The following is a 104507-nucleotide window of genomic DNA, read 5'->3' as shown; positions in this document are numbered from 1 at the left end:
CTGTGGAAGAGTAGGTCGCCGCCTTTTTTGAATCCCGATTCTTATTGTTAGAATCGGGATTTTTTTCGTTTATAGAGAAAATTACTTCAATTTAAAAGCTTCAGATTTGTTATCTTCAAGTTTTATCCGAAAACTAATATGAAAGTAAACAATGAACTTAATCTTGCCTGGGATTTCATTAATAATACAAATAGAAATATATTCTTAACTGGTAAAGCGGGTACAGGCAAAACAACATTTTTACATAAATTAAAAATGCAATCACAAAAACGAATGGTGGTGGTTGCACCAACTGGAGTAGCTGCTATAAATGCTAAAGGGGTAACTATTCATTCTTTTTTTCAAATGCCTTTTGGTCCAATTTTACCTCATACAGATTTAAATTCTACAACTAGTTTCAATAGAAAATTCAGTAAAACAAAAATTAATATTATCAAGTCTTTAGACCTATTGGTTATTGATGAAATCAGTATGGTGAGAGCTGACTTACTTGATGGAATAGATAGAACCTTAAAACGCTTTAAAAATAGGAACTTGCCTTTTGGCGGAACTCAATTATTAATGATAGGCGACCTTCAACAATTATCGCCAGTAATTAAAGAGCAAGAATGGCAGTTATTAAAGCCATTTTATAAGAATATATTCTTCTTTAGTAGTGGAGCTTATAAAAATTCAAATCCGATTACTATTGAATTAAAGCATATTTATAGGCAAGAAAACCCAGTGTTTATTAATATACTGAATGAAATTAGAAATAATGAACTAAGTCAATCATCTGCTGATGAATTGAATAAACGTTATCAACCTAACTTTATTCCAAATGAAAATGAAGGTTATATTTCATTGACGACCCATAATCATAAAGCCGGCCAGATCAATAAACAAGAGCTTGAAAAGCTTGAAGGAAAATCAAGAACTTATAATGCAGTTGTTGAAGGAAAATTCCCTGAACATTCTTATCCTAACAAAGAAGAGTTAAAACTAAAAGTTGGTGCGCAAGTTATGTTTATTAAAAATGATAGCTCGCCAGAAAAGCGTTACTTCAACGGTAAAATTGGTAAGGTAATTTTATTAGATGATGATGAAGTTGTTGTGAATTGCCCAGATGACGATTTTAATATAATCACAAAACCAGAGGTTTGGGAAAATATTAAATACACTGTCGATAAGGAGACAAAAGCAATTTCCGAAGACAAAATTGGTAGTTATACACAAATGCCACTTCGCTTGGCCTGGTCAATCACAATTCATAAAAGTCAGGGTTTAACTTTTGATAAAGCAATAATTGATGCTGAAGCTGCCTTTGCGCACGGGCAAACCTATGTAGCACTTAGTCGCTGTAAATCGCTAGAAGGATTAGTTCTTAATAGTAAAATTACTCCGAGTCAAATTATTAGTGATAGTAATGTTATTTCTTTTAACGAAAGTGCAGAAGCTAACCAACCAAATGATGATATGCTCCAGCAATCTAAACGTACATTTCAGTTAGGCTTAATTTCCGAGATTTTTGATTTTTATAAATTTTTATATCCTTCAAATCGAATATTAGATACTTACTATAAAAACAGAGGGAGCATTGAAGGAAATATTGAAACACCTTTGGTAACAATAAAAGATTCAGTTATCAACCTACTTAAAATAAGCAACTCCTTTAATAGCCAACTAAAATCGATTGGTGACTCGGTAGATATTCCCGAATCTAATAAAACACTTCAGGATAGATTTATTAAAGCTATTAGTTACTTTGAGGAGCAAACAAAAGAAACAATAGGAGGTTCTCTTCAGGCTTTAAGTTTTACTACTGACAATAAAGCAATTCAAAAAGATATTGATAAACAACTAGATACATTAGAAGAGTTATTGGAGACAAAACTACCCTATTTTTTAGGCTTAAAGGAGGGCTTTAATGTGCAACAATTTTTATCTCTAAGAGCCAAATCTGTTTTCTTAGGTAAAGAAAAACCAAAAAAACAGCGAAAAGCTATTATTGATGGTACAACCAATGTTGAACTCTTTGAATTACTTAGAGAACTTAGAAACCAAATCGCAAAACGTGAAGATTTAGTTCACTTTCAGATTTTTACACAAAAATCATTATATGCCATGTGTGAGTTGTTACCAACAACTGAAGTTGAATTAAAACAAATTCACGGCATGGGCAAAACAAGAATTAAAAAATATGGTTCTGAAATTTTAAAAGTGATTATTGATTACTGCGAAGAAAATGATATTGAAACTAATAATAAGCTTCCAGTTTTTGAAGAATTAAAACCAAAAAAGAAAAAAGGGGATACAAAGAAAACCTCCTTAGAGCTTTTTAAATCTGGTAAATCTATAGATCAAATTGCTCTAGAACGAGAATTAAACACTAATACTATATTTGGCCATTTGGCTAGTTTCATTTCATCAGGAGAAGTGAAGATTACAGACCTAATGACAAAGGCTCACTATTCAGAGTTAAAAGAAATTATTCCGACGAAAACTTTTGATAACCTTTCAGACTTAAAGCACCAACTCGACGACAAATATTCTTATGGTGAGTTACAGTTGGTAGTTAATGAACTTTCAAAATATTTTAAATAAGACTACCCTTTTATAACACCTCTAGAAATCACAATTTTCTGTATTTCAGAAGTACCTTCATATATTTGGGTGATTTTTGCATCTCGCATTAAACGCTCTACATGGTATTCTTTTACAAAACCATTACCACCATGAATTTGCACTGCTTCAACAGTTTGTTCCATAGCTACTTTACTTGCGTAAAGTTTTGCCATAGCACTTGCCATATCATAATTATTGCCCTGGTCTTTTTCCCAAGCAGCTTTCATTACCAAATGGCGAGCAGCTTCAATCTCAGTGTACATATCAGCTAACTTAAAAGCAATAGCTTGATGATTACAAATTTCCGTTCCAAAAGCCTTACGTTCCTTAGAATATTTTAAGGCTAACTCGTAAGCTCCTGAGGCAATCCCAAGGGCTTGTGCAGCAATACCAATTCGTCCACCAGATAAGGTTTTCATTGCAAACTTAAATCCAAAACCATCTTCACCGATTCTATTTTCTTTAGGTACTTTTACATCATTAAATTGCAATGTATGTGTATCACTACCACGTATACCAAGCTTATCTTCTTTTGGGCCAATATCAAAACCAGGCATTCCTTTTTCAAGAATAAAAGCGTTGATGCCTCTATGTCCTTTATCTCTATCGGTCTGTGCTATTACTAAATAAGTGTCTGCACGGCCACCATTTGTAATCCAGTTTTTCGTACCATTGATAATATAATGATCTCCTTTATCAATAGCAGTAGTTTTTTGAGAGGTTGCATCACTACCTGCTTCTGGTTCACTTAAACAAAATGCACCTAGTTGCTCTCCTGTTGCTAATTTTGTTAAGTATTTTTGTTTTTGTTCTTCTGTTCCAAATGCTTCAAGACCATAGCAGACCAATGAATTATTTACAGAAACCATAACAGAAGCAGAGGCATCAATTTTAGACAACTCTTCCATAATTAAAACATAAGAGATTGCATCCATACCGCTTCCCCCATACTTTGGGTCTACCATGATACCCATAAAACCCAACTCGCCCATTTTTCTAACCAATTCATCGGGAAAGGTTTGTGCATTATCACGTTCAATAACACCAGGGAGTAATTCAGTTTGTGCAAAATCTCTTGCAGCATCACGAATCATTATATGTTCTTCTGTTAAGCTAAAATCCATAAAGCAAACTAATTATTGATTTGTTAAAAATTTCATGCAAAGATAACTGTTTCTTGCGGTATTTTCAATAAGTAATATTATTTTTACTAATATGGCAAAGTCTTATTATAATGTAGTGGGTGTGATGTCTGGCACCTCTTTGGATGGTATAGATATCATATACGCAACATATGTATATGATAATAATTGGACATTTAAGATTCACAAGTCAGAAACCCTAAAATATTCTGAGATTTGGAAATCATCTCTAAGTCAATTGGTAACAAAGACTTTGGATGAATTATCAGAAATAGATAAAGCTTATTCCAAATATTTGGGAACGGTTATTTCGGAATTTATCAAAAAGCATAATATAACTGATATTGATTTTATTGCTTCACATGGTCATACAGCTTTGCATCAACCTGAAGAAGGTTTGACACTACAAATTGGTAATCAACAGATTCTATCAGATACATTAAATGAAAAGGTCATTTGCGATTTTAGGGTTCAAGATGTTGAATATGGCGGACAAGGTGCGCCTTTGGTACCTATTGGTGATCGATTATTGTTTGAGAAATATGGTTTCTGTTTGAATTTAGGTGGCTTCGCCAATATTTCATTTGAAGAGAATAACGAAAGAATCGCTTTTGACATTTGTCCTGTTAATATTGTTTTAAACCATTATGTATTAAAATTAAACCTGGATTTTGATGACAAAGGAAAATTAGCCTCGACAGGTAATATTGATTCCGAATTGCTAACAAAATTGAATCAAATTGAGTTCTATCAACAGAAACCGCCTAAATCATTGGGTTTAGAATGGGTTAAAGAAAAGGTTATTCCATTAATTGACTCCTGGAATCTCAGAATTGAAGATGTATTGAGAACGTTCGTAGAGCATGTTGCAATTCAAATTTCTAAAATCTTGAATCAAGAGAAGCCTAAAGTATTGGTAACGGGTGGAGGAGCGTACAATGATTTTTTAATCCATAGAATAAAATTCCTTTCAAAATCACAAATAATCATACCTAGTAAGGAAATCATTGAATTTAAAGAAGCTCTCGTTTTTGGATTATTGGGAGTCTTACGGGAGCGAAATGAGGTTAATTGCCTTAAAAGTGTTACTGGAGCGAGCAAGAATCATTCCTCTGGAAAAATTTTAATTTCTAACACTTAAAATTAATGTTTTAATCTCTTTTAGGAAATAGAGTTTTTTATATTTGTTATAACTAACTAATTGATGCAAATTGATAAAGAAATTACTTCACAAGTACGAAAATAAATCTCCCGAAATAGTTTTTCATTGGAACGACCCAGAAACAGACGCTGAAGGATGGACGGTCATAAACTCTCTAAGAGGTGGAGCAGCTGGAGGCGGTACTAGAATGAGAAAAGGTCTAGATCAAAATGAAGTTTTGTCACTGGCAAAAACCATGGAGGTAAAGTTTACAGTTTCGGGACCAGCAATAGGAGGAGCCAAATCAGGTATCAATTTCGATCCGAATGACCCAAGAAAAAAAGGAGTATTAGAACGCTGGTATGCAGCCGTTTCTCCATTATTGAAAAGTTATTACGGTACAGGTGGAGACCTAAATGTTGATGAAATTCACGAAGTGATTCCCATAACAGAAGAAAGTGGTGTTTGGCATCCGCAAGAAGGTGTTTTTGAAGGACATTTTAAACCCACACAAGCTGATAAAATAAACCGAATTGGTCAGTTAAGGCATGGTGTTATTAAGGTTATTGAAAACCCAAAATATTCACCAGATGTCTCAAAAAAGTATACGGTTGCAGATATGATTACGGGCTATGGTGTTGCTGTAGCAGCGAAGCATTTTTATGCAATTAACGACAGTAATATTAAAGGAAAGCGTGTTGTAGTTCAAGGTTTTGGTAATGTTGGAGCTGCTGCTGCTTTTTACTTTTCCCAAATGGGAGCAAAAGTAGTTGGTATAATTGATAGGGTTGGTGGCTTAATTAATCCTGATGGGTTTTCTTTTAAGGAAATCACAGAGTTGTACCTTAATAAAAGTGGAAACACTCTTGTTGCAGATGACTTAATCCCTTTTGAAGCTATAAATGAACAGATTTGGTCTTTAGAAACCGAAGTGTTTGCGCCATGTGCAGCATCTAGATTAATTACTCAAGATCAAATAGATCAAATGATTAGTACTGGCTTAGAAGTTATTACATGTGGGGCAAATGTGCCTTTTGCAGATAAAGAAATTTTCTTTGGACCTATCATGGAGCATACCGACCAAAAAGTGAGCTTAATACCAGATTTTATTTCAAATTGTGGTATGGCTAGAGTTTTTGCCTACTTTATGGAACGAAAAGTAATAATGACAGATGAAGCTATTTTCAATGATACTTCTAAAGTTATTAAGAAGGCATTAAAAGAAGTTAAAAAGAATAATCCAACAAAAACCGGTATTAGTGAAACCGCTTTTGAGATTGCACTAAGACAATTAATATAAAATATCCCTTATTATGGAAACTGTTATAATTCTCGTATTTGTTTTTGGCTATTTAGCGATAACATTAGAACACAATATAAAAATTGATAAGTTGATACCAGCTTTGGTTATGATGGCCATAAGTTGGGCTTTGATCTCTTTGGGAATTGACGATTTTACACAGTGGTTTGATTCTTCAATTCATGGTCTTGTAGATGGTTTTTCAGACCAAGGTCATGAAGAAAAAATGCATTTAATGGAGGAAACGCTTTTGCACCATTTAGGGAAGACCGCAGAGATATTGGTGTTTTTATTGGGTGCCATGACCATTGTAGAAATCATAGATTATTTTGATGGCTTTTCTACCATTAAAAATGCGGTAAACTTTAACAGCAGAAGAAAATTGCTTTGGATGTTCTGCGGTTTGGCATTTATACTTTCTGCAATTATAGACAACCTTACAGCAACAATTGTTTTAATATCTATTCTTCAAAAAATAGTTAAGGATAGAAGTGTAAGGATTTGGTATGCAGGTTTAATTATTATAGCTGCCAATGCAGGTGGAGCCTGGTCACCAATTGGAGATGTTACAACAACTATGCTATGGATTGGAGACAAAGTATCCACAGGTAATTTATTTATCTATTTATTTATTCCATCACTGTTATGTATGATAGTGCCTACTTTTATAGCATCATTGCTACAACCATTTAAAGGCACCTTAGAATTACAAGGTGCTGATGATAAGCCAAAAAACAAATTTAGTTCTACAATGTTATTTTTAGGATTGGGCGCTATTGTCTTTGTACCGATTTTTAAAGTTATCACCCATTTACCACCTTACGTAGGTATGATGCTGTCCCTTGGTGTCGTAGCGATTTTTGCTGAGATTTATAGTAATTCAAAATTTGCTATATCACAGATACAATCCGAAGAGCATAGTGAGAATGCAAGTCATAGTCCTGTGCATTATTCATTGTCAAAAATTGAATTACCTAGTATCTTGTTTTTCCTGGGTATTTTAATGGCAGTTGCCGCTTTAGAATCGCTTGGGATACTTTTCGGTTTTGCAGATAGTCTTAAAGAAAACATTGGGTTAATAGGAACTGAGCCAGCGGGAACCGTTGTTTCGGATTTGGTAGTCATTCTCCTTGGTGTTGGTTCGGCAGTTATTGATAATGTGCCACTGGTTGCAGCCAGTTTAGGGATGTTCTCTGAGCCGATGGATAATCAGTTGTGGCATTTTATAGCCTATTCTGCTGGTACTGGCGGGAGTATGTTAATTATTGGTTCTGCTGCTGGTGTAGTGGCCATGGGAATGGAAAAAATAGACTTTTTCTGGTACCTTAAAAAGATATCCTGGTTGGCTTTTGTAGGTTTTATAGCAGGTGCTATTGCCTTTATGGCAACAAGAGCTATTTTCTAACATACTTAAGTGAAAAACTTAGCGTTATAACTTACAGAAACTTTTAAACTTAAAACTTATAATATGATATTACTAAGTAATATTCAAGATGAAGCGGAGGTTCTAACAGATGGTGAATCCGTTGAAAAAACCTTATCTATTATTGAGTTGATTACAAGTGGTGGAACTTCAGGAATGGTCATCATTCTTATCTTGTTCTTGCTGCTCATAATGGCTACATATATATATTTTGAAAGGATTTTTGCTATAAAGGCAGCATCAAAAGTCGATTCAAATTTTATGAATCAAATAAAAGACCATGTTAGTAATGGCAAGGTGGACTCTGCACAAATGCTATGTGCTCAGCAAAATTCACCGGTTTCTCGATTAATTGCAAAGGGAATTACCAGAATTGGTAAACCTCTTGAAGATATTAATACAGCAATTGAAAACGCAGGTCGTTTAGAGATATATAGCTTAGAAAAAAATATAAGTGTGTTGGCGACAATATCTGGTGTTGCACCAATGATTGGGTTCTTAGGAACTGTAGTTGGGATGATACTTTCCATTTTTGAGTTGGCTAATGCTGGTGGAACCATTCAAATGGATGTTTTGGCGAGTGGATTATATACCGCAATGACAACCACAGTCGGTGGATTAATAGTAGGTATTATAGCTTATGTGGCTTACAATCACATTGTGGTAAGAACTAATAAAGTGGTTCACCAAATGGAAGCCACTTCTACTGAATTTTTAGATCACCTAAACGAACCTATCTAATATGAACATTAGAGGACGAAATAAAGTAACACCAGAATTCAATATGGCATCTATGACCGATATTGTTTTCCTGTTATTGATCTTTTTTATGATAGCATCGACGTTGGTGACCACAAATGCTATTGATATTATTTTACCAAAGGCAAGCGGAAAGACAGAGAACAAAAAGTCAACCGCAGTAAGTATTAAGGCAGATTTGACTTATTATATTGACCAGAAACGTGTTGGTGAAAGTGTATTAGAAAATCAATTGGTGTCAATTCTTTCAAAACAGGAATCTCCAACAATTGTATTAAGAGCTGAGAAATCAGTACCTGTAGAGAATGTTGTAAAGGTAATGGACATTGCTAATAGAAATAAGTTTAAAGTGATACTGGCAGTGAAGCCTAACTAAACGGCATCATTTTTGAAACTACACTCACTAAAGTATAACTGAGATGAAATATTTAGAGACCAAACATCAACGTAATTCGGCAAGAATAACAGGCTTAATAGCTTTGTTATTATTCTTGTTGTTGTTTTTTGTTGGGCCTCAATATTTAGATCCACCAGAGGAGTACGGTGTTGCGGTAAACTTTGGGAATACAGACTTTGGTAGCGGAAATAGACCATTGGCACAACCGAGAAAAGCTGTCGAAGAAAAAGTCGTAGAGGAATCACAACCAGAAACCTCAAAAGCAGAGCCTACTCAAACTCCAACAAAGACTGAAGAGGTAATGACAGCTGAAAATGCCGAAGATATTGCCATAAAAAAGCAAAAAGAGGCTGAAGCAAAAGCTAAAGCTGAAGCAGAGCGAATTGAGCGCCAAAAGCGTGAAGCTGAAGAACGTGAGAGACGTGAAAAGGCAGAAAAGCAAAAAAAATTAGATGACCTTATAGGTGGAGTAAAGAATTCTAGTGGTAATGATGACGGAGGTGAAGGACCAGACAATCAAGGGGGAAATAAAGGTCAATTAGATGGAGATCCTTATGCGCCAAGCTATTTTGGTGGCTCAGGACCTGGAAAAGGTGGAGTAGGTTACGGATTAGGCGGACGAGGAAGGCCATCAAGACAAATCTACAAGCAAGATTGCAATGAGTACGGTTTGGTCGTTGTTAAAATAGAAGTAAACAGAGCAGGAAGAGTTACTAAAGCTGAACCTGGTATAAGAGGTACTACGAATACGCATCCCTGTTTATTGGAGCCTGCAAAGAAAATTGCCTTATCGCATAAATGGCCAGCAGATTCAGATGCGCCTGCAAAGCAAATTGGCTTTGTAAGTATTAACTTTGATGTTGGTCAATAAATCATGAATTACCAAGATACACTCAATTGGATGTTTCAGCAACTACCAATGTATCAAAGTAAAGGTAAAACTGCTTTTAGAAAGGACTTAACTAATGCTTTTAAAATTTCCAATAATTTAGGGGAGCCACATACTAGATTCAAATCGATTCATGTTGCAGGAACCAATGGTAAAGGTTCAACGAGTCATATGTTAGCTTCAGTACTTCAAGAGGCTGGTTACAAAGTTGGTTTATACACATCACCACACCTAAGGGATTTTAGAGAACGTATCCGTATTAATGGTAAAGTTGTAAGTAAACAATTTGTAATTGGGTTTATAAAGCGAAATAAGGCATTTTTTGAAGTAAATAATCTGTCTTTCTTTGAAATGACAGTAGGTATGGCATTCGATTATTTCGCTAAGCAAAATGTTGATATTGCCGTCATTGAAGTTGGGTTAGGTGGTCGTTTGGATTCTACAAATATTATTACACCTGAACTTTCTGTAATAACTAATATAGGATTTGATCATGTACAATTTTTAGGCGACACCCTTGAGAAAATTGCCGCTGAAAAAGCAGGAATCATTAAAGAGAATATTCCGGTTGTCATTGGTGAAACTCAACCTGAAACTCAAACTGTCTTTAAAGAGAAAGCGAAGTCGACCAATTCAGATATTTATTTTTCTGACCAATTAATTGAAAATGTCCTTGAAAGTGATTTAAAAGGTGCATACCAAAAGCATAACATCAAAACCGTTATTCAATCGATAAATGTTCTCCGACATTCTGGTTTTTCAATTTCGGATTCAGAATTAAAAAAGGGACTTCTCAATGTAACCAAGAATACGGGTTTACAAGGGAGGTGGCAAGTAATTCAGTACAATCCAAAAGTTATTTGTGATACTGCTCATAATAAGGAAGGATTAACATTTGTATTGCAACAGTTGCAATTAGAAACATATAGCCAATTTCATATTGTATTCGGAGCCGTAAATGATAAAGATCTAAATACTATAATTCCATTGTTTCCTAAAAATGCTACCTATTATTTTTGTAAACCTGATGTACCAAGAGGTCTGGATGCAGTACTATTACAAAAGAATTTTTTAGAATATAATATACAAGGTGAGGTCTATAAAAGTGTAGAAGAAGCACTTAGTAAGGCAAAATCCAATGCCTCAAATAGCGACCTAATATTTGTAGGAGGAAGCACTTTTGTAGTCGCTGAAATAATTTGATTTTTTTATTGAAATCCTTTTGAGATTTTAAAAACTAGTCTATATTTGCAGTCCTAATTATTAGGGCGCGTAGCTCAGTTGGTTCAGAGCACTTGGTTTACACCCAAGGGGTCAGGGGTTCGAATCCCTTCGCGCCCACAAAAACACAATTCCGATTTGATTTTTCAAATCGGAATTTTTGTTTCAAAATAATACTGAGCGAAGCTAAAAGTGTTATTTTGAAACAAAGATTCCTAGATATTCGAGGGCATATCGAAATTATACTTGCAGTAGCGGTTTCGGTAGGGAAATTCAAAAAAGAAAGTGTATTTTTGAAACTTTAGGGTCATTAACTCAGTTGGTTTAGAGTGTTACCTTGACAGGGTAGAAGTCACTGGTTCGAATCCAGTATGACCCACATCAATCAGAAAACCCAAGCCGTCGCTTGGGTTTTTTTAAGCCCTAAAGCTTACTTTTTGTTCTTTTTCCAATAATAAATTCCAAAGAGAATCAGACTGACTATAGACCCAATTAATAAACCAGACTCTAGGTTTTCCGTAGTTTTACCTAAAATAGCAATTAAAATGGTTAAAGGTAGTATACCCATTACGGTAGCTCCAATAAACTTCCAATAGTTCATATTTAATATGCCAGCAACAAAACTAATGGCATCGTTAGACAAAAACGGATTTATCCTTGTGATTACAACAGCCCAAAAACTAAACGATTCTATAAATTCTTCGATTTTCGTTTCCGTTTTATTTCCCAAGAGTTTTAGAACAAATGTTTGCCCAAAATAATTTCCTATTACATAACCTACAGATGATGCTACAAATACTGCTACTAATATGGTAAGGCTTCCCCAAATAGGTCCATAGGCTAGGATTGAAACCACCATAAGCAATATTGTAGGGATAACGATAAGAAACATCTGTAAAACCATGGCCAATATTAAAACCAATGGACCATACCATCCAAAATTACTTACCCATTTTTTTATTCGCTGTTCGTCGTTACTAGTTAAAACTTCCCATGCAGTATCAAAAAACTGTTGTACGTCAGAAATGATAAGATAAGATGAAATGATACCTAAAACTATAAATAAAGAGATATATAGAGGAAATCTACTTTTCGTTATTTTAGTATTATCCTTAGGCATTTTTTAATTATGGTTTTTTGTATTATAAAATATCCAAAATTCGTTCTAAAGCCATACCTCTAGAGCCTTTTATGAGCAGAGTTGAATTATGAAGGTTGAGTTTATTTAAAATAGGTTTTAAATCTTCAAACTTTTTGAATTTTTTAATGCTTTCACTTGTTGTTGTTTTACTGAAATTTTCGCCTATGAGATACACATTATCTCTAAAATTTTGTTCAGCGAAATCAGCGATATTTTGATGTTCTTTTTCAGCATCAGCACCAAGCTCAAACATATCTCCAAGAAAAAGATATTTGTTCTCGGCTTCTAGCTGCTGTAGATTTTTTAGAGCTGCTAGCATACTTGTTGGGTTAGCGTTGTAAGCATCTAAAATTATTTGTACGGAACCTTTTTGTATGATTTCAGAGCGATTATTATCAGGTTGGTAATTTTCAATTGCTGATTTTATATTATCTCTTGTTACATTAAAATACTGTCCTACAGCTATAGCAACCGCAATATTACCGAAATTGTAATTACCTATTAGTTGACTGTTAATTTCAATTCCGTCGTATTTTATTGTAACAAAAGGATTGGCTTCTATAAATTCAACTACACAATCATTGTTGGAATTACTACCAAACTTTACTGTATTTTGATACTTGCCAATTTGATTCAATTGTTTTGAGTCATCAGCACTTACAAATACAGTCTTGTTATTGGTTTTCAAAAAGTTGTATAATTCAGACTTTCCTTCTATAACTCCTTCAATACTACCAAATCCTTCAAGGTGAGCTTTGCCGAAGTTGGTGATTAAACCATAATCTGGTTGGGCAATGTTAGACAGGAACTCTATTTCCTTTTTATGATTGGCTCCCATTTCTACAATGCCGAAGTCTAAATCTTTAGAAAAACTCAAAAGCGTTAATGGCACACCTATATGATTGTTTAAGTTGCCTTTGGTGGCACTGACATTGTACTGGGTTGACAATACAACATTAATTAGCTCCTTGGTCGTTGTTTTTCCGTTACTACCAGTTAATGAAATAATTGAAATATCAATTTCATTTCTATGGTATGTCGCTAAGTTCTGTAGTGTTGTTAATACATCATCTACTATAAAACAATCATCGCTTAGTACAGCCTTATTATTATCAACTACACAATATTTTGCACCTCCGTTAAAAGCTTGTTCCACAAACTCATTACCATCAAAATTATCGCCTTTTAGTGCAAAGTACATACAACCTTCAGAGAGTTTTCTGGTATCAGTTGATATGCCTGAACTCTTTTTGAACTTTTGATATAAGCTTTCAATTTTCATTGTCTAAAAATAAAAAAGTCCTGATTAACAAATCAGGACTTTTCTAAATATTATTTAACGATTTTAATTACGTTTCTTTTGTGATTTCACAGATTTTGAACCTACTCTAGATACTGCACATCTAAACCCGATGTAGTCCGTTGCCATATCCTGAGGGAAATAACGACGTTGCGCAGGATCAATCCAGTATGCTCTGTCTCTCCAAGAACCACCTTTGTAAACTCTCACTTCGTCATTGATTAAAGATGTTCTATTATTAGACTTATCATATTCTCTAATAAGTTTACCTTCAACAGAATCTACTTCAACTCTATGTCTAGGTGAATTGTACATTTTGTCTGTGGCATTAACTCTATCGTCACCTTCATCAAAACTTTCTCTGTAGTAACGCGAAGAACGCTTATCACCATCTCTAAAGTTTCTATTATCACTCTTATCGAACTGAGTTCTTAAATAAGTTTCTTTTTCATCAACAGGTATTTTTGCAATTTCACCAGGTAAGTTTCTTGCAACGATTTTACCATTGCTTAAAGTATCGTAAACAATTTCATCTACGGTAACTACCTTCACAGTACCATCTTCGTTTAAGGCATTCTTTGTATAAACGTTACCTCTATAGTAGTTGAAGTCATTAAACTCATCATCAACGATAGGACGATAAACATCAGCTACCCATTCAGCAACATTACCAGCCATATCATATAAGCCATAATCATTAGGCTCGTAAGATTTTACTTCTGCAGTAATATCTGCACCATCATCAGACCATCCGGCAATTCCGCCATAGTCTCCTTTACCTTGCTTAAAGTTTGCTAACTGATCGCCACGATTTACACGCTTACCAGATCTAGTGTATTGACCATCCCAAGGGTATTTTTTACGCCCTCGGTATACGTTATAACTTCTTAGATCACTCATCCCAAGAGCGGCATATTCCCACTCAGCCTCCGTTGGGAGTCTAAATTTTACTGGGATTAATCCGGATTCTCTGTTAGCGTAAATATTTATTGGATTGCCATCAGCATCAGTTTGTTGTCTTCTTTTACCGCCTTGTAAAACCTCTTCGCTTCCGCCATAAGTTTCTGTAGGGGCATTAATGTAGGTATCAACATCAAATGTGCTTTCTGCACTTAAGTCAGTGTATTGCGCATCTCTCTTTATGTAACCAGCTTCTTGTAATGATTGCTCAGCAACGCGGTTAGATCTCCAGTTGGCATATTCAACAGCTTGAATCCAGCTTACACCTACAACAGGGTAATTAGCATATCCTGGATGACGCAGATAGTTTTCTGTCATCATTTCATTATAACCTAAACGGTTTCTCCATACTAAGGTGTCTGGAAGTGCACCTTTGTATATTAAGGCATAATTTGGATCGTCTGGAGGATATACTCTCTTTAAATAATCTAAATAGAACAAGTAGTTGAGGTTAGTAACCTCATTCTCGTCCATGTAAAAAGACTGTATGTGCTGCTGTGTGGGAGTGTTGTTCCAATCGTGCATAGGGTCATCCTGTACTTTACCCATTGTAAACGTTCCTCCTTCTATAAAGGCAGTGCCTGGAGGTGTTTCTTGTTCTTTAAAATTGGTGTTGTACTGAAAGCCGCCATTTTTATCATTGATTTTCCAGCCTGTAGCACTATCTACATTGCTAGAATTTGATGATCGCTTACAGCTAACTATGCTAGCACAGACTGCTATAGCGATTAAAAATTTGAGGTTTGAGACATTTTTCATATCCATACGTTTAAGTAAGCTCGTTAAATATTAGTTCCGCAATATAACAATTAAAGGTAAACTGACAACTTTTTTTTGCATGAAAAATCAAAAAATCGTGCATTTCATCCTTTTTTTTGAACACAATAACGGATTTTTTGCATAATATCGGTGTATTTTGCTCTTTAATAACGAGCCTTGAAATAAAATATTGTTGTATTTTTGAAATAAAAGTCAAAGCCTCATAATAACACTTTATATTAGGCGTTATTTTACTGTAAATTTATATCAAAGTCAGGTTAGTGATGTTTTAAAGTGAAATTTACGGAAAAAACCAAACCATCGAATCTTAAATGAAAAATTGCTATATCTTATTTTTTTCGCTTTTAGCTATGCTTTCTTATGGGCAGCAAAAACAATTCAATATTAATTGGAATGGTGAAAAAGAACTTGAAACTGCTTATGGCAAGATGGTTGTTCCTGCTTTTGAGAAGACGCACTTTAATTATGATGATAAAAAAGGCTTAACATTTTTTGCACAATGGGATAGTAACGGAAATGCAATTGACGAAAATTCAGTAACACTATCTAACGTTTCCTATGAAACCATCAGCGAATCCGATTTAAAGAACCTAAATTCACAGCTTATACCTAAATCGCCCAAGTATAAATTTTACAACACTAACGCTAGAGGAAAGAGAGCTTACTATTTTGAAATTAGCCCTATTGTGAATGATAGAGGTGTATATAAAAAACTCACGTCTTTTTCCATTAACTATAGCACATCAGCGAGTAGAACACAAACGGCATCAAGAAATGAAATCACAAATTCAGTATTAAGTACTGGCGAATGGTATAGATTTTATATAGAAGAGTCTGGCGTGTTCCAATTAACAAAGGGTTTCTTGAATAGTTTGGGTGTTAACACAAATTCTGTAGATCCCAGAAATGTGAAAATTTATGGTAATGGTGGTAGAATGTTACCCTTGTTGAATTCTGCTGAATATCCTTTTGATGTTGTAGAGAATGCTATAAAGTTTGTTGGCGAAGAAGATGGCAGTTTTGACAATAGTGATTATATACTATTTTATGGTGAAGGACCAACAACATACAGTGAAGAGAGTAATACTAACTTAAATCTATATACTGATAAGACGTATTACTATGTTAATGTAAGTCCGGGAAATGGAAAACGTATTCAGGCTATGCCAAATATAGTTGCAGCTGCAGACATTGAGATTGATACATTTCAAGATTATCAATTTTACGAAGTTGATGAACACAACTTAGCGAAATTGGGTCGTCGATGGTTTGGTGATGATTTCGATATAGAAAATCAACGTGTTTACAATTTTCAATTTCCAAATTTGGTGGCTAGTGAACCTGTACGTTTTGATATAGCTGTTGGTTCTGTTTCAGAAACAGCTGGTTCTACAATGGGAGTCACTATTAACGGTAATTTCGTTTCCAGCTTAAACTTAGGGGTAATCAGTCCAGGTTCGGTTTTAGGAACTTCAGCTTCATTTGGGGAGAACCTTAATATTTCGTCCGATGCCATTACAGTGACATTAGATTATAACAATAACGGAAATCCTTCAGCAAATGCGTACTTAGATTTTATTAATATAGAAGCAACAAGAGGATTGATCTATGAAGGAGAGCAATTGGTGTTTAAAAACAGAGATGTTGTAACTACACCTGGTATTGCACAATATAACTTGGCTAACGCTTCTGGTATTCAAGAAATATGGGATATCACCGACCGATTTAATGTTGCAAATCTACCCAACACAGACAGTCAAGGTAACTTATCTTTTAAAGCCCAGTCTGGTGAGGAGCGCATTTATTTGGCATTTTCTACTTCAAATACGTTGCAGCCTAAAAAAGACAATAATTCTGTTGTAGCCAATCAAAATTTAAAAGGAACCATCTTCAATAATGCTCAGGGAGCTTTTGAAGATATTGACTATATCATTTTAACTCCAACTCAGTTGTTATCTCAGGCTGAGCGTTTGGCTCAAATTAATAGAAATCAGTATAATTTAAATGTAAAGGTTGTAGACCTACAGACTATATATAATGAATTTAGTACTGGCAGTCAGGATATAGCAGCCTTAAGGAATTTTGTGAAATACGTCTATGATAATGCCAGTACTCCAAGTAATAGATTGAAATATTTATGCCTGTTTGGTGAAGGTTCATATGACTATAAAGATAGAATTACTAATAATACCAATTTAGTGCCTTCTTGGTATTCCACTCAAAGTTTTAGCCTTACCAATTCTTTTGTGTCAGATGATTTTTATGCCATGTTGGATTTCAATGAGGGCTCAATGAGTAATGCGGATAGAATGGATATTGCCGTAGGAAGAATTTTAGCTGAAGATGTTCAGCGCGCTAAGGAAATGGTAGATAAGATAGATGCGTACTATCAACCTGAAGCTTATGGAAGTTGGAGAAACAATGTGCTGCTCATTTCTGATGACGTAGATATACAATGGGAAAGAATTTTACAGGAAACTACTGATGGCATAGGTACAGAGATAGAGGATGAAAAACCATTTTTTAATGTCGTGAAAATACATACGGATGCTTTTGAGCAAGAATCCTCAGCGGCAGGAAATAGATACCCAGAAGTAAATAATGCAGTTAAGGATGCTATTGAAGTTGGTGCGTTAGTCGTAAATTATTTCGGACATGGTGGTGAGGACGGATTAGCTAAAGAACGAATCTTTGATAAGTTTGATGCGCAAGAAGTAAATAATGTATGTAAATTCAACTTATTCATAACTGTAACTTGCGAATACACCAAATTTGATGATCCTCAAAGAGATACAGCAGGTGAGTTTACATTCTGGAACAAAAATGGCGGTGCCATTGCGCTTATTACAACTACTAGGCAAATTTTTGTGACAGTAGGCGTGGCTTATAATGAAATACTTGACGATTATTTATTCGCTTTTGGCTCAAATGATTATCCAACAATTGGTGAGGCTTTAAGACTTACAAAAACAGATAATAGTATATCTGGGATTACACAGAAGCGTTTGGTGTTTTTAATTGGTGACCCAGCAATGAAACTGGCTTTTCCTAAGCCCGATATTAGGTTGACTAAGGTTAATGATGTAGTAATCACACAACCTATCGATACACTTAAAGCACTGAGTTATACAAAACTGGCAGGAGAAGTGACCGATGTCAACGGAAACTTATTATCTAATTATAACGGGACTTTAACGGCAACTGTATTTGATAAACAAATTGATCGCCAAACTTTAGCAAATGATGGTGTAACCGATAGCAACGGGGAAATAATTTTAGACTTTACCACTCTGGGTGAGATTATATTTAGAGGACAAGCTACGATTGAAAATGGGCAATTTGAGTTCGATTTTGTTGTCCCTCGAGATATAGGTATTCCAGTAGGAAATGGTAAAGTGAGTTTTTATGCACAGACCAATAATCCACTATCAGACCAAACAGGTGCCAACTTCGACATAAAAGTTGGAGGCATAAACGAAAATGCACCAGAAGATAATATTGGGCCAGTAATTAATTTATTCATGAACGACGAGAATTTCGTTTCTGGTGGTATAACCAATGAGTCTCCAAATTTATTAGCTAAACTTCAAGATGATAATGGTATAAATACCGCAAGTGGTATAGGTCATGATATCACGGCTATTATTGATGGTGATGAAACTAACCCTATTGTTTTAAACGATTATTATCAGGCCAATGTAGATGATTACACCAACGGTACGGTAAGCTATCCTTTTAGAGACTTAGAACCTGGCTTGCATACGCTAACCCTAAAGGCTTGGGATGTTTATAATAATTCTTCTACAGCAGAAATTCAGTTTACTGTATTCGATAAAGATGAAGAACTTGTGGTAACCAATGTACTTAATTACCCAAACCCATTTGTTAACTATACGGAATTTTGGTTTAACCACAATAGTATAGAGCCTTTAGACGTTTCAGTACAGATATTTACAGTTTCCGGTAAATTAGTAAGAACATTAAATGGACAAACCACGGGAGGCAGTAAGTCCGTAAGCTCTCTATCTAAAGACATTGTATGGGATGGAAGAGACGATTTTGGAGATAAAATAGGAAAAGGTGTCTATGTCTATAAACTAAAAGTGAGATCTAACCGTTTAAATAAGCAAGTTGAAAAAATTCAAAAACTTGTCATACTCTAATAATAAATTATATTTGCAAACCAATTGATGCTAAGGCATTAGCATTAATAACTTAATATTAAACATGAAAAAATACGCAATAACCCTTATCGCTTTTGCAACACTTAACTTTACTTTTGCACAAGAGACCGTGCAAATTGTACCAAACTCTTCTGACAGTAGGGTTATAACTACTGGAGTTCCATTTATGCTCATTGCACCAGATGCAAGGTCGGCAGCAATGGGAGATATGGGAGTTGCTACGTCAATGGACGGGTTTTCACAACAATGGAATCCGGCAAAATATGTTTTCTCTGAAGCTAAATCTGGTGCGGGTTTAAGCTATACACCATATTTAAGCAAATTGGTTAATGACATCTCAATCAGTTACGCTACCTATTTTAATAGAATAAATGAATATAGTGCAGTCTCTGCAAGTTTCAAGTATTTTAGTTTAGGTGAAATTACGCTTACACAAAGTGAAAATGACCCTGGTATTAACGTAAAGCCAAATGAGTTCACGGCAGATGTAGCATATACTTTAAGATTAGCGGATCAATTTGCTATGGCAGTAGCAGTACGTTATATGAGATCTGATTTAAGGATAGATCAAGTTGATCCTAACGCTGATGCTGCGAGTACGTTCGGAGCAGATTTAACAGGTTATTACCAAAGTGAAGAAGAAGCTTATAATGATTTTAATGGACGTTGGAGAGCTGGTTTTGCGATTCAGAACTTAGGGCCTAAGTTTAAGTACGATGACGGAGGTAGAGAGAACTTTCAGCCAACAACTTTAAGATTAGGTGCTGGTTTCGATTTTATTTTTGATGAATACAGTAAATTAGGAATCACTGCTGAGGTAGCTAAATTGTTGGTGCCAACACCACCTAGATTAGGGGATAGAATTGTGTTTACAGATACTAATGGTGATGGTGTTTATACACCTCCTGCTGATCCCAATGATGTTCAGCCAGGTGAGGATTTTCAAACGGATGAGCAAGAAGCTGCATCTGAAGAAGATGTTATAATAGAAGGACAAGATAATAATGTAAGTTTTTTAAATGGCATCTTTCAATCATTTGGTGATGCACCAGGTGGATTTAGTGAAGAGCTAAGAGAGTTTACTTGGGCATTGGGAGCTGAATACACTTATCAAGAAAACTTTGCATTTAGAGCAGGTTACTTTAACGAAGCTGAAGATAAAGGAGCTCGTAAGTTCTTTGCCTTAGGAGCAGGATTTAAATACACTACTATTAATATAGATTTGTCATATTTGTTCTCGGCATCAAGGGTGCAAAGTCCGCTTGAGAATACATTGCGTTTTTCTCTTACTTTCAATTTTGGAGATGGTGAATATGATGAGTATTAGAAATTAAAAATAATCATAACACAAAAAACTATTGTTTTACAAAAAGCAATAGTTTTTTTGTCTAAAATAAAGTCAAGATTATGAAGGAAGTGAAAATAGAAACTGAACTAAAGGTTTATGATGATGTTAGCGAACTTCCAACTGATGTTCAAGAATTAATGAAATCGGCCCTAGAGGCTAGGGAAAATGCCTATGCTCCTTATTCTAAATTTAAGGTTGGTGCCGCAATATATTTAGATAATAATGAGGTTGTTATTGGTAGCAATCAAGAAAATGCGTCTTACCCTTCGGGCTTATGTGCTGAGCGAACAGCAATCTATTATGCTGGTGCTAAACATCCCAATGCCAAAATCTTAAAAATGGCATTAACCGCTTCTTCACAAAATCAAATTACAGATACGCCAATTCCTCCATGCGGAGCTTGTAGACAAGCTATTGCAGAATACGAAATTAAACAAAATCAACCCATTGAAATTTATTTTATGGGTGCTAAGGGAAAGGTTGTAAAATCAAACTCATTGGCCAATTTATTGCCTTTAGGTTTCGATAGAAGTTTCCTGTAACGTTTTCGTAACAAATTTTACTATTTTCAGTTTCTCCTTTAGTTTCTAATATGTTATTTTTGTTAATCCGATAATAAAGAACGAATCAAAAAATGCAAAAAATAACTAAAGAGGTTTACCTAAAGTGGTATGAGGATATGTTATTCTGGCGAAAGTTTGAAGACAAACTCGCAGCAGTCTACATTCAGCAAAAAGTAAGAGGATTTCTTCATTTGTATAATGGACAAGAGGCTGTTTTAGCCGGAGCCTTACATGCCATGGATTTAACCAAGGACAAAATGATTACCGCTTATCGTAATCATGTTCAACCTATAGGTATGGGAGTAGATCCAAAGCGCGTAATGGCAGAATTGTACGGTAAAGCAACAGGGACATCTCAAGGCCTTGGTGGATCTATGCATATATTTTCTAAAGAACACCGTTTTTATGGAGGTCATGGTATCGTAGGTGGGCAAATTCCTTTAGGTGCTGGTATTGCATTTGGGGATAAATATCACGACAGTGACGCCGTAACTCTTTGCTGTTTTGGTGATGGTGCCGCGAGACAAGGTTCGTTACACGAAACGTTTAATTTAGCAATGCTTTGGAATTTACCAGTAGTTTTTGTTTGCGAAAACAATGGATATGCCATGGGAACTTCAGTGGAGCGTACAGCCAATCATTCAGATATTTGGAAACTAGGTCTAGGTTACGAAATGCCATCAGGTCCAGTTGATGGAATGAACCCTATTAAAGTAGCCGAAGCTTTTGATGAAGCTATTCAACGTGCTAGAAAAGGTGGTGGACCATCTTTCTTGGAGGTAAAGACATACCGTTACAGAGGACACTCTATGTCTGATGCGCAACATTATAGAACAAAGGATGAAGTTGAGGAGTACAAGAAAATTGACCCTATTACACAAGTTAAAGACATTATTCTAGAAAAAAAATACGCTACAGAAGAAGAAATTAAGGCAATTGATAAGCGTGTTAAGGCTCGAGTTTCTGAATGTGAAAAATTTGCGGAGGAATCACCATTTCCAGAAAAGAGTGTGATGTACGATGCTGTTTATGAGCAAAAGGATTATCCATTTATAGACCATAAAATAAGATAAAACTATGGCAGAAGTAATAAATATGCCGCGTTTGAGCGACACAATGGAAGAAGGAACTGTTGCTACTTGGTTAAAGAAAATTGGTGACAAAATTGAGGAAGGAGATATTTTAGCTGAAATTGAAACCGATAAAGCGACTATGGAGTTTGAATCTTTCAACGAAGGTACTTTACTTCATATTGGTATTGAAGAAGGTGAGACTGCCAAAGTAGATACACTTTTAGCAATTATTGGTGAAGAAGGAGAGGATATTTCTGACTTAGTAAATGGAAGTGTTTCAGAAGCTGAAGCGAAGGAGGATACAGATAAAGACGATTCTGAAACTTCAAACGAAAAATCTGAGGAAGATTCGTCAAAAGATACATCTGAGGACAGCTCAAAATCAGAAAGCGAAACTGAATTGCCAGAAGGTGTTACTGTGGTTACAATGCCTCGTTTGAGTGATACTATGGAAGAGGGAACTGTGGCAACATGGTTAAAGAAAGTTGGGGATGAAGTAGAAGAAGGAGATATTTTAGCTGAGATTGAAACTGATAAAGCGACTATGGAGTTCGAATCATTTCAATCGGGTACACTTTTACATATTGGATTAAAAGAAGGTGAATCTGCAAAAGTAGATGCGCTGTTAGCAATAATCGGTCCTGCGGGAACTGACGTTTCAGCTATAGCCAAAAACTTTAAATCAGGAGGTGGATCTTCAGAGGAAAAGAAAAAAGAAACACCAAAAAAAGAAGATAAGAAAACCGAATCTAAGAAGGAAGAACCAAAGAAAGAGCCTAAATCTAATGACTCTGTCACGTCGAGCGCAGCCGAGACGTCTTCTGGAGGACGCATTTTCGCTTCGCCATTGGCTAAAAAAATGGCAAATGAAAAAGGCATCAATCTTAATCAAGTCAAAGGTTCAGGTGAAAACGGTAGAATAGTAAAACGAGATATCGAAAACTATACACCAAGTTCTTCAACAGCATCTGTTGGGAAATTTGTGCCAACTGGCCAAGAGGATTATGATGAGGTTGCCAATTCTAATATGCGAAAAGCCATTGCCAAAAATTTAGCAAAATCTAAATTCAGTGCACCGCATTATTATTTGAATGTGGAATTTGACATGGAAAACGCCATTGCCTTTAGAGCGCAATACAACTCTTTACCAGATACTAAAATATCTTATAACGACATGATTGTTAAGGCTTGTGCCTTAGCATTAAAGCAGCATCCGCAAGTCAATTCACAATGGTTCGACGATAAAATGCGAATGAATAATCATGTACATATTGGTGTTGCCGTTGCAGTGCCAGATGGTCTTGTTGTACCAGTTGTAAAATTTGCAAATGAGCAATCTTTACCACAGATCAATGCTGCAGTAAAGGAATATGCAGGTAAGGCAAGAAACAAGAAATTAACGCTTGATGAAATGGAAGGTAGCACCTTTACGGTTTCAAATTTAGGAATGTTTGGTATCGAAAGTTTTACCTCTATTATTAATCAACCAAATTCGGCGATACTTTCTGTTGGTGCCATTATTGAAAAACCAGTGGTTAAAAACGGGCAAGTTGTTCCTGGGAATACAATGAAATTATCCATGGCATGTGACCACAGAACAGTTGATGGTGCAACGGGAGCACAATTCCTTCAAACATTAAAAGGGTATATTGAGAATCCTGTAACCATGTTGGTTTAATGCAACATGTCATTCTGAACTTTATTCAGAACCTAAATATTAAAAATCCTGTTTTATCTTTTTGAAACAGGATTTTTTTATCTTTAAAATCTAAACACAATTCTATGAAACAAGTAAAATTCTTTATTCTCTTTTTTGTTATAGTGGCATGCTCATCGACCCAAAAAAAGATTGATAGTCAGCCAGAAGAAGAGAGTCTGCCACAAGAAGTGATTGTAGCTTCAACACCAGCATTCCCTATTGTAACACCCGAGGCGATTAAAGAAAGTATGGAGTATTTGGCTTCCGACGAGTTAGAAGGTAGGGCTACTGGTAGTGAAGGTATAGAAAAAGCTGCTGTTTTTATTGAGAACTATTTTAAGAAAAATAATATCAAACCATATTTTGAAACTTATCGAGACACTTTTAAGCTTGGTGACATTATTGGTTATAATGTAGTAGGGATGATAGAAGGAAATGATCCAAAATTAAAAGATGAGTTTATCATATTAGGTGGGCATTACGATCATATTGGAGAGGGAAAAGAAGTTAATGGTGATAAAATTGCCAATGGAGCAAACGATGATGCCTCTGGTACTATTGCAGCTATGGAGTTTGGAAAACACTTTGCTAATTTAAAAACCAACAAGCGCAGTATTTTAATAACATTATATGCTGCAGAAGAAATGGGATTAAAAGGCTCTGCTCATTTGGCTAAGCGACTAAAGGATAATAGCTTAAACGCATATACCATGATAAATTTTGAAATGATTGGTGTACCAAGATCTGAAGATAAGACCATGGCATATATGAGTGGTTATAATCGCTCTAATTTTGCGCAAACTTTAAATAAATATGCGGGTGAGGAGGTCGTTGGTTTCTTTCCAAAGGCTAAGGAATTCAATTTGTTCTTTAGATCAGATAACTTTCCTTTCTATAAAGAGTTTAATATGCCAGCACACGCAATATCAACATTCGATTTCACGAATTTTGAGTATTACCATCATGTAGATGACGAAGCCGATAAGATGGATTATAACCATATGGCAAGTTTTATCAATAAAATGATTCCTGGATTAGAAGGGATGATGAATGCTCCAACCAAAGAAGTGACTTTAAGCGATGAGTAAAAATATAATTATCACAGGAACTAGTAGAGGTATGGGATTTGAGTTGGTGCATCTTTTCGCCAATCAAGGTCATAATGTTTTAGCGCTCTCTAGAAATGCGCAGCCAGTAAACAATTTGAATTTTGATAACATCACATCTTTCGCTTTTGATTTATGTAAACAAGAAGACTATTTAAAAGTTAAAGAATTTATTGAAACAGAATGGGAACAAGTTGATATTCTTATAAATAATGCAGGCTTATTATTAAATAAACCTTTTGCGGAAACTAGCTTTAAAGATTTTACGCAAGTATATCAAACTAATGTTTTCGGTGTTGCTGAAATGACCAGAATCGTATTGCCGTTTATGAAGAACGATGGGCACGTAGTGACCATTAGTTCCATGGGTGGTATCCAAGGGAGTGTAAAGTTTGCGGGACTTTCTGCATATAGCTCTAGTAAAGGAGCTGTGATTACCTTAATGGAACTTTTAGCTGAAGAATACAAGGAATCAGGTCCTCAGTTTAATACATTAGCTTTAGGTGCTGTGCAAACCGAAATGCTTGCTGAAGCATTTCCTGATTATAAAGCTTCTACTTCTGCGCTTCAAATGGCAGAATATATACATGATTTTGCGCTTAATGGTAATAAATATTATAATGGTAAAACGCTACAGGTTTCAAATTCTACTCCTTAGTTATTTAAATATCCTCAAAACGTTTTAATCGATTTTTGGTCCTGGTCAATTCTTGTTTTAGGTGGTCAATTTTCTTTAGAAGATTAAAAACGGTATCGATACCTTCAAAATTTAAGTTGAGCTCTTGGTGCATGCGAATCATTTTTTCAACATCTGCAATATGATCGCGATGAAGACAATGTTTTTTTTCAACGGTTATGGTTTCTATAAGCCCGTATTCTTTTAGCCCATTAAAAAAAGACATTTCAATTTGATAATGTGTGCATAATTCTGGTAATGCTATATAATATGTGTCTTTCATTGTTATTGTAGTTTTGCTAATTCTTCAAAAAGTTCTTTTTCCTTAGAGCTTAGTCTTTTTGGAAGCTCAACATTGTATGTGACATATAAGTCACCATATTCATTTTCTTTTTTATATTTAGGAAATCCTTTGCCTTTCAGTTTAACTTTCGTGCCATTTTGGGTAAGTGGCTTAACCTTTAATTTAGCTTTACCATTAAAGGTTTCAATTGTGATTTCCCCTCCTAATACAGCCGTATATATATCTATATTTTCTGTTTTATAGAGGTTAGCACCGTCTCGTTTAAAGGGCGTGTTATTCAAAATTTTAAACTCAATATAAAGATCGCCGTTTGGCCCATTGTTTACACCTGGCCCACCTTTACCCTTAATTTTTATGGCCTGACCATCTGTTACTCCCGCTGGTATTGTAAGTCTAATGTTTTTACCGTTGACAGTGAGTACTTGCTTTTGGGATGTATAGACATCTGTAAGGTTGAGCTGCAATTGTGCATTAAAATCCTGACCTCTAAATTTTATGTTTTGTCCTCTACCTCTCCCTGAAAAGCTTCCGCCAAACATGGATTCAAAGAAATCTGAATAATCAGACCCAGCACCAAACCCTTCAAATCCTTCAAACCCTTCAAATCCATCGGCACCTTGATATTGACCACGAGATTGTTGTTGCTGTCTAGCCTGTTCGTAAGCTTCACCTTCTTTCCAATGCTCTCCGTATTTATCGTATTTCTTTCTAAATTCTGGATTGCTCAATACTTCATTGGCCTCGTTGAGTTGTTTAAATTTGATTTCTGCCTCCTTGTCATTAGGATTTAGATCTGGATGGTATTTTCGTGCCAGTTTCCTATATGCTTTTTTAATTTCAGATTCTGAAGCATCTTTATCTACACCGAGAATTTTATAATAATCAATAAATGCCATGAATATTTTAAACTATTTAAATTTGAACGATTACTAAGTTAAAAGATTTTTTGCGCTTTTTCAATGAATTTATTGACTGAATAAGAGTATTGTTTAATTGTGTTATGTGTGTTAAAAAGTAAAAAACATCGATAAAAATAAAAGGAGTCTGTTAAAACAATAATATATATTTAATTATTTAGTGTTATTATTATATTTATGAAAAATTTGAGGATATGATAAAACAACTACTCGACTATAAACTCTATCTTTCTTCAATATTCATTGCATTAACCTTTATGTTCAATGGTTACGCTCAGACTTTTGACCGTGTGGAAACCATCATAGGATTAGGTGAACTGCAAAACAACAACGGAATCGCAGTTGCCGACTACGATGGCGATAATGACCTCGATATATTTGTTGTGGCAAAAGCAATCGATGACCCTGAGAATCCTATAACACTTAGCAGACTATTTAGAAATAATAATGATGGATCTTTCACGGATGTTACTGAAGAGGCTGGTTTTTCCGAAATGTACGCTCCAGAAATGGCACCTGAAGAATTTACAGGTCTAGATGGTTATAAATTTGGAGCATCCTGGGGCGATTATAACAACGATGGTTTCCCAGATTTATTTATGACGTTTCTCGATGAGGTGCAGTTATGGCGAAATTTGGGCAACGGAACGTTTGCAGATGTAACAGAGATTTCAGGTATAACAAGTGTTAATGATTGTGGCAATACAGGCGCAACTTGGTTTGATTATAATAATGATGGTTTTTTGGATTTGTTTATCGCAGATTGGGCAAGATGTTCAAAAAGTACACTGTATTTAAACGATGGCGATTCAACATTCACAGATGTTAGCCAAACTACGGGTATTTCTAACACTAACATATATGCGAGTTTTGTAGGATTACCTTTTGATTTTAACTCTGATGGTTTTATGGATCTATATGTTTCTAATGATCTCGGTGAGCCTAATGAATTATTTATAAACCAAAGTGGAACTAGCTTTGTTGATGAGGCTGTAAGCTATAATGTCAACACAACAGGAGATGATATGGGAATAGCTGTTGGTGATTACAATTTAGATGGCTTGTTTGATATTTTTGTTACTGCTATAGATGACAATTTTCTGTTAACAAATAATGGCGATGGTACTTTTTCAGAATTGGCAGATGCTAATGGCGTTGGTAACTCATTATGGTCTTGGGGAACACGTTTCTCGGATTTTGATTTAGATGGTGATGAGGATTTATTTGTTGCAAACGGATTTGTTCCTAACCGTAGAGGTGAAGAACCAAATTTTTATTATAGAAATATGGCTTCACAGGGTTCGAGTTCATTTGTTGATTTTTCTTCTCAGTTGGGTTTAAATGAACTTGGAATAAGTGTTGAAGCTAACGATTTTGATTATGACAATGATGGAGATGTCGATTTGCTTGTAACCAATAGTGATAGATCTGTATTCTTTTATGAAAACAAAACGCTCAACTATGATGACACCGTAAGTACTTTAAGTTGGTATAAGGTGGTTTTACAGGGAACAACATCTAATAGAGATGCCATAGGAACAACGGTTACTTTAACGACTGACATAGGGGTATTTAAAAGATATTACTCAGGAGTTGGTTTTTTAAGTCAGAATCTACAACCATTGCATTTTGGGTTAAATAACGCAACAGAAATTACACAGATACAAATTGAGTGGCCTTCTGGATTGGAGGAAACATACAATAACTTAGAAACTAATAAAACCGTTAAGGTTGTTGAAGGTCAGGGAATTGAGGTGTTAGATATTCAGCCTAGTCAAAAAGTGTATGGTTGTACAGACCCTGTGTCTTGTAATTATAATCCGGATGCAACCTTAGATGATGGCTCGTGCACCTATTTGCCATCACAAGTTATAATAGGTAATACAAATTCTTCTTTTCTAAGAACCGAAACTTATTCTTACAACATTGCACCAGGTTCAACAGCTAATTGGCAAGTTTCAGGAGGAGAGATTTTAAGTGGACAAGGAACAAATAGTATAATGGTAAAGTGGCATTTAGAGGAATCAGGGCGCGTAGCTATTACTGAATCTGACGATGAATGCTCAAGTTTAGAAGCCTCGATTGACGTAACATTAGGTGTTGATAATCTTCCCGAAGGTATATCCATTGCAAGATTGTGGAATGAAGCCTTGCTTGAGGCAATCAGGGATGATTTTGCCAGGCCAACGGTACATGCCAGAAACTTGTTTCATACCAGTGTAGCTATGTACGATATTTGGGCAATTTATGATGACGTTGCTACACCTTACTTAATTGGTAATACGGTGAATGGTTTCTCGAGTACACTTGAAGAATTCACACCAACTGAAGATTTAGAGACTTCTTTGAGCAAGTCCATTAGCTATGCTATGTATCGTTTAATGTTACATCGCTTTCAGAATTCGCCAGGATTAGAGGAAACTCAAGCAAGATTGAATTTATTAATGGAAAAATTAGGCTATGATACAAACTTTACATCGTTAATGTATGAAGACGGAGATGCAGCAGCCTTTGGGAATTATGTAGCACAAAATTTAATTGACTATGGTTTACAAGATGGCTCTAGGGAAACCACAGGCTATGATAATGCTTATTACGAACCGGTTAACGATCCGTATGCTTTAGATGCTAATAGTGGAGAGAATCCACCGATTATAGATCCTAATCGCTGGCAACCGTTGGCACTAAACATCTTCATAGATCAAGGAGGTCAAATTATTGATGAAGACACTCCACCGTTTTTGAGTCCAGAATGGGGAAATGTATCTGGATTTGCTTTATCCGAAGACGACAAAGTAACGTTTCAAAGAGATGGTAATGATTTTCATGTTTTTCATGACCCTTCAGATCCGCCTTATATCAGCTGGACAGAAGATAACGAAGAAAGCGATGCCTATAAATGGGGATTTTCAATGGTTTCGGTTTGGCAATCGCATTTAGATCAAAATGATGGAGTGATGTGGGATATCTCCCCAAATTCCATCGGTAATGCTGATATCAGTACGTTCCCAACAGACTATGCTGACTATCCCAGTTTCTATAACTTTTTTGAAGGAGGTGCCAATGGCAACGGCCATGCTTTAAATCCTGTAACAGGTAACCCATACGACGTTAATATGGTACCACGTGGAGATTATGCAAGAGTCCTGGCAGAATTTTGGGCAGACGGCCCAGATTCTGAAACTCCTCCTGGCCATTGGTTTACAATTTTAAACTATGTGAATGATCATCCACAATTTGAAAAACGTTTTGAAGGTGAAGGAGACATTTTAGACCCTTTGGAATGGGACGTAAAAGCATATTTTATTTTAGGAGGAGGTATGCACGATTCAGCGATTTCAGCGTGGAGCGTTAAGGGTTGGTATGATTATATTCGACCGATTTCTGCAATTCGCTCTATGGCAGAACGAGGACAGAGCACAGACAATACTTTAGATAATTACGATGTTGGAGGCATTCAGCTTATTGATGATTATATAGAAATTGTTGAGGAAGGTGATCCTTTGGCAGGTTTTGCCAATCAACACGTTGGTAAAATAAAATTATACACTTGGAAAGGTCATGATTTTATTGGTAATACAGAAACCGACCAAGCAGGAGTAGGCTGGATTTTAGCAGAGGATTGGTATCCGTATCAACGCCCCACATTTGTTACACCGCCATTTGCTGGCTATGTGTCTGGGCATTCTACTTTTTCAAGAGCTGCGGCAGAATTGATGGCTATGATGACGGGTAGCGAATTTTTTCCAGGTGGATTGGGAGAGTTTACCGCAAAAGCCAATGAGTTTTTAGTATTCGAAGAAGGTCCTTCAGTGGATGTAGTCTTGCAATGGGCAACCTATAGAGATGCATCTGACCAAACGAGTTTAAGTAGGATTTGGGGAGGCATTCACCCACCAGCAGATGATATTCCTGGTCGTTTTATAGGTCAAGTGGTTGCAGAAGATACTTTTGATTTTGCCGTGCCATATTTTAGCGGACAACTAAGTGTTGAAGAACTTGATGCGCCTATCAAGATATATCCAAACCCAACTGTTGATAGGGAAATTTTTATTGGTCAAACAGATGGTAGTGAAACTATTGAGGTTTTTGATATCAGTGGGAGACGAATAGAGTTAGCCAATAGAACTTATGACGAATTAAATCATACTACCTCACTAAAGTTTAATGATACAGCCTCTGGATTGTATTTGATAAGGGTTAACGATACTTCTAAAATGATTGTGGTTAAGGATTAGGAGTCTAAATAATTACAATTATTTTTGCGTCAATGCGAACACAGCTTTTAGATTTTATACCTACAGAAGCGCAACCACAGGTCGATACCTTATTGGCTGAAGATAATCTTGTCGTTAAAGTTAAGAACGAACGGAAGACTAAACATGGTGACTATAGGCAGTTGCCCAATGGTAAGCATCAAATTACGGTAAATGGTAATTTAAATCCGTATCGTTTTTTAATCACGTTGATTCATGAAATAGCACATTTTGAAGCTTATAACAAATTTGGTCGTTTTATAAAACCACATGGCAAAGAATGGAAGCATACCTTTCAGCATTTAATGTTACCATTTTTACGACCAGAAATCTTTCCAATGGAATTATTACCATTATTGGCAAGCCATTTCAAAAATCCAAAAGCATCGAGCGATACCGACACAAAATTGGCTTATGCTTTAAAACAGTTTGATGAAGGTGAAGACAAAACCTTTGTGTTTGAAGTGCCTATTGGAAAAAATTTCAAATTATATAACGGTAGAATTTTTAAACGTGGCAACCAAAGAAGAAAACGTTTTGAATGTGTAGAAGTTAAAACAGGTAAGTTATATTTGTTTAATCCTAATGCAGAAGTAGAATTATTTGATGAAAAATAAAAATTATTACGCCATACTAATGGCAGGTGGAGTGGGCTCTAGATTTTGGCCTATAAGTACGCAAAACTTTCCGAAGCAGTTCCATGATATGCTGGGTACAGGAGATACCTTGATACAAAAAACCTTTAATCGTCTGGCGAATCTCATTCCAGAAGAAAATATTTTCATTCTAACCAATGAGCGTTATAACGATTTGGTATTTGAGCAATTACCTGGTGTCACTAAACGACAGGTGGTTTTAGAGCCAGCTATGAGGAATACAGCTCCATGCATTCTGTACGCATCTTTAAAAATTCAGAAGGAAAATGAAGATGCCTTAATGATTGTAGCACCTAGTGACCATTGGATTGAGGACGAAGAAGCTTTTTCAAATAATGTAAAAACAGCCTTTGATTTTTGTGAATCTAACGATGCGTTAATGACTTTAGGAATTACACCAACATTTCCAAATACAGGTTATGGCTATATTGAATATGATAAATCTTCAACTTCAGAAATTAAGCCTGTTAGTCAGTTTAGGGAAAAACCAGATTACAACACAGCGAAGTCGTTCTTAGAACAAGGCAATTTCTTATGGAACGCTGGTATTTTTATGTGGAGTGTTAAATCTGTGATTTCTGCTTTTGAAAATAATCAACCTGAATTATTTCAACTATTTGAAAGTGGTTATAGTATCTATAATACTGAGTTTGAAGATGATTTTATAAGAGATAATTATGGTAAGGCTGAAAACATCTCAGTTGATTATGCGTTAATGGAAAAGAGCGATAATGTATATGTAATTCCGGCAACCTTTGATTGGAATGATTTGGGCACTTGGGGAAGTCTTTATGATAAATTGGATAAGGATGAAAACAACAATGCAGTAGTAAATTCTAAAGTCCTGGCGGAAGATGCATCTGGTAATATGATTAGATCTAAAAAGGATAAAATTGTTGTTATTGATGGTTTAAAAGATTATATCATTGTAGATAAAGATGAAGTTTTACTTATCTTTCCTAAGTCTAAAGAGCAAGATATTAAGAAAGTACTCCAAAATGTAAAAGCTAATTTTGGGGAAGAATATGGTTAATTATGAGTGACGAAAATAAATTCAACTTTTCCGAAGATGAGAATTCGCAAATGACGAATGAAATGAACAAGGAAAATGCTGTTGAAGAAAAAAAGGAAGCTGTAAAGAAAGATGCTCAAGGTCTGTTTTCAAGTATTTCTAATTTTCTAAGTGAGCTTTTAGATTTTAGAGATGATACAGATCGTGATGAAACTGTTGCGGCTATAAAGGCAGATATACCTTTTAAAGGTGCAACAGCATGGATATTGGTTTGTTCTATAATGGTAGCTTCCGTTGGATTGAATGCTAACTCTACAGCCGTAGTCATTGGTGCCATGTTAATTTCTCCCTTAATGGGTCCGATATTGGGAGTTGGGCTTTCTATAGCAATAAATGATATTGATACTTTAAAAAAATCGCTGATTAACTTGCTAACAATGATAGTGCTGAGTTTATTGACAGCGTTTTTGTTCTTTTGGTTATTTCCCTTAAGCGAAGATACATCTGAATTAATGGGGCGAACTAGACCAGATATTCGAGATGTGTTGATTGCTTTTTTTGGTGGATTAGCTCTTATCATTGCTAGAACCAAAAGAGGGACTATTGCTTCTGTAATTTTTGGTGTGGCCATTGCTACAGCGTTAATGCCTCCATTATGTACCGCTGGGTATGGTTTGGCAAAAGGTAATTGGGAGTATTTTGGAGGAGCAATGTACCTGTTTGGTATTAATACCATTTTTATTGCATTGGCGACATTTTTAGTGTTGAAGCTATTGCGCTTTCCTATGCTAAAGTATGCTAACTCCAAAAAACGTAAGCGTATTGCAAGGTTGGCTTCGCTTGTAGCAATTATTGTTATGATTCCTGCATTTTGGACATTTTTAACCGTTTTACAAGAAAGTAAATACGAAAGGGACTATAAAAGCTATGTTGAAAATGAAATTGAGACTAATCCCAATCTTTGGTTGCAACGCAAAGTGTTAGATAAGGACAATAAAAGAATAAGTCTCTTTTTTAACGGAGATGTAAGCGATGAAATGATTTCAGATCTTCAGAATGAAAAGCGCAACTATGAAAATCTAGTAGATTTTGACCTTGTTATTAATGCCAACAAAACTAGAAGTGCAGATCGCCTCAATCAATCTTTAGATAGAGCTTATGCTGATTTAGATGAAAAGGATAATATAATTGATGGATTGCAAAAACAAATAATTACCTTAGAAGAAAACATTACCAGCTTAAACCAACTTATTGAGTCGAGTAATACCAATAAAGATGCTATTTCATTCAGCAGTTTGTCACGCGATGCCAAAGTAAGATTCAATGATTTAGAGTTTTTTGGTTATGCCAAAATGTTAGAATCCAAGGATTTTATAAACATAGACACAGTTAATGTTGCGAATGTAAGATGGAAAGTCGCTTTAAATGATAGTATAGTGTTAGCTAAGGAAAGAGCACTGCAAAAATGGCTCAAAGAAGAATTAAAAGTAGATACAGTATATATTAGAAGAAATTAATTACTGATTTTCCTCAATATACATCTTACGCACTTTTTTAAACAGTTCTGAAGAATACACAAAATCAGTCACAACTTCATTATCTGTTCTAAATATGGTTTCTTTTGAGCCTTCCCAAGCTTTAAGACCATCTTTTAAGAAAACGATTTTCTCGCCTATTTCCATAACGGAATTCATATCGTGAGAGTTTATGACTGTAGTGATTTGATATTCGTCTGTGATTTCTTGTATAAGATTATCTATAACTATAGCAGTTTTAGGGTCTAATCCAGAATTAGGTTCGTCACAGAACAAATACTTTGGTTTGTTTACAATAGCTCTGGCAATGGCTACACGCTTTTGCATTCCTCCAGATGCTTCACTGGGCATTTTATGATGGGCATCATCTAAATTAACACGTTTTAAAACAAAATCTACCCGATCTTCCATTTCGCTTTTACTCTGTTTAGTGAACATTCTTAATGGGAACATCACATTTTCTGCAATGGTCATGGAGTCAAAAAGCGCACTGCCTTGAAAGACCATGCCAATTTTTGATCTTAATTCTGTTTTTTCATCGGTACTTAGTTTGCTGAAAACTTTACCATCGTAAGAAATACTGCCTTCTTCATATTCAAATAGGCCAAGTAAGCATTTTAAAAACACCGTTTTACCAGAGCCACTTTGACCAATAATGAGGTTGGTTTTTCCTTTTTCAAAAGAGGTGGAAATGCCCTTTAAAATGTGAGCATCACCAAACGATTTATGTAAGTCCTTAACCTCTATCATTAGCCCAAGAGTAAACTGGTTAGTAAAAAGTTCAATAAAATAATTACAACACTAGTCCAAACAAAAGAGGTAGTACTAGCCTTACCAACTTCAAGTGCTCCACCTTTCATAAAATAGCCATAGAAGGATGGAATCGTAGCTAGGATAAATGCAAAGACCATAGTTTTTATAAAGGCATAGACCATATGAAATGGTATAAAGTCATTTTGCACACCTTCAATATAATTTTCCAATGTTCCATAACCACCATACACACATGCTGCTAAGCCACCTAAAATCCCTAAAAACATAGCAATGGAAATCACGAAAGGATATAATGTTAAAGCAACAAATTTTGGAAATACTAAATAATTAATGGCATTAATTCCCATAACCTCGAGAGCATCTATTTGTTCAGTAACTCTCATAGTGCCTATGCTCGATGTGATAAATGACCCGACTTTACCAGCCATAATAATGGAAATAAAAGTAGGAGCAAATTCTAAAATTATAGATTGGCGCGTAGCAAAACCAACCAGGTATTTTGGAATCAGTGGATTGCTAATGTTTAAGGAGGTTTGTATGGCAACAACTCCGCCAACAAAAAATGCAATAAAAGCAACAATACCCAGAGAACCTATGATAAGATCATCAATGTCTTTAAGAATTAAGGGTTTCATCACAGACCACTTGGTAGGTTTGCGGAAAACATTCTTAATCATTAAAAAGTAAGCGCCAATATTATGGAGGTAACTCATGCAAGAATTTATTATGCTAAAGTATGAAAAAAGATGAGTTTATTAATGTTAATTTAAATTAAGATAGTCTAAAAAACGTATTTTTGAAACTCTAAAGAATGACATAATTATCATGAAAAACATCTTCACAATAATCTTATCAATGACTTTGGTTTTGTCTTGTGGGTCACAAGAAAAGACAATGAATTCAAATGAAGACATAAAAATAAGTGACTCTAATTCTAAACCAAAATTGGTTGTTGGTATTGTTGTGGATCAGATGCGCTATGATTATTTAACTCGTTTTGAATCTAAGTTTGGTGACGGTGGTTTTAAGCGTATGATGCGAGAAGGATTTAATTGTAAGAACAATCACTTTAATTATGTACCTACTTATACTGGGCCAGGGCACGCATCGGTTTTTACTGGCACCACACCAAAATACCATGGAGTGATTGGTAATAATTGGTATGATAAGCAGACGAAAGAAACGGTGTATTGTGCAGGTGATGATAAGGTTGAATCGGTTGGTACAGATCACATGGCAGGTAAAATGTCTCCGCATAGAATGCAAACTACCACATTTGCAGATGAAAACCGTTTATTTACGCAATTACAAGGAAAAACCATAGGTGTTTCATTGAAGGATAGAGGTGCTGTGTTGCCTGCTGGCCATACAGCGAATGCTGCATATTGGTTTCATGGAAGGGACGAAGGGGCTTGGATTACCAGTAGTTTTTATATGCAAGATTTACCAAATTGGGTTAAGGAATTTAATGCTTCTGATATTGCAGAGTCTTACTTTAAAGTTTGGAACACGCTTTATGACATAACTACTTATACCGAAAGCGGTACAGATGACAACACGTTCGAAGGAGGATTTAATGGAAAGGAAAAAGCAACGTTTCCTTATGATTTGCAGGCCTTACGTGAGCACAATCGCAATTTTGAAATCCTTAAAGCAACACCTTATGGCAACAGTTTAACTACAGATTTTGCAATAGCGGCTATAAAAGGTGAGCAATTGGGTGAGGATGATGTTACGGATGTCCTCACACTTAGCTTTTCGAGTACGGACTATGTTGGTCATAATTTTGGGGTAAATTCAAAAGAGGTAGAAGACACTTACATTAGGTTAGATAAAGATTTGGAACGTTTTTTCAATTATCTCGATGAGACAGTTGGAGTGGGAGAGTATACGGTGTTTTTAACAGCTGATCACGGTGCAATAGATGTACCTAACTATTTAAGAAGCTTAAAGATTCCTGCTGGGTATTTAAACAACATGGCGACAAAAACCAGATTCGAAGAATATTTACTGCGCACATTCAATAATTCTGATTTGATTGAAAATGTAAGTAATAATCAAATATTCCTAAATAGAAAACGGATTGATAGTTTGGGACTAAATATTAACACAGTGACCGAGCAATTCGTTAACGAATTAATACAGTATGAACATGTCGATAAAGTATATTCGGCACATACCATGACGACGACGGATTTCACCCAAGGTATAGAAACACTACTTCAAAATGGTTTTAACCAAAAACGCTCTGGTGATATTATTTTAGTGCCAGACCCAGATTATATTTCTTACGGAAAAACAGGTTCCACACATGGCAGCGGATTAAACCACGACACACATGTACCACTTTTATTCTTCGGAAAAGGCATAAAGCATGGTGCCACATTTGAAAAAACGGTAATACCAGATATCGCACCAACAATGTCTGCGTTGTTGGGCATTAGTTTTCCTAACAGTGCAACAGGAAGTGTTTTGGGTTTTGTGATTGATTAGAATAATCTATTAAAAATCCCATCCCAACGGAATTTTCTTATGAATTCCCCTTCATCTTTAGAGACTAAGAATTCCGTTCTATTGGATTTAGCTTTAAAGTAACCTTTCATATAATCCTTAAATAATCCAAAGCTCCTTTTTTTATAGGCGAGTTTTAATGCCGAAATCAATGTAATCCAAAATCCATAACGCATTTTGTACATGGCTTCACCTTGTAAATATTTTGAAGCCTTGTTGTAAGATTTTCCAGTTGGTTTTAAGTGTTTTACTTTTAGCGATTCGTCTGTGAGAATTTCCCAACCGTGATATTTGGCTAATAGCTCATCGACTGTATCCCAACCCATTGAAGGTTTCAGTTGGCCAATCTGTTTAAAACATTCTTTCCTATAAGCTTTAAGTGCACCTCTTATATGGTCCTTGTTGGTTAGATTTTCCAAAACCCAATCTCCATTTTTTTCAATGAAACAGAAACCGGATGCCATACCAAGTTGCCTATTGGCTTTAAAGTGATTTGAAACCACTTCTAGATAATCTTTTGGAAAGATTAAATCAGCATCAAATTTACAGATAATGCCGAAATTGTCATCTAAGGTTTCTAGTCCTTCGTTAAAGGCATGGATAATTTTGGATCCTGGTAGATGCTTATCTGATGAGGTGATGTTGACTAAAGAAATCCAGTTGTATTTTGAAGCAAAATCTTTTACAATATTTTCGGTTTTGTCTGTAGAATTATCATTAACCACCACAACTTGCTTTGGCAATTCAGTTTGCTCCACCAGAGATTGCAAGGTCTTACCAATATAGTCTTCTTCGTTGTGTGCAGGTATGATGATGTAGAAGTCCAAATCCCAATTGCTAAATTTCAAAAATCAAAACTACGCAAACCCATTTGGAATTTAGAGTTTTAGGTTTTGGAATTTTAAAACCTTTCTGCATAGACGATATAATAACGTGGAGTGAACCTCCTAAGAATTGGTCTTATACCAACCTTCTTTACAGGGTTGGTCCATTTTTGTCTATCTTTAATTTCCCAACCTGTTTTTTCTAATAACCAGTCGAGTTGCCAATCTTCAAACTCATGGTAATGTCTATCCCATTTGTCCGTCTTGCTTCTATAAGCAGATGCAAACCATAATCGCAAAGGGACACTTATCACTATTTTGTTGGATTTAATTGATTTCAGAACTTCGTATGGCGACAATAAATGCTCAAATATTTCAAAAGCTGTTACTACGTCTGCTGATGAGTTTTTCAAGGCAGAACGGTTTTCGTCCAGATCTTCTCCTGTTGTATTTTCAACCGAAAAACCTTCAGAAATCAGAATTTCTGAAAAGGGATTTTTAACGCCTAAATCTAAAATAGATTCACAGGTTTTAATATGTTTTTTTAGGAATTGAAGCGTAAGTTTATAACGCTTATTCGGATATGTTTTTTCGTACATGTTATTACCGCGAAAGCGTTATATTTTAAAATCAATACCTATACGTCATAGCATTTATATGCATTCCTGCACCAACGCTAGCAAAGATGATAACGTCACCTTTTTCAATACTATGGTCTTTCATTTTGTTCTTTCTGATAAGGTCAAAAAGTGTTGGCACAGTGGCGACAGAACTGTTACCCAATTTATGGATGCTCATTGGCATAATACCTTCAGGAACTGGTGTTTTGTATAATCTGTAGAATCGCTTTATAATGGCCTCATCCATTTTCTCATTAGCCTGATGAATCAATATTTTCTTAACCTCAGAGATGTCAATACCACTATTATCCAAGCATGTTTTCATGGCGTTAGGAACATTATTCAATGCAAATTCATAAATTTTTCGGCCATGCATTTTAATGTACTTTGTATCCTTGCACAACTCTTGGTTGTTCGATTTTCCGAAGAATAAATAATAAGCCTCGTCGTACGTAAAACTTGCAGTTTCATGGGCCAAAATTCCTTCCTCTTCCGATGCCTCAACAATTGTCGCTCCAGCACCATCTGAATAAATCATAGAATCTCTATCGTGCTTATCTACCACACGAGATAATGTTTCAGAACCGATAACCAAACAACGTTTAGCTATTCCTGCTTTGATAAAAGCTTGTGCCTGTATAACGCCTTCTAACCAACCAGGGCAACCAAAAAGTATATCATATGCAACACACTTAGGGTTTTTGATTCTTAAGCTATGTTTTACTCGAGATGCCAAACAAGGCAGTAAATCACTTTGAATGGTATTGGCTTTTACATCACCAAAATTATGGGCGCAAATAATATAATCTATTTCTTCTGGGTTAACATTAGCGTCGTCAATAGCTTTTTGAGCCGCTAAAAAACCAATATCAGATGAGGTGAGTTGCTCATTTGCATAACGTCTCTCAGCTATACCAGTAATAGCTTTAAACTTATCTACAATGATTTCATTTGGATAGTCGATAGATGTCCCATCTTGATTGAGAAATCTATGCTCATGAAAATCCTCATTCTTCTCTATACTCTTCGGGATATAGCTACCTGTTCCCGTTATTTTAACATTCATAATACCGTGTCTGAAATTATATTTTGCAAATCAACCTACAATTTAACTATATTTTATTTAATAGTTTTTAAAAAATGTTCAATTTTACGATGTTCAACAGCAAAAATTATGCCTCAATAAAATCTTCTATAGGAGCACAACTACACATTAAATTCCTATCACCATAGGCATCATCTACACGTCTAACACTAGGCCAGAACTTATTGTTTTTTACATAGTCTAACGGAAATGCAGCTTCTTGTCTAGTGTATGGCAACAACCATTCATCTGAGGTTAACATATCCATGGTGTGTGGAGCGTTCTTTAACACATTGTTTGGCTCATCTTTAGAGGTACGGTCTATCTCTTTGCGTATTGAGATCATAGCATCACAAAAACGATCCATTTCTGCTTTGCTCTCACTCTCAGTGGGTTCTATCATCATAGTGCCGGCAACTGGGAAAGATACCGTAGGCGCATGGAATCCATAATCCATTAAACGTTTTGCAATATCCGTGACTTCGATACCATTGGCTTTAAATTCTCGGCAATCCACAATCATTTCGTGGGCAGCACGTCCATTTTCACCTGTGTAAAGTGTGTCGTAATAACCTTCTAATCGCTCTTTGATATAGTTGGCATTAAGTATTGCTGCTTCCGTCGCTTTTTTCAAGCCATCAGCTCCAAGCATTGTTATATAACCATAGGAAATTATACATGCTAATGATGAACCGAACGGTGCTGATGAAATAGCGGAAATAGCTTGATGTCCACCAGTTTTTATGATTGGATTTCCTGGTAAAAATGGCACTAACTGCTCTGCAACACAAATTGGTCCAACACCTGGTCCACCACCACCATGTGGAATAGCAAAAGTTTTATGTAAGTTGAGATGACACACATCAGCTCCAATATTTCCTGGATTGGTCAATCCAACTTGGGCGTTCATATTTGCACCATCCATATATACTTGTCCACCATTATCATGAATGATTTGCGTAATTTCTTTTATGGCCGACTCATATACTCCATGTGTTGAAGGATAGGTAACCATTATAGCTGCTAAATTGTCTTTATGCAACTCTGCTTTTTCTCTTAAATCATCAACATCGATATTGCCATTTTCAGATGCTTTGGTCACAACTACTTTCATACCTGCCATTACAGCACTTGCAGGATTTGTACCATGCGCTGATGACGGGATTAAACAAATGTTTCTATGATGGTCACCACGAGATTCATGGTAAGCTCTAATAACCATAAGACCAGCAAACTCACCTTGAGCTCCAGAATTTGGCTGCAATGAGGTGGCTGCAAATCCTGTGATTTCAGTCAACTGATTTTCTAAAGCATTTAGCATTAATTTGTAACCAGCAGCTTGGTCAGCTGGTGCAAAAGGGTGCATATTTCCCCAACTTGGCCAGCTTAATGGTAGCATTTCTGATGCTGCATTAAGCTTCATAGTACAAGACCCAAGCGAAATCATAGAATGATTTAAGGCTAAATCTTTTCGTTCTAATCGCTTTATGTAGCGCATCAATTCTGTTTCGGAATGATAAGAATTGAACACTTCAAAGGTTAGAAAATCGGTCTGTCGTTTCAATTCGCTTGGAATAATATCACCTTCAATGAGTTCAGTAATTTTATCAGTTTTATTTTCGGTAACGATTTCAAAAATTGAAACAATTTCATTTAGATCTTCAATAGTAGTGGTTTCATTAACTGAAATAGTTACAGTGTTACTGTCTGGATAATAAAAGTTGACTTCTTTTTTCTCCGCATAATATTTCACGTTAACAGGATCAGCTTTAACCTGAAGCGTATCAAAATAATGTGAATTGACTTGTTCTACACCAAGACTTTCTAAAGCTTTAGCTAATGTTGAAGCCGTATTTTTTACTTTATCTGCAATAAACTGTAAACCTTTTGGTCCGTGATATACTGCATACATCCCAGCCATAACGGCTAATAATACTTGTGCTGTACAAATATTAGAAGTCGCTTTGTCGCGCTTAATATGTTGTTCTCTGGTTTGTAATGCCATACGCAAGGCTCTGTTGCCATTGGCATCTTTGGTCACACCAATTATACGCCCTGGAACATCTCGTTTATAAGCTTCCTTTGTGGCAAAATAAGCTGCATGTGGACCACCATAACCCATCGGAATACCAAAACGTTGTGTAGTACCAACAACCACATCAGCGCCAAATTTCCCTGGTGCTTCAAGCTTAACCAAGCTTAAAATATCTGCAGCTACGGCAACTTTAATGTTAACGGCATTTGCTTTTTCTATAAAGGACTTTATATCCGTAATCTGACCATTTTTTCCAGGATATTGCAGTAAGGCACCAAAATACTCGTCCGAAAGATTGTATTCGGCTTCATTTCCGATTTCTAATTCAATTCCAATTGGTGTTGCTCTGGTTTCTAACAGATCAATCGTTTGTGGCAAGACCAAATCTGAAACAAAAAACTTATTGACACCAGCTTTTTTCTGGGCTCTGTCCCTCACAGCAAATAGCAAACTCATAGCTTCTGCTGCCGCTGTACTTTCGTCTAAAAGAGAAGCGTTTGCAATTTCCATTCCTGTAAGATCTATGATCATTGTCTGGAAATTTAAAAGCGCCTCCAATCGACCTTGAGCTATTTCAGCTTGATATGGAGTATATGCTGTGTACCATCCAGGATTTTCTAAAATATTACGCTGAATGACTGCTGGCATATTAGAGGGATGATATCCCAGACCTATATAAGACTTATAGACTTTATTGAGTTGAGACAGCTTATTGATATGGTTTAAGTATTCTTGCTCGCTCATGGCAGGCTCTAAATCCAAATCTTTTTCTAAGCGAATTCCTGCAGGAATGGTTTCAGAAACCAATTGGTCCATACTACTCACGCCAATAGTATTTAGCATGTCTTTTTGTTCTTGAGAACTTGGGCCTATATGTCTAAGTGCAAAAGAGGTTGTGTCCATTAAAAAATGTTGTGTTTGTTTAGTTTTGCAAAAATACAGCTTTACCTCTTTTAATTAGTTAATGAAAACTAAAGTTTTTAACGGAAAGCAAGGGTTATTAACACATTGCCTATTTTTGTTTTATGAAGGTTTTAAAAGCCATTGTTGATTTTTATCTTAATAGCAGTATACATGTAGCACTGGCTGTATATGCCTTTACTTGGATAACCTTGTTACAGTTTGGACTGAATTATGATGAAAGTGTGCTTTACTTTGTCTTCTTTGCAACCATTACAGGTTATAACTTTGTAAAATATTTTGGAGTGGCTAAGTTTCACCATAGAAGTTTAGCAGGATGGCTAAAAGCTATTCAGATATTCTCACTTCTTGCATTTGTTGCTATGTGCTATTATGCACTTCAGCTCAATCTAAAAACCTTGATATATTTATCCGTGTTTGGTCTTATTACGTTTTTGTATGCTGTGCCTTTATTGCCTATGAGTTATTTTAGGGACAGCCAGATGAATTTAAGAGAGATTAGTGGGTTGAAAATTTATGTTATAGCTTTGGTTTGGGCGTTTACAACTGTGCTTTTGCCTTTGATTGAATTGGGCGTTGCGATTGATTCTGATGTTATAATAACAACTGTACAGCGCTTTATTTTAGTCATTGTATTAATGTTGCCTTTTGAGATAAGGGACTTGAATTTTGACAGTTTAAAATTGGGAACCATTCCTCAAAAAATAGGAATCAAAAACACAAAAATCACAGGTGTTTTGTTGTTAATGGTGTTTTTCTTTTTAGAGTATTTTAGAGATGAACTGTCAGCAAATGCAATACTTTCTACATTAGTAATGGTATTTGTGACGTTTCTGTTTATGGTGTTTTCCAACAAGCGCCAATCTAAATACTATAGTGCTTTTTGGGTGGAGGGTTTGCCGATTATGTGGCTCGTTATATTATTGGTACTTGGCTAATTCTTCTTCAAACTGTTGTTGAAGCTTACTTCGCTCATCATTTCTTAAATAACTGACTTCAGCCTTTTGTAGTGCTTCAGTTAATTTGTTGTTTTTGCTGGAATAAGCTCTAGTTATACGGCACCAAGAAAGCCTAAGAGCAAGTTTAATTCGCTCCAATGTTGTAGCTTCAGCATATTGTCTTTTGTCACAAATATGCTTTGCTTCCTCACAACTTATAAATAAAAAACTTTTTTTCATTTCTATTCTAGCCTTCCTAAGAGAAGGGTTTATTATATTTTAAAACCATTTTTCTTCCATGCAATCTGCCAAAGCTGTTCTTGCTCTGTGTATGATTACCCAAAGATTAGACGCAGTGATATTTAATTCATTACAAATTGTTTCGGTTTCGTAGCCCAAAATTGTTTTCATTTTAAAAACTTGGGCTTGTTTTTCAGGTAATTTAGACATGCAATCGTAAATGGCATCGCCCAATTCTGAATTTTCCAATCGATCTTCGGCCGTTTTATCAAAAGGGTCTGCAACACGTTCTTCTAGCCAGTCACCCTCAGCATCTGTATGGTTACTATAGCTCATTCTAACTTCTGCCTGGCCTTTTTTAGAATTTATTTTGCGATAGTAATCAATGATCTTACGCTTTAAAATTGAAATTAGCCAAGTGCGTTCAGTAGCCTCACCCTTAAAGTTTTTCATGGCCTTGAGTCCTGCCAAAAATGTTTCAGAAACCAGATCTTGAGCAATCTCTCTATTGTTAACTCGTGAAATCGTGTAGTTAAAGAGATAGTCAGAATAAAGTTTTATCCAGTTATTGGGATCTAGTTTATGATTAGTCATTTAAAATATCATTGCAAGACCAAAAATAGGATAAAATATTAACTTCTAATATAAGCCAACTTATTAATTAGCTTTTGGTAGCACTGATGATATAATACCCGAAACTTCTCATATGAAGGCCAGATAGCAAGGCGTAAAATGACCCTTTTAGATTATGGAAACTTTCTTGCTTTAATCTTTTAAAGTTAAAGAGCTTTTTTAAGATAAATCCTGTAATGGCAAAAGGAACGTGCAAAACTGAAGGTGCAACCTTAAATGAAACGTTTTCTACTTTAATGTCAATAAAGCCTAGTGCTTCTAGTTTTTCTCTTATGTAGCCATGTGTTTCTAATTTTTCTAAGCTCCAATGGCTACATAGTTTTTTATAAGCGTATTTGCCACCTCTACACAGCTTAGATTGATCTTTTTTCAAGAAAGCATCTGCAATGACAAAGCGTCCGCCAGGTTTTAAAATACGATATGCTTCCTTTAATGATTTATAATCATGACCAGAATGACATAAACTTTCTATAGCGACCGCTGAATTAAACGTGTTGGATTGAAATGATGTATGGTTATAGTTTTCTTTGAGTATAATTCCGTTTTTGCCTTTAAGAAGTTCATTACCTTGTTTCACCTGAAAATCGGAAAGTGTTATTCCATAAGCAATGATATTTTTGTATTGCTTTAGGGCATGTCTCATTGTGGCTCCCATGCCGCAGCCCATATCAACCAAACGGGTCTTGGATTTACCAATATGTAAGCGTTTAAGTACTTGACTATTCATTTCATTGAGCATAGAATCACGTTTAAACGGATTGGTTTTAAACGGGATAAAATACCCAAAGTGCATATTGTAATCGTTGCTCCAGAATTCGTAGTCTTCGGTAGCTTCGTTGTAGAAATCTACCATTTCTATTTTGTTCTGTTCAGAATCCGTTGTGTATGTAATTGATTGTACTTTCATGATTTAAATGATTTCGTAAATGTTATATAGCAGTAGCCATGTATAAACTACAGCGAATAGTGTAAATAGAAAGTTCATGAAATAGCTTCCAATTTTAAAGATAACTTTTTGAGGTATTTCATACATGGGATAATAGGCAATCTGGGTAGCTACTTTTCCCACCCAATAAGCTGCAATGAGACCTGTTATCGCAATAGCCAAATTTGTTCCATTTTTTAAATCAGATGGAATAATCATAGCAATTAGACCAAAAGAGAAATTAAGCCCTTGTATGTATCTACCATAGGTTTTAGCGATTTCTTGATTCAATGGTTTTAATTGTTTAACATCATTATACCAATCAAAAACCTTATGTCTTATGTAAGGATAAATAAGCGCTGTGAATATTTGACCGCATCCACCAAGAATAATAAGCCAATTAGGAATATCTGTTTTCATCATTAATATTTTTTAAATTATTTAATAACCAAACAAAATAGATAGCAATAGACATTGGAATAACTATAATACTTAACCACCAAAAATCGTTGAGCTGGATTTCTGATAACCAGGCAATTCCATAAAGAGATACCAAGATCCAGTATATTAAAAATTGCTTTTTATGGTTATCTTTAAACTTCTTCCATATGAAAAAAAGTCCTATTGCGCTTATAACTTGAATTCCACCTAATACAATTTGAGCATATAGTCCAAAAAAGAAGGTTAGGTAAAGGATTAGGTTTATAATTAAACATATCTTGTTAAATTGGTACAATAACTTCATAATTCTATTGTTTTTAAACTTTCAGAAAAAATTGAAAGTTTGATTTAAAAAAATATATTGACTACTTCATCAGTTTAAAAACCGATTTTGTTAGCCAATTTTGTTTTTGATTTACAAGCTTATTCATCAGTGTGTCCAAATCATCTGTCAGTTCTCTTAAAGCTTTAGTTTGTTTTATCAATTCTTTGGTGTTTGCTGTACCGTCATCTTTAATGGAAGAGACTTCGTCCAAAACTTTTATCACGGGTTTTATTTCTCTTCGGCTTCGCTCTTTGGCAACGATACGTGCCAACTCTTGGACGTCTTTTTCTGTAGTAAAATATTCTCTGCGCTCACCAGACACCAGGACTTTGGTTACAATTCCCCAATCCATGAGTTGTCTTAAATTCATGCTGGTATTACCACGCGAAATTTTAAGATCCTCCATAATGTCTTCCATAGACAGAGGTTTTCTGGAAATAAAAAGCAAGGCCTGTATCTGTGCCATGGCTTTGTTTATGCCCCAAAGTGAGCCTAAACTTCCCCAAGTACTTATGAATTTTTCTTTTGCCTCTTTATATTCCATAATACAAATATACAATAATTTTTAAACTTTCAATAATTATTGAAAGTTTATTTTATTTGTAAATGAATATGATCATCATGTCTTACGGCTTGGCAGCCATGAAATCTAACTCTAGTTTCATTCTCTAAGCCTAAAGATTGCTTCAAGTAGGGTTCAATAAATACTTTTTGAGTTTCAGAATGAGAGGATAGGGTTTGTATTAATGATCGAGTAGATTTAGAATCAAATTGTAAATCGTTATGTAATCCAAATGCTAAATACTTTGGGAAATCATATTGCCAATATCCTTTTTCTAAACAGCTTTGAGATATTCTGTTATTAGAACTTACATAAGTGCCATAACCCAAGAATGATGGTTTTTTATTGGTTTTTGTCCCATCTTCATTGGTATATTGAAAACTTAAATCAACTTTTCTACCATCGTCATGACTTAGATGAGGTAGCAGTGGAAAACCATCTAAGAACGGAAAATTAGCATCGAGATATGTTATTTGTATTCCACTTGACTTAGAACTTTTCAAAAGTAAGTCTCGTAACTCTGGATTCACATAGTTCCTGAATGCTAAAGGATAAAACCAATTTCTAGGTGCTAGATTGTCATTGAACCAAGGAAGTTGTACTCTCCCGAAAAGCGAAGCCACAGGTGGTACAATGATGAGGTTGCATATTAAATACAGACTAAGAAATACATAACGTTTCTTCTTTTTGAATTTTATAGCAATGACAAGAGATATTAGCCATATAATTCCACCAACTTGAGTAAGGACGGTCAGTATCAAAACAATAGTTAAATGACCAAGAAATTTTACAAGCTTCATAGATAGATAACGAACAAACTAATCACTTATTTCTTTAGATTAGTACGTTTCGTCTAGACTTTGGCGTCAAATTCTAGCAAATTTTTTCTAAAATTTACCGCTTCTCAATCAATCCAGCACGTCTTAATAAAGCATCTGGTTGTGGTTCTTTTCCTCTGAATTTTTTATACAACACCATAGGGTTTTCTGTACCTCCTTGCGATAAAACAAAAGACTTGAATTTTTCTGCAACCGTTTTGCTAAAGATGCCTTCCTCCTTAAAATACTCAAAGGCATCTGCATCCAAAACTTCTGCCCACTTATAACTGTAATACCCAGAAGAATAACCTCCCTGAAAGATATGTGCAAAAGCGGTGCTCATACAATTCTCGCCAACATCTGGATAAAGTTTTGTGCCTTCAAAAGCCTTTAGTTCATGTTGTTTTACATCACTGATACTTGAAGGGTCGATACCATGCCAAGCCATGTCCAGTAATCCAAAACTAATCTGTCTTAAGGTCTGCATACCTTCATGAAAGGTAGACGAGGCCTTAATCTTTTCAATCAGATCCATCGGAATAACCTCTCCGGTTTCATAATGGGTGGCAAATAGTTTTAGCGACTCTTCCTCGTAACACCAGTTTTCTAAAACCTGACTAGGTAATTCCACAAAATCCCAATACACATTGGTGCCAGATAAACTCGGATATGTTGTGTTTGCCAACATACCATGTAAAGCATGACCAAATTCATGGAATAAAGTTGTTACCTCATTAAAGGTTAATAAAGATGGCTTGCTTTTGGTAGGTTTTGTAAAGTTACAGACGATAGAGACGTGAGGCCTTTCATTCTCACCGTTTTTTACCATCTGTGGTTTGTAGGACGTCATCCAAGCTCCGTTGCGCTTACCAGCTCTTGGGAAAAAGTCGGCATAAAAAATGGATACCAATTGGCCTTCACTATCAGTCACTTTATATGTGAGAACATCCTCGTGATATTTGTCTATGGTTTTGATGTCTTCAAACTGCAATCCATATAATTTTTCGGCAACGATAAACGCACCATTGATGACGTTTTCAAGTTTAAAATAAGGCTTCAATTTTTCATCATTCAAATCGAATAATTTTTGTTTCAATTTTTCAGAATAGTAAGCCGAATCCCATTTTTGAAGTTGATCTATGTGGTCTAAATCTTTAGCAAAACTTTCAAGTTTTTTGAATTCGTTTTCTGCTGCAGGTTTTGCCTTTTCCAATAATTCTTCTAAAAACGCATTGACTTTTTCAGGTGTTTCCGCCATGCGCTCTTCAAGTACAAAATGCGCATGGGTTTTATAGCCCAAAAGTTGTGCACGCTCAAAACGAAGATTCGCAATTCGCAATACAATATCTTGATTGTCCAATTCGTCATTATGAAAACCTTTGCTGCCAAACGCCTTTGATAGTTTTTCTCGCAACTCACGATTATCTGCATAGGTCATAAACGGAATGTAGCTCGGATAATCTAAAGTAATCAGCCAACCGTCTTTACCTTTAGATTCAGCCAATTGCTTTGCGGCTTCTTTTGCACCATCTGGCAATCCTGAAACTTTAGATTCATCTGTAAGGTGCATTTCAAATTTGTTGGTTTCAGCTAAAATGTGCTCTCCGAACTTTAGTTTCAACTGACTTAATTCTTTGTCTATGGCACGCAATTTTTCCTTTTTGTCTTTGGGTAGATTCGCACCATTTCTTGAAAAACCTTTATATTTTTTATCGAGAAGTGTCTCTTGCTCTGTGGTTAAATCTAAATTTGATTTTGAATCATAAACCGCTTTAACGCGTTTGAATAAATCTTCATTTAAAGTTATGTCATTACTAAATTCTGAAAGTAGAGGTGATACCTCTTGTGCGATCTTTTGAATTTTATCGTTGGTTTCAGCTGAATTCAAATTGAAAAAAATGCTCGAAATTCGGTCTAATTCCTCACCAGAATAATCTAAGGCTTCAATGGTGTTTTCAAATGTTGGATTTGCTTCATTGATAACAATAGCATCAATTTCTGATTTGGCTTTTTTAATAGCTTTTTTAAAAGCAGGAAGATAGTCTTCGTCTTTTATTTTTGAAAAAGGTGCAGAATTATATTTGGTGCCAAATGGCTGATTTAGAATAGTCATATTGTGAAATGTCTAATTTTTCTTACTTATCTAATTGATTATCTGAATTTTAACGCATATTTAAGAACGTAATAATAGATTAAGACCTTAAGTTTGGTTATTTTTGCAGCATATTTTCAGAGTGATAATGGTTTACTCTGAGAAATTGGTTAATAGCTTAAAGCCTCGACTCCGGTTGAGGCTTTTTTAGAGGTCTTTGGCAGAATCTATTACCTTGGCTTTTAACCCCTCTTTATAGACCATGATTTTGTCTAAAATACATTGGTCTGAGCTACCTAGAATCTGCGCTGCTAAAATCCCAGCGTTCTTTGCTCCATTTAGAGCTACGGTAGCTACAGGAACTCCACCAGGCATTTGCAAAATGGAAAGCACCGAATCCCATCCATCAATTGAATTACTACTTTTTACAGGAACACCAATTACAGGCAAAGGTGATAGAGAAGCGACCATTCCTGGTAAATGTGCAGCTCCACCAGCACCAGCAACAATCACTTTTATACCTCTGGTATGGGCATTTTTGCCATAGTCAAATAACTTATCTGGTGTACGATGTGCTGAAACGATATCGACCTCCACTTCAATATCAAAACCTTTTAAAATATCTATAGCGTCTTGCATCACTGGCAAATCGCTTTTACTTCCCATTATTACGCCTACTTTACTCATGATTTATTCACTGATTACTTCAATTGTTCGTTTTACCTTTTCTGCCACTTCACGTGCTTTTGCAATATCTTTATCAACTATTGTAACATGACCCATCTTTCGGAAAGGTCTTGTTTGTTTTTTTCCATAGATATGAGGTGTTACTCCAGCCATCGCCATAATGTCTTCAATATTTTTGTAAAGTACATTTCCTGTATGACCTTCAGCACCTACTAGATTGACCATAACTCCAGCGACTTTGCTTTCCGTGTTGCCTAATGGTAATCCTAAAACACATCTAAGATGCTGTTCAAACTGGTCTGTATAACTAGCTTCAATACTATAGTGACCAGAGTTATGAGGTCTTGGCGCTACTTCATTAACCAGAATTTCATCATCTTCGGTTTGAAACATTTCAACAGCCAACAGCCCAACATGCTTAAAGGCAGATGCAACTTTTAAAGCTACAAATTCTGCTTTTTTGGCAATAGCGTCAGGAATACGAGCTGGGCAAATGACATATTCTACCTGATTGGCTTCAGGATGAAACTCCATCTCAACCACAGGATAGGTTTTTAAATGCCCTTCTGTATTTCTGGCAACAATAACAGCCAATTCATTTTTAAACGGAATCAACTTCTCTGCTATACATTCCACATTTGGCAAATCAACCAAATCCTTAGCGTGTCTAATAACTTTAACACCTTGACCATCATAGCCAAATCGTGCACTTTTCCATACAAAAGGATAACTTAATCCTCCATTATCCACAGCATCTTCAATTTCTGAAGGATGAGCGAATCTCGAAAAATCTGCTGTCGGAATATTATGATCGCGATAAAATAATTTTTGAGTCGCTTTATTTTGAATGGTTCTTAATGTCTTTGAAGCTGGAAAAACCTTTACACCTTCATCTTCGAGTGTTTCTAAAGCATCAACGTTAACGTTTTCAATTTCGATGGTAAGGACATCGACATTTTTTCCGAAGTTAATCACAGTGTCATAATCCATGAGATCACCTACTGTAAACTCATCACAAGCCAATCTCGAAGGTGCCTCTTTGCTTGGGTCTAACACACAGGTGTAAATATCAAATTTACGTGTGTTGTATAGTATCATTTTGCCCAATTGGCCACCACCAAGAATACCTAATTTAAAGTTTGAAGAAAAGTAATTCATATTTATTCTCCGAATACTTGGAGAGCTTTAAAAATTCAATATTTATTCGTTACAAAAATACATTAAATATGAGACATGCATTTAAATTCGTATTTCAAAAAATCGTCAATCCTCAATCATTTGATTATCTTTGCATTTCTAAAATAATTAGGCTGTGATAAAGCTTCACGATTTATACTTTAAACCTTTTATCTCTGAGCAAGAAATTGATGCTGCGGTAGATAAAATGGTGGATGCTATTTCTACAGACTTAGGAGACGAGATGCCAGTTTTTGTGGGTATTTTAAATGGGTCATTTATGTTTGTGAGTGATTTTGTAAAGAAGTATCCAAAACCTTGTGAAGTCACATTTATTAAGTTGGCATCTTACGAAGGAGTTAAATCCACTGAAGATATCCAAAGATTGATTGGGTTAACCCAAGATTTAACAGGCAGAACCGTCGTTATTTTAGAAGACATCATAGATTCAGGTAAGACGCTAGAGGAAGTCCACCGCATTTTCAAAAATGAGAATGTAAAAGAACTGTTAATAGCCACCTTGTTTTACAAGCCAGAAGCTTATGATAAGGATTTTAAACTTCAGTATGTAGGTATTGAAATTCCGAATAAATTCATTGTCGGTTACGGACTCGATTACAATGGACTGGGAAGGGATTTGCCAGACGTATATCAATTAAAAACAACACAACACATGACGAACATCGTGCTATTTGGACCTCCAGGTGCAGGAAAAGGGACACAAGCTAATTTCTTAAAGGAAAAGTATGATTTAATACACATTTCTACAGGAGATGTCTTTAGATTTAATATCAAAAATGAGACGGCCTTAGGTATGTTAGCAAAGTCTTATATGGATAAGGGGGAATTGGTTCCAGATCAGGTGACTATTGATATGCTGAATAAAGAGGTTGAAAAAAATGCCGGTGCCAAAGGTTTTATTTTTGATGGTTTCCCAAGAACCAACGCACAAGCTAAAGCGTTAGATGAGTTGATGGATTCAAAAGATTCTCAAATCAATGCTATGGTAGCTTTAGAGGTTGATGATGAGGTTTTGGTAGAACGCTTGTTAAAACGAGGCGAAACTAGTGGAAGAGCTGACGATGCTGATGAAAGCATTATCAGAAACCGGATCAAGGAATACTACAACAAAACGGCGATATTAAAAGACTACTATTCAGATCAAGATAAATACTTTGGTGTTGATGGAGTAGGAAGTATTGAGGATATTACAGAACGTTTAAGTACCGTTCTTGATAAACTCTAGTTAATGCGTTTATTCGTTTATTTGATAAAGTGAAATGTTTCGAAGTTTCTTCTCAAATAAACGACACAACGAATAAACAATTAAACGTATTAGATGACTGAAGGAAATTTTGTAGACTACGTAAAAATGCACGTCTCTTCCGGTAATGGAGGTAAAGGCTCTACGCATTTACATCGCGAAAAATATATCGCAAAAGGCGGACCAGATGGTGGAGATGGTGGTCGTGGTGGCCATGTCATTATAAAAGGAAACTCTAACCTTTGGACACTCATTCACTTAAAATTTAAGCGCCACATTAAAGCTGGCCATGGTGAACATGGTAGTTCTGGAAGAAGTACAGGCGCAGATGGAGAAGACGCAATTGTAGAAGTGCCACTAGGAACGGTTATAAGAGACACCGAAACCAACGACATACTTTTTGAAATTACTGAAGACGGTGAGGAAAAAATAGTCGCTGAAGGTGGTAAAGGTGGTCGAGGAAATTGGCATTTTAAAAGTTCGACCAATCAAACTCCACGTTATGCACAGCCAGGTATTCCACAACAAGAAAGAAATATCACTTTAGAGCTTAAGGTATTAGCTGATGTTGGTTTGGTGGGATTTCCAAATGCAGGAAAATCGACATTATTGTCGGTATTAACTGCAGCGAAACCTAAGATTGCAGACTATGAGTTTACGACTTTAAAACCAAATTTAGGTATTGTAGAGTATCGCGATTTTCAATCGTTTGTAATGGCCGATATTCCTGGTATTATTGAAGGAGCAGCAGAAGGTAAAGGCCTTGGCTACTACTTTTTAAGACATATAGAACGGAACTCCATTCTATTGTTTTTGATTCCTGCAGATGCTAAGGATATAGTTGAGCAGTATGAAATTTTGGTCGATGAACTTAGACGATATAATCCTGAGATGTTGGATAAGGAGCGTTTTGTCTGCATATCAAAATCCGATATGTTGGACGAAGAACTCAAATCTGAAATTTCCACTATATTAGACAAAGATTTAGAAAGTGATTATATGTTTATCTCTTCTGTAGCACAGCAAGGATTAACCGAATTAAAAGATAAACTTTGGAAAATGTTGAATGACTAAACTCTCATTTGCGCTTCAATGAAAGAAACCGTCAAAAGCATCGTAGAATATAACGACAATAAGCTCAGTAAGAGCTTTGCGGTTTTTATTCAGGTGTTGATTGTTTTATCGGTTATCACATTTTCTATTGAAACCTTACCCAACTTAAAACCGCAGACTAAAGTTATACTCAACTCTATTGAGATATTTTGTGTCATTGTATTTACGCTTGAATATTTAGCCAGAATCTACGTAGCAGATAACAAACCAAAGTTTATTTTCAGCTTTTTTGGTCTAATAGATTTCTTCGCCATACTGCCATTCTATCTGTCATTTGGTGTGGATTTGCGCTCGTTGCGAGTATTACGAATGTTCAGATTGTTTAGACTTTTAAAATTGGTGCGCTACAATAAGGCTATGCGTCATTTTACCAAAGCAATGATTTTGGCAAAAGAACAGATTGTCCTTTTTATGGGTGTCACTTTGGTCTTAATATATTTTGCGGCCATTGGGATCTATTATTTTGAAAACGAAGCACAACCAGAGCATTTTTCATCTATTTTCGATAGCCTTTGGTGGTCTATCGTCACCTTGACTACAGTAGGATATGGTGATGTATATCCTATTACGGTTGGAGGTCGAGTCTTTACCTTTATTATTCTCCTTATTGGCTTAGGCATTGTTGCTATACCTACCGGAATCATTTCTTCCTCATTGACCAAAGTTGTTGAGCCTAATTCTGATGAAGAATAGTTAAAGTGTACCTTTCTGTTTTGCCGTGCTTGATGCTGAATCTATTTTTCGTTATCTTTAAAATAAAAAAATGAAAGCTTTCAAGTTTATTATTCTAGCCTTGTTATTTACTTCCTGTGGAACAACCTTTGTCAACTACGACTACGAAACATCCACAGACTTTACGCAATACAAAACCTACGACTATTTTGATGATATGCGGACGGGTTTAAGCAAGTTTGATAGTATTCGTATCATAAGTACTATAGATACTAAATTGTCCACAATGGGTCTGAAACGATCCGACAACCCAGATTTTTATATCGATATTCAAAGTAGGGAGTTGATGAACCGAAATAGCCCTAATGTTGGTGTTGGTGTCGGTGGAGGTAGAGGCGGAGGCTTTGGAGGTGTTTCTGTTGGAGTGCCTTTAAACGCTAACAAATACACAAGAGAGATCACCATCGATTTTGTAGATAAAAACCAAAACGAAAGACTTTTTTGGCAAGCCGTTAGTGAGAGTACTTACAAAGGAAACGCTTCAGTTGAAAAACGCGAAGCTACTTTGGCTAAATTGGTAGATAAAATTTTTGAGGGTTATCCGCCTAAAGAATAACTTTATCATTTCCCTAACATTTTAAACTTCAGGTTTCCTCATTGGTTTCGTAATTTTGAATGAAATCAAAAAAATAAACATGGACAATTTAAAAGGAAAAGTAGCACTCATTACAGGTGGTACAAAAGGTATAGGATATGGTGTGGCAGAAGCTTTGCTCAATCAAGGCTTAAAAGTAGTTATAACCAGTAGGAGCAAAGATGCAGCAGACGAAGTTGTAGAAGAATTAGCTTCAAAAACCAATAGTACAGGATCAATCATTGGAGTTCAAGCAGATGTGAGGCAACTGGATAGCCAAGAAGAAGCGGTTAATCAAGCCTTAAAGACCTTTGGGCAATTGGATATTGTTATTGCCAATGCTGGTCTTGGCCATTTTGGAAGTATAGAGGATTTAACTTCAGAGCAATGGAACCAAGTGATAGACACCAATCTTACAGGTGTTTTTAATTCCATAAAGGCCAGTGTCGATGCACTTAAAAACTCGAAAGGTTATTACATCACCATTTCAAGTTTGGCAGGTACAAATTTCTTTGCTGGTGGCTCTGCTTATAATGCGAGTAAATTTGGAGTAACCGGATTTACGCAAGCGGTAATGTTGGATTTGCGTAAGTATGGAGTTAAAGTGAGTACCATTATGCCAGGTTCTGTTTCTACACACTTTAATGGTAATGAACCTAGCGATAAAGATGCGTGGAAAATTCAGATTGAAGATATCGGTGAACTTGTTATCGATTTATTAAAAATGAATCCGAGAACCTTACCTAGTAAAATTGAAGTGCGTCCAACGACGCCTCCTAGTAGTAAATAACATATTTCTGTCATTGCGAGATCGAAGGACAAAGCAATCTTTTAATAATTGTTAAAAAACAAACAGATTGCCACGTCATTCGTGCCTCATTCCTCGCAATGACGCTTTACATTTTATGCTCTGCGTCTTAGCGCCTTTGCGAGACAATTACTCAACATTAATTCTCACTCCCTCACTATGACTACTAAACTCAGGCGCATACATAGACTGAATCGTACTAATACCATTGCTCATATCACCAGCATTGTTTACTCTTAGGTCATATTCAAAAACATAAACCCCTTTTGGTAGATAATCCATAAAGAAATTAGTAGCGGCATCTTTAGTGCTTTCATAATAACCCAATCCATCTTGCCATTTGTATTGTGATAACACATTGGTAGGCTCAAAACCTGCGGCACGCATATCCTTAAGATGTACAAATTCCATAGAGCGATCCGTTCTTAGTTCTATTCGCACTCTAACTAAATCACCAACCTTTAATTTAGTATCTGAAGTGATTTCAGAAATTTCCTCATCTTTATCTGTATTGGTTTTCAAGAACAATTTTTTACTCAGTTTTAAAGGAGTCTCAGCTGAGGTGATTTTATCTAAATCCTCAAAATATTGCCAGTACATCGCTCCCCAAGCAATGCCATCGCCTTTTTTGGAAATGGTAACATCTGCCATTTCTGGTTCAATTTCAGAACCTGTCCATGATGTTTTATAGTAGCCAGTACCAGCTTCAACTTTTACGTTATCTAAAGTCTTGGGTGAAATGGTTTCATCACCAACTTTCACATCAACCATGTCGGTAACGCTTAGCCAGTCACTTCCTTGTAATAATAAGGCGTAAACAGCTTCCGTTGTGGCTTTAGTAGTTTTCCAGCTATTGGTTTGCTTGTTTTTTAGCAACCAGATTTTTAGATTATCGATGTCTTCGAGATTCTTCGCTTCGCTCTGAATGACATCGCCAACTTCAGCAAACGCTTCAATCAACAAGGCTTGGGTTTCGATTGGTGCTTGGTACCAATGCCACGAATTGGTGTTAGATTTCCAATACATACCCAGTTCCTCAGAAGTGATGCTATTTTCTTTAAATGATTTTAGAATTTTACCAGCAGTGGCGTCATCGTTCATTCTGTGCATGGTTAAGGTCATTAAACCTTTGGCATACAATGAACGCTTTAACCAATACTTTTGAATCTGACCTTTGTAATAATCCATGATGGTTTCTACATCTTTTGAAGCTTTTATTTCAGGATAAAAACTGCGGACATACAAATAATGCAATTGCATGTGAGACAGATGGTCTTTGCTCAAATCAACGTCTTTGTTGTACTTTCTAATGTCTTTATATTCTTGTACAAATTCGGCATCTAAGTACTGTATGGCGTTTTGAATCATAGCATTTTGGTCACTGAGCGTAGTCGAAGTGACACCAAGTTTATCTAGATGTCCAAAACCAGAAACGATATGTTGTGTAATGTAACGATTCGCATAACCACCATTAAACCATGGCCAAGCACCAGAAGGTAATTGGTTTTGTTTCAGTTTACGTAAAGCAGAACTCAATTCATTGTTCATTTTGCTAAGATCGAACAACAATCCGATGCGCTTTTTCCGTTCGGTTTCAGATTGTGCATCAAGTAACCAAGGTGTTTCTTGAATCAATAATGACTTCAACTGTTGATTCTTTTCTAAATTCGATAGTAAGCTGGCTGAGCTTGTCGAAGCCCATTGGTTGAAAACAGCTTCAATTTTTGGATTCGATTTTACAATATGTTGCGCCAAAGCATTTGAATAGTAACGTGCAAACGTCTGCTCATTACAATCATAAGGATATTCCATTAAGTAAGGCAACGCCTGAACCGCATACCAAGCTGGGTTGGATGTCATCTCCAATGTCAATTTATGGTGGCTGAGCGTCGTTGATGTCTGTTTTTTCAATTTATCTAACGTAAACATCTTCGTCTGATTAGAACGTACCCACATTGGTAGTGTTTCTGTGACTAACATTCTGTTGCTTAAAACAGGTAGTGCGTTTTGCTCACCATCACTGAAATCACCAGCTTTTGAAATGACTTTGTATTGTACGGCTTGTAAACCTTCTGGAATTGCCAAAGACCATGAGACTTGTGTGTTTCCATTTGCGTCGACAGAAAAGTTCTGGGCGCTGAGCGAAGTCGAAGTGCCATCTTCAGAATTGTCGTTTCGACTACGCTCAACGACCAGTATGTCCTTAGAAATATCTTTTCCAGTAACAGCATCTGTCAATTCTAATTTAGCCATACCAGTTAGCTCATTATCAGTAAGATTTGCAATTTTAGTACTAATGGTAATTTGGTCTCCTTCACGTAAAAAACGTGGCGCATTTGGTATTACCATCAATTCTTTCTGTGTAACAGCTTCCAATTGTGTGACTGCACTTTCCAAAGTTTTGGTATGTGCCAAGAGTTGCAGTTTCCATTTGGTTAAGGCTTCTGGAGCTTTAAAATTAAAACTTACATTACCTTCTGCATCGGTTTGTAAATGCGGAAAGAAGAAGGCTGTTTCGTTTAGGTTTTTTCGGATTTGGATATTATCAGAATCAACTTTTTCTTCTTTTGGATTTCGTTCAGCTAATTTGGTTCCTCCGCTTTGTTCTGTGACACTATTGTAAACTAAAGCCTTTTTGCTTTCAGAATCCATAACAACTACTGACTCTAAATTTTCGTCAGATTCAAATGCTTCACTAACAGCTGCCTCAACTTCAAGACCAGAAGCTATTCCTCTCGTCAAATAACGAGTTCTACCATACTTAAAATAAAACCCAAACCAATTCAACTGGTCATAGTTTTGTGAGCTATAATTCGCAATTTGTTCAAAACGGTTAAATACCCTAAAACTCGTATTGCCAAAACTCTGTCTATGGTTTTTGTTTATTCTACCGGAGTAGTACCTTCTGTGAATAGGGTTAAAATTCCAGTCATGTGTTCTGAATTCATCCAACGAGGCATCGTACATACTTGCTAATAATTCAGCAGAAACCTTATCTCCTTTTGGGCCTTTAATTTTAAAGCTCCAAGTTTCATCTTGTCCTGGCTGTAGCTTATCCCTAAAGGTTGTGGTTTCAATCTCTAAATCGGTTTTTGGATAAGGCACATTCACTCCAAAACGTTGTGCTATATAGCTATTGAAAGCCGCAAAACTAGCATGAACTTCAAATCCTCCGAGATCACCTTCTAAAACAGGAATTGTTATTGTTTGCTTAGAATTGCTCAGTTTTACCAATTGCGTCACAATGATTTTGCCATCCTTTTCAACTTCAACCGTAACGGTAACATCTTTGGCCGAAGAGCCTAAAGTTAGCTTTGCTATATCACCAACGTTGTAACTGTCTTTGTCTAAAGTGGCTTCAAATAATTGGTTATCGGCAACGGTTTTGTCATCATCGCTATAAAGTGTTGTAAAGACTTCATCCTTTACCTCTTGCCCAAACTTGTCTTCACTTTCGGCAACAATGATATACTTACCGGAATCCCATTTTCTCAACTTTTTAAGCGTTATGGTCTTTTCTTCTTCAGTATCGAATGATGTACTGAAAACTTCCTCTCCTTTTTCCCAATTGGTCATCAGGTGTTCATTATTGTAAGGATCGTGCGGAAATAGACGTTTAAATTCCTCTTTGGAAATCACTTGGTAATCTGGTGCATTCCATGGTCTTTCTCGCAATACCTGTTCTGGTGCGTTTAACTTATAAACCTTCAATGTTCCCTTTGCAGGAACTTCCTCTCCATTTAAATTCATGGAATTAAGGGAAATTTCAATCGTTTTTTTCGATTTATCAATCGTATTAGGTGCAGAAATCTGTAAAGTCATAGCATGGTAACCCACATTAACCGTTGTACTTACGGAACGTGTTTCACCATTAATATCGGTAACATCAGCAGTGACTTCGTATCTAAAAATTGGTAAATTGTCTTTTGAGACACTCTCATCTGGAATGGCTTTAAAGGTAATTTCAAACTCACCTTTATCATTGGTTTTAGTTTCGCCAAACGTAATTTCTTGAGCTTCGGCATTGAAATGACCTGGTCGTCTCCAGTACCACCAAGTTGGGAATTGTACTTGGCGATTCACACGATAAACCACCTTGGCATCTGTAATATTGCTTCCAGCAAAAGCCTTGGCTAAACCATTTACGGTAATACTGTCGTTAACTTTAAAAGTTTCGGTAATAGGTTGAAATTCTGGCTTAAATTTTGGACGTTTGTATTCCTCAACTGAGAAATAGGTATAGCCATTTCTTCCGCAGAACATCTCTATGGAGTAGTTGCCCGTAAGTCCATCGTTAGGTAAAATAAATTCACCACTCACCGAACCGAATTCATTGGTTTTTAAAGTGAGTTCACTAACCACTTCACCGTTAACGTTTTTGAGTTTTACTTTGGCAGCTTCATTCGCAAAAACCTCTGTATTTCCATCTTTGGTTGCTGTGGCAATACCTTTAAAATAAACGGTTTGTCCAGGTCTGTAAATGCTACGATCCGTAAATAGAAAAACGGTGTATTGGGTGTCTTTGTTTTCTCGTGTTTGGTATTTTCTGCCAATATGGTAATCACCAAAGTAGGCGGTTTCGTCTTTGTGATTCACACGGACTTCTACAGCTCTGTAATAACTACTGTTTTTGTTGAACTTAAATTTTCCAAAACGATCTGTGGTGTATGTTTTCGATAACAGTTTGTTTCTATTGTTTCTGTAGGTAATGTTAATCGCAGCACCAACAATTGGTGCTCCATTGTTTCTGTTGATGAGCTGATAATTCACCACATCATTTTGATCGCTTTCCAATAACGCTAAATCCGTCACCTGAATATGGGAAGCCGCAAAAACATCATTGGTTTTGGTATCTGCTTTTATAAGATATAGGCCATTTGCCAATTCTGGCACAATGATTTCCGTACTGTGTTCTTGGTAGTCGTTTTCGGATTTTAAAGTGTTGGAAAATGATTTTATTGGACTCAACTTGCTGAAAAACTTACTTTTTTCTTCAGCATTATAAGACTTATTATAGTTCTCTAATTGGTTTTTACTGACCTTATAAATCTTGAAATCTAAACTGGTGAGATTGTTGTAGCTCACTAAAATTCGTGATGCGGAATTGATCGGAATATATTCTTCAGCCTGAAGTCTTATGTTTGGCAACAGAATTTGCTGTTTTAGGATTTTACATTGTTTTGCGCCATCACTTTCAGGAAATTTTGAAATAACACTTTCACATATTTCCAAAGCCTCTTTTAGCTTCCAACGGTTAGTGTCATCCACTTTACTTCCATCTGGATTACTATTGTAGCGGTTTCCCATTGCTTTGTAAACCGAGGCAATTTCAAAATTATAAAGTGCTGAAAGCGGATTGTTTTTAAGAGCGTCTGCTTTTCCTTTTAAAGTTTCGAGCAATAAGGCTTCTTTATTCTGAAAGGTGGCATGTTGCGCCACAAACTTTAAACGTTCTAAATCTACATCAACAAAAGCTTTTGTAATGGTATTATCGCGATGAAACTTTAATAGGTTTTGATAAATTTTTAAAGCCTGTAGTTGAAGCGATGTTGAATCTTTTGAGGTTAAATTCAAGTTGATGAACTGTTCGCTATCAGCAATAAATTCAGGTTGGTCAATAGTGAATTTATAGGCAGGTTGCGTAATGCTGTTCTCACTGGTTTTATAAAACTGAAGCGCGTTGTGGCTCAATAAATCGTATAAGGTTGGTCTGTAGGTTTTAGAACCTTCGGCTTCGTGCAGAAGCACATTATAGTTTTTTAAAGGCTCTTGTTGTAGAATTAAACCATTCTCAAGTGAACTGTGAAAATACACATGGATTTCATGGAATAAGGTTTCCAAATCCCAAGTCCTAAAATCAACATTATCTACCTTTTCGGTAGTTTTAGTACGATTATAAAATTTATATCGGTTTTGCTGAAAATATTGCCAATACATGGTTGCCAGCATATTTTCTAAAAGGTGCTTGGTAACGATATTTTCTGAAGCTTCAATTTCTGACTTAAAAAGATTAACGATATTGAGTTGCGCATCTTCCTCGAGCACAAGCATATATTTACTCTTGTGCAATAAGGCTTTTATTTGTTGTTGCTTATTTTCAGCGGCAACAGCGCCATTGTAGATGGTGTCAACTAATTCTGCTGCACTTTTAGTCAGTCCATCTTTTTCGAGTTTGGTGACTTTTTCCCATTGACTTTCAAAATCGTTCTGGGCATTAGAAAAAGAAGCAAAGCAAATTAGCATTAGTATTGAGATATAAGTTTTCATGAATTCATTTCGTTTTGTACAAAATACCTTCAAAAGGTGTTCCAAAAAAAGCTTTAAAACGTGAGTGTGTCGTTTCAATGAGTGAAGTTAAACAATTTGTGAGTGAAACGAAACGTTATTAAATTAAGATTTTACGACTAAACCATTAATTGTATTTTTGTTTAAGTTTTTAAATATGCTATGTATAAATTTTTCTGGATATTCTTAATATCATCACTATGCTTTTCTCAAACAGCAAAAGAAAAGGCCACAACGTTTATTGTCAAAAAACAGTTTAAAAATGCCCAAAGCGAAATGCTTACATTTTTAGAAACTAATCCAGATGATAAAGAAGCTATTGAACTTTTGGGAGATGCTTATGGACATCAAAAAAAATGGGATAAAGCCATTGAACAATACGAAAAATTAAAAGAGACTTACCCAAACAATGCCAATTACCATTATAAATATGGTGGAGCCTTAGGTATGAAGGCCTTAAGTACTAGTAAACTAAAAGCACTGACCATTATAGGTGATGTTAAGAGCTCTTTCTTAAAAGCTGCTGAATTAGACCCAAAACATATTGATGCACGTTGGGCTTTGGTGGAATTGTATGTATCTCTACCAGGTATTGTAGGCGGAAGTAATTCTAAAGCGCTAAAATATGCCAATGAACTACAAAACTTGTCTAAAGTTGATGGCTACTTGGCTAAAGGTTATGTCTATGAATATGATGACGAACCAGAACTCGCCGAAAAATATTATAAACTCGCCATTAAAGTTGGTGGTTCAGTAACCTGTTACGAAAAACTGACCAATTTTTATCAAACCCAAGATAAGCCGAACGAAGCTATTGGTAATTTAGAGGAAGCGCAACAAAAGCTCCAACGCAACGCTATGCATTACCAAATCGGGAAAGTCTGTGCCGATTACAATTTACAGCTCGATAAAGGTGAAAAATGCCTTAAAGCCTATTTAGCCAACCACTCTGCTAAAGATGGAGTACCAAAGGAATGGGCTTATTACCGTTTGGCGCAAATCTATAAACACCAAAACAAAAAGACCGAAGCCTTAAAATGGATAGATAAAGCCATTACCGGCTTACCAAAAATTGAGGTGTTTAAAGATGAAAAAGAGGCTATAGAAGGGCTTTAGACCATAATCATTAAGTTAATTATCATATTTTATGCTAGTGTATCACTAGCATAATTTTTTGTTAAAAATTTAAAATTAATAGTAATACTATTATCTTTGCAATTAAATATTTTAATTATGATAAATTTACTTTCAAATTTAAAAATAGCAGTGCCTGATAAAATATATATCAAAGATCCCGAGTCTTCTGATTTGGGTAAGCGTATAATAGAGCACGGTATTTTGCTTATAGATGAGATAGGGTTCGACGGTTTCACGTTTAAAAAGTTGGGCGCTAAAATAGGTTCAAACGAAAGTTCAATCTATCGTTATTTTGAAAGTAAACATAAGCTCTTATTGTACTTAACCTCGTGGTACTGGGCATGGGTTGAGTATCAATTGGTGTTTGCCACTCACAACATGCCAGATGAAAAACAGAAACTCTTTAAGGCCATTGAAATAGTCACCAAAACTATTGAGGAGGATGTCATGTTTACACATGTCAACGAGGTTGTGCTCAATAAAATAATCATTAATGAATATTCAAAATCATATTTAACCAAAGAAGTAGATGAGGAAAACAAAGAGGGTTACTTTGTAGTCTATAAGCGATTGATAAAACGTTTGAGCGATATGATTTCTAATGTCAATCCAAATTATAAATTCGCGTCTAGTTTGGCTAGTACAATTGTAGAAGGTTCACTTCATCAACATTTTCTTAAAGAACACTTTAGGTCCATAACAGATTGTGACTCTAAAACAACTCCAACAGAATTTTTCAAAGATTTAACCATCAATGCTCTAACCGATTAGTTATGAACAATAAAGAATTAATGTCTCCTTGGGAAAGGCTTGTAGGCCTTTTAAAATTAGAAAAGAGAGATTTATTACAAGTGGTTTATTATGCTGTTTTCTCAGGGATTTTAGCTTTGACTTTACCACTAGGAATACAGGCCATAGTAAACTTAATCCAGGGAGCTCAAGTAAGCACGTCTTGGGTCATTCTGGTGATTTTGGTAACGGTGGGTGTGGCATTTGTGGGCATATTGCAACTCATGCAAATGCGCATCATAGAAACGATTCAGCAACGTATTTTTACCAGAGCCTCTTTTGAGTTTACCTACAGATTCCCAAAGATAAAAATGAATGAATTACGCAACTACTATCCACCAGAGTTGGCAAATCGTTTTTTCGACACCTTGAACATTCAAAAAGGTTTGGCGAAGATATTGGTGGATATTCCCGCTGCAGTCTTACAGATTATTTTTTCTTTGATTTTACTGTCGTTTTACCATCCGTTTTTTATCGCTTTTGGCATTCTATTGCTTTTGTTGGTGTATGTGGTATTTAATTTCACGGCCAAAAAAGGAATGGAAACGAGTTTAATGGAATCCCAAAACAAATATAGGGTGGCGCATTGGATTCAGGAAGTTGCTAGAGCCATAGTAAGCTTTAAACTTTCAGGAAAAACGACTCTTGCTGTCGATAAAAATGACGAATTGGTCAACGACTATTTGGTGGCCAGAGAAAGCCACTTTAGGATTTTAGTGTTGCAGTTTATACAAATGATAGGCTTCAAGGTAATTGTCACAGCTGGGCTGTTGTTAATTGGTGGTTTATTGGTATTGAACCAAGAGATGAATATCGGACAATTTGTCGCTGCTGAAATTATCATTCTTTTGGTTATCGGTTCAGTTGAAAAATTAATTCTTGGTCTAGAGTCCTTTTACGATGTATTGACGTCATTGGAAAAAATGGGGCAGGTTGTGGATAAAGAGTTAGAAATGCACAACGGAGATAGACCAGAGTTTAAGGACGACTTCTGTATAGAATTGAACAACGTCTCTTATAACGTTCCTAATAGGGAAGAGGATATTCTGAAAAACGTATCATTAAAGATTCACCCTAAGAGCCGTATTTTGGTTAAGGGTGAAAGTGGAGCAGGTAAATCAAGTTTACTGCGATTAATTGGAGGAGTCATTGAGCCTACCAAAGGTAAAATATACCTCGATAAGTATATGCTCAGTAACATCAATTTAAACCATTATAGATCACATTTTGGAATGTCCTTGGCAGATGAAACTCCGTTTGAAGGAACGATAAGGGAGAACATTACTTTTGGAAATACAGAAATATCAGATGAACAATTAATGTGGGCAATTGAAAATGTTGGTTTAACACAATTCATCAAGGAAAGTCCACAAGGGTTAAACACGGTTCTCTATCCAGAAGGGAAACAAATTTCATTCAGTGTAGCCAAAAAGATTGTATTGGCTAGAGCTATTGTAGATAAACCACGAGTACTCATTTTAGAAGATCCATTAGAGCAATTTGAGGAAAATGAAGTGAAGAAAATCATTGACTTCCTTACTAACGATGCTAATCCTTGGACCTTAATTGTTGTGAGTACAAACAACGACTGGTCGAACAACTGCACACAGGCTATTACACTAAACAAAGGTGAAATCATTTAAAAAGAACAACGATGCTAAATATATCACATAACCAGCTTAATAAATCTGTGGATATTTCCGATTCTAAATCTGGAAAACGTGTATTCCACGGTCGCTACTACAAGTACTTTAATCGATTTCTTGGAGCCTTTACAATCATAGGTTTTATCATTTTGTTTTTGCCATGGACACAAAATATTACAGGTAGAGGGCAAGTCACAACCTTAACACCAGATCAACGTCCACAGAGTATTCAATCTCCAATTCCTGGTCGTATAGAACAGTGGTTTGTGCGCGAAGGGGATTTTGTTGCGAAGGGAGATACCATTATGAAAATCTCAGAAATCAAAAGCGAATATTTCGACCCTAATTTAGTAGAACGAACAGCACAGCAACGTGATGCTAAAGCATTATCTGTTGGTTCCTATGGTGAAAAAGTGAAAGCATTAGACCGACAAATAGCTGCATTGATAAATGAGCGAAAATTAAAACTAGAGCAGGCCAAAAATAAATTGATGCAAGCGAAGCTCAAAGTACAGAGTGATAGTATCGATTTAGAAGCTGCTAAAACCAACAAACAAATTGCGCAACGTCAGTTCAACCGAACCTTAACATTGCAAGAGGAAGGTTTTAAAGCTACCAAAGACGTTGAGGATAAGCGTTTAAAACTTCAGGAAACAGAGGCAAAATTAATCTCTCAAGAAAATAAATTATTAGCGAGTAAGAACGAGGTTATTAATGCGCAGTACGAAATTTCTCGTGTCAATGCCGAGTATTCCGATAAGATTTCAAAAGCGCAAAGCGATAAGTTTACGGCCCAATCGAGCCAGTTCGATACCGAGGCGCAAGTGTCTAAACTAGATAACGAATACTCTAACTACAAGCTGAGAAACGAGCTTCAGTACATCACTGCACCTTACGATGGCTACATCAATAAGGCGCTCAGAGGTGGAGTAGGGCAAACATTTAAGGAAGGGGAAGCCTTGGTTGGTATTATGCCTGCACAAGTAGATTTAGCAGTAGAAACTTTTGTCGAGCCCATAGATTTGCCACTGCTCAACATTGGAGAAAAAGTGCGTGTACAGTTTGATGGTTGGCCTGCAATTGTCTTTAGTGGTTGGCCAAATGTATCTTACGGAACCTATGGAGCAAAAGTGGTTGCGATTGAGAACTTTATAAGTGATAATGGTAAGTTTAGAGTGTTGTTGGCACCAGACGAAGAAGATAATCCTTGGCCAAAGGATATACGAGCAGGCTCAGGCGCTTTTACCATGGCTTTATTGGATGATGTGCCAATTTGGTTTGAGCTATGGCGAAAACTTAACGGCTTCCCACCAAATTATTATCAACCAGAGACAACGTCAAACACTAAAACAAAATAACAGATGAGATATCTATTGACGGTACTTTGTATTTGTTTTGGAGCCTTTGGTTTTGCACAAACCGAAGAATTATCTAATGTACTTCGTTTTGATGAGTATTTGGGCTATGTGAAGAAATTTCATCCTATTGTAAAACAGGCCGAATTGGTCATTGATGAAAGTCAGGCGAAACTCATGAAATCTCGTGGAGCATTCGATCCAAAATTGGAGGTAGATTATGATCGAAAGAAATTCAAGAATACAGAATATTTTGATAGGCTAAATGGAATGTTTAAAATCCCGACATGGTTTGGTGTAGAGTTAAAGGCTACATTTGAAGAAAATACTGGCGACTTTCTAAACCCTCAAGCCTTTGTGCCCGAAGATGGACTTTACAGTGCTGGTGTTTCCATACCGCTTGGTCAAGGTCTGTTGATTAATAATAGAATGGCAGCTTTAAAACAAGCTAAATTGTTTAGGGAGCAGGCTAAAGCAGATCGCGATATTTATGTCAATAAGATTTTGTACGAGGCTTCCTTGTTGTATTTTAAATGGTTACAAGCCTATAATGAATTACAGTTGTTCGAAAACTTTTTGGTCAATGCCCAACAACGTTATCAAGGTGTTTTAAAGGGCGTGGAAGTTGGGGAAAATGCCGAAATCGATGCCACGGAAGCCAGAATAGCTGTAAATAATAGAAAACTGAGTCTGGAGCAGTCTAGAGTGAAGTTAATGAAAACAGCTTTAGAACTCTCTAATTTTTTATGGTTAGAGAATAATGTCCCTGTGGAGTTACAACCCAATGTTGTTCCAGATATGGATACCGAGCCCATTGTAGATGCAACTTTTAATATCGCCCGATTGCGAAGCGAAGAAACTATTATTGAGTCCCATCCCAAAATGGTATCTCTAGATTATAAATTACAAAGCCTAGAGGTTGATACGCGTTTAAAAGCCAACAAGTTGTTGCCAAGAATCGATGTTGAGTATAATTTCATCACGGAAACTCCAGAGGTAGCCAGAACGTTTAATACTGCAGATTACAAAGGCGGATTTAATATCAGTTTTCCATTATTTTTAAGAAAGGAACGCGGAGATTTAAAACTGGCACGAATCAAACAGAACGACACAGAATTTGAAATCGATGCCACACGCATTAACCTTAAAAACAAGATTAATGCACTAAAGCAAGAACTGCAATCGTATGTTGTTCAAAATGAAATCACACAGCAAATGGTTTCCGATTACCAAAGAATGCTACAGGCAGAAGAACGTAAGTTCCAATTGGGAGAAAGCTCGTTGTTCTTGGTCAATTCTCGTGAGTCAAAATTGATTGATGGTCAATTAAAAGCTATTGAGATTCAGAATAAATTCTTTAGTACAAAGGCGAAATTATTTAATAGTTTGGCTGTGAATCCAGAGTTGTAAATTCTAGAATAAAGAGACTAGAAAAGAGGACAGAGGTAGAAAAAGTAATCGAGATTTACCTTTTTCTATCATCTCTATTCTTTAATCTCTTATCTATATTTATATTTGTTTTATGAACGTACATTTTATCGCTATTGGTGGTGCAGCAATGCACAATTTAGCCATAGCACTTCACAATAAAGGTTATAAGGTCACAGGAAGTGACGATACTATTTTCGATCCTTCAAAATCGAGATTAGAAGCTAAAGGCTTATTGCCTGAAACTTTTGGTTGGTATCCTGAAAAAATAACGTCTGATTTAGATGCCATAGTTTTGGGTATGCATGCCAAAGCCGATAACCCTGAATTGCTTAAAGCCCAGGAACTCGGTTTAAAAATCTACAGTTATCCTGAATTTTTATACGAACAAGCCAAACATAAAACCCGTGTGGTTATTGGTGGAAGTCATGGAAAAACGACTATTACCTCAATGATCTTGCACGTGATGCATTATCACGATAAAGATGTGGATTATATGGTTGGTGCGCAGTTGGAAGGTTTTGATGTCATGGTAAAACTCACTGAAGACAATGACTTTATGGTGTTGGAAGGTGATGAGTATTTGAGTTCGCCAATTGACATGCGACCAAAATTCCATTTGTACAAACCTAATATTGCGTTGCTGAGTGGTATTGCTTGGGATCATATCAATGTGTTTCCAACGTATGAAAATTATGTGGAGCAGTTTAAGATTTTTGTAGATTCTATTGTCACTGGTGGAAGTATTAATTATAACGAAGAAGACGAAGAAGTAAAACGCGTAGTGGAAGCCTCTGAAAACCAAATCAGAAAGATTGCTTACCAAACTCCAGAATATACGGTTGAAAATGGTGAAACCCTTTTGGAAACTCCAGAAGGTCCAATGCCAATTGAAGTGTTTGGAGCACACAACCTGAACAACTTAGCTGGAGCCAAATGGATTTGCCAACACATGGGTATTGACGAAGATGATTTCTACGAAGCGATTTCTACCTTTAAAGGTGCAAGCAAACGTTTAGAAAAAATTGCTGAAACCTCAAAAAGTGTTGCCTATAAAGATTTTGCACATTCACCAAGTAAGGTTGAAGCCACAACCAAAGCCGTAAAAGAACAATATAGCGATAGAACTTTAGTCGCGTGTTTGGAATTACATACTTACAGTAGCTTAAACGCCGAATTCTTAAAAGAATACAAAGGTGCTTTAGATGCTGCAGATGTTGCCGTAGTGTTCTATTCTCCACACGCCGTAGAAATTAAAAAACTCGAAGAAGTCACCAAACAGCAAATTGCCAATGCTTTTGAACGTGATGATTTAATTATCTATACCAACCCAGAAGAATTTAAAGACTTTTTGTTCTCTCAGAATTTTGACAACAAGTCGTTGTTGTTGATGAGTTCTGGTAATTATGGTGGTTTGGATTTTGGTGAGGTGAAGTCGCTAATTTAATAGTTTTGCTATCGGGTTTTGTGCATGACTTTATGAGTTGGGAAATATTGCTTTAATTTTGTCTTCAGTTACAACTTGTTTTGTTGTAATTACTTTAATCTTTGGCGATTCGACTAAATTCAATTTTTTAATTTCCTTAATCACATTGTCAAAATCTGTACTTATAGCACAGACTGCGCTATCCAATCCAATTACATCGCCAATTTTCTGTTTTGCATTTACCATATTAGCATCATCTTCCGATAGCGTTATTAAAAAACAATTAGACCTGCGATGAACATATTTCATTGCAATTGCTTCTAAATCTGCTTGTTTGTATCTTTCTCTAAATGACGTTTTTGCACTTAAACAAATTGGACCTTTATCGGTAGAATAGAGTAGAAGGTCATAGTTTATGTTTGGCACAAACGCAACTTTAGCGTTCATATATATTGGATAAATTTTTTCACGAATTAGCAAGGTTGCAATGATGATTTCGAAAATTTTACCATTGACACCTCTTTTCTGCTGTTCGTTGTCTAGAAGAACATCTCTTTGTAGTAAATACGCCTCCCAATATTTTGAAATATACTCGCTTGGTCTTTCGTATTCAACTTCCATAAAAGACGGAAACAGTTTTTCAAATATTCCACCTGCAAGAGTTGATGTTCCCTTAACTATATCTAAATCTTGTAATAATCCCATTATTTGATTTGCAGTTTTTCAATTATTTTTTGCGCTGTTGCTTGAATAGCTGGAACTGCAACTGAATTTCCGAATTGTTTGTAAGCTTGAGCATCTGATACAATTATTTTAAAATTATTAGGAAATCCTTGAAGTCTTGCCCATTCTCGTGGTGTCATTTTTCTAATTCCCTCACGATTTACTTCGCCCGAAATATTGGTAATTGGTTTAAAATTGGTCAAGCGGTCGTCTAAAACCAAGTTTCTTTCTCTACCCATTCCACCGCAAACAACTGCATTTGCAGTCCCGTCATTTGGAATTATTTCATAGCCAAATCCGTTTCCTTTACTTTCGTGCCTTGCTCTGTGGTTTTTTAAAGTTTGAACATAAGTTGTAGAAAGATAATATTTTACTGAAACCTCATTTTCTTCCAATATGTCATCCAACACAGCAGTTTTATCTGTTGGTTTTGGATAATTGAAATCTGTTATACCTAAATCATTGCGAAAGCCAACAATGAAAATTCGCTCTCGATTTTGCGGAACACCAAATTCCTTTGCGTTTAGTATTTGCGGTTCGGGAACATAATAATTCAAATCTTCTCGAAGTACATTTAGTATTGTTGCTAATGTTTTTCCTTTATCGTGGTTACGCAAACCTTTAACATTTTCTAGGAAAATTGCTTTCGGTTGTTTCTCTTTTATAATTTCGGCTACGTCAAAAAATAGTGTTCCTCGAGTATCTTCAAATCCGCCACGTCTTCCAGCGATTGAGAAAGCTTGACAAGGAAAACCTGCGCAGAGAATATCGAAGTTATCTGGGATGTAGCTTTTTGTTTTTTCTTTAGTTATATCCCCAAAAGGAATTTCACCAAAATTGGCTTTATATGTTTGTTTGGAATATTTGTCCCATTCGCTAGTAAATACACACTTTCCTTCAAGATTTTGCAGTGCCAATCTAAATCCTCCAATTCCTGCAAAAAGATCAATAAATTTGAATTTAGGTTTTTCAGGTGCTGGAAAGGGAACAGATTTATTCAGGTCAAAAATCAAAAACTGAAGTGCCTCTTCTGCAACTTTATTGGTTATTTGATTTTCTGGATATTCTCTCGATAGTATTTCTTTCACGAAAGCAAGAGCGTCCTTTTTATAAAACTGAGAAACTCCGTTTTTGTGATTGTGTAAATAATGAGTAAAAGAAGCTGGTTTAGAGTTGTCTGGCTCGACTATTTTTATTTCAAATATCTGTCCGTCAATATTTTCTATATTAATTCTTTCTTTTATCATACTATTGCAAATTCAGCTTTACAAGTTAAAAAAGTTTTGTTCGTTTTGTTGGTTTTGTTAGATTTTTTGTTCACATTCTTTTGTCGATAAAGTCACTCTTGTACAAATGCAGAAACAGCTATTTATTGTTTTGTTTGGATGATGTTTTGAGAAATAGAAATGTACTGGTTAAACGGTGAGTTCTAGTTTATAGTTAACATTAATGATATGAAATCATTTCAATGACTTATATCAGAGGATAGAGAAGTTCGTTGAAATTTCCGAGAAAGTCAAATTGTAAAAACTTGAATATTAGTATTTAAATCCCCTCAACAAACTCCAAAAACACATCTTTATGTTTCTCCAAATCTAAATCTGGCGAAACAGAAACACGAGCAATATAATCCTTATCACCTTCTTTGGTGGTGCCTTGTGTTGAGGTGGCTGGGATGGTCCAATAGCACCCTTTTAGTTGTCCGTAGCTCACACAGTATTTGCTTTCGTTAGGGATTTCTGTAATCATTAGATTAATAAGCCTAAGATTTAGCGCACGTTTATATTGTTCACGTTCTTCATCAGTGTTTCCTTTTGTAGGTAAGTCCAACGAAAACACAGAAGGAGTAAAGCCTTGTGCTGCCAATTCCTCAGAAACAAAATTGATTTTAGCTTCGGGTAATACCTCTTGTATATAGTTTACAAAGGCTCTTGTGTTTTTGTAAGCGTCTGCAATACGCGTTAGCATGGATGGCATTTGTGCTGCTAAAATTTGGTATTGTAAAGCTGTAGCTTCGTTATCGCAAAGTTCGAGATGTGTGGCGATAGGCTGAATCAAATGTTCTGCTTTGGTATTGGCAACACAATAACCAGCCGTACACTTTCCACCACTTGGGAATTTTGAGCCACTCACATACGCAATGGTTTTTACACCAGACAATATACCATCTTCACTTAAAAACTGCACGTTAGGACAAAACGTTTGATCTAAAATAAATACTGGTGCAATCGCTACATCTCCAGTAGGTGTTTGCCGTTCTTTGCTTAATGCCGCTTTTAAATTTTCTAAATCAGGAACCTCGACACGTGGATTGGTTGGGATTTCTGCAATGATGTATGGTATGGCGTCTTCTTTTGCGAGTTGTGTTAATACGTTTTCTACACTATTTACCATGTCATTATCACCATCCACAGGTAGATCTACAATATCAACATTATCCAAACATGCTGCAACACGTCTAGCTTGGTCGTTGGTGCCACCATAACAATTTGGCGGAACCACAAATTTTATGGCTTTACCAGGATATTCTTTTTGGGCATCGTCAATCAATCCCATCATTATGGCATACTGCATCGATAAACCACTAGATGCTACCAAGGCGTCGCCTGAAGTTGTATTGATGTCATTGATTATAGATTTTACGGTAGTCTTATGACTTTTAGTATCTAGGTTGTCAGTTGAAAAAGTGGTTTGATCAGCGTATGCTTTTAGTGCCATTAAGCAATTGGCTGGTGTCATGGCAATAGTTTCACGACGTCGCACATGTTGTATATCTGAAATGAAACTGGTTTTTGCTTGTCCAGAAATCAATAACACACTACCTAAATCTTCATATAGATTTACGTAAAAATCGATGTTTTCATTCTGAATATTCAATTCGATGTTTTCATGGTTGGAAATCAAAATTGTGGAACCATCAAAAGGGTCTACTTGATCGAGGTTTTGAATTTTTTCAACTTCCATATTATAATTGTACACCGATTTTAGAAGTTCTGCATTGAAAGCTTTTGGCAAGCTTTCGGTGTATAGAATTCTTGTGTTTCTGCTGGCTAACAAATTGGTGCGTAACACAGCTAGCACAGGAATAGTTTCAGAAGAAAAACTGATTACATTTTCAGTATTTAAATTGTTGAGTTTGGCAATGGTCCATTCTAATACCGAAGACAGCGGATGCCCTAATCGTATATAATCGTAAGCTGTTGGTAATTCGCTTAAAGCTTTGGTGCTGACATTTTCTGCCGAATACAATTTTTCAAACTGTGTAACAAACTGTGTTTTCGCCAGTTTTTCGTTGTAAATATCCAAACGATGGGTCGTTAGGTTTAACCAATCGGCAGGTATGTTTACTATTATGTCTTGTATATAATTGAGGACTTTTTGATGTTGCATGAATTTTTTGTTACTAATGGGTTGTAAAGATACATTAGTTAACATTTTATCGTAAATCTTACAGGAAGTTTCGAGTATTTTATTTTAAATGCTTGTTGAAAAAAGCTATGGTTCTGTCCCAAGATAATTGTGCAGCTTCCTTATCGTATCTTGGTGTGGTGTTGTTATGAAATCCGTGATTGACACCAGGATAGATGTAAGCTTCGTACTCAATATTGTTTTCTTGCAGCACTTTTTCAAAGGCAGGCCAACCAGCATTAACTCTGGTATCTAGCTCGCCATATTGAAGTAGGAGTGGAGCTTTAATTTTTTTAGCATCTTCGGCTTCAGGCTGTCTGCCATAATAAGGTACTGCAGCTCCTAATTCTGGTAATCGTACGGCCATCATGTTAGAAATCCAACCTCCGAAGCAAAACCCGACGACACCAACATTGCCATTACAATCTTTGTGATTTTTAAGATAGTGGTACGCGGCAATAAAGTCTTCGAGCATTTCATTTCGGTCACGCTTTTTTTGCATGGTTCTGCCGTCGTCATCATTTCCTGGATAACCTCCCAAAGGGGAAAGTGCATCTGGTGCCAATGAGATAAAATTGGCTTTTGCTGTTCGCCTGCCCACATCTTCAACATAAGGGTTGAGCCCTCTGTTTTCGTGTACCACAACAACACCTGGTAATTTACCGTCTATATCCTTAGGTTTGGATAATAGGCCTTTTATTGTTCCGCCACCTTTAGGCGATTCGTATTCAATAAATCTAGAATCTAAGGTTGGGTCATCTGGTTTTACCAGTAGGCTATTGACATAATCAGGTGACATAAAACTCAAAAGCGAAGTTACCGTAATACCACCTACAGCATAAAGTGATAGTTTTTCAACAAATTGTCTGCGGTTGAGTTTATTGTGGGCATAATCGTCGTAAAGATCAAACACTTCTTGTTTGATGTCTTCTTTTTTGAGATCTTTCATGCTTATGGCTTTTTGAAATTGTTCTCTAAAGTTACTGATTTTCAGAATACTTTATCTAAAAATGCTTTTACACTTTTTTGGTTTGCCCTCAACAATTCCTCTCGAGCTAATTTGGTGTCTTTTGGTTTTTTATCCTGTGATAGTTTAAATTTCCCTTCCCAATCGGTAATGGAAATTTCAAACATTTCAATATAGTTGAGGTTTTTATCTAATCTTGGGTTGTCTGGTTTGAGTATATACTTATGGTCTGGCGCTTCCAAAAATTCGGTCATTGTAATTAAGGATTGCTTTAAGGCTTCCTTACTTTCAATGGCCTTTACTTTTCCTTTTAAGTGGACTTTTATATAGTTCCAAGTGGGTAATTGGGTTGTGGAATAGACCGTAGGCGAGATATAACATTGTGGTCCGCCAAAGATGAGCGTCACATCATTATCGTCTTTGAGCAATTCTTTCTGTGGATTATAAATATCAATATGTCCTATAAGTTTTTCGTTATCATAAATTAACGGCAGATGCGTAATCAACGGTTGATTATCCTTAACTGAAATAACCGTAGCCAATGGATAGGTTTTAATAACCTCAATTATGTGATTGATGTCGTCGTCTTGATGATGTTTTGGAGGATAGTTCATATAATGACTAAAGATTATTTAATAATATTTAATGGAAAAATAATTCGTCATTCTTCAATTGAAAATAATCAATAACTAAACTCCAAATTGCTTTAAGTGATGATCTAAATGCTTATACTGCATTTGTCCCCATTGCTGAGCTGTAAAATAACCAAAGGCAGGATGTGGTTCCCACTCGGTTTTGTCTCTTTGGGAATAAGCTTCATCTAATAAAGCTTCGAGTTTTGTTTTTTCAGTATTGAAATCTTTTTGTTCTTGTGTTTTTAAAAACTTAGCCGTTGGCAATCCTTTTCGCCATGGTTTATCATTGTAAAGTGATTTTTTAAAGAATACTTTGGCGAGCCAGTTGGGTTTCATACCATAATGATCTTTACCAAGTATGATGTTAAAAGGACCTTGACAGTGCCAGGTCATTTGCCCGACATTCATTTTGCCCCATTTGGCTTGTGTGTTTTCATCGAGGTTTGAGATGCGTTCCTTAATTTCGTTATAAGTGTCTTCTTCAAAAATAGATTTCATTTTGATTGATTTTTAGTCGAATTATTTAGACGCTTAAATTTACAATTTTTTATCTTTAGCACATGTCAGAAAAACAGACGTCATTTTCCATTAAAAACTGGTCACAAGATGATCAACCAAGAGAAAAATTAAGAGATAAGGGTAAAGCTGTATTGAGCGATGCAGAATTGGTTGCCATTCTTATTGGTTCGGGAAGTCGGGAAGAAAGTGCTGTGGACTTGTGTAAGCGTATCTTGGCAAGTGTAGACCATAATCTTAATGCTTTAGGTAAACTTTCCATAAAACAGTTAATGCAATTTAAAGGCATAGGCGAAGCAAAGGCCATAACCATTGCCGCAGCTTTAGAACTGGGTAGACGAAGACGCATAGAAGACACGGTCAATGAAGATAAGATAGAATCTAGTCGTTCGGTTTTTGATATTATGCAACCTATGTTGGGAGAATTGCCTCATGAAGAGTTTTGGATTTTGTATCTCAACAATTCAAATAAAGTCATTCAGAAAAATCAATTGAGCAAAGGCGGTATTACTGGCACTTTGGTCGATGTACGCTTAGTGCTAAAGAATGCTCTAGAAGTAGGCGCTACGGCTTTAATCCTCTGTCATAACCATCCATCTGGAACCTTAAAACCAAGTAATGCTGATAAGGATATTACCCAAAAATTAAAAACGGCAGCCCAAAGTTTAGATATTAAAGTGCTAGATCACCTTATTGTTACAGAGAAAGCGTATTTTAGTTTCGCTGATGAAGGCATTCTTTAATTTTAAAACTGCAAACTGCTACTGAATACTGCAAACTGAAAAAATGCTATTAGTTTACACCCATAAAATTACGCCACGTTTAAAATATGTTTTCAAGCATATATGTAAGCGTATATTGGGTTTGGAAGTAAAATTTACATCCAAAGTAGAGGATTTTATTGCTCACGATAGCCTTAAGATGTCTTATGCCAAGCAACCTTTAAGCAATGAGTTGTTTGTAAGAAGTAACGAGTTGTTGTTTGAGCAAGGCCTGTCTGATATAGATATACAAGTGCATCAATGGGACAACACCAAGGGCTTTTTTGCAGCAAGTGAACGCAGTGATTTACCTTTCGATATTTTTGCGGCATCATTTTATTTGTTGAGTCGATATGAAGAATATTTGCCTCATGTAAAAGATGATTACGGACGATTTATGGCGAAAGAGAGTATAGCTCATAAACATCGATTTTTAAATCAGCCTGTTGTGGATGTTTGGGCGTATAAACTGCAATCCGTTTTAAAAAGTCGTTTTCCTGATTTTGATTTTCCGAAGCGAGATTATAAGCTTCAGCCCATTATAGATGTGCCATCGGCTTACTATTTCAGAAAAAAAGGATTATTGCGCACTATTGGTGGAACCTTTTCTGATCTAGGAAGACTTAGATTAAGACAACTGTATCAGCGCTATTTGGTACTTATGGGTTTTAAGCGCGATCCTTATGATAGTTTTAAATGGATAATAAACAAGCAAAAGCAAAGTGACTTTAAGTTTATGGTGCTGTTTCTAATTGGAGATTATTCTACTTATGATAAAAATATCAGTATCAATAAAAAGGAATTTGTATCACTTATAAAATCCGTTGCTGATTATTGCGATATAGGAATAAAAGCCTCATATTTTGCTCTAGAGGATATTTCAATCCTAAAGAAAGAAAAGCTTAAAATGGAAGCCATTATTAATACCGAATTAAAAGCGGTAAGGCATTCATTTTCTAAGCTCAACCTTCCGCAATCCTACAGGAATTTAATAGAGTTGGAAATCAATGAAGATTTTACCATGGGTTATATTGATACACTTGGTTTTAGAGCAGGAACTTGTACACCTTTTCAGTTTTATGATTTAGATTATGAGGTACAAACACCGTTAAAAATTAACCCATATCATTGTTTGGATTTTGCATTATTAAAGTACCAATCCCAGTTGGATAAACAAGAGCATTTGCAAAAATTGATTAACGAGGTGAAAGCTGTTAACGGTACGTTTACACCAGTATTTCATAATTATACCTTTAGTGGTTTTAATCAATGGGAAGGCTTTAGAGCACTTTTTAATTTAATACTAGAATCTGCCGAATGAAACGGAATATAAAACACGTTTTTTTTGATTTAGATCATACCCTTTGGGATTTTGATAAAAATTCTGGATTGACATTTCAGAAAATTTTTGAGTTAAATAATATTAATGCAAAGCTTGATGATTTTTTAGGAGTTTACGAGCCTATAAATCTAAAATATTGGAAGCTTTACAGAGAAGAGCGTGTGTCTAAAACAGATTTACGCTACGGAAGGTTAAAAGAAGCTTTTGATGCTTTAAGTATTAAGATTGAAGATAATGTGATCAATAATCTATCCGTTGCATACATAGACCACTTAACCACTTTTAATCATTTGTTTGAAGGCACTTTTGAAATCCTCGACTATCTCAAAGACAAATATGAATTGCATATAATAACCAATGGGTTTGAGGAAGCTCAAGAACGAAAAATGAAGAGCTCTAACATTAGAGACTACTTTACAACTATTACCAATTCGGAAATGGTTGGAGTAAAAAAGCCTAATCCAAAAATTTTTAATTTTGCTATAGACATTGCAAATGCTAAGGTAGAAGAAAGTATAATGGTTGGCGATAGTTTAGAGGCCGATATAGAAGGAGCGGATAAGGTAGGTATGGACACCATTCATTTTGATTATAAAAACGCTCATCGTCATCACTACAAAAGAATAATTCAGTTAAAAGATTTAGTAAACCATTTATAGCCTATATTATGTTGAGAAAAGCAGTACTTACAGTATCCATCACTTTAATGTGTTTGAGCGGGTTTGCACAAATGAGCATTAATGATTATAAATATATACTAGTGCCAAAACAGTTTGAGTTTTCTAAAAGTGCTGATGAATACCAACTAAGCTCACTCACTAATTTTTTGTTCAATAAATATGGTTATCAATCTTATCTAATTGACGAGGATTTGCCCGAAGATTTAAAAAATGATAGATGTTTGGCATTAATGGTAGACGTGTCTAACGATAAAAGCGGAATTTTTAAAACAAAAATAGAAATCGCCTTAAAAGATTGTTTTGATAATGAGGTGATGGTCTCTAGAGTTGGGGAATCTAGATTAAAGAAGTTTGATAAAGCCTATAATGAAGCTTTAAGAGATGCTTTTGAGACTTTTAAGAATGTAAACTATAACTATAGCCCAAAATCTGAAGTCAATGCAACGACAGTAGAAAAACAAGAACCTCAGTCTAATGATAAAAAAGAGTCGGAGGTGAAACAACCAGATGAAGTTGTTGAAACAATTAATGAAGCAGGAGGCAATGCCCAACTCTATTATGCCCAAGCTGTAAAAGACGGTTACCAATTAGTGGATTCCGAACCTAAAATTATTATGCTTTTAATTAATACAGGTGCAAAAGATGTGTTTATGGTAAAGAACAAGAATGCCATTGTCTATAAGGAAAATAACCAATGGGTTTATTACGAAAACACCAATGGAGACATCACCAAGTACACCATGAACATAAAATTTTAGAGATGAAAAAAATCCTCATATTATGTATCCTTATAACTTTTGCCTTTAAATCTGAAGCGCAAACTGATATAAACAATTATAAATACATCGTTATTCCGCTTCAGTATGAGTTTCTCAAAGGCAAAGATACTTATAGATTAAACACAGTGACAAGGGTTCTGTTTAAAGGAGAAGGCTTTGATGTCTATTTTAACGAGGAGCAATTGCCAGAAGATTTGTTTAATGACAGATGCAAGGCACTGTATGCTGATGTAAAGGAGGTAAAAGGCGGATTTAGAAAAACCAAGTTAGAGATTATTCTAAAAGACTGTAATGGTAAACTTGTTCTAAAGAGTGATGTTGGGCAATCTGGAGAGAACAATCATGAGAAAAGGCATCGTGAAGCTTTAGCAGATGCATTTAAATCTATTGAAAAACTTAATTACAGCTATAAACCTAAGGAAAAACAGGAAGTTAATACTGAAGAAAAAGTAGCCGTAAAAAATGTGGAAGAGAAGGTTGATGCCGTAACGGTTATGGAGATTGAAGACTTAAAAAGAGAAAAAGAGGTAAAAAAGGAAAAACCTGTTATTAAAGTTGAAACTAAAAAAGAAACAGAGAAAACACCCACTACTAAAGATACTAATAGATTAATTGCAAAAAGTATTCCTCAAGGATTTCAAATTTTAAATGCCAAATCTAAAATTTTTATGACCTTGTTGAAAACAGCAGCAGAGGATGTCTATATCGTCAAAGGAGAAGATGCTATAGTCTTTAAGAGTGGTATAAAATGGATGTATTCGGCAAATGATGGAACTTCAAAAGTTTCAAAAGAGTTGGATATTAAATTCTAAACACCTCTAATAACCGTACTTATCTTTCCAAAGTGCCTTTAAATAATTGCGTTGTGCCTGCTCTCGAGCATTATTTCCTGGATTATAAAGTGTCGTATTTTTAATTTCATCTGGTAAAAACTCGTGATCAGCAAAGTTATTCTCGTAACTGTGGGCATATTTGTACTGGTCACCATAACCCAGTTCTTTCATTAATTTTGTTGGAGCATTTCTTATAGATAAAGGAACTGACAAATCACCAGTTTCCTTAACTAACTGCTGCGCTTTATTAATGGCTTCGTAAGCGGCATTACTTTTAGGAGAACTTGCTAAATAGGTAGCGCATTGGCTCAAAATAATCCGAGATTCAGGATTGCCAATTACAGAAACCGCCTGAAACGTATTGTTTGCAATGACCAAAGCCGTAGGATTGGCATTGCCAATATCTTCACTGGCCAAAATAAGTAAGCGCCTAGCAATGAACTTTACGTCCTCACCACCTTCAATCATACGTGCTAAATAATATACAGCTGCATTAGGATCACTGCCACGGATGGACTTAATAAAAGCTGAAATGATATCGTAATGTTGTTCGCCAGTTTTGTCATATCGAGCAGCCTTGCTCTGCACTTGTTTCATCACCAGATCATTGGTAATAACAATTGGTTCGTCTTCAAATGAGGTTACTAAAAGCTCAAAGATGTTCAATAGTTTTCTGGCGTCACCTCCAGAAAATCGTAACAACGCCTCAGATTCCTTTAATTCGATATTTAATTTAGAAATGATTTCATCCTCTTTCATGGCACGTTGTAACAAGGCTTCTAAATCATCTTTACTGAACGCATTCAAAGTATAGACCTGACATCTAGAAAGTAATGCCGAAATCACTTCAAAACTTGGATTTTCGGTTGTGGCACCTATTAAAGTCACCCAGCCTTTTTCGACAGCTTCCAATAGTGAATCTTGCTGTGATTTACTGAATCTATGGATTTCATCAATAAACAAAATAGGGTTTTTTGCAGTAAACAACCCGCCACTTTTTTTGGCTTTGTCAATAACATCCCTAATGTCCTTAACTCCTGAATTTATAGCGCTCAATTTAAAAAAAGGACGTTCAGACTCATTGGCAATAACATTAGCCAATGTGGTTTTGCCTATACCAGGAGGTCCCCAAAGAATAAGGGAAGGAATGACTCCACTTTTTATTTGTTGATAGAGCATACCTTCTTTCCCTACTAGGTGTTGTTGGCTTAAGTAGTCTTCGAGAGTTTTTGGTCGTAGCCTTTCAGCTAAAGGAATATTCATACCATAAAATTATAGAGAATTTTGCTTATAGTTAGAATTTAATCCATAAAAAAACCATCAAATATTATTTGATGGTTTTTTGTCTAACCCTAAAAAGGTTTTTGATAAACCTTAGTTAGGACAAATGTTTGTTCCTGAGGTTATTTCGCCTGCAGCAGGAACTGGTCCGTCAGAAAACTCGGTGCCATCTGGTGCAGTTAATGTATAAGTGTTTTCTTCCTCCCATCCTGGTGAACCAGCACCTCCGTTAGGAGTATAGGAAAATGAATAAACATCATTATCTACCATGCCTATTTCGAAAGTAGAACCTTCTCCTGATGCAGCATAGTTAGTATCAACACCATTTATTGTGGCAGTAATAAATCCACCATTCCATCCGTCGCCAAAAGCATCGTTTGTTACCAATGTCCATATACAGGCGTTAACGTTGTTTATGGTCAAAGTGATTTCTTCATCAATAACTGCTGCAGCAGTTGACACTCCCGTTAACCTAAAAGTATAAGTCTCTGGAGCTTCATCAGCTACAGAGTCTAAGAGTGCGTCAATAGATAAAGAGAATGATTCTGTAAATGCAGGAATTTCTGCTACATAACCAGAACCTCCAAGATATCCATAACTAAAGAAACCTGAGTCAAACCAAGTATTGTAAGGTACATTGATGTCATCAAGCACTAAAGCTGCATATCCATTTCCACTGTTAGGATCACCTATAGGCTCAGTGGTTGGAATTGGGTTGCCATCTGCATCAAGAACATCTATTCTTATAAAAATAGATTCATTAACAGGGTACTCCACATTAAAGTCATATACGGCACTTTGGCCTTCATCAACGGTTTTGGCAGACTCAACTACAGTAATTGTAGGTTTGCCTCTTCGAGGTATTGAATCGTCGTCTTCACAAGCTGTATAAAAGAACACTAGTGTTACAGCTAAAACGATAGTTATTTTATTATATATGTATTTCATTGTATTCATTTTTTTAGATTAATCAATAGGTGTGTAAACAGAAACTCCATTCTCACCGTAACCTTCACAGAACCATGAGATCGTTATGACTCCTGTGGTTGGATTCACAGCATTTACACCTCCATCAAGAGGGGTGCATGCTCCCCAAGGATCGGTTTGTCCGGACCAAGTTATGTTATTACATATATCACTAAATTGTACTGTAAAGCTTGTAGGACCTGTATTATAGGCATCAGCATAAGGGCCAGAACTATATAGACCTCCTGAGAAGTCAAATACCTCATAAAGTCCGTCGCCAACACTTACAACTTCGATATCCATAGTATTAGGATTATAAGCCGGTAAAAAGTCGTGATAACCATATGTGGTTGTAACACTGTACATTCCTGCTAAATCTGAGACACATAGACCGATAATTTCAATAGATATAGTTTGAAATTGCTGAGCTACTAGACCAACACTTGGTTCTGCCAACCTTAAAACCAATGTTTTAGAATTGTCAACATCTATATTATCTGTATCTACAGTTAATTCAATCATACCAAAATCTCTATCTTCTTCAATGGTTACTGTTTGGCTCGGATTTGTAAAATTAAAATCAGTACCAGGAACCGCAGTGCTTGTTGCATCTACTATTAATGAAGCAGTTATATTTGGTGAAGATGCATACTCTAATCCATTTATTAGGTTTACAGGAATTTCCAATGTTTGCACAGATCCATCTACTTGAAAAATGGCATCTCTAGAAGTCTCAGAAAATCCAATTACAAATGGAGTAGTGGCAAATTCTCCTTCAATTTCTTGAACATCATCATCAACACATGATGTTGTCAATAGCATACTAAAAAGTATTAAAGCTAATAATTTTGTGTTTTTCATAATCAATATTTTTTTAGTCAACATCCCAGAAAATACTAGTTTCAAAGGCTGTGTCAACAGTTTGGTTAAACGGACTAACATTGGCAGTATTACCTGCATATTCTGAGGTCGGATATAATAAACGAATAGGACGATTAGGTCTATTTGTAATATCTGGTAAAGGCATATCACTTGGGTAACCTGTTCTAGTGAATTCTATCCAGGTTTCAATACCATTTGTTCCACCTAGATCAATCCATTTTTGGGTGATTATAGCCTCTAATTTATCAGCTGTTCCTTCCCAACCAATACCGTCTACATTATCTGATTCAGTCAGATAATTGCCAATATTAGCGCCTAATCTTGCAAAAGAAGATGAAATCGCTTCCTGGAAAAGACCTTTAGCATCACCACTATTCAATATACCTTTAAATACTGCTTCAGATTGTAAGAACAATGCTTCTGAAGCTGTCATAATATAGCCATCTTGCAAAGGTGAGCTCAATAAACCAGGACCCAGACGCGAAGGCTGACCACCACCACCTTGGGTATTTCCTTGGATGCTAGATTGTCCTCCTCGTAATGCATAAAGTCTATTTAATCTACTATCAGAAACTGATGTTGTTGTTCCATCCAACAATTCCACAAGAAAGATTGTTGGGCCAGTTGCTAAGTTACCAAACGTTACGTTTCCTGAATTCCCAAATTCGCCTGCAGCATAACCATAAGTGCTTGGAAAAGGACTCATTTGATTGTTAGTATCTGCATATCCTGGATTGATAATTACATCATCACCAGAAGTTATAAATGCTGTACCAGGCTGATTCAGAGTCGCTATTTCAGCATTTACAAATGTTGAAGCTTCAGAATTAGTTTGTGCATAGCCATACATTCTAACAATCATCCTTAACTTAATGGTATTGGCAAAACGAATCCATTTATCCATGTCGCCATTCATCATTACATCGTTAGATCCCATGTCAATTGCAGAGTTTGCATCAGTATTTGATATCATGTCTATGGCATCATTTATTTGCGTAATTAAATTCATATACACCATTTCTTGACTGTCGTAAGAAGGAAATAAATTATTACCACGCTGATGAATTTCAGTAAACGGAATATCACCATATAAATCTACTAGATATTGAAAGTAAAACGCTCTCAATATTAATGACGCACCTTTAAAATAATCATAATTACCAGCATTGTCATTATTAATGATTTGAGTCAAATTTCCTGTTCGTGCCATTAAATTATCCCAAATGTCATCATAGAAATCTGTAGTTAATTGATATTGAAATTCAGTAAAATAAGGAGCCTGTACTTGCTGGGCGTTACCAGACCAAGTCGCAGTCATTAGGTTACCTAGACCATTCATCCTTGAGATAAAGGTCGCTGCTGGGACAGTTTGTGCTCCAGGCATTATTACTTCTGGTGGTAAATCATTAATTACAATACCATTTGGATCTTCGTTAACCAGTACATCTTCACATGAGAATGTGAACATAACCAGCAAAAGTAGAATTGATTTTATTATTGTTGTCTTCATAGCTTTTTTTAAAAATTAAGTTTCACATTAAAATTATAGAACTTTGTTGGCGGTGTTTGTCCATAACCACCAATTCCAGAACCAATTTCAGGATCATTGTAACGTCTATTTTCTTTTGGTAGAACCACAAGTAAGTTACGACCACTAACACCGATAGAAGCACCATTGATGAACAAACCTTCTAACCATTCGTTAGGAATAGTATAACTTAAAGCTACTTCTCTTAGTTTAAATGCAGTGGCATCTATCACAAAATTTTCGTCAACTCCTAAGAAGTCACCACTTTGTACAAATGATTGATACTCCGCATAAGGTGTTGGCCCACCATAAGAAGGACCAGTTAACACACTTGTATTAGGTGTGCCTGTGCCCTCAACAGTAGAATTAGGAAATATAAAATGACCACGACCATTCTCTGCAGTAATAAAACTACGTCCTTGGCCAGTTAGGTTAGCATAGATACCAGAGTAAAATACGTGACCTGTTCTAAAGTCGGCTGTAGCACTTAATCTAAACCCTTTATAGTTGATTTCCGTACCAAAGTTTAATATATAGTCTGGTGTTGTTCTTCCTAATACTTTCAAATCTGTAGCGACCTGAGGGGAACCATCTGAATTTAGGATAACGCGCCCGTTTTCATCTCTTTCATAAGCACTACCTCTAATTAAAGGAAATTCCTGTCCTTGTATGGCATAGATTCCTGGTGCTCCTGAACCTAAAATATCAGAATCATCCGTAATTTTTGTTGCTACTGTTCTTTGGGATGCATATCCAAAATTTAAGTTCCATTCAAAATCATCAGTTTTGAATGGTGTTAAACCTAAATCAACTTCATATGCATTAGTCTCTGTTTCACCAACATTTACACCTGCGCTAAACACACTTGTTGAGCTTGATACAGACGCATTTAAAATTTGATTTTCGTTAGTGTAGAATGAATAACTACCATCTAATGTTATCCTTGGAATACCTCCACGATTTAATAATTCTAAGTTAAGATTCGCTTCAAAAGTATTAATAAACTCAGGCTCAATCGAATTGTCAAAAGTTGATGATGGAATAATGAAAGAATTAATTCCGTTCGGATAAGGAAAAGCTGCTGGTCTAAAACCGGTATCATATAAATCGTGAGCTCCAAGAGCAGAAATATTTGCCACCTTTACAAAACCACCAGATACTTTCATCTTATGTAAAAAGTCTGTTTTCAAATCTGGAAAAGCCTTTGTTGGTATAAATGCTGCACCAGCTGACCAATAAAAGAATCCGATATCTCCAATATCTCTACCTGGAGACTGTAATCTTGAGTCCCATTCTTGTCTTCCTGTAAGATTTAGGAATAAATAATCTTTGTAACTTAAATCTACATTTGCATAAACTGCTTGTTGTCTAAATTTAGAACTAGCATCAGTAACTGTAACACCAGTAGAAATATTTTCTACGGTATAAAGTCCTGGTAAGGTCAACTGTGTACCAGAAGTTGTTTGTGAAAATGCTTCTGACTCTGTAGCATTAAAACCAACTAACGATTTTAATCCAATATCCTCTGTTAGTTGATAATTAAAGTTAGTTATTAAATCTGTGTATAAACGCTTAGAGCTAGAGTTATTTACCGATAAAGAAGATTGTATGTCTCTAGCATCTCCCGTAACTGTATATTCTGCAACATAATCGTTGACATAAGATATTGATTTACCACCATTGGTAACTATGTTTGTTCTTAATACAGATGATATATTGTCATTAAACTGATAGCTTAACTCTGCAGTTAAATCTGAACGTACATTGTCAGCATTAGACCTCTGATTGTTTCTAACCCAGAACGGACTATCACCAAAAGCTGTCCAGTGGTCACTGTTACTACCAGAGTTAAATTGGTCTACTTCAACATCACTAGGAACTTGAGCTAATTGGCCATATACTCCATTAGATACTGATTGATCTTCAGTAGTGAAACGAGCAATTCCAGCAAGAGACAATTTACCAAAAGTTTTACCTGCGCTTAAAGCAAAAAAGTCTTTTTTGTATTCATCTCCACCGATTATACCATCAGTATTTCTTCTGTTAGCGGTTAGAGAGTAGTATCCTTCTCTGTCACCACCAGATAAGGAAATTGTATTTTGTTTAGCAACACCTTGAACAAAGAATTCTTCCATGTTATCCTCCTTAAATTCATAAGTGCCGTATCTAAAATCATTAAACGTTGGGTATGGTAAGCCAACAGGTTGAATAGAACCATCATACTCCGGTCCCCAAGACCCTTGGTCAAAAGCATCTATTTCACCCCAATACCCTTTTCCATAACGGTCTTGTAATTGAGGTAAAAAAGCAACTTCTTCAAATGTAACTGTTGAAGATAACGAGATATTGAGCTTACCTTGATTTCTTTCACCTTTTTTTGTAGTTACTACAATGACACCATTACCACCTCTAGAACCGTAAAGGGCAGCTCCATTAGGGCCTTTTAATACGTTAATAGATTCGATAATTTCAGGATCTAAATCAGATAACGTACCTGCAGTAGATATAACATTGTCGATAACAATTAATGCCGAGTTAGAACCAGATAAAGATCTCGTACCTCTAAGTCTAATTGTTGTACTTGGGTTAACACCAGTATTGGTAGTATTAATTTGTAGACCAGATACTTTACCAGCTAAAGACTGAACTGCATCTGGGTTGTTTGCCGCAACAATTTCTTCGGCTTTTACGTTTTCGTATGCTGTGGTTATTTCATCGGGTTTTCTTTTGATACCCACAGCGGTTATTATTACTTCTTCTAATTGAGACGCATCTTCTATTAAGGTTACATTAATAGTGTTAGAGTCTCCAACGACGATTTCCTGGCTTTGCATACCAATATAGCTAAAGACAAGTGTGTCTCCAACATTTGCGGTAATCTGATAATTACCGTCTAAATCAGTTTGAGCACCATTGGTAGTGCCCTTAACTAAAATGTTAACACCTGGTAAGGGAAGTCCAACCTCATCTTTAACAACACCCGAAATGTTTTTTTCTTGTGCCGATATGGTCTGAAATAAGAAGACCAACAACAAGGTTAAAATACCTGAGTAGTTTTTTTTCATAGATTAATGAATTTAATTGATTGTTTATTGAATAATTCTTAAAATTATAGCTAAATGTACATATATTTTGCATTAAATTATGCTTTTTATTGAAAGTTCTGATAAACATGACAATATTTCATAGAAATCTGTTTTGGTTGTAAATTTGAAGCACTACAACTAAAAGAATCATATGTCTTCACAGCAACAGTTTAGATATTCTAACAGTATCATTATTTATCCTATATTAATGGTATTATTGATATGGATAGTGTTTTGGTATCAGGTGAGTGTCGATTATGGCATAAAATCTTTTGGCATAAGACCACAAAAGCTCGAAGGGCTTATAGGGATTTTTACTAGCCCTTTTTTGCATGGAGATATCGATCACCTTTATAATAATTCCATTCCGCTTTTGGTGCTTTCATTGGCGCTGTTCTATTTCTATAATAAAATTGCATGGAAAGTTATTCTTTATGGTATTTTATTATCTGGGTTTTTAACTTGGATAATTGGAAGTTCGGGTAATCACATTGGAGCAAGTGGATTAATTTATGTATTGGTTAGCTTTATATTTTTTAAAGGAATATTTGCTAAACATTATAGGCTAATAGCTTTGTCTCTAATGGTTATATTTTTATACGGAAGCATGATTTGGTACGTGTTCCCTATAAAAGAAGGTATGTCTTGGGAAGGGCATTTAGGAGGTCTGATTACTGGTCTACTGTTTGCCGTAATATTTAGAAAAGAAATTGCAAAACCAGAGCGTTACAAATGGGAACAACCAGACTACAACGAAGAGGACGATCCTTTTATGCGACATTTTGATGAAGATGGAAACTTTATTGAAACTCTACCTGAAGATGAAATTGAGGCTGATTCAGAACTTGAAAATGAAAGCGCCACAACGATTAGATATATTTTTAAAAAGAAGGTTGAAGATTAGAATTGTCCGCTAAGAACGCTGCCTAACCGCTTCATATAAAAAAGCACCACAAGCCACAGAAACATTCAGTGATTCTATTTCACCTAGAATCGGAAGCTTTGCCTGATTATCTACAATTTTTAAAACCGAAGGATTAATACCTCTGCCCTCAGAACCCATTATAATTGCACATGGTTCTTTAAAAGAAACATCGTATAAGAAGTCCTCGGCTTTTTCCGTTGCAGCGATGACTTTAATACCAGAGGACTGCATATGAAATACTGCATCTTTAATATGGTCGACCTTACAAATAGGAATTTTAAAAATCGCGCCTGCGCTTGTTTTTATGGTGTCTCCGTTAATAGGAGCTCCACCTTTCTTCTGAATAATAATTCCTGAAACACCAGTACATTCTGCAGTACGTACAATGGCTCCAAAATTACGGACATCGCTCAGTTGATCCAATAATAGAAACAAAGGTGTTTTTCCAGATTCAATAACATTGAGCACCAAGTCGTCGATATCGTGAAATTCAATAGGAGAAATTTGAGCAACAGCACCTTGGTGATTTCCGCGAGTTAGCCTGTTTAATTTCTCAATGGGTACGTAAGATGAATTAATGCCTTCAGACCTTAACAAATACTCAAGTTCTTGAAAAAGTTCGCTACGTACACCTTTCTGAACAAATACCTTGTCAATGGTTTCGCCAGATTTAATAGCTTCAATGATAGCGCGTATTCCAAATATGGTAGTCTCTTTTTCCATTATTTAAGAAATTAAATAGTTTATTAAAATCAATGTGCAATTAAAATGATTAACCCTTAATCACTTTTTTACTCACCATATTTGTGTCTGAATAAATTTTCAGAAAATATACACCATCTGAATTATTAGATAGGTCAATAGTTTTAGATGATGTTTCACCTATCTTACTTCCCATCATATTATATATCTCAACTCTGTCAATAACAGTTGTGGAGTTGATTTGAATCCTATTTTTTGTAGGGTTAGGGTATAAACTTACTATGGAATTTTCGAATTCAGAGACACTCAAATTATTGCAAGGAGTTAAATCTGGATTTGCTTCTAGAGGATCGCCAGGTGTTAAATCTCGACCTATAAATGCAGGATAATCAGGGCTGAACTTTGTAGCTCTAAATGAAAAATTATTTGGTGGAGATGGTTCTCCTTGTTCATAAACGGTACCGTCTGCATTACTAATTGGCGAAATATATTCCCAAACCACATTTTCGTTAGAATCTATTTCAAAGAAATGAGCCTCTCTACCTTCGCATATTAAAATGTTGCCATTTGGTAACTGTCTGGCACTACTTACAATCGCAGAGTAAAAATCTGAGGGTTCTGTCGGTGGTGTACTAGGAAATGTATAGAATGTATCAGTTGGTCCATAGGCAGTATTTGCAACATAAGTGTAATTTCCATTAATATCTACAGGTGGTTCGATAATATCAACTTGCGAATATTCTGGCGTTCTCTGAAACCCATTATTGAATATCATCAGTTTCCCTTCGTTTGGAAGGCCAGTCGGGATATAATATGGAGTGTGTTGTCCGTAGAGTTTTCTGTCCATTTCCGTACCTTGTCCATAAGCCTGTGGATTTCCCCATCGATACAATATATCACCAGCAGGTCCTGCAGCTTCAGAAGTTGTAGTATTATGGTCAATAACCCAAACTTCACTCATTCGTCTTGAGCTGATTACGATCTGATCAAACTCTTCATAATATTGTATGGCATTAAAATGCAACCAGTTATTTATAGGGTCAAATCCATTTAAAAAGTTGATGTCTATTTTACCTGGGTTATCTTCAACAATACCGAAGTTGTCTTTTGAGGCATCAATATTCTGTATAACGTGGTCCATAACATTCCATTCCCAAACAATATTCCCTCCAGTCGCTCCGATAGGTTCTACTTCGTAAATACGCTCATTATACAATTGGTTGTCTGTGAGTAAATTTGGATCTCTACCTGCTTGTATGGCATCAGCGCCGTCAACCACAGTAGCGGCTAAAATGAGAACGTTTCCATTAGGTAATGGAAATACATCATGGTGCGCTCTAGAGGTGTCAGAACTATCCGTCCATGTCCAAATGACGTTTCCATCCCAATCAAACATTTCTATTACACCACCTGCACCACCAAGTGCTACTGGGTCAGGACTCTGCACTAATCTTCCCGCTCTAAGTAAATTCCCATTGGGCATTAAATAAACAGCATTACCAGGAACGTAAGAACTAGACCATGAGTTTATTTCGCGACCACAGTTGTCTATTAAATAGGCTTTGGTATGTGTTGAGAATAGTGTATATCCTTCATAGGCATCTTCCGTTATTAAAATTGTGCCCATTGTATTTTGCCCAAAACTTAAATTTAAGGCAAGTAAGATAATAAGATGAAAAAGTAATTTTTTTATCATTCGATTTTCCTTTTTTGTAGCGCCTCAAATTTATTAGAATATTTCGTATTAATCAAAATTTAGCCGTTAAACTTACGTGTACCTTAGAATCTGATAATCTAAACTGTCTGTTTTCAGATTTTCCGCTTGAATAGTTTAATCGAAATAAACCAGCATTTGTTAGTAAACCCAGTCCAAAACCAAAACCAAAAAGCTTTTCTTTAGTGTCAGTTATTTGGTTTTCAAAATAAGCAGCATCCAGTACGGAGTGTACATATATGCTATTACTTAATCGGTATCGATATTCCGTATTTATAACTCCGTATAGATTTGCTACTAAACTGTTCTCTTCAAAACCACGAATGGAATTAATACCTCCAAAGCGAAACAGCTCATTGTCTAAATAATCATCCGAGGTTAAAATTGCACCATTAAACCTAGTGTATACACTATTTTTAGGATTAAGGTTAAAAATTTTATAAGTATCTAAATTGAAAACAGTTTGACTTTGATTACCCATATCATTCTCGCGGTCACCAAAACCATATGATAGATCGAACCAAAAATTTATAGGAAATAAAGGGTCATAAAACTGAGGTTCTGTAAAGTTATAGTTTAAGGTGTAATAATTGCTTTTGTAATCATTTAATATAGAAGTATCATTATCTAAGAGGTTAGTGGAGTTGGTTGAGGTGATTCCTGCACCAATTCTATGCCGTGCATTTATTTGATAGTTGATTTTAGCATATTGTTTAGCGTTGGAAAACGTAGTGTCTTTTCTAAAAATGTTCAATCCAACCTGCAACCCAACTGGTGAGCCAAATAGATAAGGTAAATCAGCATCTACTCTAAATGTTTGCTGATCAATCTCATCACTTTTATAAAATAGGTTAAGGGTTTCACCAAAGTTTAAATTATTAATGAGTCTTAAATCTAGATAACCATCAAACTCAATTTTATTTGTGTTTTCGTTGGTGCCAAAACCTAGGTAGCCATCAAAATTATTGGTTTGCTTTTTTTCTACATATAAATAGAGTGTTGTTGAATCTTGAGTAAAAAGAACTTCTGGGTCTTTAATTTTATTAGCAAAGCGTAAATCTTCTAAGAGTTCGACTTTGTCTTTGATTTCGTTGAGATTGAAAGTTTTCCCAGTTCTTAGTTTCATAAATCGCTTTATATATGATTGTGGAAATTTCTCATACCCTTTAACAATGATCTTGTCTATTCGTCTTTTTTGGTTGTTGACAATTTTTAACTGCGCTGAAATTAAATCTGGATTGAGTTTATAGATATTAATTAATTGAAGTGTTGAAAACGGATCGCCTTGCTCTGCGATTTTTGAATTTAACTGGTTTAGGGCACTTTCGAGCTCTGTAATATCTAGTTCAAAATAGTTCTCATCTTTAGTATGATTAATAAAGTTTAATAACTCAGCATTAAAACTTGAATCGTAAACTATTCTTATTCTATTGATTTTGTTTCCCAAAAAAAGACTGGCTTTAAATAGAGTATCATTTTGTTTTATAATACTATCAATGGTGGTATCAATAAAGCCCAATCTTGTTAGTCTGTATTTTAGGCTGTTTAGTTCTGATTCAATACCATTATAATTATAAAAAGAAGTTGAATACCCAATTGAATCGATAATGGCTGTTTTGTTTTTGTCTTCACCACTCACATCGAGGTTCAAGGTCTGGGCATTGAACTGAAGTGCATAAACCAATGCTAAAGCCGCATAAATTGAACGATGAATGTTTAACATTTTAGATTTATCTAGGTCTTTTTTTTCTTAGGAATGATAACGTAAAAATAGACCATATTATATATGTGTAAAATGAATAGTGATATTTCTTTGAAAAATAAATTCTCAAGTGTTTGAATTATAAATATATATTTCTACCTTTGCAGCCCTCAAAAGTGAGGGTTCAATAAATTATTATATAGAAATATATGCCAACAATTTCACAATTAGTACGAAAAGGAAGAGCCAAAATAACCAAGAAGAGTAAATCGGCTGCTTTAGATTCGTGTCCTCAAAGACGTGGTGTATGTACTCGTGTTTATACAACGACACCTAAAAAACCAAACTCAGCAATGCGTAAGGTAGCAAGGGTTCGTTTAACAAACGGAAACGAAGTAAATGCATACATCGGTGGAGAAGGTCACAATCTACAAGAGCACTCGATAGTATTGGTTAGAGGTGGAAGGGTAAAAGATTTACCAGGAGTTAGATATCACATCGTTCGTGGTGCATTAGATACAGCAGGTGTTGCTGGTCGCACACAACGTAGATCTAAGTATGGTGCAAAACGCCCTAAGAAGTAATTTAAAACTTTAAGAAGAAGACATGAGAAAAAGAGCAGCAAAAAAGAGACCGCTTTTACCAGACCCAAGATTCAACGATCAGTTAGTGACGCGTTTTGTTAACATGATGATGTGGGACGGTAAAAAGTCTGTAGCTTTTAAAGTATTCTACGATGCAATTGATATTGTTGAGGAGAAAAAGAATGACGACGAAAAAACAGCTTTAGAGATTTGGAAAGAAGCGTTATCTAATGTGATGCCTCACGTAGAAGTACGTAGCCGTCGTGTTGGTGGTGCAACATTCCAAATTCCAATGCAGATTCGTCCAGATCGTAAAGTTTCTACTGCGATGAAGTGGTTAATTAGCTACGCACGTAAAAGAAACGAAAAATCTATGGCACAACGTTTAGCTTCAGAAGTATTAGCTGCTGCTAAAGAAGAAGGTGCGGCCGTTAAGAAAAGAGTAGATACTCACAAAATGGCTGAAGCAAATAAAGCATTCTCACACTTTAGATTTTAATTAGAATGGCACAAAGAGATTTAAAATATACAAGAAATATAGGTATTGCCGCACATATTGATGCTGGTAAAACTACAACTACAGAGCGTATCCTTTATTATACAGGTGTATCTCACAAAATTGGTGAAGTACATGATGGAGCGGCTACTATGGACTGGATGGAGCAAGAGCAAGAAAGAGGTATTACAATTACTTCTGCTGCTACAACTTGTACATGGAAGTTCCCTATGGAAAATGCACAACCATTACCTGAAACTAAGGATTACCACTTTAACATTATCGATACTCCTGGTCACGTTGATTTTACCGTTGAGGTAAATAGATCATTACGTGTATTAGATGGTTTGGTATTCTTATTTAGTGCGGTTGATGGTGTTGAGCCACAATCTGAAACTAACTGGAGACTTGCTGACAATTATAAAGTACCTCGTATTGGTTTCGTAAACAAAATGGACCGTCAAGGATCTAACTTTATGGCAGTTTGCCAACAGGTTAAGGACATGTTAGGGTCTAATGCTGTGCCAATTGTAATGAACATTGGTGACGAAATCGATTTTAAAGGTATTGTGGACTTGGTGAAGAACCGTGCTATTGTTTGGCATGATGAAACACAAGGAGCAACGTTTGATGTTATCGATATTCCTGAAGAATTAAAAGCAGAAGCTGCAGAATTAAGAGGTAAACTTATTGAAGAAGTTGCTGCTTATGATGAGAATCTGTTAGAAAAATATATGGAGGATGAAGATTCTATTACAGAAGACGAGGTGCACGCTGCACTTAGAGCTGCTGTAATGGATATGTCTATCATTCCAATGATTTGTGGTTCTGCATTTAAAAACAAAGGTGTACAGTTCTTATTAGATGCTGTATGTCGTTACTTGCCTTCTCCAGTAGATAAGGAAGGTATTGTTGGTGTAAACCCAGATACTGAAAAAGAAGAAATTCGTAGGCCAGATGTAAAGGAGCCATTTGCTGCTTTAGCATTTAAGATTGCTACAGATCCTTTCGTAGGACGTTTAGCGTTCTTTAGAGCTTACTCTGGTCGTTTGGATGCAGGTTCTTATATTTTGAACAACCGTTCAGGTAAAAAAGAGCGTATCTCTCGTATCTATCAAATGCACTCAAATAAGCAAAATGCTATCGATTTTATCGAAGCTGGAGATATTGGAGCTGCAGTAGGATTTAAAGACATTAAGACTGGTGATACCATGTCTGATGAAAAACATCCTATCGTTTTAGAATCTATGGACTTCCCAGATCCAGTAATTGGTATTGCGGTTGAGCCTAAGACTAAAGCAGATGTTGATAAGTTAGGTATGGCTTTAGGTAAGCTTGCTGAAGAGGATCCAACATTTACGGTTAGAACCGATGAAGCTTCAGGTCAGACAATTATTTCTGGTATGGGTGAGCTTCACTTGGATATTATTGTAGATCGTTTAAGACGTGAGTTCAAAGTTGAGGTTAACCAAGGTCAGCCACAAGTTGAGTATAAAGAAGCTATTACTAGAGTTGCACAACATAGAGAAGTGTACAAGAAGCAATCTGGTGGTCGTGGTAAATTCGCAGATATCGTATTTACACTTGAGCCAGCTGAAGAAGGTAAAGTAGGTTTAGAATTCGTTTCTGAAATTAAAGGTGGTAACGTTCCTAAAGAATTTATCCCTTCAATTGAAAAAGGATTTAAGCAAGCTATGGTAAATGGTCCGTTAGCGGGTTATGAAGTAGATGCTATGAAAGTTACGTTGACTGATGGTTCTTATCACGATGTGGATTCTGATCAATTATCATTCGAATTAGCTGCTAAGTTAGGATTTAAGAATGCTGCAAAAGCTGCTAAGGCTGTAATTATGGAGCCAATTATGAAATTGGAAGTAATTACACCAGAAGAAAACATGGGTGATATCGTTGGTGATTTAAATAGAAGAAGAGGACAAGTAAGTGATATGGGTGATAGAGCTGGTGCAAAAACCGTAAAAGCTACTGTTCCATTATCTGAAATGTTTGGTTATGTTACTACGTTGAGAACACTGTCTTCAGGTAGAGCAACATCAACAATGGAATTCTCTCACTATGCTGAGACACCATCTAATATATCAGAAGAAGTAATCAAAGCAGCAAAAGGCGTAGAAGCTTAAAACTAAAAGAAAATGAGTCAGAAAATTAGAATAAAATTAAAGTCTTACGATCATAATTTAGTTGACAAGTCTGCTGATAAGATTGTAAAAACAGTAAAAAACACAGGTGCAGTTGTAACAGGACCAATTCCTTTACCAACACACAAGAAAATTTTCACTGTGTTACGTTCACCTCACGTTAACAAGAAGTCTAGAGAACAATTTCAATTAAGCTCTTACAAGAGATTATTAGATATTTACTCTTCTTCTTCTAAGACAATTGATGCTTTAATGAAACTTGAATTACCAAGCGGAGTTGAAGTAGAGATTAAGGTGTAATTATGAAACTTCGGTCGCTCAGCGATGTCGAAGTGAACATGTCCGGAGCTGCGAGCGAAGGAAAAACGGTAAAAAATACAATTCAAGGCTGAAACGTATTTTTCAGCCTTGAAATATTTAAATAAGTAAATTAATAATTGATTGAAGATAAATCGAGAAATCGTGAATCAACAATCGTAAATCGTAAATTAAAATGTCTGGGTTAATTGGAAAAAAAATCGGTATGACCAGCATCTTCGACGAAAATGGAAAGAACATTCCATGTACAGTAATCGAAGCTGGGCCATGTATCGTTACCCAAGTCAGAACTGAAGAAGTGGATGGTTATAATGCACTTCAATTAGGTTTCGATGACGCGACAGAAAAAAGCGCTACAAAAGCAGCTCAAGGGCATGCTAAGAAAGCGGGTACTTCTGTTAAACGCAAAGTCGTAGAATTTAATGGTTTTGATGAGGAGTACAAATTAGGTGATGCTATCACTGTAGAGCAGTTTATCGAAGGTGAGTTTGTGGATGTTTCCGGAACTTCAAAAGGTAAAGGTTTTCAAGGTGTAGTAAAACGTCACGGATTCGGTGGTGTAGGTCAAGCAACGCATGGTCAGCACAACCGTTTAAGAGCTCCAGGTTCTATTGGTGCAGCTTCATATCCTGCGAGAGTATTCAAAGGAATGAAGATGGCCGGAAGAATGGGTGGTGAAACAGTTAAAGTTCAAAATTTAAGAGTTTATAAGGTAGTTCCAGAAAAGAACTTACTTGTTGTTAAGGGATGTGTTCCTGGTCACAAAAACTCTTATGTAATTATTGAGAAGTAATGAAGGTAGCAGTTTTAGATATAAACGGAAAAGATACGGGAAGAAAAGCTGAGCTTTCTAAAGACGTATTCGCTATAGAGCCTAATAACCACGCTGTCTATTTAGATGTTAAGCAATACTTAGCAAATCAAAGACAAGGTACGCATAAGGCTAAAGAAAGAGCAGAAATTACTGGAAGTACGCGTAAGATCAAAAAACAAAAAGGAACAGGTACAGCTCGTGCTGGTTCTATAAAGTCTGGTCTGTTTAAAGGCGGTGGTCGTATGTTTGGTCCAAGACCAAGAAATTACGGTTTTAAGCTTAATAAAAACGTAAAGCGATTAGCACGTAAATCTGCATTAAGCATCAAGGCAAATGATAAGTCAATAGTAGTATTAGAAGATTTTAACTTCGATGCTCCAAAGACTAAAAATTTCGTTGATGTATTGAAAGCATTAGAGATAGACAACAAAAAATCTCTATTTGTGTTGGGTGACTCAAATAATAACGTATATTTGTCGTCGCGCAATTTGAAAGGCTCTGAAGTTATAACTAGCTCAGAATTAAGTACTTATAAAATAATGAACGCTAATAAAGTTGTTGTTTTAGAAGGTGCGTTAGAAGGAATTGAATCGAATTTAAGTAAATAAAACACAGTGAGTATCTTAATTAAACCTATCATTACAGAAAAAGCAACCATGCAAAGCGAGGTGCTTAACGCTTACGCGTTTGAAGTGAATACAAAGGCGAACAAGGTAGAAATCAAAAAAGCGGTAGAAGCTGCTTATGGTGTTTCTGTTGAAAAAGTTCGTACGATAAATGTCCGTCCAGATAGAAGGACTCGTTTTACAAAAACGGGGATTCAACATGGTAAAACAAATGCTGTTAAAAAGGCAATTGTACAACTGGCGGAAGGTGAGACAATAGATTTATATGCTAATATGTAATTAGACTTATGTCAGTAAGAAAATTAAAACCGATCACATCAGCTCAGCGATTTAGAGTAGTAAATGGATTTGACGCCATCACTACTGATAAGCCGGAGAAAAGCTTGCTTGCTCCGAAAAAGAGATCTGGTGGTAGAAACAGTCAAGGAAAAATGACCATGCGCTATAAAGGTGGTGGTCATAAGAAGAAGTATCGTATTATTGATTTTAAACGTAACAAAACTGGAATTCCAGGTGAGGTTAAATCAATAGAGTACGATCCAAACAGAACAGCATTTATTGCTTTGTTAAACTATCAAGATGGTGAGAAAAGATACATCATCGCACAGAATGGTTTAAAAGTAGGACAGAATGTTGTGTCTGGTGAAAGTGGTGTTGCTCCAGAAATTGGAAACGCAATGCCATTAAGTGAAATACCTCTAGGTACTATTATTTCTTGTATAGAGTTACGTCCAGGTAAAGGTGCTGTTATGGCACGTAGTGCTGGTGCTTTTGCTCAGTTAATGGCAAGAGATGGTAAGTTTGCTACGATTAAATTACCATCTGGTGAAACTAGAATGGTATTAGCAACGTGTATGGCTACAATAGGTGTTATTTCTAACTCAGATCATCAATTGTTAGTATCTGGTAAAGCAGGTAGAAGCAGATGGTTAGGAAGACGTCCACGTACAAGACCAGTAGTAATGAATCCAGTGGATCACCCAATGGGTGGTGGTGAAGGTAAGTCTTCAGGTGGGCACCCAAGATCTAGAAACGGTATTCCTGCTAAGGGTTATAGAACGCGTTCTAGAACGAAAGCGAGTAACAAGTATATTGTAGAACGTAGAAAGAAATAATTAAGATAGTATGGCACGTTCATTAAAAAAAGGACCTTATATCCACTATAAATTAGAGAAGAAAGTTGCAGAAAATGTAGCTTCAAACAAAAAGACGGTAATTAAGACTTGGTCTAGAGCATCAATGATTTCTCCAGATTTCGTTGGTCAGACAATTGCAGTTCACAATGGTCGTCAATTTGTTCCGGTTTATGTTACTGAGAATATGGTAGGTCACAAATTAGGAGAATTTTCACCAACAAGATCTTTTAGAGGTCATGCAGGTGCTAAGAATAAAGGTAAAAAATAAGAATCATGGGAAGTCGTAAAAAACAAATGGCGGAAGCTATTAAGGCTGAAAAGAAGCAGATTGCTTTTGCTAAGCTAAATAACTGTCCTACATCTCCAAGAAAAATGCGCTTAGTTGCGGATTTAGTAAGGGGTGAAAAGGCTGAGAAAGCTCTTCAGATTCTTAGATTTAGCCCAAAAGAAGCGTCTCGTCGTTTAGAGAAATTGGTTATGTCTGCAATTGCAAACTGGCAAGCTAAAAACGAAGATGCTGATGTTGAGGAAGCTAATCTATTTATCAAAGAGATTAGAGTAGATGGTGGATCTATGTTAAAGAGATTACGCCCTGCACCTCAAGGTAGAGCACATAGAATTAGAAAGCGTTCTAATCACGTAACAGTGGTTGTAGATGCATTAAATAAAACACAAAGCTAAGATAGAGATATGGGACAAAAGACAAATCCAATCGGAAATCGCTTAGGTATTATCAGAGGATGGGAATCTAACTGGTATGGCGGAAATGATTATGGAGATAAACTTGCTGAGGACGATAAAATCCGTAAGTATATCCATGCTCGTTTATCTAAAGCTAGTGTGAGTAGAGTAATTATTGAGCGTACGCTTAAACTTGTAACCGTTACTATCACTACTGCTAGACCTGGTATTATTATCGGTAAAGGTGGTCAAGAGGTAGATAAGTTAAAAGAAGAGCTTAAAAAGATTACTGGTAAAGAGGTTCAGTTGAACATCTTTGAAATTAAAAGACCTGAACTAGATGCACATTTAGTAGCGGCAAGTGTTGCTCGTCAAATTGAAAGTCGAATCTCATACAGACGTGCAATAAAAATGGCTATCGCTGCAGCAATGCGTATGAATGCTGAAGGAATCAAAATTCAAATTAGTGGTCGTTTAAACGGTGCTGAAATGGCACGTTCTGAGCACTATAAAGAAGGACGTATTCCGTTATCTACATTTAGAGCTGATATTGATTATGCTCTTGTTGAAGCACATACTACTTATGGTAGATTAGGTGTAAAAGTGTGGATTATGAAAGGTGAAGTATATGGAAAAAGAGAACTTTCTCCATTAGTAGGTCTTTCTAAGCAAAAAGGAAAAGGTGGACGTGGTGGAAACAAGAACCAACGTCGTAGAAAGTAATTTTTTAAAGAAAAACAAAAATGTTACAGCCTAAAAGAACAAAATTTCGTAAGCAGCAAAAAGGTCGTATGAAAGGCAATGCTGGAAGAGGCCATAGATTATCAAATGGTACTTTTGGTATTAAATCATTAGACTCGTCTTTTGTAACTGCTCGTCAAATAGAAGCTGCACGTATTGCCGCAACTCGTTACATGAAGAGGGAAGGTTCTATCTGGATTATGATTTTTCCAGACAAACCGATTACAAAGAAACCCCTCGAAGTACGTATGGGTAAAGGTAAAGGTGCCGTAGAATATTGGGCAGCCGTTGTAAAGCCAGGACGTGTATTATTTGAAGTAAGTGGTGTGCCAATTGAAACAGCGCAAGAAGCGTTACGTTTGGCAGCTCAAAAACTTCCAGTAAGAACTAAGTTTGTCATAGCTAGAGATTACGAAGCTTAATAAAATAATATTATGAAGCAATCAGAAATTAAACAGCTTTCAACAGCTGAGTTACAAGAAAAACTTAGTGAGACTAAAAAGAGTTATGCAGACCTGAAAATGGCTCACGCAATTTCTCCTTTAGAAAACCCAATCCAGTTACGTCACGCACGCCGTACTGTAGCTAGAGTGGCGACAGAATTAACTAAAAGAGAAGATCAATAATTGTATTCTGCTGAAAGATGGAAAAAAGAAACTTAAGAAAAGAACGTATAGGAGTAGTTACTAGTAACAAAATGGAGAAATCTATTGTAGTTGCTGAAGTTAAAAAAGTAAAACACCCTATGTATGGAAAATTCGTGTTAAAGACAAAGAAATATGTCGCACACGATGAGACAAACGACTGCAACGAAGGAGATACTGTAAAGATCATGGAGACAAGACCTATGAGTAAATCCAAATGTTGGAGATTAGTAGAAATAATTGAAAGAGCGAAGTAATTATGGTACAACAAGAATCAAGATTAAAAGTAGCTGACAATACTGGTGCAAAGGAAGTTTTAACTATCCGTGTGCTAGGAGGAACTAAAAGACGTTATGCGTCGGTTGGAGACAAGATTGTAGTATCTGTTAAGGATGCGACTCCAAACGGGAACATCAAAAAAGGTGCTGTTTCTACAGCCGTTGTTGTTCGTACAGCAAAAGAGGTAAGAAGACCAGATGGTTCTTACATCAGATTTGATGACAACGCATGTGTATTATTAAACCCAACGGGTGAGATGAGAGGAACACGTGTTTTTGGGCCTGTAGCTAGAGAACTTCGTGATAAACAATTCATGAAAATTGTATCATTGGCACCAGAAGTGCTTTAATTGATAAATAAGATGACAAAGCTTAAAATAAAATCAGGAGATACAGTACAAGTTATTGCTGGAGACCATAAAGGTTCTGAAGGCAAGGTGCTTAAAGTATTAAAAGATAAGAACAAGGCTATCGTTGAAGGTGTAAACATGGTGAAGAAACATACTAAACCAAGTGCACAAAACCCTCAAGGTGGAATTGTAGAGAAGGAAGCATCAATTCATATGTCAAACTTGTCGTTGTTAACTTCAAAAGGAGAAACAACAAGAGTAGGTTATAGAATGGATGGAGACAACAAAGTAAGATTTTCTAAAAAATCTAATGAAGTAATTTAATTATGGCTTACGTTGCAAGATTAAAACAAGAGTATAAGGATAAAGTAATCCCAGCTCTTACAGAAGAATTTGGATATAAAAATGTGATGCAAGTACCTAAGCTTCAAAAGATAGTTTTATCTAGAGGTGTTGGTGCTGCTGTTGCAGATAAGAAGTTAATTGATCACGCAGTGGATGAGTTAACAAAAATCACTGGACAAAAAGCAGTTGCAACTATGTCTAAGAAAGACGTTGCGTCTTTTAAGTTACGTAAAGGGATGCCAATTGGCGCTAAGGTAACTTTAAGAGGGGAGCAAATGTATGAGTTCTTAGATCGTTTAGTGACTTCTGCTTTACCACGAGTAAGAGATTTTAACGGTATCAAAGCCTCAGGTTTTGATGGTCGTGGAAACTATAACTTAGGTGTAACAGAACAGATCATTTTCCCAGAAATTGATATTGACAAAATCAACAAAATCAATGGTATGGATATTACATTTGTGACTACTGCCGATACAGATAAAGAGGCAAAGTCATTGTTATCAGAACTAGGATTACCATTTAAAAAGAATTAAGTATGGCTAAAGAATCAATGAAAGCTCGTGAGGTGAAGCGTGCAAAGATGGTTGCAAAATATGCTGAAAAACGTAAAGCTTTAAAAGAAGCTGGCGATTACGAAGCATTACAAAAGTTACCAAAAAACGCATCACCAGTACGTATGCACAACCGTTGTAAACTTACAGGAAGACCAAAAGGTTATATGAGACAATTTGGTATCTCTCGTGTAATGTTTAGAGAAATGGCTAACAAAGGGTTAATTCCTGGAGTAAAGAAAGCAAGTTGGTAAAATTATAAATTGGTTTCAGGTTTGGTAATAGTGCCAAAAACCGCTACCGCAAATTAATAACTATGTACACAGATCCAATAGCGGATTATTTAACGCGAGTTAGAAATGCTGTGAAAGCAAACCACAGAGTGGTTGAGATTCCTGCATCTAACTTAAAAAAGGAGATAACTAAAATATTGTTCGATCAGGGCTTTATTTTAAGTTATAAGTTTGATGACAAATCTACTGCACAAGGTACAATTAAGATTGCCTTAAAGTATAACAAAGACACTAAGGAGTCTGTTATCAAAAAAATTCAAAGAATCAGTAAACCAGGTTTACGTAAGTATGCTGGCTCTAACGAAATGCCAAGAATCTTAAATGGTTTAGGTATTGCAATTGTTTCTACGTCTCACGGTGTGATGACAGGTAAACAAGCGCAAAGAGAAAACGTTGGTGGCGAAGTATTATGTTACGTTTACTAAAAACAGGAAATTATGTCAAGAATAGGTAAAAACCCGATAACAATTCCTGAAGGTGTTACAGTTGAAGTTAAAGATAACGTAATTACCGCT

Annotated in this window: 94 protein-coding genes and 2 tRNA genes (1 of these 96 running past the window's edge); 60 read left to right on the top strand and 36 right to left on the bottom strand. The window is 35.8% G+C overall.

What is annotated here, in order from left to right; all coding sequences use genetic code 11:
• The first annotated feature begins 138 nt into the window (after nucleotides 1-138).
• A complete protein-coding gene (locus F1003_RS13920) occupies nucleotides 139-2583 on the top strand; it encodes a helix-turn-helix domain-containing protein (RefSeq protein ID WP_155090042.1) in 2445 nt (814 codons plus the stop codon).
• Nucleotides 2584-2585: 2 nt separating this feature from the next.
• Here the strand turns inward: F1003_RS13920 and F1003_RS13915 are convergent, their stop codons facing one another.
• Nucleotides 2586-3728: an acyl-CoA dehydrogenase gene (locus F1003_RS13915; RefSeq protein ID WP_155090041.1), complete on the bottom strand. Its 1143-nt coding sequence runs from the start codon at nucleotides 3726-3728 to the stop codon at nucleotides 2586-2588.
• 91 nt (nucleotides 3729-3819) lie between these two features.
• Here F1003_RS13915 and F1003_RS13910 point away from each other — a divergent pair, with 91 nt between their 5' ends.
• The 9 genes from F1003_RS13910 to F1003_RS13870 all read left to right on the top strand — a co-directional run bounded on the left by F1003_RS13910 (nucleotide 3820) and on the right by F1003_RS13870 (nucleotide 11255).
• Nucleotides 3820-4887, top strand: coding sequence for an anhydro-N-acetylmuramic acid kinase (locus F1003_RS13910; RefSeq protein WP_155090040.1), 1068 nt, complete (start codon nucleotides 3820-3822; stop codon nucleotides 4885-4887).
• Between the two features lie 73 nt (nucleotides 4888-4960).
• The gene (locus F1003_RS13905) at nucleotides 4961-6187 is read left to right on the top strand and encodes a Glu/Leu/Phe/Val dehydrogenase dimerization domain-containing protein (protein ID WP_162306988.1); all 1227 of its coding nucleotides are present in this window, start codon (nucleotides 4961-4963) and stop codon (nucleotides 6185-6187) included.
• 13 nt (nucleotides 6188-6200) lie between these two features.
• On the top strand, nucleotides 6201-7592 hold the full coding sequence (nhaD, locus tag F1003_RS13900) for a sodium:proton antiporter NhaD (protein WP_155090038.1): 1392 nt from the start codon (nucleotides 6201-6203) through the stop codon (nucleotides 7590-7592).
• 63 nt (nucleotides 7593-7655) lie between these two features.
• A complete protein-coding gene (locus F1003_RS13895) occupies nucleotides 7656-8351 on the top strand; it encodes a MotA/TolQ/ExbB proton channel family protein (RefSeq protein ID WP_155090037.1) in 696 nt (231 codons plus the stop codon).
• A 1-nt stretch (nucleotide 8352) separates the two neighbouring features.
• Nucleotides 8353-8745 carry an ExbD/TolR family protein gene (locus tag F1003_RS13890; RefSeq protein ID WP_155090036.1) on the top strand — a complete coding sequence of 131 codons (393 nt, stop codon included), beginning with the start codon at nucleotides 8353-8355 and terminating at the stop codon, nucleotides 8743-8745.
• A gap of 43 nt (nucleotides 8746-8788) precedes the next feature.
• Entirely contained in the window at nucleotides 8789-9637 is an 849-nt protein-coding gene (locus F1003_RS13885; protein WP_155090035.1) for an energy transducer TonB, read from the top strand.
• Nucleotides 9638-9640: 3 nt separating this feature from the next.
• Nucleotides 9641-10858: a bifunctional folylpolyglutamate synthase/dihydrofolate synthase gene (locus tag F1003_RS13880; RefSeq protein ID WP_155090034.1), complete on the top strand. Its 1218-nt coding sequence runs from the start codon at nucleotides 9641-9643 to the stop codon at nucleotides 10856-10858.
• 63 nt (nucleotides 10859-10921) lie between these two features.
• Nucleotides 10922-10996, top strand: a tRNA-Val gene (locus tag F1003_RS13875).
• 184 nt (nucleotides 10997-11180) lie between these two features.
• Nucleotides 11181-11255: transfer RNA gene (locus F1003_RS13870), tRNA-Val, on the top strand.
• Nucleotides 11256-11306: 51 nt separating this feature from the next.
• On the opposite strand, the gene F1003_RS13865 is transcribed toward F1003_RS13870, so the two are convergent.
• From F1003_RS13865 to gldJ, 3 genes are all read right to left on the bottom strand, one after another.
• Nucleotides 11307-11996, bottom strand: a complete 690-nt coding sequence (locus F1003_RS13865; protein ID WP_155090033.1) for a TVP38/TMEM64 family protein — start codon at nucleotides 11994-11996, stop codon at nucleotides 11307-11309.
• 22 nt (nucleotides 11997-12018) lie between these two features.
• Nucleotides 12019-13299, bottom strand: a complete 1281-nt coding sequence (locus F1003_RS13860; protein ID WP_155090032.1) for a UDP-N-acetylmuramoyl-tripeptide--D-alanyl-D-alanine ligase — start codon at nucleotides 13297-13299, stop codon at nucleotides 12019-12021.
• A gap of 63 nt (nucleotides 13300-13362) precedes the next feature.
• The gene (gene gldJ / locus F1003_RS13855; RefSeq protein ID WP_155090031.1) at nucleotides 13363-15042 is read right to left on the bottom strand and encodes a gliding motility lipoprotein GldJ; all 1680 of its coding nucleotides are present in this window, start codon (nucleotides 15040-15042) and stop codon (nucleotides 13363-13365) included.
• 326 nt (nucleotides 15043-15368) lie between these two features.
• On the opposite strand from gldJ, the gene porU reads away from it, so the two are divergent.
• The 7 genes from porU to F1003_RS13820 all read left to right on the top strand — a co-directional run bounded on the left by porU (nucleotide 15369) and on the right by F1003_RS13820 (nucleotide 25688).
• The gene (porU, locus tag F1003_RS13850) at nucleotides 15369-19220 is read left to right on the top strand and encodes a type IX secretion system sortase PorU (RefSeq protein ID WP_155090030.1); all 3852 of its coding nucleotides are present in this window, start codon (nucleotides 15369-15371) and stop codon (nucleotides 19218-19220) included.
• A gap of 64 nt (nucleotides 19221-19284) precedes the next feature.
• Nucleotides 19285-20568 (top strand): type IX secretion system outer membrane channel protein PorV, encoded by a 1284-nt coding sequence (gene porV / locus F1003_RS13845; RefSeq protein ID WP_155090029.1) that lies wholly within the window; start codon nucleotides 19285-19287, stop codon nucleotides 20566-20568.
• An 80-nt stretch (nucleotides 20569-20648) separates the two neighbouring features.
• Nucleotides 20649-21131: a cytidine deaminase gene (cdd, locus tag F1003_RS13840; protein ID WP_155090028.1), complete on the top strand. Its 483-nt coding sequence runs from the start codon at nucleotides 20649-20651 to the stop codon at nucleotides 21129-21131.
• A 92-nt stretch (nucleotides 21132-21223) separates the two neighbouring features.
• Entirely contained in the window at nucleotides 21224-22225 is a 1002-nt protein-coding gene (pdhA, locus tag F1003_RS13835) for a pyruvate dehydrogenase (acetyl-transferring) E1 component subunit alpha (protein WP_155090027.1), read from the top strand.
• Between the two features lie 4 nt (nucleotides 22226-22229).
• Complete coding sequence (locus F1003_RS13830) at nucleotides 22230-23903, top strand: pyruvate dehydrogenase complex dihydrolipoamide acetyltransferase (protein ID WP_155090026.1); 1674 nt, start codon at nucleotides 22230-22232, stop codon at nucleotides 23901-23903.
• A 104-nt stretch (nucleotides 23904-24007) separates the two neighbouring features.
• Nucleotides 24008-25012, top strand: coding sequence for a M28 family metallopeptidase (locus F1003_RS13825; RefSeq protein ID WP_155090025.1), 1005 nt, complete (start codon nucleotides 24008-24010; stop codon nucleotides 25010-25012).
• Nucleotides 25005-25688 carry an SDR family NAD(P)-dependent oxidoreductase gene (locus F1003_RS13820; protein WP_155090024.1) on the top strand — a complete coding sequence of 228 codons (684 nt, stop codon included), beginning with the start codon at nucleotides 25005-25007 and terminating at the stop codon, nucleotides 25686-25688. Before F1003_RS13825 ends, F1003_RS13820 begins: the two co-directional genes overlap by 8 nt.
• A gap of 4 nt (nucleotides 25689-25692) precedes the next feature.
• Here the strand turns inward: F1003_RS13820 and F1003_RS13815 are convergent, their stop codons facing one another.
• On the bottom strand, nucleotides 25693-25989 hold the full coding sequence (locus tag F1003_RS13815) for a chaperone modulator CbpM (RefSeq protein ID WP_155090023.1): 297 nt from the start codon (nucleotides 25987-25989) through the stop codon (nucleotides 25693-25695).
• Nucleotides 25990-25991: 2 nt separating this feature from the next.
• Complete coding sequence (locus F1003_RS13810; RefSeq protein ID WP_155090022.1) at nucleotides 25992-26906, bottom strand: DnaJ C-terminal domain-containing protein; 915 nt, start codon at nucleotides 26904-26906, stop codon at nucleotides 25992-25994.
• A gap of 215 nt (nucleotides 26907-27121) precedes the next feature.
• Here F1003_RS13810 and F1003_RS13805 point away from each other — a divergent pair, with 215 nt between their 5' ends.
• The 4 genes from F1003_RS13805 to F1003_RS13790 are packed head-to-tail and all read left to right on the top strand — an operon-like array spanning nucleotide 27122 to nucleotide 34368.
• Nucleotides 27122-31165: an FG-GAP-like repeat-containing protein gene (locus F1003_RS13805; RefSeq protein ID WP_155090021.1), complete on the top strand. Its 4044-nt coding sequence runs from the start codon at nucleotides 27122-27124 to the stop codon at nucleotides 31163-31165.
• Between the two features lie 32 nt (nucleotides 31166-31197).
• Nucleotides 31198-31800, top strand: coding sequence for a SprT-like domain-containing protein (locus tag F1003_RS13800; RefSeq protein WP_155090020.1), 603 nt, complete (start codon nucleotides 31198-31200; stop codon nucleotides 31798-31800).
• Complete coding sequence (locus tag F1003_RS13795; RefSeq protein ID WP_155090019.1) at nucleotides 31790-32872, top strand: mannose-1-phosphate guanylyltransferase; 1083 nt, start codon at nucleotides 31790-31792, stop codon at nucleotides 32870-32872. Before F1003_RS13800 ends, F1003_RS13795 begins: the two co-directional genes overlap by 11 nt.
• 2 nt (nucleotides 32873-32874) lie before the next feature.
• A complete protein-coding gene (locus F1003_RS13790; RefSeq protein ID WP_202913897.1) occupies nucleotides 32875-34368 on the top strand; it encodes a DUF389 domain-containing protein in 1494 nt (497 codons plus the stop codon).
• Here F1003_RS13790 and F1003_RS13785 read toward each other — a convergent pair whose 3' ends face one another.
• Nucleotides 34369-35136 carry an ABC transporter ATP-binding protein gene (locus F1003_RS13785; RefSeq protein ID WP_155090018.1) on the bottom strand — a complete coding sequence of 256 codons (768 nt, stop codon included), beginning with the start codon at nucleotides 35134-35136 and terminating at the stop codon, nucleotides 34369-34371.
• Nucleotides 35136-35873: an MlaE family ABC transporter permease gene (locus tag F1003_RS13780; protein WP_155090017.1), complete on the bottom strand. Its 738-nt coding sequence runs from the start codon at nucleotides 35871-35873 to the stop codon at nucleotides 35136-35138. Before F1003_RS13780 ends, F1003_RS13785 begins: the two co-directional genes overlap by 1 nt.
• A 112-nt stretch (nucleotides 35874-35985) precedes the next feature.
• Here F1003_RS13780 and pafA point away from each other — a divergent pair, with 112 nt between their 5' ends.
• A complete protein-coding gene (pafA, locus tag F1003_RS13775; RefSeq protein ID WP_155090016.1) occupies nucleotides 35986-37653 on the top strand; it encodes an alkaline phosphatase PafA in 1668 nt (555 codons plus the stop codon).
• Here pafA and F1003_RS13770 read toward each other — a convergent pair.
• From F1003_RS13770 to gcvP, 4 genes are all read right to left on the bottom strand, one after another.
• Complete coding sequence (locus F1003_RS13770) at nucleotides 37650-38498, bottom strand: glycosyltransferase family 2 protein (RefSeq protein WP_155090046.1); 849 nt, start codon at nucleotides 38496-38498, stop codon at nucleotides 37650-37652. The two genes, pafA and F1003_RS13770, sit on opposite strands and share 4 nt — an antisense overlap.
• A gap of 74 nt (nucleotides 38499-38572) precedes the next feature.
• Nucleotides 38573-39094 carry a class I SAM-dependent methyltransferase gene (locus F1003_RS13765; protein WP_155090015.1) on the bottom strand — a complete coding sequence of 174 codons (522 nt, stop codon included), beginning with the start codon at nucleotides 39092-39094 and terminating at the stop codon, nucleotides 38573-38575.
• 31 nt (nucleotides 39095-39125) lie between these two features.
• Nucleotides 39126-40181: a 3-oxoacyl-ACP synthase III family protein gene (locus F1003_RS13760; RefSeq protein ID WP_155090014.1), complete on the bottom strand. Its 1056-nt coding sequence runs from the start codon at nucleotides 40179-40181 to the stop codon at nucleotides 39126-39128.
• 106 nt (nucleotides 40182-40287) lie between these two features.
• On the bottom strand, nucleotides 40288-43137 hold the full coding sequence (gcvP, locus tag F1003_RS13755; protein WP_155090013.1) for an aminomethyl-transferring glycine dehydrogenase: 2850 nt from the start codon (nucleotides 43135-43137) through the stop codon (nucleotides 40288-40290).
• Nucleotides 43138-43259: 122 nt separating this feature from the next.
• On the opposite strand from gcvP, the gene F1003_RS13750 reads away from it, so the two are divergent.
• Entirely contained in the window at nucleotides 43260-44093 is an 834-nt protein-coding gene (locus F1003_RS13750) for a UbiA prenyltransferase family protein (protein ID WP_155090012.1), read from the top strand.
• On the opposite strand, the gene F1003_RS13745 is transcribed toward F1003_RS13750, so the two are convergent.
• From F1003_RS13745 to F1003_RS13705, 9 genes are all read right to left on the bottom strand, one after another.
• Nucleotides 44076-44333, bottom strand: coding sequence for a hypothetical protein (locus F1003_RS13745; RefSeq protein WP_155090011.1), 258 nt, complete (start codon nucleotides 44331-44333; stop codon nucleotides 44076-44078). The two genes, F1003_RS13750 and F1003_RS13745, sit on opposite strands and share 18 nt — an antisense overlap.
• Before the next feature lie 39 nt (nucleotides 44334-44372).
• Nucleotides 44373-44927, bottom strand: coding sequence for a sigma-70 family RNA polymerase sigma factor (locus F1003_RS13740; protein ID WP_155090010.1), 555 nt, complete (start codon nucleotides 44925-44927; stop codon nucleotides 44373-44375).
• A gap of 67 nt (nucleotides 44928-44994) precedes the next feature.
• Complete coding sequence (locus F1003_RS13735; protein WP_155090009.1) at nucleotides 44995-45873, bottom strand: methyltransferase domain-containing protein; 879 nt, start codon at nucleotides 45871-45873, stop codon at nucleotides 44995-44997.
• A gap of 3 nt (nucleotides 45874-45876) precedes the next feature.
• Nucleotides 45877-46314, bottom strand: a complete 438-nt coding sequence (locus F1003_RS13730) for a hypothetical protein (RefSeq protein ID WP_155090008.1) — start codon at nucleotides 46312-46314, stop codon at nucleotides 45877-45879.
• Between the two features lie 383 nt (nucleotides 46315-46697).
• On the bottom strand, nucleotides 46698-47201 hold the full coding sequence (locus tag F1003_RS13725; protein ID WP_155090007.1) for a GbsR/MarR family transcriptional regulator: 504 nt from the start codon (nucleotides 47199-47201) through the stop codon (nucleotides 46698-46700).
• A 47-nt stretch (nucleotides 47202-47248) separates the two neighbouring features.
• Nucleotides 47249-48019: a hypothetical protein gene (locus F1003_RS13720; protein WP_235898385.1), complete on the bottom strand. Its 771-nt coding sequence runs from the start codon at nucleotides 48017-48019 to the stop codon at nucleotides 47249-47251.
• A 94-nt stretch (nucleotides 48020-48113) separates the two neighbouring features.
• Nucleotides 48114-50150 (bottom strand): M3 family metallopeptidase, encoded by a 2037-nt coding sequence (locus F1003_RS13715; RefSeq protein ID WP_155090006.1) that lies wholly within the window; start codon nucleotides 50148-50150, stop codon nucleotides 48114-48116.
• 186 nt (nucleotides 50151-50336) lie between these two features.
• Nucleotides 50337-50816, bottom strand: a complete 480-nt coding sequence (gene purE, locus F1003_RS13710; protein WP_155090005.1) for a 5-(carboxyamino)imidazole ribonucleotide mutase — start codon at nucleotides 50814-50816, stop codon at nucleotides 50337-50339.
• 3 nt (nucleotides 50817-50819) lie between these two features.
• Complete coding sequence (locus tag F1003_RS13705; protein WP_155090004.1) at nucleotides 50820-51974, bottom strand: 5-(carboxyamino)imidazole ribonucleotide synthase; 1155 nt, start codon at nucleotides 51972-51974, stop codon at nucleotides 50820-50822.
• Nucleotides 51975-52128: 154 nt separating this feature from the next.
• Between F1003_RS13705 and F1003_RS13700 the strand changes: the two genes are divergently transcribed.
• The 5 genes from F1003_RS13700 (at nucleotide 52129) to F1003_RS13680 (ending at nucleotide 56465) form a co-directional block, all read left to right on the top strand.
• Nucleotides 52129-53238 carry an adenylate kinase gene (locus F1003_RS13700; RefSeq protein WP_162306984.1) on the top strand — a complete coding sequence of 370 codons (1110 nt, stop codon included), beginning with the start codon at nucleotides 52129-52131 and terminating at the stop codon, nucleotides 53236-53238.
• A 93-nt stretch (nucleotides 53239-53331) separates the two neighbouring features.
• Complete coding sequence (gene obgE, locus F1003_RS13695; RefSeq protein WP_155090003.1) at nucleotides 53332-54330, top strand: GTPase ObgE; 999 nt, start codon at nucleotides 53332-53334, stop codon at nucleotides 54328-54330.
• An 18-nt stretch (nucleotides 54331-54348) separates the two neighbouring features.
• Complete coding sequence (locus tag F1003_RS13690; RefSeq protein ID WP_155090002.1) at nucleotides 54349-55062, top strand: ion transporter; 714 nt, start codon at nucleotides 54349-54351, stop codon at nucleotides 55060-55062.
• A 70-nt stretch (nucleotides 55063-55132) separates the two neighbouring features.
• On the top strand, nucleotides 55133-55657 hold the full coding sequence (locus tag F1003_RS13685; protein ID WP_155090001.1) for a DUF4136 domain-containing protein: 525 nt from the start codon (nucleotides 55133-55135) through the stop codon (nucleotides 55655-55657).
• Nucleotides 55658-55736: 79 nt separating this feature from the next.
• Complete coding sequence (locus tag F1003_RS13680) at nucleotides 55737-56465, top strand: SDR family oxidoreductase (RefSeq protein ID WP_155090000.1); 729 nt, start codon at nucleotides 55737-55739, stop codon at nucleotides 56463-56465.
• A gap of 147 nt (nucleotides 56466-56612) precedes the next feature.
• Here the strand turns inward: F1003_RS13680 and F1003_RS13675 are convergent, their stop codons facing one another.
• Entirely contained in the window at nucleotides 56613-62750 is a 6138-nt protein-coding gene (locus tag F1003_RS13675; protein WP_155089999.1) for an alpha-2-macroglobulin family protein, read from the bottom strand.
• Nucleotides 62751-62930: 180 nt separating this feature from the next.
• Here F1003_RS13675 and F1003_RS13670 point away from each other — a divergent pair, with 180 nt between their 5' ends.
• The 6 genes from F1003_RS13670 to F1003_RS13645 all read left to right on the top strand — a co-directional run bounded on the left by F1003_RS13670 (nucleotide 62931) and on the right by F1003_RS13645 (nucleotide 70570).
• Nucleotides 62931-63884, top strand: coding sequence for a tetratricopeptide repeat protein (locus F1003_RS13670; RefSeq protein WP_155089998.1), 954 nt, complete (start codon nucleotides 62931-62933; stop codon nucleotides 63882-63884).
• A 117-nt stretch (nucleotides 63885-64001) separates the two neighbouring features.
• Complete coding sequence (locus F1003_RS13665; RefSeq protein WP_155089997.1) at nucleotides 64002-64676, top strand: TetR/AcrR family transcriptional regulator; 675 nt, start codon at nucleotides 64002-64004, stop codon at nucleotides 64674-64676.
• A gap of 2 nt (nucleotides 64677-64678) precedes the next feature.
• A complete protein-coding gene (locus F1003_RS13660) occupies nucleotides 64679-66337 on the top strand; it encodes a peptidase domain-containing ABC transporter (protein WP_155089996.1) in 1659 nt (552 codons plus the stop codon).
• An 11-nt stretch (nucleotides 66338-66348) separates the two neighbouring features.
• Nucleotides 66349-67698, top strand: a complete 1350-nt coding sequence (locus tag F1003_RS13655) for an HlyD family secretion protein (protein ID WP_155089995.1) — start codon at nucleotides 66349-66351, stop codon at nucleotides 67696-67698.
• A gap of 3 nt (nucleotides 67699-67701) precedes the next feature.
• Nucleotides 67702-69105, top strand: a complete 1404-nt coding sequence (locus F1003_RS13650; RefSeq protein WP_155089994.1) for a TolC family protein — start codon at nucleotides 67702-67704, stop codon at nucleotides 69103-69105.
• A gap of 112 nt (nucleotides 69106-69217) precedes the next feature.
• Complete coding sequence (locus F1003_RS13645) at nucleotides 69218-70570, top strand: UDP-N-acetylmuramate--L-alanine ligase (protein ID WP_155089993.1); 1353 nt, start codon at nucleotides 69218-69220, stop codon at nucleotides 70568-70570.
• Nucleotides 70571-70600: 30 nt separating this feature from the next.
• Here the strand turns inward: F1003_RS13645 and F1003_RS13640 are convergent, their stop codons facing one another.
• From F1003_RS13640 to F1003_RS13615, 6 genes are all read right to left on the bottom strand, one after another.
• Nucleotides 70601-71254 carry a PDDEXK family nuclease gene (locus tag F1003_RS13640; RefSeq protein ID WP_155089992.1) on the bottom strand — a complete coding sequence of 218 codons (654 nt, stop codon included), beginning with the start codon at nucleotides 71252-71254 and terminating at the stop codon, nucleotides 70601-70603.
• Entirely contained in the window at nucleotides 71254-72519 is a 1266-nt protein-coding gene (locus tag F1003_RS13635) for a DNA cytosine methyltransferase (protein ID WP_155089991.1), read from the bottom strand. Before F1003_RS13635 ends, F1003_RS13640 begins: the two co-directional genes overlap by 1 nt.
• A 298-nt stretch (nucleotides 72520-72817) precedes the next feature.
• Nucleotides 72818-74662, bottom strand: a complete 1845-nt coding sequence (locus tag F1003_RS13630; protein ID WP_155089990.1) for a PLP-dependent aminotransferase family protein — start codon at nucleotides 74660-74662, stop codon at nucleotides 72818-72820.
• 79 nt (nucleotides 74663-74741) lie between these two features.
• Nucleotides 74742-75629 (bottom strand): dienelactone hydrolase family protein, encoded by an 888-nt coding sequence (locus tag F1003_RS13625; RefSeq protein WP_155089989.1) that lies wholly within the window; start codon nucleotides 75627-75629, stop codon nucleotides 74742-74744.
• A gap of 41 nt (nucleotides 75630-75670) precedes the next feature.
• Nucleotides 75671-76261 (bottom strand): FMN-binding negative transcriptional regulator, encoded by a 591-nt coding sequence (locus tag F1003_RS13620; RefSeq protein WP_155089988.1) that lies wholly within the window; start codon nucleotides 76259-76261, stop codon nucleotides 75671-75673.
• A 75-nt stretch (nucleotides 76262-76336) separates the two neighbouring features.
• Nucleotides 76337-76780, bottom strand: a complete 444-nt coding sequence (locus F1003_RS13615) for a DUF1569 domain-containing protein (RefSeq protein ID WP_155089987.1) — start codon at nucleotides 76778-76780, stop codon at nucleotides 76337-76339.
• A gap of 62 nt (nucleotides 76781-76842) precedes the next feature.
• Here F1003_RS13615 and radC point away from each other — a divergent pair, with 62 nt between their 5' ends.
• Genes radC through F1003_RS13590 form a run of 5 tightly spaced genes read left to right on the top strand, consistent with a single transcriptional unit; the run spans nucleotide 76843 to nucleotide 81172 of the window.
• A complete protein-coding gene (radC, locus tag F1003_RS13610) occupies nucleotides 76843-77541 on the top strand; it encodes a RadC family protein (RefSeq protein ID WP_155089986.1) in 699 nt (232 codons plus the stop codon).
• Nucleotides 77542-77584: 43 nt separating this feature from the next.
• A complete protein-coding gene (locus F1003_RS13605) occupies nucleotides 77585-78880 on the top strand; it encodes a polysaccharide deacetylase family protein (RefSeq protein WP_155089985.1) in 1296 nt (431 codons plus the stop codon).
• On the top strand, nucleotides 78877-79560 hold the full coding sequence (locus tag F1003_RS13600; protein ID WP_155089984.1) for a YjjG family noncanonical pyrimidine nucleotidase: 684 nt from the start codon (nucleotides 78877-78879) through the stop codon (nucleotides 79558-79560). Before F1003_RS13605 ends, F1003_RS13600 begins: the two co-directional genes overlap by 4 nt.
• An 8-nt stretch (nucleotides 79561-79568) precedes the next feature.
• Nucleotides 79569-80339, top strand: a complete 771-nt coding sequence (locus tag F1003_RS13595; RefSeq protein WP_155089983.1) for a hypothetical protein — start codon at nucleotides 79569-79571, stop codon at nucleotides 80337-80339.
• 2 nt (nucleotides 80340-80341) lie between these two features.
• A complete protein-coding gene (locus F1003_RS13590; RefSeq protein ID WP_155089982.1) occupies nucleotides 80342-81172 on the top strand; it encodes a hypothetical protein in 831 nt (276 codons plus the stop codon).
• 6 nt (nucleotides 81173-81178) lie between these two features.
• Here F1003_RS13590 and F1003_RS13585 read toward each other — a convergent pair whose 3' ends face one another.
• From F1003_RS13585 to F1003_RS13565, 5 genes are all read right to left on the bottom strand, one after another.
• Complete coding sequence (locus F1003_RS13585; RefSeq protein WP_155089981.1) at nucleotides 81179-82456, bottom strand: replication-associated recombination protein A; 1278 nt, start codon at nucleotides 82454-82456, stop codon at nucleotides 81179-81181.
• A 111-nt stretch (nucleotides 82457-82567) separates the two neighbouring features.
• A complete protein-coding gene (locus F1003_RS13580) occupies nucleotides 82568-83422 on the bottom strand; it encodes a hypothetical protein (protein WP_155089980.1) in 855 nt (284 codons plus the stop codon).
• A gap of 18 nt (nucleotides 83423-83440) precedes the next feature.
• The gene (locus F1003_RS13575) at nucleotides 83441-84301 is read right to left on the bottom strand and encodes a BT_2262 family domain-containing protein (protein WP_155089979.1); all 861 of its coding nucleotides are present in this window, start codon (nucleotides 84299-84301) and stop codon (nucleotides 83441-83443) included.
• Between the two features lie 13 nt (nucleotides 84302-84314).
• The gene (locus tag F1003_RS13570; RefSeq protein ID WP_155089978.1) at nucleotides 84315-85832 is read right to left on the bottom strand and encodes a SusD/RagB family nutrient-binding outer membrane lipoprotein; all 1518 of its coding nucleotides are present in this window, start codon (nucleotides 85830-85832) and stop codon (nucleotides 84315-84317) included.
• Between the two features lie 8 nt (nucleotides 85833-85840).
• Complete coding sequence (locus tag F1003_RS13565) at nucleotides 85841-88915, bottom strand: SusC/RagA family TonB-linked outer membrane protein (RefSeq protein ID WP_155089977.1); 3075 nt, start codon at nucleotides 88913-88915, stop codon at nucleotides 85841-85843.
• Between the two features lie 172 nt (nucleotides 88916-89087).
• Here F1003_RS13565 and F1003_RS13560 point away from each other — a divergent pair, with 172 nt between their 5' ends.
• Nucleotides 89088-89840, top strand: coding sequence for a rhomboid family intramembrane serine protease (locus tag F1003_RS13560; RefSeq protein WP_155089976.1), 753 nt, complete (start codon nucleotides 89088-89090; stop codon nucleotides 89838-89840).
• Nucleotides 89841-89849: 9 nt separating this feature from the next.
• On the opposite strand, the gene rlmB is transcribed toward F1003_RS13560, so the two are convergent.
• From rlmB to F1003_RS13545, 3 genes are read right to left on the bottom strand one after another with little or no spacing between them, the layout of a single operon-like run.
• Nucleotides 89850-90584: a 23S rRNA (guanosine(2251)-2'-O)-methyltransferase RlmB gene (gene rlmB / locus F1003_RS13555; RefSeq protein WP_155089975.1), complete on the bottom strand. Its 735-nt coding sequence runs from the start codon at nucleotides 90582-90584 to the stop codon at nucleotides 89850-89852.
• Between the two features lie 49 nt (nucleotides 90585-90633).
• A complete protein-coding gene (locus F1003_RS13550; RefSeq protein WP_155089974.1) occupies nucleotides 90634-92259 on the bottom strand; it encodes an aryl-sulfate sulfotransferase in 1626 nt (541 codons plus the stop codon).
• 52 nt (nucleotides 92260-92311) lie between these two features.
• Complete coding sequence (locus F1003_RS13545) at nucleotides 92312-94000, bottom strand: POTRA domain-containing protein (protein WP_155089973.1); 1689 nt, start codon at nucleotides 93998-94000, stop codon at nucleotides 92312-92314.
• A 188-nt stretch (nucleotides 94001-94188) separates the two neighbouring features.
• On the opposite strand from F1003_RS13545, the gene rpsL reads away from it, so the two are divergent.
• The 20 genes from rpsL to rplF form a co-directional block, all read left to right on the top strand.
• Nucleotides 94189-94563 carry a 30S ribosomal protein S12 gene (gene rpsL, locus F1003_RS13540; protein ID WP_008269190.1) on the top strand — a complete coding sequence of 125 codons (375 nt, stop codon included), beginning with the start codon at nucleotides 94189-94191 and terminating at the stop codon, nucleotides 94561-94563.
• Between the two features lie 22 nt (nucleotides 94564-94585).
• A complete protein-coding gene (gene rpsG / locus F1003_RS13535; protein ID WP_155089972.1) occupies nucleotides 94586-95062 on the top strand; it encodes a 30S ribosomal protein S7 in 477 nt (158 codons plus the stop codon).
• Nucleotides 95063-95067: 5 nt separating this feature from the next.
• A complete protein-coding gene (fusA, locus tag F1003_RS13530; protein ID WP_155089971.1) occupies nucleotides 95068-97197 on the top strand; it encodes an elongation factor G in 2130 nt (709 codons plus the stop codon).
• Between the two features lie 12 nt (nucleotides 97198-97209).
• Nucleotides 97210-97515: a 30S ribosomal protein S10 gene (gene rpsJ, locus F1003_RS13525; RefSeq protein WP_155089970.1), complete on the top strand. Its 306-nt coding sequence runs from the start codon at nucleotides 97210-97212 to the stop codon at nucleotides 97513-97515.
• A 193-nt stretch (nucleotides 97516-97708) separates the two neighbouring features.
• Nucleotides 97709-98326 carry a 50S ribosomal protein L3 gene (gene rplC / locus F1003_RS13520; RefSeq protein WP_155089969.1) on the top strand — a complete coding sequence of 206 codons (618 nt, stop codon included), beginning with the start codon at nucleotides 97709-97711 and terminating at the stop codon, nucleotides 98324-98326.
• Nucleotides 98326-98955: a 50S ribosomal protein L4 gene (rplD, locus tag F1003_RS13515; RefSeq protein WP_155089968.1), complete on the top strand. Its 630-nt coding sequence runs from the start codon at nucleotides 98326-98328 to the stop codon at nucleotides 98953-98955. The genes rplC and rplD overlap by 1 nt, the downstream gene beginning before the upstream one ends.
• 6 nt (nucleotides 98956-98961) lie before the next feature.
• The gene (gene rplW / locus F1003_RS13510) at nucleotides 98962-99252 is read left to right on the top strand and encodes a 50S ribosomal protein L23 (protein ID WP_162306983.1); all 291 of its coding nucleotides are present in this window, start codon (nucleotides 98962-98964) and stop codon (nucleotides 99250-99252) included.
• A gap of 8 nt (nucleotides 99253-99260) precedes the next feature.
• Nucleotides 99261-100088 carry a 50S ribosomal protein L2 gene (gene rplB / locus F1003_RS13505; protein ID WP_155089967.1) on the top strand — a complete coding sequence of 276 codons (828 nt, stop codon included), beginning with the start codon at nucleotides 99261-99263 and terminating at the stop codon, nucleotides 100086-100088.
• A 10-nt stretch (nucleotides 100089-100098) separates the two neighbouring features.
• The gene (gene rpsS / locus F1003_RS13500) at nucleotides 100099-100377 is read left to right on the top strand and encodes a 30S ribosomal protein S19 (protein ID WP_008269180.1); all 279 of its coding nucleotides are present in this window, start codon (nucleotides 100099-100101) and stop codon (nucleotides 100375-100377) included.
• A 5-nt stretch (nucleotides 100378-100382) separates the two neighbouring features.
• Nucleotides 100383-100790 (top strand): 50S ribosomal protein L22, encoded by a 408-nt coding sequence (gene rplV / locus F1003_RS13495; RefSeq protein WP_155089966.1) that lies wholly within the window; start codon nucleotides 100383-100385, stop codon nucleotides 100788-100790.
• Nucleotides 100791-100799: 9 nt separating this feature from the next.
• Nucleotides 100800-101513 carry a 30S ribosomal protein S3 gene (gene rpsC, locus F1003_RS13490; RefSeq protein WP_155089965.1) on the top strand — a complete coding sequence of 238 codons (714 nt, stop codon included), beginning with the start codon at nucleotides 100800-100802 and terminating at the stop codon, nucleotides 101511-101513.
• Nucleotides 101514-101533: 20 nt separating this feature from the next.
• Nucleotides 101534-101953 (top strand): 50S ribosomal protein L16, encoded by a 420-nt coding sequence (gene rplP / locus F1003_RS13485; RefSeq protein WP_155089964.1) that lies wholly within the window; start codon nucleotides 101534-101536, stop codon nucleotides 101951-101953.
• 12 nt (nucleotides 101954-101965) lie between these two features.
• Entirely contained in the window at nucleotides 101966-102157 is a 192-nt protein-coding gene (gene rpmC, locus F1003_RS13480; protein ID WP_155089963.1) for a 50S ribosomal protein L29, read from the top strand.
• Between the two features lie 17 nt (nucleotides 102158-102174).
• On the top strand, nucleotides 102175-102432 hold the full coding sequence (gene rpsQ, locus F1003_RS13475) for a 30S ribosomal protein S17 (RefSeq protein ID WP_155089962.1): 258 nt from the start codon (nucleotides 102175-102177) through the stop codon (nucleotides 102430-102432).
• A 2-nt stretch (nucleotides 102433-102434) separates the two neighbouring features.
• Nucleotides 102435-102803, top strand: a complete 369-nt coding sequence (gene rplN / locus F1003_RS13470; protein ID WP_155089961.1) for a 50S ribosomal protein L14 — start codon at nucleotides 102435-102437, stop codon at nucleotides 102801-102803.
• 12 nt (nucleotides 102804-102815) lie between these two features.
• Complete coding sequence (gene rplX, locus F1003_RS13465; protein ID WP_155089960.1) at nucleotides 102816-103127, top strand: 50S ribosomal protein L24; 312 nt, start codon at nucleotides 102816-102818, stop codon at nucleotides 103125-103127.
• A 2-nt stretch (nucleotides 103128-103129) separates the two neighbouring features.
• A complete protein-coding gene (rplE, locus tag F1003_RS13460) occupies nucleotides 103130-103681 on the top strand; it encodes a 50S ribosomal protein L5 (RefSeq protein WP_155089959.1) in 552 nt (183 codons plus the stop codon).
• 2 nt (nucleotides 103682-103683) lie between these two features.
• Nucleotides 103684-103953 (top strand): 30S ribosomal protein S14, encoded by a 270-nt coding sequence (gene rpsN, locus F1003_RS13455; protein ID WP_007094975.1) that lies wholly within the window; start codon nucleotides 103684-103686, stop codon nucleotides 103951-103953.
• A 62-nt stretch (nucleotides 103954-104015) separates the two neighbouring features.
• Complete coding sequence (rpsH, locus tag F1003_RS13450) at nucleotides 104016-104417, top strand: 30S ribosomal protein S8 (RefSeq protein ID WP_155089958.1); 402 nt, start codon at nucleotides 104016-104018, stop codon at nucleotides 104415-104417.
• 12 nt (nucleotides 104418-104429) lie between these two features.
• A protein-coding gene (gene rplF / locus F1003_RS13445; RefSeq protein WP_155089957.1) for a 50S ribosomal protein L6 crosses the window boundary here: on the top strand, nucleotides 104430-104507 show its beginning. It continues 465 nt past the right edge of the window; only the first 78 of its 543 coding nucleotides appear in the window; the start codon lies at nucleotides 104430-104432; its stop codon lies off the right edge, out of view.

This window comes from Winogradskyella ouciana (assembly GCF_009709615.1).
GTDB lineage: Bacteria > Bacteroidota > Bacteroidia > Flavobacteriales > Flavobacteriaceae > Winogradskyella > Winogradskyella ouciana.
Note: the sequence above shows the minus strand (reverse complement) of the source record. Positions and strands in the feature narration are given on the sequence as shown.

Excerpts from the sequence above, each read along its gene's own strand:
- F1003_RS13655 (WP_155089995.1), top strand. The coding sequence starts at position 66,349 with ATGCTAAATATATCACATAACCAGCTTAATAAATCTGTGGATATTTCC.
- rpsS (WP_008269180.1), top strand. The coding sequence starts at position 100,099 with ATGGCACGTTCATTAAAAAAAGGACCTTATATCCACTATAAATTAGAG.
- F1003_RS13675 (WP_155089999.1), bottom strand. The coding sequence starts at position 62,750 with ATGAAAACTTATATCTCAATACTAATGCTAATTTGCTTTGCTTCTTTT.
- F1003_RS13895 (WP_155090037.1), top strand. The coding sequence starts at position 7,656 with ATGATATTACTAAGTAATATTCAAGATGAAGCGGAGGTTCTAACAGAT.
- F1003_RS13685 (WP_155090001.1), top strand. The coding sequence starts at position 55,133 with ATGAAAGCTTTCAAGTTTATTATTCTAGCCTTGTTATTTACTTCCTGT.
- F1003_RS13795 (WP_155090019.1), top strand. The coding sequence starts at position 31,790 with ATGAAAAATAAAAATTATTACGCCATACTAATGGCAGGTGGAGTGGGC.
- rpsQ (WP_155089962.1), top strand. The coding sequence starts at position 102,175 with ATGGAAAAAAGAAACTTAAGAAAAGAACGTATAGGAGTAGTTACTAGT.
- F1003_RS13635 (WP_155089991.1), bottom strand. The coding sequence starts at position 72,519 with ATGATAAAAGAAAGAATTAATATAGAAAATATTGACGGACAGATATTT.
- F1003_RS13690 (WP_155090002.1), top strand. The coding sequence starts at position 54,349 with ATGAAAGAAACCGTCAAAAGCATCGTAGAATATAACGACAATAAGCTC.
- F1003_RS13725 (WP_155090007.1), bottom strand. The coding sequence starts at position 47,201 with ATGGAATATAAAGAGGCAAAAGAAAAATTCATAAGTACTTGGGGAAGT.
- F1003_RS13605 (WP_155089985.1), top strand. The coding sequence starts at position 77,585 with ATGCTATTAGTTTACACCCATAAAATTACGCCACGTTTAAAATATGTT.
- rpsG (WP_155089972.1), top strand. The coding sequence starts at position 94,586 with ATGAGAAAAAGAGCAGCAAAAAAGAGACCGCTTTTACCAGACCCAAGA.
- rplE (WP_155089959.1), top strand. The coding sequence starts at position 103,130 with ATGGCTTACGTTGCAAGATTAAAACAAGAGTATAAGGATAAAGTAATC.
- F1003_RS13625 (WP_155089989.1), bottom strand. The coding sequence starts at position 75,629 with ATGAAAGATCTCAAAAAAGAAGACATCAAACAAGAAGTGTTTGATCTT.
- rplC (WP_155089969.1), top strand. The coding sequence starts at position 97,709 with ATGTCTGGGTTAATTGGAAAAAAAATCGGTATGACCAGCATCTTCGAC.
- F1003_RS13890 (WP_155090036.1), top strand. The coding sequence starts at position 8,353 with ATGAACATTAGAGGACGAAATAAAGTAACACCAGAATTCAATATGGCA.
- F1003_RS13750 (WP_155090012.1), top strand. The coding sequence starts at position 43,260 with ATGAAGGTTTTAAAAGCCATTGTTGATTTTTATCTTAATAGCAGTATA.
- F1003_RS13865 (WP_155090033.1), bottom strand. The coding sequence starts at position 11,996 with ATGCCTAAGGATAATACTAAAATAACGAAAAGTAGATTTCCTCTATAT.
- F1003_RS13640 (WP_155089992.1), bottom strand. The coding sequence starts at position 71,254 with ATGGGATTATTACAAGATTTAGATATAGTTAAGGGAACATCAACTCTT.
- F1003_RS13575 (WP_155089979.1), bottom strand. The coding sequence starts at position 84,301 with ATGAAAAACACAAAATTATTAGCTTTAATACTTTTTAGTATGCTATTG.
- F1003_RS13560 (WP_155089976.1), top strand. The coding sequence starts at position 89,088 with ATGTCTTCACAGCAACAGTTTAGATATTCTAACAGTATCATTATTTAT.
- F1003_RS13630 (WP_155089990.1), bottom strand. The coding sequence starts at position 74,662 with ATGCAACATCAAAAAGTCCTCAATTATATACAAGACATAATAGTAAAC.
- rplP (WP_155089964.1), top strand. The coding sequence starts at position 101,534 with ATGTTACAGCCTAAAAGAACAAAATTTCGTAAGCAGCAAAAAGGTCGT.
- F1003_RS13645 (WP_155089993.1), top strand. The coding sequence starts at position 69,218 with ATGAACGTACATTTTATCGCTATTGGTGGTGCAGCAATGCACAATTTA.
- F1003_RS13815 (WP_155090023.1), bottom strand. The coding sequence starts at position 25,989 with ATGAAAGACACATATTATATAGCATTACCAGAATTATGCACACATTAT.
- F1003_RS13880 (WP_155090034.1), top strand. The coding sequence starts at position 9,641 with ATGAATTACCAAGATACACTCAATTGGATGTTTCAGCAACTACCAATG.
- F1003_RS13760 (WP_155090014.1), bottom strand. The coding sequence starts at position 40,181 with ATGAATGTTAAAATAACGGGAACAGGTAGCTATATCCCGAAGAGTATA.
- F1003_RS13590 (WP_155089982.1), top strand. The coding sequence starts at position 80,342 with ATGAAAAAAATCCTCATATTATGTATCCTTATAACTTTTGCCTTTAAA.
- rplN (WP_155089961.1), top strand. The coding sequence starts at position 102,435 with ATGGTACAACAAGAATCAAGATTAAAAGTAGCTGACAATACTGGTGCA.
- F1003_RS13780 (WP_155090017.1), bottom strand. The coding sequence starts at position 35,873 with ATGAGTTACCTCCATAATATTGGCGCTTACTTTTTAATGATTAAGAAT.
- F1003_RS13565 (WP_155089977.1), bottom strand. The coding sequence starts at position 88,915 with ATGAAAAAAAACTACTCAGGTATTTTAACCTTGTTGTTGGTCTTCTTA.
- F1003_RS13765 (WP_155090015.1), bottom strand. The coding sequence starts at position 39,094 with ATGTACGAAAAAACATATCCGAATAAGCGTTATAAACTTACGCTTCAA.
- F1003_RS13570 (WP_155089978.1), bottom strand. The coding sequence starts at position 85,832 with ATGAAGACAACAATAATAAAATCAATTCTACTTTTGCTGGTTATGTTC.
- nhaD (WP_155090038.1), top strand. The coding sequence starts at position 6,201 with ATGGAAACTGTTATAATTCTCGTATTTGTTTTTGGCTATTTAGCGATA.
- rpsC (WP_155089965.1), top strand. The coding sequence starts at position 100,800 with ATGGGACAAAAGACAAATCCAATCGGAAATCGCTTAGGTATTATCAGA.
- rpsJ (WP_155089970.1), top strand. The coding sequence starts at position 97,210 with ATGAGTCAGAAAATTAGAATAAAATTAAAGTCTTACGATCATAATTTA.
- F1003_RS13660 (WP_155089996.1), top strand. The coding sequence starts at position 64,679 with ATGAACAATAAAGAATTAATGTCTCCTTGGGAAAGGCTTGTAGGCCTT.
- F1003_RS13670 (WP_155089998.1), top strand. The coding sequence starts at position 62,931 with ATGTATAAATTTTTCTGGATATTCTTAATATCATCACTATGCTTTTCT.
- F1003_RS13705 (WP_155090004.1), bottom strand. The coding sequence starts at position 51,974 with ATGAATTACTTTTCTTCAAACTTTAAATTAGGTATTCTTGGTGGTGGC.
- F1003_RS13745 (WP_155090011.1), bottom strand. The coding sequence starts at position 44,333 with ATGAAAAAAAGTTTTTTATTTATAAGTTGTGAGGAAGCAAAGCATATT.
- rplV (WP_155089966.1), top strand. The coding sequence starts at position 100,383 with ATGGGAAGTCGTAAAAAACAAATGGCGGAAGCTATTAAGGCTGAAAAG.
- porV (WP_155090029.1), top strand. The coding sequence starts at position 19,285 with ATGAAAAAATACGCAATAACCCTTATCGCTTTTGCAACACTTAACTTT.
- F1003_RS13600 (WP_155089984.1), top strand. The coding sequence starts at position 78,877 with ATGAAACGGAATATAAAACACGTTTTTTTTGATTTAGATCATACCCTT.
- gcvP (WP_155090013.1), bottom strand. The coding sequence starts at position 43,137 with ATGGACACAACCTCTTTTGCACTTAGACATATAGGCCCAAGTTCTCAA.
- F1003_RS13730 (WP_155090008.1), bottom strand. The coding sequence starts at position 46,314 with ATGATGAAAACAGATATTCCTAATTGGCTTATTATTCTTGGTGGATGC.
- F1003_RS13830 (WP_155090026.1), top strand. The coding sequence starts at position 22,230 with ATGGCAGAAGTAATAAATATGCCGCGTTTGAGCGACACAATGGAAGAA.
- F1003_RS13810 (WP_155090022.1), bottom strand. The coding sequence starts at position 26,906 with ATGGCATTTATTGATTATTATAAAATTCTCGGTGTAGATAAAGATGCT.
- F1003_RS13665 (WP_155089997.1), top strand. The coding sequence starts at position 64,002 with ATGATAAATTTACTTTCAAATTTAAAAATAGCAGTGCCTGATAAAATA.
- F1003_RS13820 (WP_155090024.1), top strand. The coding sequence starts at position 25,005 with ATGAGTAAAAATATAATTATCACAGGAACTAGTAGAGGTATGGGATTT.
- rplB (WP_155089967.1), top strand. The coding sequence starts at position 99,261 with ATGTCAGTAAGAAAATTAAAACCGATCACATCAGCTCAGCGATTTAGA.
- F1003_RS13735 (WP_155090009.1), bottom strand. The coding sequence starts at position 45,873 with ATGAAAGTACAATCAATTACATACACAACGGATTCTGAACAGAACAAA.
- fusA (WP_155089971.1), top strand. The coding sequence starts at position 95,068 with ATGGCACAAAGAGATTTAAAATATACAAGAAATATAGGTATTGCCGCA.
- porU (WP_155090030.1), top strand. The coding sequence starts at position 15,369 with ATGAAAAATTGCTATATCTTATTTTTTTCGCTTTTAGCTATGCTTTCT.
- pdhA (WP_155090027.1), top strand. The coding sequence starts at position 21,224 with ATGCAAAAAATAACTAAAGAGGTTTACCTAAAGTGGTATGAGGATATG.
- F1003_RS13910 (WP_155090040.1), top strand. The coding sequence starts at position 3,820 with ATGGCAAAGTCTTATTATAATGTAGTGGGTGTGATGTCTGGCACCTCT.
- F1003_RS13785 (WP_155090018.1), bottom strand. The coding sequence starts at position 35,136 with ATGATAGAGGTTAAGGACTTACATAAATCGTTTGGTGATGCTCACATT.
- F1003_RS13650 (WP_155089994.1), top strand. The coding sequence starts at position 67,702 with ATGAGATATCTATTGACGGTACTTTGTATTTGTTTTGGAGCCTTTGGT.
- F1003_RS13885 (WP_155090035.1), top strand. The coding sequence starts at position 8,789 with ATGAAATATTTAGAGACCAAACATCAACGTAATTCGGCAAGAATAACA.
- radC (WP_155089986.1), top strand. The coding sequence starts at position 76,843 with ATGTCAGAAAAACAGACGTCATTTTCCATTAAAAACTGGTCACAAGAT.
- F1003_RS13550 (WP_155089974.1), bottom strand. The coding sequence starts at position 92,259 with ATGATAAAAAAATTACTTTTTCATCTTATTATCTTACTTGCCTTAAAT.
- rplD (WP_155089968.1), top strand. The coding sequence starts at position 98,326 with ATGAAGGTAGCAGTTTTAGATATAAACGGAAAAGATACGGGAAGAAAA.
- F1003_RS13825 (WP_155090025.1), top strand. The coding sequence starts at position 24,008 with ATGAAACAAGTAAAATTCTTTATTCTCTTTTTTGTTATAGTGGCATGC.
- F1003_RS13920 (WP_155090042.1), top strand. The coding sequence starts at position 139 with ATGAAAGTAAACAATGAACTTAATCTTGCCTGGGATTTCATTAATAAT.
- cdd (WP_155090028.1), top strand. The coding sequence starts at position 20,649 with ATGAAGGAAGTGAAAATAGAAACTGAACTAAAGGTTTATGATGATGTT.
- purE (WP_155090005.1), bottom strand. The coding sequence starts at position 50,816 with ATGAGTAAAGTAGGCGTAATAATGGGAAGTAAAAGCGATTTGCCAGTG.
- F1003_RS13595 (WP_155089983.1), top strand. The coding sequence starts at position 79,569 with ATGTTGAGAAAAGCAGTACTTACAGTATCCATCACTTTAATGTGTTTG.
- F1003_RS13740 (WP_155090010.1), bottom strand. The coding sequence starts at position 44,927 with ATGACTAATCATAAACTAGATCCCAATAACTGGATAAAACTTTATTCT.
- F1003_RS13805 (WP_155090021.1), top strand. The coding sequence starts at position 27,122 with ATGATAAAACAACTACTCGACTATAAACTCTATCTTTCTTCAATATTC.
- F1003_RS13790 (WP_202913897.1), top strand. The coding sequence starts at position 32,875 with ATGAGTGACGAAAATAAATTCAACTTTTCCGAAGATGAGAATTCGCAA.
- F1003_RS13615 (WP_155089987.1), bottom strand. The coding sequence starts at position 76,780 with ATGAAATCTATTTTTGAAGAAGACACTTATAACGAAATTAAGGAACGC.
- rplX (WP_155089960.1), top strand. The coding sequence starts at position 102,816 with ATGACAAAGCTTAAAATAAAATCAGGAGATACAGTACAAGTTATTGCT.
- F1003_RS13580 (WP_155089980.1), bottom strand. The coding sequence starts at position 83,422 with ATGAAATACATATATAATAAAATAACTATCGTTTTAGCTGTAACACTA.
- rlmB (WP_155089975.1), bottom strand. The coding sequence starts at position 90,584 with ATGGAAAAAGAGACTACCATATTTGGAATACGCGCTATCATTGAAGCT.
- rpsL (WP_008269190.1), top strand. The coding sequence starts at position 94,189 with ATGCCAACAATTTCACAATTAGTACGAAAAGGAAGAGCCAAAATAACC.
- F1003_RS13545 (WP_155089973.1), bottom strand. The coding sequence starts at position 94,000 with ATGTTAAACATTCATCGTTCAATTTATGCGGCTTTAGCATTGGTTTAT.
- F1003_RS13720 (WP_235898385.1), bottom strand. The coding sequence starts at position 48,019 with ATGAAGCTTGTAAAATTTCTTGGTCATTTAACTATTGTTTTGATACTG.
- rpsH (WP_155089958.1), top strand. The coding sequence starts at position 104,016 with ATGTACACAGATCCAATAGCGGATTATTTAACGCGAGTTAGAAATGCT.
- obgE (WP_155090003.1), top strand. The coding sequence starts at position 53,332 with ATGACTGAAGGAAATTTTGTAGACTACGTAAAAATGCACGTCTCTTCC.
- F1003_RS13620 (WP_155089988.1), bottom strand. The coding sequence starts at position 76,261 with ATGAACTATCCTCCAAAACATCATCAAGACGACGACATCAATCACATA.
- F1003_RS13680 (WP_155090000.1), top strand. The coding sequence starts at position 55,737 with ATGGACAATTTAAAAGGAAAAGTAGCACTCATTACAGGTGGTACAAAA.
- F1003_RS13915 (WP_155090041.1), bottom strand. The coding sequence starts at position 3,728 with ATGGATTTTAGCTTAACAGAAGAACATATAATGATTCGTGATGCTGCA.
- rpsN (WP_007094975.1), top strand. The coding sequence starts at position 103,684 with ATGGCTAAAGAATCAATGAAAGCTCGTGAGGTGAAGCGTGCAAAGATG.
- rpmC (WP_155089963.1), top strand. The coding sequence starts at position 101,966 with ATGAAGCAATCAGAAATTAAACAGCTTTCAACAGCTGAGTTACAAGAA.
- gldJ (WP_155090031.1), bottom strand. The coding sequence starts at position 15,042 with ATGGATATGAAAAATGTCTCAAACCTCAAATTTTTAATCGCTATAGCA.
- pafA (WP_155090016.1), top strand. The coding sequence starts at position 35,986 with ATGAAAAACATCTTCACAATAATCTTATCAATGACTTTGGTTTTGTCT.
- F1003_RS13800 (WP_155090020.1), top strand. The coding sequence starts at position 31,198 with ATGCGAACACAGCTTTTAGATTTTATACCTACAGAAGCGCAACCACAG.
- F1003_RS13585 (WP_155089981.1), bottom strand. The coding sequence starts at position 82,456 with ATGAATATTCCTTTAGCTGAAAGGCTACGACCAAAAACTCTCGAAGAC.
- F1003_RS13860 (WP_155090032.1), bottom strand. The coding sequence starts at position 13,299 with ATGAAAATTGAAAGCTTATATCAAAAGTTCAAAAAGAGTTCAGGCATA.
- F1003_RS13715 (WP_155090006.1), bottom strand. The coding sequence starts at position 50,150 with ATGACTATTCTAAATCAGCCATTTGGCACCAAATATAATTCTGCACCT.